The sequence below is a fragment of the Pseudomonas versuta genome (assembly GCF_001294575.1).
GTDB lineage: Bacteria > Pseudomonadota > Gammaproteobacteria > Pseudomonadales > Pseudomonadaceae > Aquipseudomonas > Aquipseudomonas versuta.
Map to the genome: position 1 here is coordinate 4,763,754 of NZ_CP012676.1, position 111,768 is coordinate 4,875,521.

The window sequence follows — 111,768 nt, forward strand, 5'->3', positions numbered from 1 at the left end:
ATACCTGCGCCCCGATATCAAAATCATTGGCGTCGAGCCCGATGATTCCAACTGCCTGCAAGCTGCGATGGCGGCCGGCGAGCGCGTGGTGCTGCCTGCGGTCGGGATTTTTGCCGACGGCGTGGCCGTGGCCCAGATTGGCCAGCACACCTTCGACATCTGCAAGGACTACGTTGACGAAGTGATCACCGTCAGCACCGACGAAATTTGTGCGGCGATCAAGGACATCTTCGACGATACCCGCTCGATCACCGAACCTGCCGGTGCCCTGGGTGTGGCAGGGATCAAGAAGTATGTTGAACAGCGCGGTGTGCGCGGCCAGACCCTGGTTGCCATCGACTCCGGTGCCAATGTGAACTTCGACCGCCTGCGCCATGTGGCCGAGCGGGCCGAGCTGGGCGAAGGTCGCGAGGCCATCATCGCGGTGACCATTCCTGAGGTGCCGGGCAGTTTCGAGGCGTTTTGCCAGGCTGTCGGCAAGCGTCAGATTACCGAATTCAACTATCGCTATCACACCGGTAGCGAGGCGCACATTTTTGTCGGTGTGCAGACCCACCCGGAAAACGACCCGCGCAGTGCACTGCTGGCCAGTCTGATCGGGCAAGGCTTCCCGGTGGTCGACCTGACCGAGAACGAACTGGCCAAATTGCACATCCGGCATATGGTCGGCGGGCATGCGGCCAAGGTCAGTGATGAATTGCTGTTCCGTTTCGAATTTCCGGAGCGCCCGGGCGCGCTGTTCAACTTCCTGCACAAGCTGGGCGGACGCTGGAACATTTCGATGTTCCATTACCGTAACCACGGTGCGGCCGATGGTCGTGTCATGGCCGGGCTGCAGGTACCTGCCGATGAGCGTCATCTGGTACCGGCAGCCCTGGCTGAAATTGGTTATCCGTATTGGGATGAGAGCGATAACCCGGCGTACCAGCTGTTTCTTGGCTGATAGCCGCTACGCTGATTGAACGGCTCAAGGGATTAATCAAATGGAAACGTTCACCGCGTTAAAACTGCTGCATGGCGTTTGCACATTGCTGCTGTTCGTCAGCGCCATTGCTTTGCTGGTGGTGGTGATTCGTCGCTGGCGGGCGGGGGACAAGGATCTGTCCGGCGCCATCGTAAGGCGGCCCTGGGCCTTTGTCTGGGCGTTAAAGGCCGTGTGCCTGGTGGCGCTGCCGGTGAGTGGCTGGTTCCTGGTGCATATGGCCGGCTGGCCGCTGAGCCAGTTGTGGTTGCTGGCGGGCAGCAGTTTGTATCTGGTGGGTGGCTTGAGCTGGTTGTGGTTGCTGGTACGGCTCAATCGCCTGCGATTGGGGCGAGTGGCCAAACATCCGGGGTTCACGTTGGGTCTGGCGATTTTTTGTGCAGTTTGCTTTATCGCCATTGCCGGGCTGATGGGCGCCAAGCCGGTTTGACCCTGTTATGAGCATCTGTAGGAGCGAGCTTGCTCGCGAGCTGTCGGTTGTCGCGATGAAAAGCTCGCGAGCAAGCTCGCTCCTACAGTGGGTGTCGGTTCAGTCGCGCAGCGTCATCACTGGCCAGCCGCGTTTTTCGGCTTCAGCACGCAGGTTAGGATCAGGATCAACCGCCACCGGATGGGTCACTTGCTCCAGCAGCGGCAAGTCGTTCATCGAGTCGCTATAGAACCAGCTGTCTTCCAGGCTGTAGCCATTTTCTTCGATCCAGCGGTTCAGGCGTGTCACCTTGCCTTCACGGAAGCACGGCACGTCGGTGCTGCGACCGGTATAGCGGCCATCGACGATTTCGCACTCGGTGGCAATCAGGTGTTCCACGCCCAGCTTTTGGGCGATCGGTGCCGTTACCACGCGGTTGGTGGCCGTGATAATGACCAGCGTGTCGCCTGCAGCACGGTGCTTTTCCAGCAGGGCGTGTGCCTTGGGCAACATCAACGGCTCGATGCAATCGCGCATGAATTCGCGGTGCCATTGATCCAGTTGAGCCATGTCATGACGGCCAAAGATTTCCATGCTGAAATTAAGGTAGGCGGCGTTGTCGAGTTTGCCGGCCAGGTAATCCTGATAAAAGGCATCGTTACGTGCCTTGTAAGCATCGCCGTCGAGAATGCCCCGCTGGCACAAATAATCGCCCCAAGCGTGATCGCTGTCGCCGCCCAGGAGGGTGTTGTCCAGGTCGAATAAAGCCAGTCGCATTGAAATTACCCGCTGAAGTGTCTGTTAAAAGGCTACAAGAATACGGTCTTTTCATAAGAGTGCACATAAGGCAGGAAGGCGCGTTGCTGCTTTCACAACCTTTGTGGAACAATGCGGTGACATGCGTTTGCGAGGTTGTTGCCGTGATCGACCCCGATGGTTTCCGCCCTAATGTCGGGATTATTCTGACAAATGATGCTGGTCAGGTACTTTGGGCTCGCCGAATCAATCAAGACGCGTGGCAGTTTCCGCAGGGCGGTATCAACCCTGATGAGACGCCGGAAGACGCCTTGTACCGTGAGTTGAACGAAGAAGTTGGCCTTGAACGCGAAGATGTAGAAATACTCGCCTGCACGCGAGGCTGGTTGCGTTATCGTTTGCCGCAACGCCTGGTCCGTACCCACAGCCAACCGCTGTGTATCGGTCAGAAGCAAAAGTGGTTTTTGCTGCGCCTGGTCTCCAACGAGCAACGGGTGCGGATGGATTTGACCGGTAAACCGGAGTTCGATGGCTGGCGCTGGGTCAGTTATTGGTATCCGTTGGGCCAGGTGGTGACATTCAAGCGCGAGGTTTACCGTCGCGCTCTCAAAGAGCTTGCCCCGCGCCTTTTAACGCGCGCCTGACACGGAGTTCGACCCCGAGCCATGCTCAATACGCTGCGCAAGATCGTCCAGGAAGTTAACTCCGCCAAGGATCTCAAGGCGGCGTTGGGGATTATTGTGCTGCGCGTCAAAGAGGCCATGGGCAGTCAGGTCTGCTCGGTCTATTTGCTTGATCCAGAGACCAATCGTTTTGTCCTGATGGCGACCGAGGGCCTGAACAAGCGCTCGATCGGCAAAGTCAGCATGGCGCCCAACGAAGGCCTGGTCGGCCTGGTGGGCACCCGTGAAGAACCTCTGAACCTCGAAAACGCCGCCGATCACCCTCGTTATCGATACTTTGCTGAAACCGGTGAGGAGCGCTATGCCTCTTTCCTGGGGGCACCGATTATCCACCACCGACGAGTTGTCGGGGTTTTGGTCATCCAGCAAAAGGAACGCCGCCAGTTCGATGAGGGCGAAGAAGCCTTCCTCGTGACCATGAGTGCGCAACTGGCGGGCGTTATTGCCCACGCCGAAGCCACGGGCTCGATCCGCGGCCTGGGGCGTCAGGGCAAGGGCATCCAGGAAGCCAAGTTTGTCGGTGTACCGGGCTCTCCGGGTGCGGCGGTCGGTACGGCGGTGGTCATGTTGCCCCCGGCTGATCTGGACGTGGTTCCTGACAAGAGCATTACCGATATTCCGGCTGAAATTGCGCTGTTCAAAACAGCCCTCGAAGGTGTGCGCAACGATATGCGCGCCGTTTCGAAAAAACTCGCCACTCAATTGCGGCCCGAAGAGCAGGCGCTGTTCGACGTGTATCTGATGATGCTCGACGATGCGTCGCTGGGCAGCGAAGTTAAAAATGTGATCAAGACCGGTCAGTGGGCCCAGGGCGCGCTGCGTCAGGTGGTGACTGATCACGTCAACCGTTTCGAACTGATGGATGACGACTACCTGCGCGAGCGGGCGTCGGATGTGCGTGACCTGGGGCGGCGCCTGCTGGCCTACCTGCAACATGACCGTCAGCAAACCATGGTCTACCCCGACCACACCATTCTGGTCAGTGAAGAACTGACCGCGACCATGCTCGGTGAAGTTCCCGAAGGCAAGCTTGCCGGTCTGGTGTCGGTATTGGGTTCGGGCAACTCCCACGTGGCAATTCTGGCCCGGGCCATGGGCATTCCGACGGTAATGGGCCTGGTTGACCTGCCGTACTCCAGGGTCGACGGCATTCAGATGATCGTCGACGGCTACCACGGCGAGGTCTATACCAACCCCAGCGATGTACTGCGCAAGCAATACGCCGAGGTCGTCGAAGAAGAACGCCAGCTGTCTCAGGGCCTTGATGCCCTGCGTGAGCTACCGTGCATCACCCCTGACGGGCATCGCATGCCACTGTGGGTCAACACCGGCCTGCTGGCCGATGTGGCCCGTGCACAGCAACGTGGCGCCGAAGGCGTAGGTCTGTACCGCACTGAAGTGCCGTTCATGATCAACCAGCGCTTTCCGAGCGAAAAGGAGCAGCTGGCGATTTATCGCGAGCAACTCGCCGCCTTCCATCCGCAACCGGTGACCATGCGCAGCCTGGACATCGGCGGCGACAAGTCACTGTCGTACTTCCCGATCAAGGAAGACAACCCGTTCCTTGGTTGGCGCGGGATTCGCGTCACCCTCGACCACCCCGAAATCTTTCTGGTTCAGGCCCGGGCCATGCTCAAGGCCAGCGAAGGCTTGAACAACCTGCGTATTTTGCTGCCGATGATCTCCGGCACCCACGAACTTGAAGAAGCCTTGCACCTGCTGCACCGTGCCTGGGGTGAAGTGCGTGACGAAGGCACTGATGTGCCGATGCCGCCTATCGGGGTCATGATCGAAATTCCGGCCGCTGTGTATCAGACCAAGGAACTGGCGCGCCAGGTGGACTTCCTGTCGGTGGGCTCCAACGACCTGACCCAATACCTGCTGGCCGTGGACCGTAACAATCCGCGGGTCGCCGACTTGTATGACTACTTGCACCCTGCGGTGCTGCAGGCCCTGCAATCAGTGGTGCGCGATGCGCATGCCGAAGGCAAGCCAGTAAGTATCTGTGGCGAGATGGCCGGTGATCCGGCAGCTGCCATTTTGCTGATGGCCATGGGTTTTGACAGTTTGTCGATGAACGCCACCAACTTGCCGAAAGTGAAGTGGATGTTGCGCCAGGTCAGCCTGAGCCGTGCGAAGGAACTGCTGGCAGAAGTGATGACCATCGACAATCCGCAGGTGATTCGCAGCACCGTGCAACTGGCCCTGAAAAACATGGGCCTGACCCGCATGATGAACCCGGCGGCAATCAAACCTTATTGATCATCCCTCTGCAGGACTGTAGGAGCGAGCTTGCTCGCGAGCTGTTAAAAGCTCGCTCCTATAGTGGAATCTGGGTCATCCCTGGATTTTTACCTCTCCCAAGCGCCCACCCAACGGGCCAAAGCTGTGTTCAACCATCAGTCTCGAACCGTCTGCGTTCACAATTAGTGCGGTGCTGGCGCGGGTACCGTAGCTGGGGCTGGAAATAAACACGCTCGACAGCAAGCTCTCCGTGGCCAGGCCTACGCCGGTATCAGGCAAATCACTGAACGGCGCCGTCTGGCGGTCATTGAGCAGCGCCAGAAGTGCTTGCGGCTGAGGATCATTGATTATCTCGGCCAGGGCGGCCTTGGCCTTCAGCAACTTGGGCCACGGTGTATCCAGCCCGGCATTCGACACGCCATAAATCCCGGCTTCGAGTAACTGCGGCGCCACATCCCGGGAGTTGTAATGCCAGAGCTGATCGCCAGTGCCCAGCAACAGGTTGAACCCGGCATATTCCACTGAACGACGGCCAACGTCAGCGAAATACTCGCCAATTGACTGGTTACCGCTCAGGAAGTCAGATACCAGCTCCCCGCGCGAGCGCCGCGAAGGTGGCTTGTGCGGTTCACGAATATTGGTCAGCGCCGCAAAGCGCCCGTTGGCACCTACCCCGAGCCAGGTGCCACCTGCCTCCAGATCGCGGCCGGCAAACACTTGAGGCGCATCGACCCACTGCGCCAGGGGCTTTGCGGGGCGCGCATAAAACTCATCACGGTTGGCCGCTACGACCAGAGGCTGGGCGTGGCCGGGGCGCCAGGCGAATACAATCAGACACATGGGCAGTCCTTAATGTTTTTTTAATCACTGTACTTATAGATTGCCTCAGCCTGTCACGCCATTCACTAGAGCCCAAGGCCTCCCTTCCGTTACCATGCCGATCAAATTTGTATGCGGTGCTGTTGTCCTGTGCCGGTTTGAGTTTCCTGATCTAACAAGGAGTCGCAATGCTGCCTTACCCGCAGATTGACCCGGTGGCATTGGCCATTGGTCCGCTGAAAATCCATTGGTACGGTTTGATGTACCTGATCGGCATAGGCGCAGCCTGGCTGATCCTGTCGCGACGTCTGAACCGCTTCGATCCGACCTGGACCAAGGAGAAACTCTCTGACCTGGTGTTCTGGGTGGCCATGGGCGTCATTGTCGGCGGCCGACTGGGCTATGTACTGTTCTACGACCTGAGTGCTTACATCGCCAACCCGTTGCTGATTTTCGAGGTCTGGAAAGGCGGCATGGCGTTCCACGGCGGGCTGATCGGCGTGATGCTGGCCGTCTGGTGGTTCGGTAAACGCAACGGCAAGTCGTTTTTCCAGATCATGGACTTCATTGCACCGGTGGTGCCGATTGGCCTGGGCGCCGGTCGTATCGGCAACTTCATCAATGCCGAGTTGTGGGGTAAGGCCAGCGATGTGCCGTGGGCAATGATCTTTCCTACCGACCCTCAGCAACTGGCGCGCCATCCGTCGCAGCTTTATCAGTTTGCGCTGGAAGGTGTGGCACTGTTCCTGATTCTTTGGCTGTACTCGCGCAAACCTCGTCCTACGATGGCGGTTTCCGGGATGTTCGCCCTGTTCTACGGCATCTTCCGCTTTATCGTCGAGTTCGTTCGCGTGCCTGACGCTCAGCTAGGCTATCTGGCGTTCGGCTGGGTGACGATGGGGCAAATTCTCTGCATCCCGATGATCCTCGGCGGTCTGTTACTGATCTGGTGGGCTTACCACAGCGATCCAGCGGCTCAAAAAGCTGCGTAATGAATTCGAATCGCAGGGCGCACACCGCCCTGCATTCAAACGGTAGGAAAACCATGAAGCAATATCTCGATCTCGTTGCCAACGTCATCAAAAATGGCACCTTGCAAGCCAACCGCACCGGGGTGAAGACCATCAGTCTGCCCGGCGCCATGCTGCGCTATGACCTCAAGGAAGGCTTCCCGGCCATCACCACCCGTCGTATGGCGTTCAAATCTGCGATTGGCGAGATGTGCGGTTTCCTGCGCCCGGTAAACAGCGCTGCAGACTTCCGCGCCCTGGGCTGCAAAGTGTGGGACCAGAACGCCAACGAAAACGCCCAGTGGCTGGCCAACCCGTTCCGTCAGGGTGAAGACGACCTGGGGGAAATCTACGGCGTGCAATGGCGCAAATGGCCGGCGTACAAGCAAATTGCGAGCAGCAACCAGGCCGCAATCGAACTGTCGTTGAGCCAGGGTTATCGGCAGATTGCTGACGGCGAAGAAGACGGCCAGGCCTACGTGGTGCTGTACAAAGCCATCGATCAGGTACGCCAGTGTGTGGACACGATCATCAACGACCCGGGCAGCCGCCGTATTCTGTTCCACGGTTGGAACTGCGCCCAGCTCGACGAAATGGCCCTGCCGCCGTGCCATCTGCTGTACCAGTTCCACCCGAATGTCGAGACCAAGGAAATTTCCCTGACCCTTTACATCCGCTCCAACGATCTGGGCCTGGGCACGCCGTTCAACCTGACCGAAGGTGCTGCGCTGTTGAGCCTGATCGGTCGCCTGACCGGTTACACGCCGCGCTGGTTCACCTACTTCATCGGTGATGCCCACGTGTATGAAAACCACCTGGACATGCTCAACGAACAGTTGACCCGCGAGCCGTTCCCAATGCCAAAACTGGTGATTTCGGACCGTGTACCGGAATTCGCCAAGACTGGCGTGTACCAGCCTGAATGGCTGGGCCTGATCGAACCGGGTGACTTCAGCCTCGAAGGCTACCAGCACCATGCGCCCATGACCGCCCCGATGGCGGTGTAAACCCCGGTCTCCTGTAGGAGCGAGCTTGCCTCGCGATCCTTACAAAGCTCGCGAGGCAAGCTCGCTCCTACAGGTTTTGATGTTGTCGGTGGTATCAATGCCCGTGGCTTCTGCCCACATGGCTCGGTTCGCCTTGCGGCGCACTGACTGAGCCGCTGACCTCCAGCTGCTGCAAAATCCCGCAATGCTCTGCGTTCGGCCCTTCGCCACAGCGTTGGCGCAGGTCCAGAAGTTGTGCCTGCAGTGCCAGCAAGCTATCGATCCGCGCCTTGACGTGGTGGATGTGTTCATCGATCAGCGCATTCACGCTTTCACATTGATCCTGGGGGCTGTCGCGCAAATTGAGCAGGCTGCGGATTTCTTCCAGGGTCATGTCCAGGCTGCGGCAATTACGGATGAACGTCAGTCGCTCGACATGGGCCTGGGTGTACAACCGGTAGTTGCCTTCACTGCGCGCAGGCTCCGGCAGCAGCCCTTCACGTTCGTAATAACGGATGGTTTCGACCTGACAGTCGGTCAATTTCGCCAGTTCGCCAATTTTCATTACGGTTATCTCCGAAAGGGTGCTTGACCCTATAGTGGCTACAGGGTCTTTACTTGGCAACAGGCACCTTTTGCGGACGCAACCTGATGAGCGATTCCATTCACACCCACCACAAGCCCCATGCTGGCCACGATCACGATCACGATCACGATCACGATCACGATCACGATCACGATCACGATCATGGCAAGAAAGATGAGCATGCCGGCCATGGGCACAGCTGCTGCTCTGCAGCCGAGGCCCCGAGCGTAATCAAGCTCAGCGCTGCCCCTACGGCGGGCGCCCGCTTGAGCAGCTTTCGTATCGAAGCCATGGACTGCCCCACCGAGCAAACCCTGATCCAGAACAAGCTGGGCAAGCTGGCGGGCGTGCAGCAACTGGAATTCAACCTGATCAATCGGGTGTTGGGTGTGACCCACGACTTGCCGTCGACTGAACCCATCATCGCGGCCATCAAATCCCTGGGCATGCAGGCCGACTCGCTGGAGTCGGACACTGATGCGGCCGGCCCCGTAACCCCGCCTGCCAGCAAACACTGGTGGCCGCTGGCCGTGGCCGGTGTCGGTGCACTGGCGGCTGAAGTGCTGCATTTTACCGATGCCGCGCCGACCTGGGTGATTGCACTGGTGGCTTTGGTGTCGATCCTCAGCGGCGGCCTGACCACCTACAAAAAGGGCTGGATTGCCCTGAAAAACCTCAACCTGAACATCAACGCGCTGATGAGCATTGCCGTGACCGGTGCCGTGCTGATCGGCCAATGGCCAGAAGCTGCCATGGTGATGTTCCTGTTTACCGTGGCCGAATTGATCGAAGCCAAATCCCTGGACCGGGCGCGCAACGCCATCGGCGGCCTGATGCAAATGGCGCCGGACAAGGCCACCGTGCAACAGGCTGATGGCAGCTGGCTGGAACGTGAGGTTAAAGACGTCGAACTGGGCGCCATCGTGCGCGTACGCCCCGGCGAGCGCATCGGCCTGGACGGCGAAGTGGTGGCGGGCAGTTCGACCATCGATCAGGCGCCGATCACCGGTGAAAGCCTGCCGATCGAGAAAACCGTCGGCGACAAAATATTTGCCGGCACCATCAACCAGGCCGGCTCGCTGGAATACCGGGTCACTGCTGCGGCCAGCAATTCGACCCTGGCGCGGATCATCCACGCGGTAGAGCAAGCCCAGGGCGCCCGGGCTCCCACCCAGCGTTTTGTCGACAGCTTCGCCAAAATCTACACCCCGGTGGTGTTCATCTTTGCGTTGGCGGTAGCTGTGATTCCGCCACTGTTTATGGGTGGCGTATGGTTTGACTGGATCTATCGCGCCCTGGTGTTGCTGGTGGTGGCGTGCCCGTGTGCGCTGGTCATCTCGACCCCCGTGACCATTGTCAGCGGTCTGGCCGCTGCGGCACGCAAAGGGATTCTGGTGAAGGGCGGGGTGTACCTCGAAAGCGGTCACAAGCTGGATTTTCTGGCGCTGGATAAAACCGGCACCATCACCCACGGCAAGCCGGTGCAAACCGATTACTTGCCACTCGACCCGCTGGTGACCGAGAGCGCGGTGTTGCTGGCCGCGAGTCTGGCGACCCGCTCCGATCACCCGGTTTCCCTGGCGGTGGCCAATGCCGCTGTGGATAAAAACCTGACGCTGCGGGCTGTGGATAACTTCACCGCCCTGGCCGGGCGTGGTGTACGCGGTGAAATCGACGGCAAGGTTTATCACCTGGGTAACCATCGTCTGGTTGAGGAGTTGAACTTGTGCTCACCGGCACTGGAAGAAAAGCTCTTTGCCCTCGAGAAGCAGGGTAAAACCGTGATTTTGCTTTGCGACAGTTCCGGTCCGCTGGCCTTGTTCGCCGTGGCCGACACGGTCAAGGAGTCCAGTCGCGAAGCGATTCGCGAGTTGCATGAACTGGGGATCAAAACCCTGATGCTGACCGGTGACAACCCGCATACCGCCAGCGCCATCGCGGCCCAGGTGGGGATTGATCAGGCCCAGGGCAACTTGTTGCCCGACGACAAACTCAAGGCAATTGAAGCGCTGTATGCCCAGGGCCATCACGTTGGCATGGTCGGCGACGGGATCAACGACGCACCGGCACTGGCCCGCGCCGAAATTGGTTTTGCCATGGCGGCTGCCGGTACAGATACCGCGATTGAAACCGCCGATGTCGCCCTGATGGACGACGATCTGCGCAAAATCCCGGCGTTCATTCGTCTGTCACGTCAGACCTCCAGCATCCTCAAACAAAACATTGCCCTGGCATTGGTCATCAAAGGGATCTTCCTTGCGGTAACCTTCCTGGGTATGGCCACCATGTGGATGGCCGTGTTTGCCGACATGGGCGTGAGCCTGTTGGTGGTGTTCAACGGTTTGCGCCTGCTGCGCAAATAGATCAAGAGAGGCCGCAGTGCTGAGTGCCGAGCTGAAAGCGTTTTACCGGGTGGCCCAATTGGGCAGCATTACTCAGGCAGCGAAAAAGCTCGGGCTTAGCCAGCCGACCGTGACCACGCAGATCCGTCAGCTCGAAAGCCAATACGCGGTGGAGCTGTTTTACCGCGGCGGTCGGCGCCTGACCCTCAGCGATGACGGTGTGCGTTTGCTGCCGATGGTCAAGGCGCTGATCCAGCAAGAAGCCGACATAGAATTCTTTTTGCGCAATAGCGGTCATGGCACCGGCACCCTGCGCATCGCCGCCACCGCCCCGTACTACATCCTCGATCTGGTGAAAACCTTTCGCGAGCGCCTGCCGCAAATTGAAGTGTCGGTGGATATCGGCAATTCGCAGCAAGTGCTCGAAGCGCTGGACGAATACCGGGTGGATATCGCCGCCTCCTCGCAACTGGTGGATGACCCGAGGCTGATTCGCCGGGTGCTGGGGACCGATCCGCTGGTGCTGGCGGTGCATCGCAACCACCCGCTGGCCAAGTTCGATCACGTGCGGCTCAGCGCGCTGGCCGGGCATTGTCTGCTGATGCGCGAGCAGGGTTCGACTACCCGCAAACTCACCGAGCAATTACTTGCCGGCGCCGGTGTCGGCTTTGGTCCACTGCTGGAAATCGGTAGCCGGGAGTCGATCCGCGAGGCGGTGTTGCGCAACATCGGCATCAGCATCATCGCCCGCCAGGAAGTGCCCCACGATCCGCAACTGCGGGTGCTGACCCTCGAAGGTGCGCCGCAAATAGCTGAATACCTGTACTGCCTCAAAGAGCGCAAATCTGCGCGTCTGCCGGCGGCCTTTTTGGGGCTGGCGCAGGAAATGGCTCCGGCCTGAGCGAATACCCCAACCTGTAGGAGCGAGCTTGCTCGCGAGCCGTTCCAGGAGCTCGCGAGCAAGCTCGCTCCTACAGCCACCCCATCCAAAAACCACCAATACCTCTATCGGCAGAATTTGCCTTACTGCCACATCCTGTACGCATTGCGCCTCTAGGATGAGCCCCATCTGCTTGATGAGGTGCATCCATGAACAGCTCGAACGCAACCGCTTTGACCCAACCGGGCGTGCCTATGAAGGTGCGCAATGTGAGCAAGCGCTTTGGCGCTTTCAATGCGCTGGATGATGTATCGCTGGAGGTCGCTGCTGGCGAGCTGGTGTGCCTGCTGGGGCCGTCCGGCTGCGGCAAGACCACCCTGCTGCGCTGCATCGCCGGGCTTGAACGCCAGGACAACGGTGTGCTGTATCTGGGTGATCGCGATGTGTCTGACCTTGCACCTCAAGCCCGTGACTACGGAATTCTGTTCCAGTCCTACGCGCTGTTCCCCAATCTGACAGTCGAAGCCAACATCGCCTACGGCCTGGCCGGCAGCAGTCGTGACGTGGTGCGCAAACGGGTCGCGGCCATGCTGGAACTGGTGGGCCTGACCGGTAGCGAAAAGAAATTCCCCGGCCAGCTCTCCGGCGGCCAGCAGCAGCGAGTGGCCCTGGCCCGCGCCCTGGCACCGTCGCCTTCGCTGTTGCTGCTCGATGAACCCATGTCGGCCCTGGACGCCCGTGTGCGAGAGCATTTATGTACCGAGCTGCGCCAGTTGCAGCGCAGCCTGGGCATTACCACGCTGATGGTGACCCACAACCAGGACGAAGCCATGCTGATGGCTGACCGCATTGCCGTGATGAACAATGGCAAGGTCGAACAATACGCCACCCCGCAGGAAATCTACGACAGGCCCGCCACTCCGTTTGTGGCCGAGTTCGTCGGGCAAGGCAACTGGCTGCCCTTCGAGCGTAACAGCGCCACCCACGCCCGGGTCGGCGGCATGAACATGCGTTTGGCGGACGATGCCGGGCGTGCCGCATCGGGCCGTCTGTTCTGCCGTCCCGAGGCCATCAGCGTCAATCCGCTGCTGCACCAGGAGAACCTGTTCCCGGCGCGGGTGCGCGAAATCACCTTCCTGGGCAATCGCTGCCGCATGAGCTTTGAACTCAACCATTTGCCGGGCCACGCGCTGACTGCTGAAGTCGGCAGCCAGGACCTGCCGCGCCTTGGGGCCCCGGACATTGTTGTCGCCTTGCCGCCAAACAGCCTGCAGGTGTTTGCCTGAGATGGCGGCTGAAATGGCCCTGCCAGTGCCCGGCAAAGTGATCCCTAAAACCTCCAGCGCAGAACTCGGCGACAGGATTTTCGTGGTCGGCGGCAAGCTGCTGCTCTTGCTGCTGCTGGGTGTGGCGGTACTGATGCCATTGCTGGCGATCTTCTGGCGCGGCTTCAGCGCCGAGGATGGCCAGGGCGGTGGCTGGGTGGCGGCACGGGAGCTGGTGACCAGCGACAATTTTCACTGGCTGGTGGGTAATAGCCTGAAGGTATCCCTGAGTGTGGCGGCGATTGTGGTCCCGCTGGCCTACCTGTTTGCCTACGCACTGCAGCGCACAATGATTCCCGGCAAGCGCATCTGGCGCGGCCTTTCGCTGTTGCCGCTGATGGCCCCTTCGATGTTGCCGGGCATTGCACTGGTGTACCTGTTTGGTAATCAGGGCATGTTGCGCGGGCTGATTTCGGACAACATCTATGGCTTCTGGGGCATCGTGCTGGGTGAGGCGATTTACACTTTCCCCCACGCCCTGATGATTCTGCTTTCAGCACTGTCCCTGGCCGATGCGCGCTTGTTCGACGCCGCATCGAGCATGGGGGCAGGGCCCTTCAAAGCCTTTCGCAGTATCACCTGGCCTGGCACCCGCCAGGCGGTGTTCGCCGCCTTCTGCCTGGTGTTCACCCTGACCATCACCGACTTCGGCGTACCGGTGGTGGTGGGGGGCGATTATCAGGTGCTGGCGCTGGAAGCCTATAAGGCCGTGGTCGGACAACAACAATTCGGTCGCGGTGCCTTGATCGGCATGGTGCTGCTGTTGCCCGCGCTGTTCAGCTTCGCCGTGGATGCCTGGCTGCGCCGCCAGCATGGCGACTCGATGAGCGGGCGGGCCCAGGTATTCAAACCACTGCCCTCGACAGTACGTGATCGCTGTTACCTGGCCATTGTGTTGCTGATTTGCGCCACCTTGTTACTGGTGTTCGGCATGGCGGTGTACTCGTCACTGGTCAAGTTCTGGCCGTACAACTTGTCGCTGTCGCTCAATCACTACCAGTTCAACGACACGGCAGGCGGTGGCTGGCTGGCCTACCGCAACAGCGTGACCATGGCGTTGTGCGCGGCACTGATCGGCAGCGTGCTGATCTTCACCGGCGCGTACCTGATGGAAAAGAGCAACGGCCAAAAAGGCCTGAATCTGGCACTGCGCATGCTCAGCTTCGTGCCGATGGCAGTACCGGGTCTGGTCCTGGGCCTGGGCTACGTGTTCTTTTTCAACCTGCCGGGCAACCCGCTGCATGTGCTCTACGGGACGATGACGCTGCTGGTGGTATGCACCATTGCTCACTATTTGACCACCGCGCAAATGACCGCGACCACCGCCTTGCGCCAACTGGACAGCGAGTTTGAAGCCGCCGCGCTATCACTGAAGGCGCCGCTGCATCGCCACTATTGGCGCGTCACCGTGCCGATCTGCCTGCCCGCGTTGCTCGACATCGTGCGCTACCTGTTCGTCTCGGCCATGACCACGGTGTCGGCGGCGATCTTCCTCTACAGCCCCGACACCATCCTCGCGGCGGTGGCCGTGCTGAACATGGACGATGCCGGCAACGTTGGCGGCGCGGCGGCCATGTCGACCCTGATTCTGTTCACTTCGGCGGGCGTGTCCCTGCTGCTGGCCTGGGCTTCACGCGGCTTGCTGCGCCGCTCCCAGGCCTGGCGCCAGGGCGCACCTGTGCAATGACCCGTGCCATTCAACGCTTGCTCACTAAAACCAAAAGGAACCGCACCATGTTCAAGCCGCTTGCCCTTGCCGCTGCTGTCCTCACTGCTTTTAGCTTCAACGCCTTTGCTGGCAAAACCGAGTTGACCGTGTACACGGCCCTCGAAGCCGAGCAACTGAAAACCTACAAGCGGGCTTTCGAGAAGGCCAACCCGGACATTGAGATCAAATGGGTGCGCGACTCCACCGGCATCATCACGGCCAAGCTGCTGGCTGAAAAAGCCCGCCCCCAAGCCGATGCGGTATGGGGGCTGGCCGCCTCCAGCCTGGCGATTCTGGACCAGCAAGGGATGCTGCAAAGCTACGCCCCCCAGGACCTGGCCAAGATCGGCGCCAACTACCGCGATGCAGCCAACCCGCCGGCCTGGGTGGGGATGGACGTGTGGGCCGCGACCATTTGCTTCAACACCATCGAGGCGCAAAAGCAGGGGCTGAGCAAACCGGTGAGCTGGCAAGACCTGACCAAGCCCGAATACAAAGGCAAGATCGTGATGCCCAACCCGGCGTCCTCGGGTACCGGTTTTCTGGATGTGAGTGCCTGGCTGCAAACCTTCGGCGAGAAGCAGGGTTGGCAGTTTATGGATGAACTGCACCAGAACATCGGCCAGTACGTCCACTCCGGCTCCAAGCCTTGCAAACTCGCGGCTTCCGGCGAGTTCCCGATCGGTATTTCGTTCGAATACCCGGCCGTGCAGCTCAAGCGCCAGGGGGCACCGCTGGACATCGTGTTGCCCAAGGAAGGCCTGGGCTGGGAGATCGAAGCCACCGCCGTGATCAAGGGCACACCCCATGAAGAGGCGGCGAAAAAGCTGGCCGACTTCTCTGCAAGCCCGGCGGCGATGGAGCTTTATAAAGAGAACTTCGCCGTGCTCGCACAACCCGGCATCGCCAAGCCGCAGACCGAACTGCCAGCGGACTACGAACAGCGCCTGATCAAGAACGACTTCGCCTGGGCTTCACAGAACCGCGACAGCATCCTGGCCGAATGGCGCAAGCGCTATGACGGCAAGTCCGAGAAAGTGGCGCAGTAACTTTCTCAACACACAAAACCTGTAGGAGCGTCGACCGGCTGCTCCTACAGAAGCCCGCTCCATCAGGACATGCTTATGACTCAAACAATCCTTATCGTTGGTGCCGGCATTCTGGGCCTGTCCCATGCCTTTGCGGCCGCGAAGCGCGGGCTCAAGGTCCAGGTTTTTGAGCGCAGCGCCACGCCGCTGGGCGCCTCCGTACGCAACTTCGGCATGGCGCTGGTGACCGGCCAGCCGCCAGGAGAGATGCTGGACCTGGCCCGCGCCAGCCGCGAGATCTGGGCTGGCTGGGCGCAGCAGGCAGGTTTCGATCTCAAGCAAAACGGTTCGTACCTGTTCGCCCGTACCGAAGCCGAAGAGCACCTGCTGGATGTCTTTTGCCAGGGCCGGGCCCGCGAATTCGGCTACCGCGCCGAGCTGCTGCGGGGCGCCGATCTGGACCGGCTGTATGGCGGCCAGTTCAGCCATCATCGCGCCGCCCTTCACGGGCTGGATGACCAGCAGCTGTACTCGCGCGAAGCCATCCCGGCGTTGATCGGGTACCTGCAACGGGAGCTGGGCGTAGAGTTTCACTTCTCGACCCTGGTCAGTGAAGTCGAGCCGGGCTACGTCCATACCACTGCCGGCAGTTTTAAAGGCGCGCAAGTCATAGTGTGTTCCGGGCATGACTACCAGACCTTGCTGGCTGAACCGCTGGCCAGCCTCGATCCGCAGATCTGCCGTCTGCAAATGCTGCGTGTGCGGCCCAAAATTGATTTGCAGCTGCAACATGCGCTGATGACCGGCCTCAGCTGTGTGCATTACGGCGCCTTTGCCGACTTGCCGGAAGCGGCAGCGGTACAGGCCGACATCCTGCGCGACAGCCCGCATCTGGATCGGCACGGGATTCATCTGCTGGTCAGTCCGACTCCTTACGGGGACTTGATCATCGGGGATTCCCACGATTACGGCCGTGATCCGTCGCCGTTCAATGGCGAGCAGGTGGACAACTGGATGCTGCAACTGTGCGAGCAGACCCTTGGTTGTGAAGTGCAGGTGGTTGAGCGCTGGCAGGGGGTCTATGGTGCCCGGGGGGCCAAACCCTTTACCTGGCTGCAAGTGGCGCCCGGCCTGAGCGCCGCGCTGATGCAAACCGGGGTGGGCATGAGCGTGGGCCCGGCGATGGCCGAGGGCAATATGGCCCGGCTGCTGGAGGAGTTGTGATGAGTGATGCGCAGCAAGTGGTGGAAGCGGTTTTTGCTTTGTACCGCCAGTACGGTAGCGATGATTACATTGGCGAACCGGTGTCGCAGATTGAACACATGTCCCAGGCAGCGCAGCTGGCGCTCAACGAGGGCTGTGACGATGAAGTGGTGCTTGCCGCGTTCTTTCACGATATCGGACACTTTTGTGTCAATGACGCGAAGAACATGAACGGTTACGGGGTAGTCAGTCATGAGCGGGTCGGGGCTGATTACTTGCGCCGTGCAGGCTTTAGCGAGCGGATGGCGAAACTGGTGGAATACCACGTACAGGCCAAGCGCTACCTGACCCTGCGCCAGCCCGGGTACTACGAGCTGTTGAGTGAAGCCAGCATTCGTACACTGGGGTATCAGGGCGGGCTGATGAGCGAGTCTGAAGCCGATGCCTTCGAGCAGGATCCGCTATGCCAGCTCAGCCTGCGCATGCGGGTCTGGGACGAACAGGCCAAGCAAGTGCAGGTGCCGGTCATCGACCTGCAAATGCTCAAGGACAAGGCCGTTCGACTATTGGCCAGCTGACCTTTTGGCCCTTTGCCCATGACCTGTAGGAGCAGGGGTCAGATCTGTTGGGTCAGTAGCCCGATCTGCTCCTGTCGTTCGGTCTGGCTCAGTTTCGGGTGCGGGTTGAGCGATGACCATTGCGGGTGCGCACGGGCTTTGTTCAGCGCTTCTGGCAGTTTGCCTTCGCGCCAGGTTTTGTCCTGCGGGGTGGCAACCTTGATGCTGTCCACCGCCGCATGCCCGCGAGCGTTGAGGGCATGCAGCAATTGGCGCTGACGCAAGGCCAGCAATCGCAGCACGCTGTCATCCACGGTCAGCTCGCGCTGGCCCTTGAGCTTGCCCAGCAAGCGGCTGCCATAGCTGCGCGCGGTTTGCAGGGCGCCGCCGGCGATGGCCCCGGCCAGTGCTGCCGCGCCCAGCGTCAGGCCGCCGACCATCAAGTCCACTCCTGCACCGGCAGCGGCGCCTGCGGCAATCCCGCTGCCCACGCGGACTCCCAGTTGCTTGAGGGTTTCGGGGTTGAACAGGTCATCACCCCAACGGCCGTCCAGCAACGGCAAATCACTGGCCGCAGCATCGCTTGCGCGAAATCCGTAGAGTTTGAGCAAGGCTTCAACGCAGCGCTGTTCCCGTTGCCGGACTGCCTGGCGCAATTCGTTGATGGCCTGTTGCTCGGCGTCTTTTTCGCTGACCACGCTGCGGCGACAGGCGGCACAGTCGATCAACAGTTCAGCGATCAGGCGCAAGGCACTGTGCTTGCGTGCTTCGCGTTGTGCCTGCTGGTCGCTAATCAGACGCTGCAAGGCCTCGCGTGAATGCTCCAGCAGTAGCGCCAGGCTCTCGTACAGTCTGCGCTCGCCGTCTTCGGGCGGGGCCACGCTGTCAAATCGCACCAGTGCATGCAGGCCGAGGCGGGCCAGGGCTTCGCGCCATTCAGGTTCGCGATGCTGCGGGCTGCTGACAAAATTCAGCACCGCCAGCAGCGGCTTGCCACAACTGGCCAGCACGCTGAGTTCGTCGCGGTACTTGGCCAGCACCGGTTCGCGGGCGTCGATGACATACAGACCGGCGTCCGAGGCCAGCAGTTGGCGCAGCACTTTGGCTTCCTGCTCAAAACGCTGGCGCGCCTCGCTGCCTTCCAGAAACCGTGCCACCCGCGCCGGACCATCGAGGCGTTCGCCGGGACGGTCGAGGCGCTCCAGGTAGTCGAGCAGGGCGATGGCGTCTTCCAGTCCGGGCGTGTCGTACAACTCCAGCAGCGGCTCGCCGTCCACCGACAGCCGCGCGCCTTCGACATGGCGAGTGGTGCTGGGACGATGGGACACCTCGCCAAACCCGACATCCCGGGTCAGGGTGCGCAGCAACGAGGTTTTGCCGACATTGGTGTGGCCGACCACGGCCAGCGTCAGTGGCTTAGTCATGGCCTGTCTCCAGCCAGTTCAAGGGGGCGCTGGTGGCGAACGGCAGCTCCAGTTGTTGCAATGCGTTATGCCAGTCGCTCAGCCGGTCAGCGTCCAGTGCCTGGCCGGGTGGCGCCTGCAGCAGCCAGATGCGGGTCTGGGCGGCACTGCGCGCCAATTCGCCAATCAGTGCCAGGCTGCCGCGATCCGGGGATCGGCGCGGGTCGCAGGCGATGGCCAGGCGGGCCGGCGGGAAGCGGGTCATTTGTTCCAGCAAGCGTTGCCGGGACTCGCGGCTGTCGAGGATGCCTGCGTCCTTGACCGAGGCGGGCAGTTTGGGCGGCCAGGGGTGTTGATCGTCCAGCTCGATGGCGACGATCAGCGCGCCATCGGTTTGCAGGTCGGAGTGCCCGGCCTGCACGTTGTGCAGGTGTTCGGGGGCCAGATCATTGACGCCCAGACGCTCGCTGCTGGGCATCAAGCGCTCGCGCAACTGGCTGTAGCCCGGCAGGTTGAGGTCCAGTTGCAGGGCGTTACGCCCGTGTTTCCAGCGCCACAGGCAGAACGCTGCCAGCAGCAGGCGCGGTATCACACCGTAGAACAGCACTATGCCCACCAGCCAGACCGCCCAGGCCTGACGCAGCAATTCGCTGTTGTAGCGGGTGTCAGTGCTGACGCGAATCATCTCATCGGTCGGCACGCCGAAACCCAGCCAGCCCGGCAGCGCGCCGAGACTGCGGGTGACGGCAACAAACACATCCGGGCTCAAAATGGTGGTTTCCCAGATAAAGCCATACCGGCGGGTGGCCATGAGCAGCAGCATCATCAGCAGTGCGCTGAGCATTGCCAGCAGCCACAGGCCATTGACCAGCGAACCGAGTGCCCAGCGATTGAGTTTGTGGCGTTGCAGCAACAGCAACAACGCAGGTGCCAGTTGTGCAGCCTTGGCGTCGCGGGCGAATTTTTCGCTCAGCCACAACCAGAGCCGGCCCAGGCTGGCGCCGTGTTCACCGGCAAACAGCAGGCCCAGCGCCCAGCTCAGCAGCAAAATCAGATTGAGCCCGAGCAAACTGCCCAGCGCCCAAAATACATTGACCGGGTTTTGCCCGTCGCCCAGGGCGGCAAAGGCAAGCCCGGCCCCACTGATCACGGCCAGTACGGCCAATACCAGCAGCGCCAGCCGGGCGCCTTGCAGCCAATGCTGCATGGCGCCGAGCAAACCATCGCGTTCGGCCAGCCACAGGGCACGGTTTTGCAAGCGTGTGGATAAGTCACCGCCAGCCGTGCGGGCGCGGCGACTGGCTTCCAGATCGTCCAGAGGGCCCGCGTGTTCTTCGCGCAGGCGCACGGTTTCGGTCAGCCAGAGGCGGTGCAGGGGGGCAAGTTGAGTCACGCGACATTCCATTCAAGTGTGCCAAGAGCATAACCGCTGTTACGTCGGACCGGGTACTGCTGGCGCGGGCGGCTCTGGTATCCTCGCGCCCATGAAAAAATCACTCCCCCTCAGCCTGATCGCGGCACTTGGTGAAAACCGCGTGATCGGCGTCGACAACAGCATGCCGTGGCATTTGCCGGCGGATTTCAAATATTTCAAGGCCACCACCCTGGGCAAGCCGATCATCATGGGTCGCAAGACCTGGGATTCCCTGGGCCGCCCGTTGCCGGGCCGCTTGAACCTGGTGGTCAGTCGTCAGACCGGCCTGCAGCTTGAAGGTGCCGAAGTTTTTGCATCACTGGAGGCCGCCGTTGAGCGGGCTCAAGCGTGGGCGCAGGAGCAGGGCGTGAGCGAAGTGATGCTGATCGGCGGCGCACAACTGTACAGCCAGGGGCTGGCGGATGCTGACCGGCTGTATTTGACGCGGGTGGGCCTGAGCCCTGAAGGCGATGCGTGGTTTCCTGAGTTTGATCAGGCGCAATGGAAGCGGGTATCGAATGAGCCGCACCCGGCGGCGGATGACAAACCGGCGTTCAGCTTTGAGGTGTGGGAAAAAATCTGAGGGTTCTCACCTGCCCTGTAGGAGCAGTCGGTCGACGCTCCTACAGGGGTAAGGGTGATGCGGTGTTTAGGCGTGCGCCAGATCACCGTGATCGTCTTCAGCCAGAATGGCCTTGTCGGTCTGGTGCAGGATCTGGCTGGTCACCGTACCGGCTACCATCGAACCGCTGACGTTGAGTGCCGTACGGCCCATGTCGATCAACGGCTCGACCGAAATCAGCAACGCCACCAGTGACACCGGCAAGCCCATGGCCGGAAGCACGATCAGGGCGGCGAAGGTTGCACCGCCGCCCACGCCTGCCACGCCAACCGAACTCAAAGTCACAATCGCTACCAGCGACGCGATCCACACCGGGTCCAGCGGGTTGATGCCCACTGTCGGTGCAACCATCACCGCCAGCATGGCCGGGTACAGACCGGCGCAGCCGTTTTGACCGATGGTGGCGCCAAACGAGGCGGCAAAGCTGGCGATCGAGGACGGAATCCCCAGGCGACGGGTTTGCGCTTCGATGCTCAGCGGAATGCTGGCCGCGCTCGAACGGCTGGTGAAGGCAAATGTGAGTACCGGCCAGACCTTACGGAAGAAGCGCAGCGGGTTAACCCCGGATACCGACACGATCACGCCGTGGATCACAAACATCAGCGCCAGGCCGATGTAGGACACCACCACAAAACTGCCGAGCTTGATGATGTCTTGCAGGTTGGACGTGGCGACCACTTTGGTCATCAGGGCCAGCACGCCGTAGGGGGTCAGCTTCATCACCAGACGCACCAGACGCATCACCCAGGCTTGCAGGGTGTCGATAGCGCTGAGGATTTTTCCGCCTTTTTCCGGCTCGTCCTTGAACAGTTGCAGTGCGGCAATCCCCAGGAACGCCGCGAAAATCACCACGCTGATGATTGACGTCGGTTTGGCCCGGGCCAGGTCGGCAAAGGGGTTCTGCGGAATGAACGACAGCAGCAGTTGCGGCACATTGAGATCGGAAACCTTGCCCGCGTAATCACTCTGGATCACTTGCAGGCGGCTCATTTCAGCGGCACCCGCGACCAGGCCGTCCGCCGTCAGGCCGAACAGGTTGGTCAGGCCGATCCCGACCAGCGCTGCGATCATGGTGGTGAACAGCAGTGTGCCAATCGTCAGAAAGCTGATCTTGCCCAGTGACGAGGCGTTATGCAGGCGCGCCACGGCGCTGAGGATCGAGGCGAACACCAGCGGGATCACGATCATTTGCAGCAGTTGCACGTAGCCGCTGCCGACCAGATCGAACCAGCCGATGGAGGTCTTCAAGGTCGGGCTGTCGGCACCATAGACCAGGTGCAGGCCCAGGCCGAACAGCACGCCGATAACCAGCGCCAACAAGACTTTTTTCGCCAGGCTCCACGCGGTGTGGCGGGTCAGCGACAAGCCGAACAGCAACGCGAGGAACACCAGCAGATTGAGGATCAGCGGGAAATTCATGAAAGCTCCGAGGGACGACTTGTACCAGTCTTGGGTTGTAGCGATTTCGAACCGGAAATCCTAACAGGTTGATATATCTACAAATATACCGTTGTGGAATGACTACCTTGATTTTGGGAATAAGCGAGTGCCGCGATCAGAACGTCAGCTGTCGTGCTCGCGTTAAAACTGTCACGCAGGTTTGATAGCGTCGATGCCTTTAAATAGGAGCATAGCTGATGAACCTGAGCATAAAGTTGATCGCTGCAACCCTGTGTCTGGGCCTTGCCGGTCAGGCCATGGCCACGGACTTGAAGCACTGGCCGGCTGATCAGGCCAAACAACTGGAGGCCATGATCGCGGCAAATGCGAACAAGGGTAACTTTGCAGTCTTTGACATGGACAACACCAGTTATCGCAACGATCTGGAAGAAGCGCTGCTGCCCTATATGGAAAACCGCGGCCTGATCAACCGCGACAGCCTCGACCCGTCACTCAAGCTGATCCCCTTTAAAGACACGGCCGACCACAAGGAAAGCCTGTTCAGCTACTACTACCGCTTGTGTGAAGTGGACGACATGGTCTGCTATCCATGGGTGGCACAGGTGTTTTCCGGGTTCACCCTGCAGCAACTCAAGGGCTACGTGGATGAGCTGATGGCCTCGGGCAAACCGGTGCCGGTGACTTACTTTGAAGGCGACACGATCAAGACATCCGAGGTCCAGCCGCCCAAGGTGTTTACCGGCCAGGTCGAGCTGTTCAACAAGTTGATGGAGAACGGCATTGAGGTGTACGTGATGACGGCCGCCTCGGAAGAGCTGGTGCGCATGGTCGCGGCAGACCCCAAGTACGGCTACAACGTTAAACCGCAAAACGTGATTGGCGTAAGCACCCTGCTCAAGGACCGCAAGACCGGCGAGCTGACCACCGCGCGCAAACAGATCAGTGCAGGTACCTACGACGAAAAGGCCAATCTCGGACTGGAACTCACGCCTTATCTCTGGACCCCGGCGACCTGGATGGCGGGCAAACAGGCGGCGATCCTGACCTACATCGACCAGTGGAAAAAACCGGTGCTGGTGGGCGGCGATACCCCGAGCAGTGACGGCTACATGCTGTTTCACGGGGTGGACGTGGCCAAGGGCGGGGTTCATCTGTGGATCAACCGCAAGGACAAATACATGACCCAGCTGGAAGGCATGATGGCCAAGAACGCTGCGGCGCAGGCCAGGGAAGGGTTGCCGGTCACGGCGGACAAGAACTGGGTGATCGTCAAACCGGACCAGATTCAGTAACAGGCTTGCACAACCCTTTGGGAGTAGCTGGCTTGAATCGATCCGCATCGCCGGCAAGCCGGCTCCCGCAAATGGATTTGTATCGGGCATAAAAAATCCCGGCACATGGCCGGGATTTTTGTTTGACGCGTCGGCTTATGGCACCAGCTTGTCCAGCAGCGCTTTGTCACGTACCGCGCCTTTGTCGGCACTGGTGGCCAGCAAGGCGTAGGCCTTGAGGGCCGTGGTGACCTTGCGTGGGCGCACTTCTACCGGCTTCCAGCCCTTTTTGTCCTGGGCGGCGCGGCGAGCGGTCATTTCTTCGTCGCTGATCAACAGGTTGATCGAGCGGTTCGGAATGTCGATCAGCACTTTGTCGCCGTCCTGCACCAGCCCAATCGCGCCACCGGCAGCAGCTTCTGGCGAAGCATGGCCGATGGACAGGCCCGAAGTACCGCCCGAGAAACGACCGTCGGTAAGCAGGGCACAGGCTTTGCCCAGGCCTTTGGATTTCAGGTAGGACGTCGGGTAGAGCATCTCTTGCATGCCCGGGCCGCCTTTTGGACCTTCATAGCGAATGATCACGATGTCACCGGCTTTGACTTCGTCAGCCAGAATGCCGCGCACGGCGCTGTCCTGGCTTTCGAAGATTTTGGCGTTGCCTTCGAACACGTGGATCGACTCGTCAACGCCTGCGGTTTTGACTACGCAGCCATCCAGCGCAATGTTGCCGTACAGCACGGCCAGGCCGCCTTCTTGCGAGTAGGCGTGCTCAACACTGCGGATGCAGCCGTTTTCACGGTCGTCATCCAGGGTTTCCCAGCGGGTCGACTGGCTGAACGCCGTTTGCGTCGGAATACCGGCCGGGCCGGCCTTGAAGAAGGTGTGAACAGCTTCATCGTCGGTCTGGGTGATGTCCCATTTGGCGATACCTTCGGCCAGGGTCTTGCTGTGCACGGTCGGCAGGTCGGTGTGCAGCAAACCGCCCCGGGCCAGCGAGCCGAGAATGGAGAAAATGCCGCCTGCACGGTGCACGTCTTCCATGTGGTACTTCTGGATGTTCGGCGCCACCTTGCACAGCTGCGGCACGTGGCGTGACAGGCGGTCGATGTCCTTAAGGTCGAAATCGATTTCGGCCTCCTGGGCAGCGGCCAGCAAGTGCAGGATGGTATTGGTCGAACCGCCCATGGCGATGTCCAGCGTCATGGCGTTTTCGAACGCCTTGAAGTTGGCGATGTTGCGCGGCAATACCGACTCGTCGTTTTCGACGTAGTACTGGCGGCACAGGTCGACGATGGTGCGGCCGGCCTGCAGGAACAGTTGCTCGCGGTCACTGTGGGTCGCCAGCGCCGTGCCGTTGCCCGGCAGGGCCAGGCCCAGGGCTTCGGTGAGGCAGTTCATCGAGTTGGCGGTGAACATGCCTGAGCACGAACCGCAGGTAGGGCAGGCGCTGCGCTCGTACTCGGCAACCTTCTCGTCAGAAGCGCTGGAGTCGGCGGCGATGACCATGGCGTCTACCAGGTCGAGACCGTGGCTGGCGAGCTTGGTTTTGCCCGCTTCCATCGGCCCGCCGGAAACGAAAATCACCGGGATGTTGAGGCGCAACGAGGCCATCAGCATGCCAGGGGTGATTTTGTCGCAGTTGGAAATGCACACAATGGCGTCGGCGCAGTGAGCGTTGACCATGTACTCGACGGAGTCGGCGATGATCTCGCGGCTCGGCAGCGAATACAGCATGCCGTCATGGCCCATGGCGATGCCGTCATCCACGGCAATGGTGTTGAATTCTTTGGCAACGCCGCCAGCGCGTTCGATCTCGCGGGCTACCAGTTGCCCCATGTCCTTGAGGTGGACGTGGCCGGGTACGAACTGGGTGAAGGAGTTGGCAATAGCGATGATCGGCTTCTTGAAGTCGGCATCTTTCATCCCCGTGGCGCGCCACAGAGCGCGGGCACCGGCCATGTTGCGGCCGTGGGTGGAGGTTTTCGAACGATAGTCAGGCATGGAACAACTCCGGGCGGCTAATCAGGTAACAAACAGGGAAGTGAGCTTCTAATGACTGGCGGACTACACAGAAAATGACTACGTGTCAGCAAGCTGCCGTTAACGCTGCGGGATCGCCGCGCGTCAGGGCCTGAGCTCATAAACCCGCCGGGGATGATTGGCGATGAATCCGTCGATTCTACACGGCTGGCGGCGTGAGGGAATGGGGGAGACGGTTGGCTGCCTGCATGAGGAGTCATTGCATTTGGCGGGTCGGTAGGCATCTGCGGCGTTCAGGCTATAGAGTGCAGGCATGATTTTTCGATAAGGACATTTGCATGCTGACCCTCACCCGATCCGTGCGAACCTGCCTGGCCATTGGCCTGGCGCAAGGGCTGCTGCTGTGGCTGGCGAGTTATCTGACCGAGCCGGGAATCAGGTTCGCATTGTCCACGGCGGCATTGGTCGGCGGTATCAACCTGTTGCTGCTGGGGGCAAGCGTGCGTGAGCGGGGCACAGCCTGGCTGGTGCTCGGGCTGACGGTGGTGATGAGCGCAATCAGTGCCTGGGTGTACTGGGAGGGCGGCGACAGTTCGCGCACCAGTAACTGGCTGACCGGCACTTGGGTCTGCTTTGCGGTGGTGATCACCTACATAGTCACGGCTTTCATTCTCAGCTGGCCGAGCCGCGAAGGACGCTTCCCGCGTTACGAAGACCTGTTCCGCCACGCCTGGGACACGGTGTTTATCGTGTTGCTGGGCTTGCTGTTGAACGGCGTGTTCTGGGCGCTGCTGCTGTTGTGGGGCAGCCTGTTCAAGATGCTCGGGATTGTGGCCCTCAATCAGTTGTTTTCCACCACCGGGTTTATCTGTGTCAGTTCAATGATGGTGCTCGCCCTGGGCCTGCAGATGGGGCGCGACAACGATCGTGTGATCGGGTTGTTACGCGGGATTTTGCTGACCTTGTGCCGCTTCCTGCTGCCCCTGAGTTCGCTGATTGCCATTGTCTTCACCTTCGCCCTGCCATTCACCGGCTTGCAGCCCATTTGGGCCACCGGCTATTCAACGCCGATCATGCTGTGCCTGGTGGCAGCCAATCTGTTTCTGCTCAACGGCGTGTTCCAGGTCGGTGAACAGAGCAGCGGTTATCCGCGATGGCTGTTGGGCATAGTGGACCTGTGCCTGCTGTGCTTGCCGGTACTGGTGGTGCTGGCGGGGTATTCGAGCTGGCTACGAATTGAGCAATACGGCCTCACGCCCAGCCGTATTCTGGCCATGTTGCTGGTGGCCGTGATGTTGGCGCATACCCTTGCCGCCGCCTGGGCGGTGGTGGTGCCTCAGCGTCAGTGGTTGTGGAGCTTGCGCATCAGCAACCCGCTGATTGCGTTGATCAGCGTGGTATTGCTACTGGCGATTCATACCCCGTGGTTCAGCCCGTTGCAGATCAGCGCCACTAATCAGGTAAAGCGCGTGCTTGAGGCCAAAAGCCCGGTTGAGACCTTTGATGCAGACACCTTGCGCTATCGCTTGGGCCCACCGGGCACGCAGGCGTTTGAGGCATTGCTGGAGCAGGTCGAGCAGGGCAGGGTGCTGGCAGAACCCGCGCGTCAGGTTTTGTTGAAACGGCTCAAGGATGCGCAAGCCGGCAAAATTGAGCGGGAGTCCGATGGACGGCTTCTGGAGTGGGTCGGGCCTGCTGTGGAAGGCAGCGAACAGTTCAACGACCCAAAAATTGGCGGCCAGGGCTGTTTGTACCCGGGATGTGCAATGTGGGCAGTCGATCTGGATCAGGACGGGCAGGACGAAGTGCTGCAACTGCCTAAATACAAGTGGTCGGATGCGCTGTACTTCTTCAAGCGTGACTCCCAAGGCAACTGGCAGCGCTCAGGCGCCTATGAAGGTGTGGACAACCCGCTGGAGATGATTGAACAGATTCGCGAAGGGAAGGTGAAAGTGGTGAAGCCGCGTTATCAATCGCTGCAGACTGGCGATCAAGAGCTGAACCCGAAGCTGGATACAACGCCGCAGCCTTAACAAGGAAAACCCTGTGGGAGCCGGACGTGCGGCGAGGCAGGCGCCTCGGTTTGCAGGATGTTGAGTCATCGCCGGCAAGCCGGCTCCCACAAGATATGCTCAGGGCATTTCCACTGTGGGAGCTGGCTTGCCAGCGATTCAGGCGTGTTAGCTGTTAGGCAGCAAACGGCAGGTGATGCTCTTGATGTAGCGTGTTTCGGCAATTGCCGGGTGCACCGGGTGATCCGGGCCCTGGCCGCCGCGTTCCAGCAGCTGGATGTTGCGATCCAGGTGACGGGCGCTGGTCAGCAGAATGTTTTGCAGGTCGTCTTCTGGCAGGTGCATCGAGCACGATGCGCTGACCAGAATCCCGTCCTTGCTGAGCAGGCGCATGGCTTGCTCGTTCAGGCGACGGTAAGCGCCTTCGCCGTTTTTCAGGTCTTTTTTACGTTTGATGAAGGCCGGAGGATCGGCCACGATCACGTCGAAACGCTCTTCGTTGGCCTTGAGCTCTTTCAGGGCTTCAAAAACGTCGCCTTCCATGCAGGTGACTTTCTCGGCAAAACCGTTCAACGCAGCGTTGCGCTCAACACCGTCCAAGGCGAACGAGGAGGCGTCGACGCAGGTCACTTCGCTGGCGCCGAAAGCGGCAGCCTGAATACCCCAGCCACCGATGTAGCTGAACAGGTCCAGAACCTTTTTGCCTTTAACGTACGGTGCGAGGCGAGCGCGGTTCATGCGGTGGTCGTAGAACCAGCCGGTTTTCTGGCCGGCCATGACCGGTGCTTCGAACTTCACGCCGTTCTCTTCCAGCGCAACCCACTCCGGCACCAGGCCGAAGACGGTTTCAACATAACGCTCAAGGCCTTCGGCATCACGGGCCGCCGAGTCGTTCTTGAACAGAATGCCGCTTGGCTTGATGACTTGTACCAGTGCCGCGATCACGTCGTCTTTGTGCTGTTCCATGGTGGCTGAGGCCAGCTGAACCACCAGAATGTCGCCGAAACGGTCTACGACCAGGCCCGGCAGCAGGTCGGAATCGCCGAATACCAGACGATAGTAAGGCTTGTCGAACAGACGCTCGCGCAGGGACAAGGCCATGTTCAGGCGATGGACCAGCAGGGACTTGTCCAGCGGCAATTTGATGTCGCGCGACAGCAGGCGGGCGCAGATCAGGTTGTTCGGGCTCATGGCAACGATGCCCAGCGGCTTGCCGCCGGCTGTTTCGAGTACGGCCTGGTCGCCGGCCTTGAAGCCGTGAAGGGGGGTGTTGGCTACATCAATTTCGTTGCTGTAGACCCACAAGTGGCCGGCGCGCAGGCGTCGATCGGCATTGGCTTTAAGGCGCAGGCTTGGCAGGGACATGACGTCGCTCCGGGTATTGAAAAGGGCGCGATTATAGCCTTAGACGCACCCTTCAAGCTCAGCTGATTCGCGGTATTGCGTCGGATTAGGTGCGCAAATGGCCAGAAATTTCCGCTAGACTCGCCGTCCAATTTAGAGTGCGTCGTTATGCCCCCAGAGCTTTCATCCGAACAGATCAGCCTCGCCCTGCAAGGCATCAGCGTGCCGCCCCAACCGCAAATCATGGTGGATTTGCAGATGGAGCAATACATGCCGGACCCGGACCTGGAAGTGATCGCCGGCCTGATAGCTCAAGACCCGGGGCTGTCCGGCGCACTGCTGAAAATCGTCAACTCGCCGTATTACGGCCTGAGCAACAAGATCGCCTCGATCCGCCGCGCCGTCACGGTGCTCGGCAGCCGGACCGTGATCAACCTGATCAACGCACAGTCGATCAAGGGCGAGATGACAGACGACACCATCGTGACCCTTAACCGGTTTTGGGACACGGCCCAGGACGTGGCAATGACCAGCCTGACCCTGGCCAAGCGCACCGGCACCCAGGCTCTGGATGAAGCCTACGCCCTGGGGCTGTTTCACGATTGCGGCATCCCGTTGATGCTCAAGCGCTTCCCGGATTACATGCGGGTACTGGAGCAGGGCTATGCCAATGCCGGGACCGGCAGCCGTGTGGTCGACACTGAAAACCGGCACTTCAATACCAACCATGCGGTAGTCGGCTACTACACGGCTAAGTCCTGGCGTTTGCCGGTGCATCTGACAGAGGCGATTGCCAATCACCACAATGCGCTGGCGATTTTCAGTGACGACTCTTCGCGCAACAGCCAGCTTAAAAACCTGCTGGCGATCCTCAAGATGGCCGAACATATTTGTGCCTCGCACACAGTGCTGGGCAACCAGCGTGAAGACCATGAGTGGGACAGCATCAGGCACCTGGTACTGGACTACATTGGCCTGTCCGATTACGACTTTGACAACCTTAAAGAAAGCATTCGCGAGCTGGGTGCCCACTAGTTTCGCAGGAGCCTCCCATGCCTGAATTACCTGAAGTCGAAACCACCCGCCGGGGGATTGCCCCGCACCTTGAAGGTCAGCGGGTCAGCCGGGTGATTGTGCGCGAGCGACGTTTGCGCTGGCCGATCCCGGAAGACCTTGATGTGCGTCTGTCGGGGCAAAAGATCGTGCTGGTCGAGCGGCGCGCCAAGTATTTGCTGATTAACGCCGAGGTCGGGACGCTGATCAGCCATTTGGGCATGTCGGGCAACCTGCGCCTGGTGGAAGCCGGGCTGCCTGCGGCCAAGCACGAGCATGTGGACATTGAACTGGAATCCGGCCTGGCATTGCGCTACACCGACCCGCGGCGTTTCGGGGCGATGCTCTGGAGCCTGGACCCGCTGAACCATGAACTGCTGCTGCGACTGGGGCCTGAGCCCCTGACTGATCTGTTTGACGGTGACCGGCTGTTTCAGCTGTCGCGCAAGCGTTCGATGGCCGTCAAGCCGTTCATCATGGACAACGCAGTGGTGGTGGGCGTGGGCAATATCTACGCGACAGAAGCCCTGTTTGCCGCGGGCATTGATCCGCGTCGCGAGGCCAAAAGCATTTCCCGGGCGCGTTATTTGAAGCTGGCAATCGAAATCAAGCGGATTCTGGCGGCGGCAATCGAGCGCGGTGGCACCACCTTGCGCGATTTTATCGGTGGCGACGGGCAGCCCGGCTACTTCCAGCAAGAACTGTTTGTGTACGGGCGGGGCTACCAGTCCTGCAAGGTCTGTGGCACCGAGCTGCGCGAGGTCAAACTGGGCCAGCGCGCCAGCGTATTCTGCCCGCGTTGCCAGAGCTGACACGCAATCGCCGGCAAGCCGGCCCCCACACTGTTTATCGATGTGGGAGCTGGGTTGCCGGCGATTCAGGCACTGTGGCTTTTCAGGTTCGGCGCATGGAAACAATGGCTGACAAGGTCAGGCCTTGCCGGTGATTGCCTTGTATTTGGCCATCAGCTGTTCTTCGGTTTCCGGGTGGGCTTCATCCAGGGGGATGCAGTCAACGGGGCAAACCTGCTGGCATTGCGGCTCGTCGTAGTGGCCCACGCACTGGGTACACAGGTTCGGGTCGATCACGTAGATCTCTTCGCCCTGGGAAATGGCAGCGTTCGGACACTCGGGTTCGCAGACGTCGCAGTTAATGCAATCGTCGGTGATGATCAGGGACATGGGTACTCCTGCCGGGGCGCTCGGCCCGGGCAACTGAAATCGAATGCGGGCAATTGTGCCGCATTGGCGCCCGCAGTGCACGCGGGCGCCGCTTCAGCGGTCACTTCTTGCGAAAGCGCTCGGTGAGGGCATCGGCTACGGCCGGGTGAACGAATTTGTTGATATCGCCACCCAATGCTGCGATTTCCCGCACCAATGTCGACGAAATGAACGAATAACGCTCTGACGGCGTGAGGAACAGACTTTCGACGTCGGGGGCCAGTTGGCGATTCATGTTCGCCAGCTGGAACTCGTATTCGAAGTCCGACACGGCCCGCAGGCCACGCAGAAAGACATTGGCGTTCTGTTCTTTGGCGAAGTGCGCGAGCAGTGTCGAGAAGCCGACTACCTCCACATTGGGCAGGTGCTTGGTGACTTCACGCGCCAGCTCCACACGCTGTTCCAGAGGGAATAGCGGGTTTTTTTTGGTGCTGGCAGCGACAGCAATGATCACGTGATCGAACAGGCGCGAGGCGCGTTCGACCAGATCGCCATGGCCCTTGGTAATAGGGTCAAATGTACCTGGGTACAACACTCGGTTCATCGCGTCGTCCTGGCGGGAATCCGTTGGGGAGTCGGATGGTATCGCAGCATTCCCGGTCGGCCAAGTCGCCATTCGCAGAAGAAAGCACTATAGACGTAGCCAAATAACTACTTTTTCACGGATTTTTCAGGCGTGCGGCCAGCTGTGTTGCCAGTTTGGCCGTGACTCCGTACACCGATAATTGCGGGTTGGCGCCAATGCTGGTGGGGAATAAAGAGCCGTCGTGGACCGATAGATTGCGCAGTTGATGATGACGCCCAAGGCTGTCGGTGACGGCCATCTGCGGATTCTCGCCCATCGCGCAGCCGCCCATCACATGGGCGCTGGCAAGCCGGGTGCGATACAACTCAAGGCTCAAACTGTCGATTTGATCACGTGTCCGGGCAAGGCTGTTCATGTACCGCGCATCACTGTGCAGTGGCATGACGGCGCTGGCGCCTGCCGCAAACTGGATCTCGGCCATGCTGTGGAGGGCGCGTTTGAGGCCTTCCCAGACGTAGGGCGTGAGCCTGTAGTCGAGTACCGGGCTGCCATCTGAGCGCAACTCGACATTGCCTCCGGGGCTGTCGGGATGAAAACCGTCGCGCATCAACGCCAGCATCATATGGGTATGGGGCAGTTGCGCCATATGCCCGGCGCTGGTTTGGCCGAAGCCGGCAAATATCGTGGCGGCCAGGGCCGGGTGCAGTGGCGGTACTTCGAGTTTGTAGCCCATGGGCCCGGTGGTGCCGTCTTTCCATTGAAAGTGATCGGAGTAAATCGATTGCGGGGCGCCGTAAAACGGATTGATGGCAGCAGGAAATTGCGCCGCAGAGAAGTTGACCAGGTGCAGAAACGTACGTTTGCCGACCCGGCCGTGGGGGTCGGGCGCGTCTGATCGCAGCAGCAGGCCGGGGGTATTGATGCCGCCGCCGGCCAGCACGTAGTGCCGGGCCTTGACCGTTATTGTGCGGCCCGTGGGCGCCACGCAGCGGTTGTCCATGGCCTGGCACTCCAGACCTGTGACCTTGTCGCCGCTGATCAGCAGCCGCCAGGCGCGGGCCAGGTACAGCAGCTCGCCGCCTTGTTCCAGGGTTGCGGGGATAGTCGTCACCAGCATCGATTGTTTGGCATTGGTCGGGCAGCCCATGCCGCAATAGCCCAGGTTCCAGCAACCGCGCACATTGCGCGGGATCACATCCCAGCTGTAGCCGAGCTTTTCACAACCGTTGCGGATCACCTCGTTATTGGCGTTGGGCGGAACCCGCCAGGGTGCGACGCCAAGACGTTGTTCCATTTGCTCGAACCAGGGCGCCATCTCGGCGTCGCTGAGGCCTGCCACCGAGTGTTCGCGGGCCCAATGCTCCAGGGTGGGTGCAGGGGTGCGAAAACTTGAGGTCCAGTTGACCAGGGTCGTACCGCCCACTGCCCGCCCTTGGAGGATGCTGATGGCGCCGTCTTTGCTCATGCGCCCGACGCCCTCCTGATAAAGATTCGAGTAGGCATCGGCTTCGAGCAGTTTGAAATCACTGCTGGTTTTGAGAGGGCCTTCTTCAATCAATAGAACCTTGTACCCCGCGGCGCTAAGAATCTCGGCCGTCGTCCCGCCGCCGGCACCGCTCCCGACGATCACTACATCGGCTTCGAGCGTCAGGTCGCTGTCGAGTTGCGAGCCATCCCGGGTTTTCCAGCCTCGGGCCATGCCTTCGCGGAACGGATCAGGTACGGGCATAAAGGATTTCCATGGTGGCAATGGGGTGTCTGTAGGAGCGAGCTTGCTCGCGAGCTCTTCGTCGCCGCGCTTATCAGCTCGCGAGCAAGTTCGCTCCTACAGGTCGTTTCAGTCAGATCTTCGGCGGGCCGGGATAGCCGCACGCAGCCCAGGATTCGGGGCGTTCGTACCAGCTCATCATCACCAGTTGCACCAGCGAGCCATGGCCCATGCGCAGCAGGTTCAGGCTGCTGTTTTGCCAGCGCTGCAAGAAGTCACGGATCTGTTCGGGGCTGGCGCTTGTCCAGTTGCTCCAGACCCCGGTCAACGGACCGCGTGTTACCGGCAGGGCCAGCACATCGAACAGTTGTTGAGTCAGCTTGAGCAGTTCCGGTGACAAGTGATTGAGGTTGTTATCCAGTTGATGCAGCGTGGCATCCGCCGCACCGGGAAGCGCCGGGGCGTCCACGCTGCCCGCCAGCATCACCGGGATCAGTGCGCGCAAAAAAATCAGATCACTGCTGCGCAAAATGGTAAAGCCTGAGGCACTGCTGCTGGCCGAGCAGCCACTGAGGCTGGCACCCAGCCCGGCGGTAACCAGCAATGCGCTGGCCCACAGGCCGATTTTCAGGGCTCCCCGACGCGACAGCACAAGCTTCTCAACGGTTAATTCAGGCATGGGCCACCCCGGCTAGCGAATAAACAGCTTCTGGATCAGACGTACCAGCTGGCGACCATAAGGCGGGTAAATCATCAGCGAGCCATTCAGGCGTTGTTTAGCCAGAACGCCCTTGGCTTTGCTGAAGGTCAAAAAGCCTTCGTGACCATGGTAGTGGCCCATGCCGGAATGCCCGACGCCACCAAACGGCAAGTCGTCGATGGCCACATGCAGCAGTGTTTCGTTGATGCACACGCCGCCGGAATGGGTGTTCTGAATGACTCTCTGCTGCTCAGCCTTGTTGTAGCCGAAGTAGTACAGCGCCAGCGGGCGCGGTCTGGCGTTGATGTAGTCCAGAGCTTGCTGCAAATCGCTGTAGGCCACGATGGGCAGCAACGGGCCGAAGATCTCGTCCTGCATGACCTGCATCTCGTCGTTTACATCCAGCAGCAGGGCGTGGGGCATACGCCGACCCTGACCTTGATCGTACAGCGGGACCAGACGTGCGCCCTTCAGTGTGGCGTCGGTTTGCAGCCGTTCAAGCCGCGCCAGCTGGCGCTCGTTGATGATTGCGGTGTAGTCCGGGTTGTCGATCAGGGTCGGATAAAAGCTGTGCACGGCCTGGCGATAGGCCTGAACAAAGCCATCGACCCGATCTTGCGGGACCAGCACATAATCCGGGGCAATGCAGGTTTGCCCGGCGTTCAGGGTCTTGCCCCAGGCAATGCGTTGGGCGGCATCCTTGAGTGGCACATCGACAGACACGATGGCTGGCGATTTACCGCCCAGTTCAAGGGTGACCGGGGTCAGGTGTTCGGCCGCTGCACGCATGACCTGCTTGCCCACGTGGGTCGAGCCGGTGAACAGCAAGTGATCAAATGCCAGGCCGGAGAACGCCACCGCGACATCGGCTTCACCCAGCACTACGGCCACCATGTCTTCGGGGAAGATGCGCCCCAACAATTCCTTGAGCCAGTGGCCGGTGGCCGGGGTGAACTCGCTGAGTTTGAGCATTACCCGGTTGCCTGCCGCCAATGCCCCGATCAGTGGCCCTATAGCCAGGTAGAGCGGGTAGTTCCACGGCACGATAATGCCGACCACGCCCAGTGGTTGATAGATCACGCTGGCGCTGGCGGGCTGGAACATCACGCCCACGCTGCGCGGCGAAGGCTTCATCCAGCGCTTGAGGTGTTTAAGGGTGTAATCAATGCTGTGCAGGCTGGGCATCAGCTCGGCAAACAGGGTTTCGTCAGGGCTGCGGTGGCTGAAATCCTGGCTGATGGTGTCGATCAGAACTTCGCGCTCATCACTCAATAACCTGCGCAGACTTTTCAACCATTGCTGGCGCTGTTCCAGGGGCGGGCAGGGATGAGCTGCGTAAGCCAGACGCTGTGTGTCGAGCAGGGACTGGAGATCGCTCAGTACGGCTGGGGCGTCTTGACGGTGGACACTGTCGACAGACATGGTTTGCTCCGGGCGGATGGCGTGTTGGTTATTTTTATTAGAGAGCAGCAATGCTTTTAGAGCCTATGCTCTAAGCTGTCAATCAGGGGCTGTTACCCGTGAGGTTTAACGATGGCGGGTAAGGTCGTAAGATGTCTTTCGTTTTTTCATTAAAGCCCAAGAAGCCCATGGCCCCACGAATAAAAACCAGCCAGCGCATCGTCAATAGCAGCCTTGAGCTGTTCAATCAGCTGGGCGAGCGCAGTGTGAGCACCAACCACATTGCCGCGCATATGGAAATTTCTCCGGGCAATCTGTATTACCACTTCCCTAACAAGCAGGCGATCATCTCGGTGTTGTTCAGCGAGTATGAGGCGTTGGTGTTGAGGTTTCTGCGCCCGCCCGAAGGGCGTATGGCCACTGTTGAAGACAAGCGCCATTACTTGCAGCAGTTGCTGGATGCCATGTGGCGCTATCGCTTTTTGTACCGTGATATCGAGCACTTGCTGCACAGCGACAGTGAGCTTGCCGCCCGTTACCGGGTCTTTTCCCAGAACTGTCTGCATCAGGCACAAGCAATTTATCGCGGTTTTGTCGATGCCGGTCTCATGTGCATGACCCCCCTGCAAATCGAGTCGCTGACCCTCAATGCGTGGATCATTCTCACCTCATGGGTCAGTTTTCTGTGTACTACCCGGGAGAACAACGACCAGCTCAGTGAGCAGGCCATCAAGCGCGGGGTGTATCAACTGCTGGTCCTGGAATCGGGCTTTGTCACCGCTCAGGGCCGAGCAGACTTCGATGAACTGATCAAGGACTACTACGTCCCGCTGGAGCACGCGCTGCACGTTCAATAAACGCATTTCACCCCCTCACAGGAGTTCCCTATGCCCGTCGCGCAACTGATCAGCCCCCAAGCCCTGAGCGAACGCCAGGAGCTGCCCGGTCTGGTTATTCTGGATTGCCGTTTCGCCCTTGAAGACCCGGACTATGGCCGTTGCAGCTACGCCGAAGGGCATATAGCCGGTGCGCAATTTGCTGACCTTGAACGTGATTTGAGCGGCCCCGTGATCAAAGGTGTCACTGGTCGCCATCCGTTGCCCGAGCCACAGGTGTTGCTGGAACGACTGCGCGCATGGGGCATCAATGACGACAGCGATGTGGTGCTTTATGACGACGGTCCGGGGGTCTATGCCGCCCGGGCATGGTGGTTGCTGGCCTGGCTGGGCAAGCGCGACGGCGTGTTTATCCTCGATGGCGGCCTCAAGGCCTGGCATGGCGCAGGTTTCCCGCTCAGTCTGGATGCTGTGGTCAAGCCGCGTGGCAACCTGGAAGGCAAGCTCGACAAGCGGTTGATGGTGGATGCCGAGCACTTGCAAAAGCGCCTGGGTGATCCGGGCCTGACCTTGATCGACGCCCGTGCCCGACCACGCTTTCGCGGCGAGGTTGAACCTATCGATCCTGTTGCCGGGCATATTCCGGGTGCGCAATGTGCAGCGTTCAGTGAAAACCTCGACAGCAGCGGGCGTTTTTTACCTGCCAATCAACTCAAAAAGCGCTTTGCCGAGCAACTCGCCGGTCGTTCTGCGCAAGAGCTGGTGGCCTATTGCGGCTCCGGCGTGACGGCGTGCCACAACCTGTTTGCACTGGGGTTGGCCGGTTATCCGCTGGGTAAACTCTATGCGGGCTCGTGGAGCGAATGGATCAACGACCCTGAGCGGGGCATTGCTACCGGCGATTGATGCCCTTTGGGTACTGTAGTCGCTGCCGAGGCACGAAGGCTGCGAGCCCTTAAAAGCCCCCCGACAGGCCTGGCGATCGCTTCGCAATCGATCGCAGCCTTCGTGCCTGGGCAGCGACTACGGGTGTTTATTGGCACTGGCCGCGCGATAGGCACCGGGGCCAACGCCGTACACCTTCTTGAATTGCCGGCTCAGATGGCTTTGATCGGCAAAACCCAATTGCGTAGCCACTTGCAGCGGTAAACAACCCTTTTTCAGCAAGGCGCGGGCGTGGGCAATACGTTGCTGCATCAGCCAGGTGTGCGGTGGCATGCCCGTCGCGCGTTGAAACACCCTGGCTAAATGGAACGCCGAGAGATTGACCGCTGCTGCCAGCTGTTCCAGGGAGGGCGGTTCGGCGAGACGTGCTTGCAGCAGCTCCTTGGCCTGACGTACGGCACGATGTTCAATGCCCGGCCTGGCCGGCATTGGCAGGCGGGCATGGCGATTGAGCAGCGCCAGCATCATTTGCCGCCAGACCGTTTGTTGATGCAGTGCCGACTCCGGGCCTTCGAGTAATTGGTGCAGCTGGCACAAGCCGCTGAACAGGTCCGGGTCGTGAATCAGGGTGTCATTGAAGGTCGGCAGGTGCATGCCAGGCAATCCGAGTTCTTCCAGCAGGCTGTGCAGTTGTGCGTTGTCGGGATAGAACGCCCGGTAGCGCCAGCCGGCATCATGACCTTTGTGCCCGTTGTGCACTTCGTCCGGATTGATCAGCACCAGGGTGCCGGAGCAAGCCAGATGTTCAGCCCCGCGATAGCGATAGCGCTGGGCACCGTCCATGATCATGCCGATCACAAAACCATCATGCACGTGGGGTACGAAGCGGTGTTCGATGTAGCGCGCGGTGAGCAATTCGACACCTGTCAGCGGTGGCGTTTGCCAGAAGCGGATCGACTCACCCTGCTCGCTGTTCATTACGCCGATCCGGGCCTGAGGGCCGCCAGCCATTGCGGGATACGCCGTTCGAGGTAATAACCCGGGGTTTTCAGGGAGCCTTCGACAAACCCGACATGGCCACCTTTGGCGTGCAACTCAAGTGTGGTGCATGCCGACAGTTCGCTGGCCTCGGGGATACTGTGTTTGAACACGAACGGGTCGTCTTCGGCGTGGATAATCAGCGTGGGAGTGTTGATGGCGCCCAGGAAATACCGGCTGGAGGCGCGGCGGTAGTAATCATCGACATTCAGGTAGCCATTGAGCGGTGCCGTGACCCGGTCATCGAACTCCCAAAAGGTGCGCATTTTTCGCAGCGATTTTATGGAGCCCAGGTTTTCCAGCGTGGCCAGCGGCGCATGCCGGGCATCGTGGCGAAATTGACGCTGCTTGTTGGTGACATACACCAGCATTTCACGCATGAAATGCGCCTGGTAGACCTTGGAGAAGCCCTGGCCAATCCGGTCGGCGCACTGGTCGAGGCGAAACGGCACCGACACTGCCACCGCGCCCTGCAAGCCACTCTCGCTGCCACTTTCACCCAGATATTTGAGCAGTACGTTGCCTCCCAGCGAGTAGCCCACCGCATACAGCGGAGCCAGAGGATGCGTGGTGCGCAAATGGGCCACGGCTGCTGCCAGGTCTTCGCTGGCGCCGGAGTGATAACTGCGCGCCAGCAGATTCGGCTCGCCGGAGCAGCCGCGCCAGTTCAGGGCGACACTGGTCCAGCCTTGCGTGGCAAGGGCCCGTTGCTGGCCGGCGACATAGTGTGAAGCCGATGAGCCGGTCAGCCCATGCAATACCAGCACTATGGGCGCATCGGATGAAGGTGCGCCGTGCCAGTCCAGATCGAGAAAGTCACCATCTGCCAGCCACAGGCGCTCGCGGCGGTGTTCAACCACCGGGCGGGTGCGCCACAGCGGCCCCCACAGCGTTTGTAAATGGGGGTTGCGCAGGCCATGGGCCGCCATGAAGGATTCAGGAGGAGATACAGGGACGCAGGGCACGGAAATTCTCTTACGCTAACTGATGCAGGATTGGGCTAGCTTGCCACAACAGCGGCCCGGGCCTGTAGTCGCTGACGAGGTGTGAGGCTGCGAAGGGGCCTGATGCACCACGGGGTTTAATAAACCCCGTGGTGCATGGCTTGTTACTCGGCGGCGGCTGTTGGTGCTGCTTCGCGCTCCCACAGGGCGTAATTCACGCCGCCGGCCTTTTGTTCACGGTGCAGGCGCCAGTTGGCAGGCAGGCCCAGCTCCGAAGGACGGCGCTCGCTTTCGGTGTAGATCCAGGCGTTTTCAGCCAGCCAGCCGTTCTGTTCCAGCAGGTCGCATGCAGGCTTGAGCAGGTCCAGGTTGAAAGGCGGGTCGAGGAACACCACGTCAAACACTTCGGTCGCAGGCGTTGCCAGGTAGTTCAGGGCATTGGTTTGCTGAACTTCACCGGTGGTGCAGCGCAGGATGCCCATGTTTTCGCGGATGTTGGAAATCGCATCGCGGTTGCTGTCCAGGGCCACGCCCTTGGCTGCGCCGCGTGACAGTGCCTCCAGGAACAGCGCGCCGCTGCCGGCAAACACGTCCAGCACCTTGGCGCCGACGATGTCCGGGGTCAGCCAGTTGAAAAGGGTTTCACGTACACGGTCCGGCGTCGGGCGCAGACCTTCTACGTGGGGGAAGTCCAGCTTGCGGCTGCGCCATTCCCCGCCAATGATGCGTAACTGACCAGCACCCGAGTGCGATGTGTTTTTAGGCTTTGCCATTAATGCTCCGGAACCCCAAGAGGTTGCTCTGAAGGTTTATCGGTAGGAGGTGGCAGTGGTTTTTGCGGCACAGTTGGTCCGGCGGTCACTACGACCAGTTTGTCGGCGCTCAGGTGCTTGTTCATGGCGTCCTTGACCTGCTCTTTAGTCAGGCTTTGGGACTGCTGCATGAAGGTTTCCAGATAGTCCAGGGGCATATCATAGAAGCCCATTGCGCCCAGTTGGCCGACGATTGCCGCGTTGCTGGCATTTGACAGCGGGAAGCTGCCCGCCAATTCACGCTTGGCATCGTCGAGTTCTTTTTGCGTCGGACCATTTTTCAGGTAGTCGGTCAAAATGTCTTGCACCAGTTTGAGCGTGCCTTCGCTCAATTCGGCACGTGTCTGCAGGTTGATCATGAACGGCCCGCGTGCCTGCATCGGGCTGAAGCCGGAGTACACGCCGTAGGTCAGGCCGCGTTTTTCGCGTACTTCAGTCATCAAGCGCGTGCCGAAGCCACCGCCACCGAGGATGCTGTTACCCAGTGAGAGTGCGGCATAGTCCGGATCGTCGCGGTCAATGCCCAGCTGGGACAACAGCAGGTGGGTCTGCTTGGACGGAAATTCGATGTGGGTTTCGCTGGCCTTGGGTTCGGTGGGCTGTATGGTTTTGGCGACTGCAGGGCCTTTAGGCAGCGCGGCGGATACTTGAGCGGCGATGGCCTCGGCTTCTGCGCGAGACAGATCGCCAACGATCGCGATCACCGCGTTGCCGGCGGTGTACGCCTTGTTGTGGAACGCCTTGAGTTGATCGATGGTCACCGCAGCGATGCTTTGAGCGGTGCCATCGCTGGCGTGGGCGTAAGGGTGATTGCCGTACAGACGCTTGAACAGTTCATCGCTGGCCAGCTTGCCCGGGTCCTGCTTCTGGTATTCAAAGCTGGCGAGCAACTGGTTTTTGATCCGTGCCAGGGAGTCCGCAGGAAAGGTTGGCTTGCCAACAACTTCGGCAAACAGGTTGAGCGCCGGTGTGCGCTTGGCCGGGTCACTCAAGCTGCGCAATGACACTACGGCCATGTCGCGATAGGCCCCGTTGCCGAAATCCGCACCCAGGCTTTCGAAGCCCTGGGCGATGGCACCGACGTCCTTGCCTGCCACGCCCTCATTGAGCATGGCGTTGGTCAGCAGTGCCAGGCCCGGGGTGTTTTCGTCCTGGCTGCTGCCGGCGGCGAAGGTCAGGCGCAGGTCGAACATCGGCAGCTCGCGGGCTTCAACGAACAGAACTTTGGAACCTTCGGCGGTTTTCCAGGTTTGTACATTTAATGCGCGATGGCTGGGTGCCTTGCCGTCCAGTTCGGCCAGAGACTCGAGCTTGTGCTCGGCCTTGGCCTGATCCAGTGCCTGGCTGGCCACGGAGACCGAGGGGCTGACGAAATAGTAGCCGAGTACGCCGGCCAGTATTGCAGCGCTCAGGCCGAGCAGGGCGTAGCGGGAACCTTTACGCTCACTCATGGGTTTTCTCCTCGGGCAGTACATGCGCAACGCTGAGGCGGTCGCGAGTGAAATAAGTACGGGCGGCTTGCTGGATATCGTCCGGAGTGACCTTTTGCAGGTCTTGCAGCTCGGTATCCATCAGCTTCCAAGACAGGCCCACGGTCTCCAGCTGGCCAATCGAGGTGGCCTGGCTGGTGATCGAGTCGCGCTCATAAACCAGGCCTGCGATCACCTGGGCGCGCACTCGCTCCAGTTCCTGTGCCGATGGCGGGGTCTTTTTCAGGTCATCGAGCATGCGCCACAAGCCGGCTTCGGCCTGGGCCAGGGTCACCTTCTTCTGGCTATTGGGCATCGCCGAAAGCATGAACAGGCTGTCGCCACGGGTGAAGGCGTTGTAATTGGACGACGCGCCGGATACCAGCTCTTCGCCGCGCTCCAGCTGGGTTGGCATGCGTGCGCTGTAGCCACCGTCCAGCAGTGCCGAAATGAGGCGCAGGGCGTTGGCAGTAACCGGGTCTTTGGCGGTGGCAATGCTTGGCACGTTGAAGCCCAGGATCAGGCTTGGCAGTTGGGTCTGCACGTGGATCTTGAGCAGGCGCTCACCAGGGGTTGGCAGTTCCAGCGGGACTTTGGCGACAGGCACTTCGCGTTTGGCCACCTGGCCGAAATAGCGCTGGGCCAAGGCTTTGACTTCATCCGGTGTTACGTCTCCCACCACCACCAGGGTGGCGTTGTTCGGTGCGTACCACTCTTCATACCAGGCGCGCAGTTCACCAACGCTCATGCGCTCCAGGTCCACCATCCAGCCGATGGTCGGCGTGTGGTAGCCACTGGACGGGTAGGCCATGGCGCTGAACAGTTCGAAGGCCTTGCTCATCGGTTGATCGTCGGTACGCAGGCGGCGCTCTTCTTTAATGACCTCGATCTCGCGCTTGAACTCTTCAGGCGGCAAGCGAAGGCTGGCCATGCGATCGGCTTCGAGCTCGAACGCCACACCCAGACGGTCGCGGGCCAATACCTGGTAATAGGCGGTGTAGTCATCGCTGGTGAAAGCGTTTTCCTGGGCGCCAAGGTCGCGCAGGATCAATGAGGCTTCACCGGGGCCGACCTTGTTACTGCCTTTGAACATCATGTGCTCCAGAGCGTGGGACAGGCCGGTCTTGCCCGGTGTCTCATAACTGGAGCCGACCTTGTACCAGACCTGGGACACCACAACTGGCGCGCGATGGTCTTCGCGCACGATGACCTTCAGGCCATTGTCCAGGCGGAACTCGTGGGTCGGTTGCTGATCGGCCGCCAGGGCCGAAAGCGGGAGCAAAACTGTGCTGAGCAACAGGCCAGCAGCGCGGCGGGCTAGAGCATTCATTCGTTTTTAAACCTGTTGGGCTGCCCGCTTGGCCTTAGCGTCAGCGGGTGAGGAGGTGCTAGGATACTGATCCGTTTTACTGGCGGCCACGCCTATCAGGCCTTTGACGATCAGACGACGATTGATCGGGCAGTATAGGAGCCAGCCTGGAAGAGTGAATGTATCCCGGTAAATTTAGCTTTTTTGCCGATTTTCCCGTTCCAGATCCGAGTTAAGACGAAGTTTCAGGGGTGTGCTTTACCCTCTGATCAAGTTGCGTGCGAACGAGCTGACAAAAAAACAGTCTGTTTCACACCGAATATTATTTGCCGGGGCGCCACGGTGGCGCTTCGCTACGATGAGATAGCCGTCCTCCATGTTTGGTTCCAACGACGACAAGAAGAACCCAGCTGCGGCTGGCGAGAAAAAAGGCCTGTTCGGATGGCTGCGCAGAAAGCCGCAGGAAACCGTCGTTGAGCAGCCCGCACCTGCACCCGAAATCACCCCTGAGCCGTTGATTGAGGCCACCCCGGTGGTTGTCGAGCCAACGCCTGAAGTGGTTGTGGTCGCCCCTGTTGAAGCGCCGCCCGCCCCTGAGCCATGGCCGCCGTTGCCGGTGCCCGAGGAGCCCGTCGCGCTGGTCGAAGACCCGCAGGCGCCGCATATCGTGCCTGCCATTCCTGAGCCGCAGATCGAGGTCGCGGTCAGCACTCCGGTCATCGCCCCGCAGCCGGTGGTCGAAGTGCTTGAGGTGGTTGAAACCTTCGTCGAGCCTGTTGAGCCAGAGCCAGAGCCAGAGCCAGAGCCAGTCGTAGTTGTTGAGCCCGAGGTTGTTGCAGTTGCTGTGGTCCCTGCTCCAGTGGTGGCTGTGCCGGCCGTTGTAATTGAACCTCCAGCTCCAGCTCCGCAAGCCAAGACCGGCTTCTTTGCCCGCCTCAAGCAGGGGCTGTCGAAAACCAGTGCCAGCATCGGCGAAGGCATGGCCAGCCTGTTCCTGGGCAAAAAAATCATCGATGACGATCTGCTTGACGAGATCGAAACCCGCCTGCTCACCGCCGACGTTGGTGTCGAGGCCACCTCGGTGATTATCAAAAACCTGACGCAAAAGGTTGCACGCAAGCAACTGACTGACGCCGATGCACTCTACAAGTCGTTGCAGGCCGAGCTGGCCGCCATGCTCAAGCCCGTTGAGCAGCCGCTGAAAATCGAAGCGAAAAACAAGCCGTTCGTCATTCTGGTGGTCGGTGTCAATGGTGCGGGTAAAACCACCACCATCGGCAAACTGGCGAAAAAGCTCCAGCTCGAAGGCAAAAAAGTCATGCTTGCCGCCGGTGATACCTTCCGTGCGGCCGCGGTCGAGCAACTGCAGGTGTGGGGTGAGCGCAACAACATCCCGGTGATCGCCCAGCACACTGGCGCCGACTCGGCTTCGGTGATTTTTGACGCCGTGCAGGCTGCCAAAGCGCGCGGCATTGACGTGTTGATCGCCGATACTGCCGGACGTCTGCACACCAAAGACAACCTGATGGAAGAGCTGAAAAAAGTTCGCCGGGTCATCGGCAAGCTCGACGAAGACGCCCCGCACGAAGTTTTGCTGGTGCTGGATGCCGGTACCGGGCAGAACGCGATCAGCCAGACCAAACAATTCAATCAGACAGTGGCCCTTACCGGCCTGGCGCTGACCAAGCTTGATGGCACCGCCAAGGGCGGCGTGATCTTCGCCCTGGCCAAGCAGTTCAATATTCCTATTCGTTTTATCGGTGTCGGTGAAGGCATTGATGATCTACGGGACTTTGAGTCCGAACCCTTTGTCCAGGCTCTGTTTGCGGAGCGGGAGCGTCCATGATTCGTTTCGAGCAGGTCGGTAAACGCTATCCAAATGGACACGTGGGCCTGCACGAGCTGAGCTTTCGGGTCCGTCGCGGCGAGTTCCTTTTTGTAACCGGTCATTCCGGTGCAGGCAAAAGCACCCTGCTCAGGCTGCTTCTGGCAATGGAACGCCCGACCACCGGCAAACTGCTGCTGGCCGGGCAGGATCTGGGTCAGATCAGCAACGCGCAGATTCCTTTCCTGCGTCGCCAGATCGGTGTGGTGTTCCAGAACCACCAACTGCTGTTTGATCGCACGGTGTTCAACAACGTTGCCTTGCCACTGCAGATTCTCGGGCTGTCCAAGCCTGAAATCGCCAAGCGTGTCGACTCGGCACTTGAGCGTGTGGCGCTGTCGGACAAAACCGATCTGTACCCCGGCGACTTGTCTACGGGGCAGCAACAACGCGTCGGTATTGCCCGGGCCATCGTCCATCGTCCAGCATTGTTGCTAGCCGATGAACCCACCGGCAACCTCGACCCTCGTCTGGCGGCGGAAATCATGGGCGTATTTGAAGACATCAACCGTTTGGGCACCAGCGTGCTGATTGCCAGCCATGACCTGGCACTGATTGCGCGCATGCGCCACCGCATGCTCACCTTGCAACGCGGGCGGTTGATCGGTGACGGGGAGGCGGCGCAATGAGTGCGACACGCAGCTCCAAGGTTTCTGAGCGGGTAGCACCCAAGGCCGCAGATCCGCAGCCGGCCAAGAAAAAACACGACGATGACGATGGCCCGGGTTTCGGGATGTTGTTTCGGGCCTGGGTTGAAGCCCATCGCGCCAGTTTGCTCGACAGCCTGCGGCGTCTGGGCAAGCAACCGATTGGCAGCTTCTTTACCTGCCTGGTGATGGCGGTGGCACTGAGCCTGCCAATGGGCCTGTCACTCCTGCTTAACAACGTCGAGCGACTGGGCGGTTCGTGGCAGCGCGCAGCACAGATTTCGCTGTACTTGCAGCTGGATGCCAACAGCTCGCAGGGCGAGCAATTGAGTAATCAGATAAAAGGTATGGCAGGCGTGGCTGACGCTGAATTTATCAGCCGCGAAAAAGCCCTTGATGAGTTCCAGCAGCAGTCCGGGTTGGGGGAAGCGCTTAAAGAGCTTCCGGATAACCCGTTGCCGGGGGTGGTGCTGGTGACCCCGAATGAGGTCGATAAAGCGACCCTTGAAGCCCTGCGCGAGCGTCTTTCGGAGTTGCCGAAGGTGCAGCAGGCGCAACTTGATCTAGTCTGGGTCGAGCGTCTGGCAGCCATTCTGAAACTGGGTGATCGTTTTGTCTTCGGCTTGACGGTCTTGCTGGTATCGGCTTTGCTGCTTGTTATTGGTAATACGATTCGTTTGCATATTGAGAATCGTCGTATCGAAATCGAAGTCATCAAGCTGGTCGGCGGTACAGACAGCTATGTGCGCAGGCCCTTTCTTTATATGGGCGCGCTTTATGGTTTTGGCGCCGGGGTGCTTTCCTGGGGCGTGTTGGCATTCGGCTTGAACTGGCTCAACGACGCGGTTGTCGGGTTGGCCGGGTTATACGGCAGCAATTTTGCCCTGGCCGGTGTGCCGGTAGCCGATGGTCTGTCTCTCTTGCTTGGCGCGGTGCTGTTAGGGTATATCGGTGCATGGATTGCAGTAGCGCGTCACTTACGTGAGCTTTCGCCTAAGTAGTTTCTTTTTGCCTGTTGACCTTTTCAGCTTTTTTTGGGAACTTTTTTCTGAGTTTCCGGTCAACTTTCGCAGTGCTGAACTGCACGAGTTATGTGAGACGGAGGTTTATTCGTATGACCACTTCTTTGCAACCTGCGTATGCGTTGGTCCCTGGTGCGAACCTGGAGGCCTATGTCAACACGGTTAACAGCATTCCACTGCTGACACCCGAGCAGGAGCGTGAACTGGCCGAGAGTCTCTACTATGAGCAGGATCTTGGGGCGGCTCGGCAGATGGTGCTCGCCCACCTGCGTTTTGTTGTACACATTGCCCGTAGCTATTCGGGCTATGGCCTGGCTCAGGCTGACCTGATCCAGGAAGGCAATGTCGGCCTGATGAAGGCGGTCAAACGCTTTAACCCTGAAATGGGCGTGCGTCTGGTTTCGTTCGCCGTGCACTGGATCAAGGCAGAGATCCACGAGTTCATTTTGCGTAACTGGCGGATCGTGAAAGTCGCGACCACCAAAGCTCAGCGCAAACTGTTCTTCAACCTGCGCAGCCAGAAAAAACGTCTGGCCTGGTTGAACAATGATGAAGTTCATCGCGTGGCTGAAAGCCTCGGCGTAGAGCCTCGTGAAGTCCGCGAGATGGAAAGTCGGCTGACTGGCCATGACATGGCCTTCGACCCGGCAGCTGAAGCTGACGACGACAGCGCGTTCCAGTCGCCAGCCAACTACCTGGAAGACCACCGGTACGATCCGGCGCGCCAACTGGAAGATGCTGACTGGACTGATAACTCCAACACCAACCTGCATGAAGCGTTGGAAGTGCTTGATGATCGCAGCCGCGACATTCTGTATCAGCGCTGGCTGGCTGAAGAGAAAGCCACGCTGCATGATCTGGCACAGAAGTACAACGTGTCTGCCGAGCGGATTCGCCAGCTGGAAAAAAGCGCGATGAACAAGCTCAAACTGTCGATCGCCGCCTGAGTCGGCCCGACAAAAAAACGCCCCGGCTCTAACGAGTCGGGGCGTTTCTGTTTGTGCCTGCGGGAGTCGGGTCAGGCTTAATCGGCCCAGGGCGCCTTGCGCGAAGTGTTCAGTGAGTCGAGGTAGCTGTCGCCGCCCAACTGACGCATCTGTCGTTGAATCCAGCTGGCGCGGCGGCTGACGTAAGGGCTTGGCCGACTGGCACTCCAGTTGCGCGGATTGGGCAGCACGGCAGCCAGATAGCTGGCCTGCTGGCGTGACAGTCGGGCGGCACTCACGCCAAAGTGATGCTGCGCCGCTGCCTCTGCACCAAATACCCCCTCATCCCATTCTGCGCTGTTGAGGTACACCTCGAGAATCCGCTGTTTGGGCCAGAGCACCTCGATCAACCCGGTGAACCAGGCCTCCAGCCCTTTGCGCAGCCAGCTTCGGCCCGACCATAAAAACAGGTTTTTCGAGACTTGCTGGCTCAGGGTGCTGGCGCCGCGCAATGTCCCGCCCTGTTCGTTATGGGCGAAGGCGGCCCGGATCGCACTGAAATCAAAGCCCCAGTGCTCGGCGAATTTTTGATCCTCGCCGGCAATGACTGCGACTTTCAGCTCATTGGATATTTCATCCCACGGGCGCCAGCTGCGTTGCAGGTCTATTGGCTCACCGTCGAACCATGATTCGACCTTGCGTTCCACCATCAACGCGGTGCCGGGCGGCGGGACCCAGCGAAAGATCAGTACCAGCAATGCGCTGCCCGCTGCGAACCAGAGCAGGGCTTTGAGAAAGCGATGAACAAGAATACGCAGCATAGATGGCTTGGCCGAACCCGTTGAGCGGGCCATTATACAGACCCTGCGCCATTCCATAGTCCTCACGGGAGTTAACCATGTTGCGCGTTTTTCTGATGCTGGCCGCCTTCTTCGGCTTTACCGGTGTGGCCCTTGGTGCATTCGCGGCTCATGGCCTGAAAAGTCGCTTGAGCGAGCAGTACCTGGCTATTTTTCATACAGGCGTTACCTACCAGCTGGTTCATACCCTGGCCTTGTTCGGAGTTGCCCTCTTAGCCACCCAGCTGCCGGGGCGTCTGGTGACGTGGGCCGGTATCTGCTTCGCGCTGGGCATTGTGCTGTTTTCCGGGAGTTTGTATCTGCTGACCCTGACGGGCATCGGCAAGCTGGGGATTATTACGCCCATCGGCGGTCTGGCTTTTCTGACTGGGTGGCTATGCCTGGGCATCGCCGCCTGGCGCTTGAGCTAAGCCGGCAAGATGAATGGCTTGGGTCGGCCTGACTGATCGGGATAGAATGCTGGCCCCTTAAAATGAAGGCAGCGTCGCGCATGCGCATTCAGTTGAACGGTGAATCTTTCGAACTGCCGGACGGTGAGACCGTTGCGGGCCTGTTGGCACGTCAGGAACTGACCGGTCGCCGGGTGGCTGTCGAGCTTAATCTGGACATCGTCCCGCGCAGTCAGCACGCCGGGACGGTGCTCAAAGAAGGTGACCAGGTCGAAGTGGTACATGCCATCGGTGGTGGTTAGTCCCCCCGCTTGACCCCATTCCCGCGGTGTACACAATTAAAGAGGATTCCCGATGAGCAATGTTCGCAGCGACAAGCCTTTTATCCTGGCCGGCCGTACTTATCAGTCGCGTCTGTTGGTGGGTACCGGCAAATACCGTGACATGGAAGAAACCCGCCTTGCCATTGAGGCATCGGGTGCTGAAATCGTTACCGTCGCCGTGCGTCGCACCAACATCGGGCAAAACCCTGGCGAGCCTAACCTGCTCGACATCCTGCCGCCGGATCGCTACACCATCCTGCCAAACACAGCCGGTTGCTACGATGCGGTAGAAGCCGTGCGCACCTGCCGCCTGGCCCGTGAACTGCTAGACGGCCACAACCTGGTCAAGCTGGAAGTACTGGCAGATCAGAAAACCCTGTTCCCGAACGTGATCGAAACCCTCAAGGCCGCAGAAATTCTGGTCAAGGAAGGTTTCGACGTGATGGTGTATACCAGCGATGACCCGATCATCGCCCGCGAGCTCGAGGCCATGGGCTGCATCGCGGTGATGCCGCTGGCCGGGTTGATCGGCACCGGTCTGGGGATCTGCAATCCCTACAACCTGCGGATCATCCTTGAAGAAGCAAAAATCCCGGTGCTGGTGGATGCGGGCGTGGGCACTGCCTCCGACGCCACCATTGCCATGGAAATGGGCTGCGAGGCGGTGCTGATGAACTCGGCCATCGCCAATGCCCAGCACCCGATCATCATGGCCGAAGCCATGAAACACGCCATTGTGGCGGGCCGTCTGGCGTATCTGGCCGGACGCATGCCGAAAAAACTCTATGCCAGCGCCTCTTCGCCGCTGGATGGTCTGATCAAGTAAGAGCCACTGATGACTGAATCACTCGACACCCCAACCCCGGAAGAAGGCGAAGATCGCCAACACCGTCGCATTAAGAGTTTTGTGATGCGCGCCGGGCGCATGACCGAAGGCCAGCAACGCGGCCTTGACCAAGGTACGCCGCTGTACGTACTGCCGCTGGCTGATGCGCCGGTCGATTTCGACCAGGTATTCGGTCGCTCCGCGCCGCGTACCCTCGAAATCGGTTTCGGCATGGGCCACTCCTTGCTGGAAATGGCGGCTGCATCGCCTGAGCAGGACTTTATCGGGGTTGAGGTTCACCGTCCGGGTGTCGGCGCGCTGCTTAATGGCGTACTGACTCAAGGGCTGACCAACCTGCGGGTCTACGATTGCGATGCGATCGAAGTATTGACCCGTTGCGTGGCCGATAACAGCCTGGATCGCCTGTTGCTGTTCTTCCCGGACCCATGGCACAAGAGCCGTCACCACAAGCGTCGCATCGTGCAGGCATCCTTTGCCGAACTGGTGCGCTCCAAGCTCAAGGTCGGCGGCGTACTGCACATGGCGACCGACTGGGAGCCCTATGCCGAATATATGCTGGAAGTCATGAACGTCGCGCCGGGCTACCGCAACCTGGCCGAAGACGGCCGTTGCGTGCCGCGCCCGGCCGAGCGTCCGGTGACCAAGTTCGAACGCCGTGGCGAACGTCTTGGGCATGGCGTGTGGGATCTGAAGTTCGAAAAACTGTAAGCGCCAACCTTTGTGGGAGCTGGCTTGCCAGCGATAGCATCAACGCGGTCTGACTGTAAACCGCGTCGTCTGCATCGCTGGCACGCCAGCTCCCACAATGTTTTCAGTCTTCGCATCAGCGCCGGTCAGCCACAACCCCGATCAACACCAGCACCACCAGCAGCACCGGCGCCAGGCTGTAGTTGTTGAACTGGCTCAGTCCGCGTTCAACCCATGGGGTGGCGTAGATCAGTGCAGCACCGCTGCCCACCAGGCACAACAAGGCCATCAAAGGCACCCGCAAGGCGCCGGCAATGCTTCCCAGGCGTTGCTCGACCCAGCCTTTGAAGTCGGCACCGAACAGCACCAGCAAGCAGCCGATCAGGGCCAGCGAGATCTCCGAGAGGTGGCTGCGGCTCCAGCGCGATACGGTAGCAAGCAGGTCTAGTACCAAGTCCATTCGAGTTCCTTAGATCAGAAAGTGCTGCAGCAAGTCGTTGAGAAACAGCTGGCCCCGGGCAGTCGCCGCCAGGCGTGACGGTTCGACCTGCAATAAGCCACTTTGTTCGGCAGCATCGCGTCCTGTTTTCAAGCTTTCGAGTGCCAGCCCGGTGCGCTCGGGGTAGAGCGCTGCGTCAACGCCATCGGTCAGGCGCAAGGCGTTCATTAGAAACTCAAACGGTAGTTCTTCAGCAGTCAGGACTTTCTCGCCTGCCTGAAAGTTTTTGCCCGGGTTCAGGTAGTCCTTCGGCAGACGGGTTTTCCAGGTGCGGATGATGCGGCCATCCGGATGGCTCAATTTGCCGTGGGCGCCAGCACCGATGCCGATAAAGTCGCCAAAGCTCCAGTAGTTGAGGTTGTGCCGCGCCGGGCGACCGAGCTGGGCGTAGGCTGAAACCTCGTACTGGGCGTAGCCGTGTTCAGCCAGCAATGCCTGGCCGGCTTCCTGAATATCCCACAGGGTGTCGTCTTCGGGCAGGATCGGCGGCTGGTTCCAGAACACCGTGTTGGGTTCCAGCGTCAGTTGGTACCAGGACAGGTGCGTCGGCTTCAGGGCGATAGCCTGGCGCAGATCGCTCAGGGCGTCGTCCAGCGACTGATCGGGCAAACCGTGCATCAAGTCCAGGTTGAAGTTGTCAAAGCCTGCTTGGCGGGCCATGCCGGCCGCACGTACGGCTTCGTCACCGTTGTGGATGCGGCCCAGCGCTTCGAGCTTCTGCTGTTGAAAGCTCTGGATGCCGATCGAGAGTCGATTGATCCCCAGCTTGCGGTAAGCCACGAACTTTTCCTGCTCGAAAGTACCGGGGTTGGCTTCCAGGGTGATTTCGATATCGCTGGCGAACGCAATTCGCGCTTCGACACCCTTGAGCAGGCGCCCCAGGGACTGGGCGCTGAACAGGCTTGGCGTCCCGCCGCCGAAGAAGATCGAACTCAACTCCCGGCCATAGACCGCGTGCAGGTCTTGATCAAGGTCGGCCAGCAGTGCGTCGACGTATTCGTCTTCAGGCAACACCGGGCTGGCAGTATGGGAATTGAAGTCGCAATACGGGCATTTGCGTACGCACCACGGAATATGGATGTACAGCGACAGGGGCGGCAATTGATTCAACGGCGCGCGGGGCGCCTGTTGAGTAAAGCCAGCCGCACCCAGATAGAGCGGCTGTGGAGGAGTATCGTGGGTCATTTCAGGCCCAGACGCTGACGCAGCAGGACCATGGCGCGGGCACGATGGCTCAGCTGGTTTTTTTCACCGGGGCTCAGTTCGGCGCTGGAGCAATTACGCTCGGGCACCCAGAACAACGGGTCGTAACCGAAGCCGTGCGCACCGCTGGCGGCAGGCAGAATACGCCCGTGCCACAGGCCTTCGCAGATGATCGGCAATGGATCCTCGGCGTGGCGCACTAAGGCCAGAACGCAGACAAATTGCGCACCGCGTTCGGCTTCAGGTACGTCCTTGAGGGCGTCGAGCAGTTTGGCGTTGTTTGCCGCATCACCCTGGCCGTCGGCGTAACGTGCCGAATAAATACCCGGCGCCCCACCGAGAAAATCCACCGCCAGCCCGGAGTCGTCGGCCAGTGCCGGCAAGCCCGAGATACGCGCGGCATTGCGCGCTTTAAGAATCGCGTTTTCAACGAACGACAAGCCGGTTTCTTCCGGTTCAACGCTGCTGAATTCTCCAATCGAGCGCAACTGCACCGACTCGCCGAGCATGGCCTGAAGTTCTTTGAGTTTGCCGGCGTTGTGGCTGGCCAGTACCAGTTGCGTGAAGTTGATCATTAGAGCGGAGCGACCTCTTGGGAATAATCGATGGATTTGGTTTCGCCGTTGACCTTGAGTTCGATATCGAAAATAAAGGTGGCAGGCTGATTGACCGGGAACTGCGCGAAGTAATCGATCGCACCCTTGTCATCAATCACTTGCTTGAAGGTCAGGGGCCTGGCTTTTTTCTCGCCTTCGACACGTACGGTGCCTTTGACGGTGGACGCGACTTTTTTGCCCGCTGTGTCCAGATTGATATTCAGGCCGCCCAGCTGTTTGCTGCGTTCCAGTTTGTATTTGGCCGCAATTTCAGGCGACAGGAAGTCCGACATATAAGCGTTGTAATACACCTTGGTGCCGCCAACCGTGGCTTCACCTGCCGCCATTGCCTGCATGGCAAAGCACATTGAAAGCAGTAGTAATCCAATACGACCCATCGTCATTCTCCTTGAACGCTGATTTAAACCGCGACCTGATGATCCTGAAGGCCGGGGCTGCTGACACGATAAATGCCAATCTCGCCCAACAGGTTAGGCCATAACTTGCTGGCCCACCCGTGGCGGTGCTGTTGATCTACAGCAAGGCGGTTGATCACCCGGGCTTCGCGACCACGGCACAGCTCTTCAAAGTCTTCGAAGGTGCAGAAGTGGATGTTCGGCGTGTTGTACCAGGTGTAAGGCAGAAACTCGGATACCGGCATCCGGCCCTTGCTGGCCAGGTACCAGCGGCAGCGCCAGTGCCCGAAGTTGGGGAAGGTGATGATGCACTGGCGACCGACGCGCAGCATTTCGTCGAGAATCCGGTCGGGGTAGTGCACAGCTTGCAGCGCCTGGGTCATGACCACGATGTCGAAACTGTTGCTGGCGAAGTTGCCCAGCCCCTTGTCCAGATCCTGCTCGATGACGTTGATGCCTTTGGCCACGCACTCGGCGATGTTGTCCGGGTCGTTTTCCAGGCCGTAGCCGGTGACTTGCTTGTTGTCGCGCAGCCAGCTCAGCAGTTCGCCATCACCACAACCGAGGTCGAGCACGCGGCTGCCGGCGGGGATCCAGTCTTGGATGATTTCCAGGTCGGCTCTCATGGCGTTCTCACAGTTCTATGCGGTTCATGTAGTTGCTGAAGGCTTGCAGGTAGCGCGGAATCGGGATCAGGAAGGCGTCATGGCCTTGCGGAGCATCGATTTCCAGATAGCAGACGTCTTTCTTTGCCGCCATCAGGGCATCCACCAGTTCTCGCGAGCGAGCGGGCGAGAAGCGCCAGTCAGTGGTGAATGACATCACGCAAAAGCGCGCCTTGGCTGAGGCGAAGGTTTTGGCCAGGTCATCATCGAAGTTGGCCGCCGGGTCGAAGTAGTCCAGCGCCTTGGTCATCAGCAAGTAAGTGTTGGCATCAAAGCGCCCCGAGAACTCTTCGCCCTGATAACGCAGGTAGCTTTCAACCTGGAACTCCACGCTGTGGAAGTCGTAGTTGAGGTTTTCGTTCTTCAGGCCGCGGCCAAACTTCTCGCCCATCGAGTCATCGGACAGGTACGTGATGTGCCCGACCATGCGCGCCAGCATCAGCCCGCGCTTGGGGATGACGCCTTTTTCCTGGAACGAACCGCCGTGGAATTCGGGGTCGGTAAGAATGGCCTGGCGGGCAACTTCGTTGAACGCGATGTTTTGCGCAGACAGTTTGGGTGCTGAAGCGATGGCCAGGCAATGACGCAGCCGGTCCGGGTAGCTGATGCTCCACTGCAGCGCCTGCATGCCGCCCAGGCTGCCACCGATGATGGCGGCCCACTGAGTGATACCCAGCCGGTCTGCCAGACGGGCCTGGCTGTGGACCCAGTCTTCAACGGTCAACACCGGGAAATCGGCACCAAACGGTCGACCGGTTTCGGGGTTGATGCTGCTGGGGCCGGTAGAGCCGTTGCAGCCGCCCAGATTGTTCAGGCTGACGACGAAGAACTTGTTGGTGTCGATCGGCTTGCCGGGCCCGATGCAACTGTCCCACCAGCCGGGCTTGCGCTCATCGATGCTGTGGTAGCCGGCAGCGTGATGGTGCCCGGAGAGCGCGTGACAGATCAGCACGGCATTGCTGGCCGTGGCATTGAGCTGGCCATAGGTTTCGTAAATCAGGTCATAGGCAGGCAGTGAACGGCCACAGGCTAAAGCCAGAGGTTCGCTGAAGTGCGCCATTTGCGGCACAACCAGACCAACGGAATCGGGGGGAAAGACGGCTGGCATCGACCCTGCTCTCTTTAAATGAGGCGTAAGTCTAATGAGCGGGGGAGTGGGCGGCAAGCAATGCTCCGGGCTGATTTCGGAGGCGCTTAAGCACTGCCTTTGTGGGAGCTGGCTTGCCAGCGATGCAGTCGACAAGTTCGGCCTGGAAACCGCAATAATGCAATCGCCGGCAAGCCGGCTCCCACAGAAGAAACAGTATTCAGACTGGTTTTGTCAGACCCGGCAAATCCGGCAGTTTTTTCGGGCCGTGCAGGCGCACGCGCTTCTGCCGGTTGAGTTCACCGCTGATCAGGCTGACCTGACTTTTGGAGATACCGAACGCCTTGGCCAGAAAGGCCATCAGGTGGGCGTTGGCCTTGCCTTCTACCGGCGGGGCGGTGAGGCGGATTTTCAGACGTTCACCATGCAGGCCCGCGAACTCGTCGCTGCTGGCCTTGGGTTGCAGGTGGCAGTCGAGAATCAGGTCCTCGCCGTCCCAGCGGAAGTAGCTCATCAGATCAGGCCGAACAACACGACCGGCATGCCGACATACATGGCCAATGGCGGGATCACATAGCTCTGGATCAACTGAATCACCATGAACGCGATGATGGGCGAGATATCCAGGCCGCCCATGCTTGGCAGCATGCGGCGGAACGGTGCCAGGGCAGGTTCGGTGATCTGATTGACCAGCTCGGCACCCGGGCTGGTGCTGCCCGGCGCGACCCACGAAAGGATCACGCTGATGATCAGGGCAAAGAAGAACACCTTCAAAAACAGCGCGGTCACGCCAATGATGGCCCAGGCCAGCAGCCCCAGAATGTTGAACGACATGTAGCTGAGTGTCAGCACGATGGCGAAAATCACCATCTGCACCAGAATCGCCAGCACCAGGGATGACATGTCCAGGCCAAACAGGCTCGGGATCACGCGGCGCAAAGGCTTGAGCAGCGGCTGAGTGGCTTTGACCGTGAACTGGCACAGCGGGTTGTAGAAGTTGGCCCGCACCAGCTGCAGGATGAATCGCAGCAGCACGATCAGCAGGTAGAGGCTACCCAGGGTTTGAATCACGAAAATGGCAGCGCCATTAAGTCCAGACATCATGTGCTCCTTATTGACCCAGTTGTTCGGCCATTTCGGCCGAGCGGTGCGCGGCGGCACTCAATGCTTTTTCGACCGTGGTTGCAAAACCGTCGGCCTGGAATGATTTGATCGCAGCTTCGGTAGTGCCGGCGGGGGAGGTTACGCGGCGGCGCAACTCACCAGCATCGACATCGCTGCTCACGGCCATGTACGCGGCCCCCAGAGCCGTTTGCTCGGCAAGCTGCCTGGCCACTTCGCGTGGCAGGCCGAGCTTGACTCCGGCGTCGGTCATGGCTTCGATCAGCAGGAAGAAATACGCAGGGCCGCTGCCGGAAACCGCAGTCACGGCATCGATCTGCGCTTCGGTATCGACCCAGACTGCAATCCCGACGGCTGACAACAAGTCTTCAGCCTGTTGACGCTGTTCGCCAGTAACGGCAGCGGTGGCGAACAAGCCGCTCACACCTTTACCGAGCAAAGCGGGGGTGTTGGGCATGCAGCGAACCAACGGCTGGTTGCCCAGCCAGTTTTGCAGGCTGTCGCAGGTGATGCCGGCGGCAATTGAAATCAGCAACTGGTGCGGTTTGAGATGCGCCCGCAGATCCTGGCACACGGCTTTCATGACTTGAGGCTTGACCGCGATAACAATCACGTCAGCGTCCTTGACCGCCTGCCCATTGTCGGCAAACAGTTCGATACCGTGCTCGGCTGAGACCCTGGCCCGGGTTTCGGCGCCCGGATCGCTGGCGCGGATGAGCGAAACATCCAGACCTTTGGCCAGCAGGCCGCCGATCAGGCTGGAAGCCATGTTACCGGCCCCGATAAAGGCAATACGCATGTTGCTCATAACAGATCCTTATAAAAATTGAGGTCGGTCTTATCAGGCCTGGCCGTAATCGCGGGCACCAAACAGCGCGGTACCAATTCGCACCCAGGTGGCGCCTTGGGCAATGGCCGACTCCAGATCGTGGCTCATGCCCATGGAAAGCGTATCGAGCCCCAGGTTCAGGCTTTGTTGCAGATCACGTACTGTCGCAAAGGCGGCGTCCTGCTCGGCGCGGTTTTCAGTGGGCTCCGGTATGGCCATCAGGCCGCGCAACTTCAAGCGCGGCAAGGCGTTGATGGCGGCGGCCAGCGCAGGCAAATCCTGCGGGGTGCAGCCGGACTTGCTGGCTTCACCACTGACGTTGACCTGAATGCAGATATTGAGCGGCTCCAGATCAGCCGGGCGCTGTTCGGACAAGCGCTGGGCAATTTTCAGACGGTCCACAGAGTGCACCCACGAAAAATGCTCGGCGATCTCGCGCGTCTTGTTCGATTGAATGGGGCCGATGAAGTGCCAACTCAAGGGCAGGTCGGCTAATTCGACCTGTTTGGCGCGGGCCTCTTGCAGGTAGTTTTCGCCAAAGTCGCGAACCCCGGCGGCATAGGCCTCGCGCAGCGCTGCAGCGGGTTTGGTCTTGCTGACCGCGAGTAAGTGAATGCTCGTTACATCACGTTGCACAGCCAGTGCCGCGGCACGGATGCGCGCCTCAACTTCAGCGATGTTGTCAGCTATCGTGGACATTCGTTTAAGCCCGCCGTTGTGAAAGTCTGCGGCATTCTACTGGAATTGGGAGGGGGGATGGATATCGCCGACCTGTTGGCATTCAGCGCCGGTCACGGCGCTTCGGACTTGCACCTGTCAGCGGGTGTAGTGCCCATGCTGCGGGTCGATGGTGAGATGCAGCGTAGCGGGCTTCCGGTGTTGGCACCTGAGCAGGTGCGGGCGCTAGTGCACAGCGTGATGACCCAGGCGCAACGCAGCGAGTTTGAGACCGGGCGCGAAGCCGATTTTTCTTGTGAAGTGGCTGGGCTGGGCCGGTTCCGGGTCAATGCCTTTGAACAACAGCGTGGCGCGGGGGCGGTGTTTCGCAGCATTGCTCAAGTGATACCGAGCCTTGAGTCACTTGGGCTGGGTGAGGTGTTCAGGCGGATTTGCCACCTGTCTCACGGTCTGGTCCTGGTGACCGGTGCCACTGGCTCCGGTAAATCGACGACCCTGGCTGCGATGATCGACCACCTTAACAGTACCCGCCAGCAGCACATTCTCAGCATTGAAGACCCGATTGAATTCATCCACGAACCTCGCCAGAGCCTGATCAACCAGCGTGAAGTGCACCGTGACACCCACAGTTTTGCCGCTGCGTTGCGCTCGGCGCTGCGAGAAGACCCGGACGTGATCATGCTGGGCGAAATGCGCGACCTCGAGACCATCCGGCTGGCACTGACTGCGGCGGAAACCGGGCACCTGGTATTGGCCACGCTGCATACCTCTTCGGCGACCAGGACCATTGACCGGGTGGTGGATGTGTTCCCGGCAGAAGAAAAGGCCATGGTGCGCACCATGCTGTCTGAATCACTGCAGGCGGTGATTTCCCAGACGCTGGTCAAGAAAGTTGGCGGGGGCAGGGTTGCGGCTCACGAGATCATGCTGGCAACGCCTGCAATCAGGAACCTGATACGGGAAAACAAGGTTGCGCAGATGGTTTCTGCGATCCAGACCGGCGCAGCCGTTGGCATGCAGACGCTGGAGATGAGCCTGAAAAAGCTGAGGGGGGCGGGGATAATTTGTTGAAGCAACCCTTGTGGAAGCTGGCAATCCAGCTTCCACAAGATCAGGAAAGACAGCTTAGCGCTGGACAACCTGCAGACTGGTTTTCTCTTTCGGCAGTACGCGCTTGGCGACTACGTAGTGGCTCTGCCAGTAAGGCTTTTTAAGGGTGTCGATGGTGACCGACTTGCCGCGACGTGGTGCATGGATAAACCGGTCGTTGCCCAGGTAGATGGCGACGTGATTAACCTTGCGACTCTTGATGTTGAAGAACAGCAGGTCGCCGGGTTTCAGATCCTTGCGTTCGACCTTTTGCCCGTGGCCGCTGGCCATTTCGCTGGAGGTACGTGGCAAATCAACCGCTGCGACGTCATTAAAGGCGTATTTGACCAGCCCGCTGCAATCAAACCCTTTACTTGGGCTGCTGCCGCCCCAACGATACGGGGTGCCCAACACGTTTACGGCGCGGCTCAATACCGTGCTGCTTTGCTTGTTGGCGGCGGCCAGCGAAGCGGTCGCAATTTTGCCCGGGGCTTTGCGATGAGCTTTGCTGGACGCTGGACGTGCTACGGTTTTGTTGGTGGTCTTGCTGTTAGTGGCAACAAAAGCAGCGCCCGCAGATGATTTTGCGGTGTAGCCAGTGAAGCCCGAAGGAAGATGTTGCTCACGATTGGTGGCGTGGGCGGCCAGTGGCATTAATAGGCAAATGGTTAGCCATGTCTTGAATATAGGACGCATTCGGCAGGGCTCTATGATGGTAAGCGCGAAACTTTATAACAGCTTTTTTGTCCTTTCTCAGTCCGTTTGTCGATTGGACCCTGGGGTCAAAAAGCATAAATGTGCTGGCAAAATGTCGCATGCCAACAGTGCAGGTCAGGTGGTACAAGGCTTTGCGTCATTTTTTGTAAGACACTTTTACCGGTTGCGAGACAGTAAAAAAGTCACAAAAAAATTCACAATATTTTTCTATCAGCACCAAAGAGGGCATTTATGAGCGGCTATCGAGACGATGTACAACGCGATACCCACAGCAAGGTGCTGGGTTATTTGCTGTGGATTTTTGGTTTTCTGGGGGCGCATCGCTTCTATTACGGCAAGCCGGTGACCGGGACGATCTGGTTTTTTACCCTGGGCTTGTTGGGTATTGGCTGGCTGATCGACCTGTTCCTGATCCCGAGCATGGATCGCGAAGCCGATCTGCGCTTTACCTCGGGTGATACCGATTACAGCGTGGCCTGGATTCTGCTGACCTTCCTGGGTGTATTCGGGGTGCACCGCATGTACATGGGCAAATGGATCACCGGGATCATCTACCTCTTTACCGGCGGTTTGTTTCTGGTCGGTATCCTTTACGACTTCTGGACCCTGAACGAACAGATTTCGATCAAGAACGCCGAGCGTCGTTAACAAACACCGCAAAACAGGCAGGAGCGAGCCTGCTCGATCTTTTAAACGATCAAAAGATCACGGCAGGCTCGCTCCTGCAGATGCTTAGCCTTCGTAGCTGATCCGGCCATCCACCAGCGTGTAACGCACCGCACTTGGCAAGCAATGGCCAAGGAACGGGCAGTTATCGCCTTTGGAAAGCCATTTTTCACCGGCCACGGTCGAAGCTGCCGGGTCAAACAGCACCAGGTCCGCAGCGCTACCTACGCCCAGGCGTCCGGCCGGCAGGCGCAAGGCTTCAGCCGGGCCAGCGCTCAGGCGAGCGAGCAAGGTCGGCAGGTCCAGCAAGCCGTCTTCTACCAGTGTCATCGCCAGCGGCAACAACAATTCGACGCTACTCATGCCAGGTTCGGTCGCACCGAACGGTGCAAGTTTGGCATCGCGCTCGTGGGGCTGGTGATGGCTGGAGATGGCTTGCACCACACCCGATCTCACGGCCTCGCGCAAACCGTCGCGGTCGGCGCGGGTCCGCAACGGCGGTTGCACGTGGTACAGACTGGAGAAATCCACCAGCGCTTCGTCGGTCAGGATCAACTGGTACAGCGCCACATCGGCCGTCACGCGCAAGCCGCGCGCCTGAGCCTGGGCGATCAGGGCTACGCCACGGGCACTGGTCAGCTGGCTGAAGTGAGCGCGCACGCCACTTTGCTCAACCAGCAGCAGATCACGGGCCAGAGCCACGGTTTCGGCGGTTTCAGGGATCCCCGGCAAGCCGCGGAAGGCCGCCATCGGACCGTCGTGGGCGATACCGCCTTCAGCCAGATCGCGATCCTGGGAATGGAAAATCACCGTCAGGTCGAAGGTGGCGGCGTATTCCAGCGCCCGGCACAGGGTGCGGGTGTTGGTGAAGCTGCTGAGGCCGTTGCCGAAGGCGACACAGCCTGCGTCACGCAGGGCGATCAATTCGGCCAGCTGCTCGCCTTCCAGGCCCTTGCTCAGCGCACCAATCGGGAACACCTTGCAGTTTCCGGCTTCGCGGGCGCGGTCCAGGATCAGCTCGGCGACGGCCGAGGTGTCCAGTACCGGTTTGGTCTGTGGCGGGCAGCACAGGCTGGTCACACCACCGGCTGCGGCAGCCCGGGTTTCGCTGGCGATGGTGCCTTTGCGGCTGTAGCCCGGCTCACGCAGGGCGACGTTCAGGTCAACCAGCCCCGGGGCGGCCACCAGGCCCTTGGCCTCGATGGTTTGAGTCGGGGTAAAACCTGCCGGGGCCGCGCCAATGGCGATGATTTTGCCGGCTTCCAGATGCAGATCGGTCACTTGATCCAGCTTGCTGCCCGGATCAATCACACGGGCGCCGAGAATGCTGAGCTTCACTGGGCGTTCTCCTGTTCGAATTGGCGCTGGGCCGTTTGCCCGCTCATGGTCATGGACAACACCGCCATACGCACGGCAATGCCGTAGGTCACCTGGTTGAGAATCACCGAATGCGGGCCGTCGGCCACCGCCGACTCAATCTCCACGCCACGGTTGATCGGCCCCGGGTGCATCACGATGCAATCGGGCTTGGCACCCGCCAGGCGGGCAGTGGTCAGGCCGAACAGGCGGTAGAACTCGCCTTCGCTCGGCAGCAGGCCGCCGGACATGCGCTCGCGCTGCAGGCGCAGCATGATCACCACGTCGACGTCTTTCAGGCCTTCGGTCATGTCGGTGTAGACCTTGACCCCGTATTGCTCGATACCGATCGGCAGCAGGGTTTTCGGTGCAATGACACGGATGTCCGGGCAGCCCAGGGTTTTGAGGGCGATCATGTTCGAGCGCGCGACCCGCGAGTGCAGGATGTCGCCGACGATGGCCACCGACAGATTTTCGAAGCCGCCCTTGTGGCGACGGATCGTCAGCATGTCGAGCATGCCCTGGGTCGGGTGCGCGTGCCGGCCGTCGCCGCCGTTGATGATCGCCACCTGCGGGCACACATGTTCGGCAATGAAGTGCGCGGCACCGGAGTCGCCGTGGCGCACCACGAACATGTCGGCGGCCATGGCTTCAAGGTTGCGCAGGGTGTCGAGCAGGGTTTCGCCCTTGCTCGCGGACGACGTCGACACATTGAGTGTGATCACGTCGGCGGACAGACGCTGGGCGGCCATTTCAAAGGTGGTGCGGGTGCGGGTGGAGTTTTCGAAGAACACATTGCATACGGTTTTGCCGCGTAGCAACGGGACCTTTTTCACCGCCCGGGCGCCGACTTCGAGGAACGAGTCGGCGGTATCGAGGATTTCAGTCAGCAACTCGCGGCGCAGTCCGTCAAGCGACAGAAAGTGGCGCAGCTGGCCCTGATCATTGAGCTGCAGCGGGCGCTTGGCGTCTATGGGCGTCATCGCAAAGGTCTCTTAGGCAAGGTCTTGGAGTTCGAGGGTCAGGGGTGTCGGGCCGGACAGTTTCACCCGCTCGGTCGGCTTCAGGGCCAGGGTCGCGCCCACCACGTCGGGCCGGATCGGCAGTTCGGCCGCGTCCAGATCCAGCAGGCTGACCAGCGTCACGCTGGCCGGTCGACCATAGTCGAACAATTCATTGAGTGCGGCGCGGATGGTACGTCCGCTCATCAGCACGTCATCGATCAGGACCAGATGCTGGCCTTCGATTTCGAATGGCAGTTCAGAAGGGCGCACTTGCGGGTGCAGACCGTTCTGGCTGAAATCATCGCGGTAGAAAGACACATCCAGCGTGCCCAGTGGCGAGTCGCTGTCCAGGGCGCGCAGCAGTGCCTGAGCAACCCAGATACCGCCAGTGCGAATGCCAATGAAGCGTGGCTCGGTGATGCCGCGTCGAGCGAGATGGGCCTTGAGGTCCAGGGCCATCTGAGAAATCAGTTCAGCGGGAACAGGCAGGATCATGGTGGCTCCTTAAAAGGCCCGCGAAGCGAAGCGTGCAGCGGCGGGCGCAAACAATGGGGCGCGTCAGTGAGGCAAACGCAGGGTCAGGCTTTGGATTGAGACGTGGCCAGGAACTCGTCGATCCAGCTTTGCAGCACCAGCCTGGCGGCAATGGCATCAACGGGGTTGTCACGGAAACTGCCGCGCTGGCCGCCCTGGGCCATACGCTCGCCCTTGGCCTCAAAAGTGGTCAGGCGTTCATCGTGTTCGTAAGCGGGCAAATTGAAACGGCCATTGAGACGGTTGGCAAACTTTTTGGTCCGCGCGCAAAGCGGGCTTTCGGTGCCGTCCATGTTCAGGGGCTTGCCGACGATCAGCACATCGGGTTTCCACTCTTTAATAAGCTTTTCGATTTCTTCCCACTTCGGAATGCCGTTCTCGGCTTTCAGATTGCACAGTTCACGGGCCTGGCCGGTGATCATCTGGCCAACGGCGACCCCGATGGAACGGGTGCCAAAGTCGAAACCGAGCACTAGACGAATGTCGGGCCCGGCCATCAGGAATGGCCTGCTTGGGTGCTTAACAAATTGAGGTTCACTCCGAGGTGTTTGGCGGCGGCGTCGAGGCGCAACTCGCTAGAGGTTTCAAACAGCACGTGGGCTGAGTAGGGGCAGGTCAGCCAGGCATTGTCGGCCAGTTCGGCCTCCAGCTGGCCGGCATCCCACCCGGCATAGCCCAGGCAAATCAGGCTGCGTCGCGGCCCGCGCCCGTCAGCAATGCTGAACAGCACATCGGCCGAGGTGCTCAGGGCCAGTCCGTCCTGCAGTTCGACGGTGGCGTCAAAGCTCATGCCGACCGGGTGCAATACAAAGCCGCGGTCAACCATCACCGGGCCGCCGCCGTAGATCGGTACGTGCTGGCACAACGGTGCAGAGGCTGTATCAGGGCGCAATTGCTCAAGAATGTCCGCCAGACTCAGATCCATTGGCCGGTTGATCACCAGGCCCATGGCACCATTGGCCGTGTGCTCGACGATGTAGGTCAAGGTATGTGCAAAGTTCGGGTCAGCCATGTGAGGCATGGCGATCAGGAAGTGATGCTTGAGGTAAGTCGGTGCGTGGTTTTTCATGAGCCTTAGTGTGGCGCTGGCAACGTGAACTGACAAGTTTGGCGGATGAAGATTGCGGCTTTCCTGCAGGAGCGAGCTTGCTCGCGAGATTTTGTGCGAACGACCGGTTCACCAACAGCTCGCTCCTGCACAGAATCTGAATGGCTGGCTCAGTTGCTCGACAACCTGTCGCCTTGGGCAAACTTCCAGGTCCGGATGATCTCCAGCCGGTCGATGTCTGCCAGGTCCCCGGTGAATGGTGCAAAAGGTGCCGCCAGCCGTACGATTCGTTGCGCCGCCTCGTCCAGCAGCGGTTGCCCGGAGGATTCAAGCACCAGCACTTCGTGCAGTGAACCGTCGCGATTGATCGACACCAGCAGCCGCAGCTTGCCGTAGATCTTTTCGCGACGCGCCTGTTCGGGGTAGTTGAGGTTGCCGACGCGTTCGATTTTCTTGCGCCAGTCCTCTTTGTACCAGGCACCCTTGTCGCGCATGGTCGAGGCCGCACTCATGCGGTAGATCTTCGGGCGCTTGGCGTATAGCTGCTGCTCGTTGGCCAGTTCGGCTTCGAGGCTGGATATTTCGCTGGACAGCTGCGAGCTGTCGAACGTGGGAATGTTGGCTTTGGGTGCCGCTTCGGTTTTGACCTTTTGCGGTTCGCGGGGCGCTTTGTTCGGTTTCGGTGCCACAGTGGTGACCGACGCCTTGGGCTTGGCCTGTGGCTGTTCCGGCCTGGCGGCCGGCGGTGGCGTGACCTTTTTAACCGTGTTGTCCTGGAACGGTGCGACCTCAGTGGTCTTGGGCACGGCTTTCTTGTCCAGCGTGCCGCTGCCTTGCTGATTGTCCTGCGCCAGGAAGTCAGCTTTGTCCGGGGCTTTTTCGCTTTTGAAGGTCGAGAGGGTGATTTCCAGGGTTTTGCTGATCTGCTTGGGCTCGCTCATGCTGAAACCCACACCCAGAATCACAGCGATATGAATCAGCGCCGCGACAAACAGGGTAAAACCGAGGCGATCAGCCGCGCGCACGCCTTTATGGCTGAGTTCGGGGGGCAGGTCGCTGGGGAGTGTCATGACAGAAAGACCAACATTGCGCGTTTCACAGGTCGCGCATGATAGCGCAATGTTGGTCTTTTACTGGCTGTTGCAGATCAGCGAGCGGCGAGCTTGCGCGCAATCGCGTCCATCAACAGGGCGCCGATATGGGTGCCGAAAGCATTGTCGATCTCGCGGATACAAGTCGGGCTGGTGACGTTGATTTCGGTCAGGTGCTCACCGATCACATCCAGGCCGACAAACAACAGGCCTTTTTCCCGCAGGGTCGGGCCGACCTGGGCCGCAATCCAGCGGTCCTTGTCACTCAGTGGCCGGGCTTCACCGCGGCCGCCTGCGGCCAGGTTGCCACGGGTCTCACCGGCGGCAGGAATGCGTGCCAGGCAATACGGCACCGGCTCGCCGTCGATCATCAGGATGCGCTTGTCGCCGTCCTTGATCGCCGGCAGATAGCCTTGCGCCATGATTTGCTGAGTACCGTTGGCGGTCAGGGTTTCGAGAATCACCGACAGGTTTGGATCACCCACCCGATGGCGGAAAATCGAAGTGCCGCCCATGCCGTCGAGCGGCTTGAGGATCACGTCGCCGTGGGTGGCTGCGAATTCGCGCAATACATCGGCGCGACGGCTGACCACGGTCGGCGGCGTGCACTGGGTGAATTGAGTGGCAAACAGCTTCTCGTTGCAGTCACGCAGGCTTTGCGGCTTGTTGACGATCAACACCCCGTCGCGCTCGGCTTGTTCCAGCAAGTAGGTGGAGTACACGAACTCCATATCGAAGGGCGGGTCCTTGCGCATCAGGATCACGTCCAGATCGCTCAGGGCGGTGTCAGTTTCGGCTTCCAGTTCGAACCATTTTTGCGGATCGGCGAAGACCTTCAGCGGTTTCATCCGCGCCCGTGCCTTGCCTTCACTCAGGTAAAGATCCTGCTGCTCCATGTAGAACAGGGTCCAGCCGCGATCCTGTGCGGCCAGCAACATGGCCAGCGAGCTGTCCTTTTTGTAGGAGATGCCCGCAATGGGGTCCATGACAATCCCGACTCGAACGCTCATGGCGAATTCCTCATATAAAATTGGCGAAGATCTCACCCGTAGGAGCGAGCTTGCTCGCGAGCTCTTCGTAGCCACGTTGAAAAGCTCGCGAGCAAGCTCGCTCCTGCAGGTATTAAAAGGCTTTGAAAAGTGGCGCCAGAGTGGCGCTGAGCGGGGGCCCGGTCAAGGAAAAACCACAAGCCCCCCGGCGGCTCGGGCCGTGCGATAGATTGCAGGTCGTGACTGTGCTAAAAAGGCTCGCACAGTGCTTTCAGCCCTTGTCCATCAAGGAGTTGGGTTTTCTAGCCGCATATTTGTAACAAAACGGGTCGCAACGCGACGGTAGAGCACATATGGAAAAGCAGTCCAGCGCCTTGAAGGTGATGGTGATTGACGATTCAAAAACCATCCGCCGTACCGCCGAAACGCTGCTCAAAAACGTAGGGTGCGAGGTCATTACGGCCATCGACGGTTTCGATGCGCTGGCCAAGATTGTCGATCATCACCCGCATATCATCTTTGTCGACATCATGATGCCGCGTCTGGATGGTTATCAGACCTGCGCGCTGATCAAGAACAACCGGGCGTTCAAGTCGACGCCCGTGATTATGCTGTCATCCAAGGACGGTCTGTTTGACAAGGCCAAGGGGCGGATAGTGGGCTCTGATCAATTTTTGACCAAGCCTTTCAGCAGGGATGAGCTGCTGAGCGCGATCAAGGCTCATGTGCCCGGTTTCAACGTCGTCCTGACTGCTCAATGATGCCCGGCCAGCCGGCCGCTTACCTTTTTAATGGGGAACACCATGGCTCGCATTCTGATCGTCGATGACTCGCCGACTGAAATGTACAAATTGACCGGCATGCTGGAAAAGCACGGTTACGTAGTGCTCAAGGCTGAAAACGGCGCGGATGGCGTCGCGCTGGCGCGTCAGGAAAAACCCGATATGGTGCTGATGGACATCGTGATGCCGGGCCTCAATGGTTTCCAGGCGACCCGTCAGCTGACCAAAGACTCCGAAACCAGTCATATCCCGGTGATTGTCGTCACCACCAAAGATCAGGAAACCGACATGGTCTGGGCTGCCCGCCAGGGTGCCAAGGGGTATTTGACCAAGCCAGTCGAAGAAGAAACCCTGATATTGAAGCTCAAGCAAGTACTCAAGGATAACCCTCCAAAATGACGGAGGCTCTGTGCCGGATTCTCTGACCGCGTTCGAGTTGCTGCTCGAGATAGATCAGCGCTGTCGTTCGCTGGCGGCGGGTCTGGCGCCTGCACAAGTGCAGGCCGACAATTGGAGCGGTATCGGTTTCCGCATCGGCGAGCATTGTTTTGTGGCGCCGATGGGCGAAATCGCCGAAATCCTCCACGAGCCGCGCTTTACCTTGCTGCCCGGGGTAAAACCCTGGGTCAAGGGCGTTGCCAACTTGCGTGGCCAACTGCTGCCAATCATGGACCTTTGCGGTTTCTTCGGCGTGGAGCTGTCACCTTTGCGCAAACAGCGCCGAGTGCTGGTGCTGGAATACAAAGAGATATTTGTCGGGCTGCAGGTTGATGAAGTGCTGGGCATGCAGCACTTCGCTCATACCGACCTTGATAGCAACGTGCAGGCATTGCCCCATCCCATGTTTGCGCCCTACGTACAGGGGCATTTTGCCGGCAACCCCATATGGTGGGTCTTCAGCCCCTTTGTTCTGGCCCAGGCACCGCAGTTCTGGGCGGTGGCGGTGTGAGCCGGCGCCACGTCGTACCTTCAGCTTTAACACGGGACCCCGGGACCTGATCGATGACCATAGCCAATACCGCTAAACCAATGGAAGGGTCGCGCAGTCGTTCGCAGATCATCGTGCTTTTTATCGCCCTGATCGTGTTCATCATGCTGTTGTTCGCCAACTTTGCTTACCTAAACACCCAGTCCAACTACGACAAGCAGTACATCAGCCATGCGGGCGAGTTGCGGGTGCTTTCGCAACGTATCGCCAAAAACGCCACTGAAGCCGCTGCCGGTAAAGCCGCTGCGTTCAGGTTGCTCAGCGATGCACGTAATGATTTCAGCCAGCGCTGGAGTTACCTGAAAAAAGGCGACCCGGCTACCGGCCTGCCCCCTGCGCCCCCTGCCGTGCACAAGGAAATGCAGGCGGTGCAACGCGACTGGGAGCAATTGCTGGATAACACCAACGCCATTCTGGCCAGTGAACAAACGGTTCTGTCGCTGCATCAGGTGGCTGCCACGCTGGCTGAAACCGTGCCGCAGTTGCAGGTCGAGTCCGAAAAAGTGGTCGAAATCCTCTTGCAGCGTGGCGCTCCCGCCAGCCAGGTAGTGCTGGCGCAGCGTCAGTCCTTGTTGGCCGAGCGTATTTTGGGCGCGGTTAACACGGTGCTGGCCGGCGACGAGAATGCCGCCCAGGCCGCGGGCGCCTTTGGCCGTGATGCCAACCGTTTCGGTCAAGTGCTCAACGGCATGCTGGAGGGCAGTGTCGGGCTGAGAATTTCTCAGGTCGAAGACAAGGATGCGCGCGCCCGCTTGCTGGAAATCTCGGAACTGTTCCAGTTTGTCTCCGGTTCGGTGGACGAAATTCTCGAAACTTCACCGCAGCTGTTTCATGTGCGCGAAGCCGCCAACAATATCTTCAGTCTGTCGCAGACCTTGCTCGACGAAGCCTCGACCCTGGCCAACGGTTTTGAAAACCTGGCCAGCGGGCGTTCGCTGGACATCATCGGCGGCTACGTACTGGGCCTGCTGGCGCTGGCGTCGATCATCCTGATCGGCCTGGTGATGGTGCGCGAAACCAATCGCCAACTGCGCGAAACCGCCGAAAAGAACGAGCGCAATCAAAACGCGATCATGCGCTTGCTGGACGAAATCGAAGACCTGGCCGATGGCGACCTGACCGTAACGGCCTCGGTCACGGAAGACTTCACGGGAGCCATTGCCGACTCGATCAATTACTCCATCGATCAGCTGCGCGGGCTGGTGGCAACCATCAACCTCACGGCGGGGCAAGTGGCAGCGGCAGTCCAGGAAACCCAGGCCACTGCCATGCAACTGGCCGAGGCTTCAGAGCATCAGGCGCAGCAGATTGCCGAGGCATCGGCAGCAGTCCAGCAAATGGCCCACTCCATCGATCAGGTCTCGGCCAACGCTTCCGAGTCTTCGGCTGTTGCCGAGCGCTCCGTAGCGATTGCCAACAAAGGCAATGAGGTGGTGCACAACACCATCCACGGCATGGACAACATCCGTGAGCAAATTCAGGACACCGCCAAGCGGATCAAACGTTTGGGCGAGTCTTCCCAGGAGATTGGCGACATTGTCAGCCTGATTGATGATATTGCCGATCAGACCAATATCCTGGCCCTGAACGCGGCCATTCAGGCCTCGATGGCCGGTGATGCCGGCCGCGGGTTTGCCGTGGTGGCAGACGAAGTCCAGCGCCTGGCCGAGCGTTCTTCGGCTGCCACGCGGCAAATCGAAACCCTGGTGCGGGCCATTCAGGCCGATACCAACGAAGCGGTTATTTCCATGGAGCAAACCACCACCGAAGTGGTGCGCGGTGCTCGCCTGGCACACGATGCCGGTGTGGCCCTGGAAGAAATCGAGGGAGTTTCGCAAAACCTTGCGGACCTGATTCAAAGCATTTCCAACGCCGCGCAACAACAAACCACCTCGGCGGCCCAGATTTCCCTGACCATGAACGTGATTCAGCAAATCACCAACCAGACCTCATCGGGTTCCACTGCCACCGCTGACAGCATTGGCAACCTGGCCAAAATGGCCAGTCAGCTGCGGCGTTCGGTGTCCGGCTTCACCTTGCCTGCCACGCAAAAACCACGTGAGCCACAGTAATGGTTGACCGGCACGACTACGTAGCCCTTGAGTGGGTTAAAGGCGATATAGCGGACACCTTGAGCCAGGCTCGTGTGGCGCTGGGTGACGACGGGCACACGCCGTCCACCGAGATGCTGGATCAGTGCCTGGCCTGTATTCACCAGGTGCATGGCAGCCTGTTGATGGTGGAGTTCTATGGCGCCGCGTTGCTGGCCGAAGAGATGGAGAAGCTGCTGATCGCGCTGCAGCAAGGGCGTGTCAGCCAGATCGACGAAGCCTTGCGCCTGTTGCAGCAAGCGTTCAGCCAGTTGCCGCTGTATCTGGACCGTGTGCACAGCGCCCGGCGTGACTGGCCGTTGGTGGTGCTGCCGCTGCTTAATGACTTGCGCACTGCCCGCGGTGAAGCACTGCTCTCGGAAACCAGCCTGTTCAGCCCGCCCTTGCATGAGCTGCCCGCGCTGGATCAGGCAGCATTGGCCCGCTTGCTTGCGCCGCAATGGCCGCACCAGTTGCGGACCCTGCGCCAGACCCTGCAATCCGCGTTGCAGGGCTTGCAGGGTGAAGAAGAGGCGCAGGCCAGTCTGGAACAGCTGGCGGGTGTGTTCACCCGGCTTGAAAGCCTGTGCCACGGAGCGCCGCTCAATGCGTTGTGGAAAATTGCTTCGGCGCTGGTTGATGGCATGCTCCGTGGCCGTGTGGCCAACAGCCCGGCCTTGCGCAGCCTGTTCAATGAAACGGACAAAGAGCTCAAGCGCCTGCTGGAACAAGGCATTGACGGTATCAACCAGCCTGCGCCCGAAGAACTGCTAACCAGTTTGCTGTTTTACATCGCCAAAGCCGAACAGCCGACCACCAAAATGCTGGCGTTGAAAAACAGCTATGAGCTGGACGAAGCCATGCCTGACGCAGCGATGGTGGATGAAGAGCGTGCGCGGCTGGCTGGCCCGGATCGCGACGCCATGCGTTCAGTGGTGGCTGCGTTGTGCGAAGAGCTGGTGCGGGTCAAGGAGCGTCTGGACCTGTTTGTACGCAGCGACCGCTCGCACGTCTCGGAGCTCAGTAGCCTGATGGCGCCTTTGCGCCAGATCGCCGATACCCTGGCCGTACTGGGCTTTGGTCAGCCGCGTAAAGTCATCATCGACCAGCTGGCGGTGGTCCAGAGCCTGGCCCAGGGGCAGCGCGAGCCCACCGATGCGGTGTTGATGGATGTGGCCGCGGCCCTGCTTTATGTGGAGGCCACGCTGGCCGGCATGGTCGGTAACGCAGAACCCTCGCAGCGCGAAGAGAGTCGCCTGCCCACCACCGATCTGATGCAGATTCATCAACTGGTTATCAAAGAGGCGCGCATCGGCCTTGAAGAAGTCAAAGACCTGATCACGGATTATCTGGCGGCAGGTTTTGACCGCCAACACCTGCAACCCCTGCCTGAACTGTTGACGCAAATCCGCGGTGCGCTAGCGATGATCCCGCTGAGTCGCGCCGCCAGCCTGCTCCAGGCCTGCAACCAATACCTGAGTGAACATCTGCTGCAGCAAGCCGAACCGCCGACGGCGCCGCAACTTGAACATCTGGCGGATGCATTGATCAGCATCGAGTACTACCTGGAGCGTCTCTCCCAGGACCCGGGGGCCGGGGGCGAGCAGGTGCTGGATCGGGCCGAGAACAGCCTGAATAATCTGGGCTACGCGCCGGCCGAGCGTCAGGTGCCAGTGCTCAACGACCGTCTTAGCCCTGCCGAAGTCATGGTGATGCAGGACTTGCAGACGCTGCAGGATCCACAGGTTGCACAGAGTCTGGCCGATGTTCTGGCCAGCCCGTTGTCAGCGCTCAACCCGCCCGCGCAAGACGTGCCCGCCAGCTTGCTGCCGCCACCGGTGGACGAAGAAGCCGTAGATGAAGAACTGCTGGAGGTCTTTCTTGAAGAGACCGACGAAGTGCTGGTCGCGCTGCACGATTACCTCCCGCAGTGGGTGGCCAACCCGGCCGACAGTGCTGCGCTGGCCGAACTGCGGCGGGCTTTTCACTCCCTTAAAGGCAGCGGGCGCATGGTCCGCGCACTGGTGTTGGGCGAGCTGGCGTGGTCCATTGAGAACTTGCTCAACCGGGTGATGGAACGCAGCGTGGCGCCAGGGCCACAGATCTATCAACTGCTGGATGAGGTCGTGGCGATCGTGCCGCAACTGATCCAGGAGTTTGCCGAGCGCAACCAGCGTCAGCGTGAAGACGTCGATCAGCTGGCTGCGCGCGCCCATCAGTTATCCATAAGCGAACCGCTGCCGTTATTGATCGAGCAGGACAGCAGTATTGACCCGCAACTGCTGGACATTTTTCGTCAGGAAGCACAAACCCACCTTGCCAGCCTTGACCGCTTTCTCGATCAGGCCAGCCAGCAATTGCCGCTGCATGCCAGCGATGACCTGCAGCGCGCCATGCACACCCTCAAGGGCAGTGCCCACATGGCCGGCGTGTTGCCCATGGCTGAGCTGGCCACGCCGCTGGATCATCTGGTGCGCGAATACAAGGCGCACCAGATCACCCTGGACCGGGATGAAATCGAACTGCTGCTGGAGGCCGACAGCTTGCTGCATCGCGGCCTCAAGCAGCTGGATACCGACCCGCTGGCGCAGATCCAGGGTGCCCGGTCCCTGATCGGGCGCATCGAGCAAATGATCGCCACGCGTCTGGACGCATTGATCAATGTTCCCGACAGTGGGTTGTCGGCCAGGCGTGATCCTCAGCGCATCGCCGAGTTTCTGGCCGAAAGCATGGACGCCCTGTTTGATGCCGAAGACCTGCTGTTGCATTGGCGCGAGCATCCGCACGAGCGTCAGGGGCTGGACGCATTGCTGGAACACCTGACCGGTCTGGCCGAGTCCGCGCACCTGCTGGACTTGCAGCCCTTCGACGCGCTGTGTGAAGCCTTGCTTGATCTGTATGGTGGCGTCGAAGAAAGCAGCCTGGCGGTCAGCGAGCGCTTTTTTTGCCGAGGCCAATAACGCCCACGAAGCCTTGATCAACATGCTCGATCAGCTGGCTGCGGGACAAGAAATCACCCCGCAGCCGGTTCTGATCCAGACCTTGCACGACCTGTTGCATGAAGGTCTGGCGCCGGAGGCTACGGGCCTGATTCGCCGGGATGGCGACAGGACGCTCGACATTACCGAGCTGGGCGCTGCCACCGCGCAGCTGGACGTCAGCCAGGGTGAGGCGAGCAGCATTGAGACTGACGCGGCCCAAGGCAATGGCGACCCCGAGTTGCAGGACATCTTCCTCGATGAAGCCTTCGACATTCTCGAGAGTTCGGGCGCGGCCCTGTTGCGCTGGCAAGCCGACCCGCAGAACCATCTGGAAGTCGAAAACCTGCTGCGCGACCTGCACACCCTTAAAGGGGGCGCGCGCATGGTCGAGGTGGCCGCCATCGGCGACTTTGCCCACGAACTGGAAACCCTGTTTGAGGATATTTCCGTTGGTTTCCTGGCACCTGGCGAGGACCTGTTCACGTTGTTGCAGCGCTGCCATGACCAGTTGGCGCAAATGCTTGATGCCTTGCGCAGTGGTCAGCCGCTGCCCTCGCCCCAGACGCTGATCGAGCGTATCCGGCAGATCGAGCGCAGTGCCCGTCAACCGGCTCAGGCGGGCTCGTCGGCCAAGCCGGAGCCGGCTGGCGCGGCGGTGCCGGAGGGCGAGCGTACCGGGCTGGACACGGTCAAGGTGCCGGCCGAGCTGCTGGAGGACTTGCTCAACCTGGCGGGAGAGAGTTCGATCATCCGCGGGCGGGTGGAGCAGCAAGTCAACGATGCCCAGGTCGCCCTCAACGAAATGCAGACCACCCTGGAGCGGATGCACGATCAGTTGCGCCGGCTCGACAGCGAAACCCAGGGGCGCCAGCATAATCGTCAGCACACCGAGGGTGACGGGGTGGCCTACGATGAGTTTGATCCGCTGGAAATGGACCGTCATTCTCTGCTGCAGCAGCTGTCCCGGGCACTGTTCGAGTCGGCATCTGACTTGCTCGACCTCAAGGCGACCCTGGCTGCGCGCAATCGGGATGCCCAGGGCCTGCTGCAAAAGCAGGCGCGGGTGAACACCCAGTTGCAGGAAGGCCTGATGGGCACGCGCATGGTGCCGTTCGAGCGGGTGTTGCCGCGCCTCAAGCGGATAGTCCGGCAAGTGGCCGGCGAGTTGGGCAAGCAGGTCGATTTCAGGGTCATCAACGGCGAAGCCGAAATCGACCGTAACGTTCTGGAGCGTATGGTGGCGCCCCTCGAACACATGTTGCGTAATGCCGTCGACCACGGCCTGGAGCCTGCGCACATACGCCAGGCCGCAGGTAAGCCCGAGCAGGGGCTGATTACCCTTGAGCTGTCCCATGAGGGCGGCGATGTGGTGTTCGACATGCACGATGATGGCGCCGGCGTGCCGCTTGAGGCCGTTCGGCGCAAGGCCATCCTGCGGGGCTTGCTTGATCCGGCATCCAGCGTATCGGACCGTGATGTGTTGCAGTTCATCATGCAGCCGGGGTTTTCGACTGCAGAAAAAATCACCCAGATTTCCGGGCGCGGCGTGGGCATGGACGTGGTGCACGAAGAAGTGCGTCAACTGGGCGGCAGCATGACCATCGATTCGGTGGCCGGCCAGGGCGTGCACTTTCAAATCCGCCTGCCTTTCAGTGTGTCGCTCAATCGGGCCTTGATGGTGCAGTGCGCCGACGAGCAATACGCCATTGCCCTCAATACAGTCGAAGGCATTGTGCGGGTCATGCCCAATGAACTCGAAAGCTACTACCAGCTCAACCCGCCGCGGTATCACTACGGCGGGCAAACCTATGAATTGCGTTACCTGGGTGAATTGCTGCAAACCGTAGGCAAGCCCAGGCTAGCCGGTGAAAGCCATTCCGTGCCGGTGCTGCTGGTGCATTGCCAGGACCAGCGCGTGGCGCTGCAAGTCGATGCCCTGGCGGGCTCGCGGGAAATCGTGGTCAAAAGCCTGGGTCCGCAATTTACCGGGGTTCATGGCTTGTCGGGCGCGACCATTCTGGGTGACGGGCGAGTGGTGCTGATCCTTGATCTGCTGGCTTACATACGCGCCCATCAGGCGCGCCAGCCTTTGCTGCGGGCGCAACAGGAGGCGGTCGGCGCGCTGGAGTTCATCCCGGCGCTGCGTCCGCTACTGGTGCTGGTGGTCGACGACTCGGTCACTGTGCGCAAAGTCACCAGCCGTCTGCTGGAGCGCAACGGTATGAATGTAATTACCGCCAAGGACGGCGTGGACGCCATGAGCGTGCTCGAAGAACACACCCCGGACCTGATGCTGCTGGACATCGAAATGCCGCGCATGGACGGCTTTGAAGTTGCCACCCGCGTGCGTAATGATCCACGTCTCAAAGACCTGCCCATCATCATGATTACCTCGCGTACCGGGCAGAAACACCAGAACCGGGCCATGGCCATCGGCGTCAACGACTACCTGGGCAAGCCGTACCAGGAGTCGGTATTGCTGGAACGCATCGCCTACTGGAGCAAACTCCATGCTTGATCATCGCGTGGGCAGCCTGACCGGGTTGCTGCTACCGCTTGCGGACCGCTACCTGCTATTGCCCAACGTTGCGATAGCGGAGCTGATCGACTGGCAGCGCGGCGAGCCCAGCAGTGACTCGCCGCCCTGGCATCTGCGCCAGATCACCTGGCGTGACCGTGAATTGCCGCTGATCAGTTTCGAAGCGGCGTGTGGCAGCCCTCTGGTGACCGGCGAACGCGCGCGCATCGTTATCCTCAACACCCTGGGTGGTAATCCGGATCTGAAATTCATCGCCATGGTGGTGCAGGGCATACCCCGCTCCTACAAGGTCGATAGCCAGCTGAGCTTTGTCGACGTGCCGCTGTGCCCGCTGGAACGTGCGGCGGTGCAAGTGGGGGATCACGTGGCCAGAATTCCGGATCTGCTGGCGCTGGAGAGGCTGGTGTCGGGGGAAGAGGTTTGACGGTATCTGCACCGTTTCGCCAGGAGCAGGCGCGCAGTTCTCGACGATCGCCGTATTGCCCTTTAAGGTCGCAACCTTGACCCTTATCTCGTAACAAGGTGACACGGTCGCACTATCGGATCTTGAGGATGTTGCACATGTATCACGGTGAAAAATTCAATGCCTGGACCCACCTGGTGGGCGCGGTCCTGGCGGCGGCAGGGAGTATCTGGTTGCTGGTGATGGCGTCTCTGGACGGCAGCCCGCAGAAGATAATAAGTGTGGCGATTTATGGCGTGACGCTGGTGTTGCTGTACAGCGTGTCAACCGTGTACCACAGCGTGCGCGGGCGTTCTAAGGTGATCATGCAGAAGTTTGATCACCTGTCGATTTACCTGTTGATCGCCGGCAGTTACACCCCGTTTTGCCTGGTCACGCTGCATGGGCCCTGGGGCTGGTCGTTGTTCGGCATTGTCTGGGGCATGGCGGTGATCGGCATGTTGCAAGAGATCAAGCCGCGCTCCGAAGCGCGCATTCTGTCCATTGTGATTTACGCAGTAATGGGCTGGATTGTACTGGTGGCAGTCAAGCCGTTGCTGGCGGCGCTGGGTACCGCCGGCTTTATCTGGCTGGCCACGGGCGGGGTGATGTACACCGTGGGGATTATCTTTTTTGCGCTGGATCACCGTCTGCGCCATGCCCACGGCATTTGGCACCTGTTCGTGATTGCCGGCAGCCTGCTGCACTTTGTGGCCATCGCGCACTACGTGATCTAGCCCTGATGCCCGTAGGAGCGAGCTCTGCGTTGCTGCGTTGAAAAAGCTCGCTCCTACAGGATTTGGCTCAGGGTTTTTGCGGTTTTTTGGTATCGCTGCGGATTTGGGCGTGGCTGATCAGGGCGAAAATAAAACTGCCGCCGATGATGTTGCCGGCCAGGGTCGGGCCGGCGAATATCAGCCAGAAGTCTTTCCACGGCAGTTCGCCGGCAAATACCAGATACGACACTTCTGCCGTACCGACCACGATGTGAGTGAAGTCACCCAGCGCCATCAGGTAAGTGATGAGGATGATGATCCACATCTTGGCGCTTTCCATCGACGGGATCATCCACACCATGGTGGCAATCATCCAGCCCGAGATAATGCCTTTGGAGAACATCTGGCGGGCGTCGTTTTCCATGACCTTGCGCCCGATTTCAAGAAAGGCCTTGTCGGTCTGGTTATCGAAAATCGGCAGGTGCAGCATTGCGTAGGCAACCAGCAGCGTGCCCATCAGATTGCCCACCAGCACCACTGCCCACAGCCGGAACAGGCGCCCGAAATTATTGAGCGTGGGCTTGCTCATGATCGGCAGCACGGCGGTAAGGGTGTTTTCGGTGAATAGCTGCTGGCGCGACAGGATGACGGCCAAAAAGCCTGCGCAGTAACCGAAGCTGGCGATGACCTTGAAGGCTTCACCGCTGGGCAGGCGCGAGTTGAGTAAGCCCATGGCCATCAACGACAGGCCCATGGTCAGTCCTGCAGCAAGGGCCGACCAGAACAGCGCGGCGATGCTGCGCTCCAGTTCCAGATCGCCCTGCACGCGAATGATTTCGTGCAGTACGGCGGCCCGGGGTGGCTGGTTTTTAGTGACGTCGTGCTCTTCTTCAGCCGACAGGTTGGGGGTCTTGCCGCTTTTTTGAGTGTCCATTGGGGCTCGTCACCGTAAGCATGTGTAAGCGTACGACACGCGCGGTTGCAAGCTGTTCACTCAGGGTTGAGGCATGACAGGTGGGAGCTGGCTTGCCAGCGATGCGGTATTGACGATGCATTCGCCGACAAGCCGGCTCCCACATGGCCCGATGTCTGGTCAGGCCAGAGTGTCATCCTGAAACTGGTCTTTGACGTATTTGATCTCGGTGCGGCCGTGGGGGGATGGCAAGCCGTCTTCACCCAGGTTGACGAAGACCATTTTGTCGACGGTCAGGATACTTTTGCGGGTGATCTTGTTGCGCACTTCGCAGGTCAGGGTGATCGAGGTGCGGCCGAACGCAGTGGCAGTGATGCCCAGTTCGATGATGTCGCCCTGGCGCGAAGCGCTGACAAAGTTGATTTCGGAGATGTACTTGGTCACTACACGCTGGTTGCCCAATTGCACGATGGCGTAGATCGCCGCTTCTTCGTCGATCCAGCGCAACAGGCTGCCGCCGAACAGGGTGCCGTTGGGGTTGAGGTCTTCGGGTTTAACCCATTTGCGGGTGTGAAAATTCATATTCGCTCCTGACCGTCTTGCCTTAGATGCCGGACATGATGTCAGACCACGGCCCTTAGCTCTATTAACCTTGGACTATGGTCTCGATTAAGCAAATGAAAAAGCCTTGGATAAATCCTTGGGAACCAGGGCACGGATGGCTATAATCACCCCCGCTTCAAAACGGTCATATTTACCCAGTACCGTTCCCGCCACCTGTCCGAGGGGCGCTGCAGCAGGTTCAACCTGTCAGGCTCGGATGGGGCGTTGTTTGTTCAGGGCTCCCTGTTCAGGCACTAAACGCACAACGGCGCCCATTCGCGATTAAACGAATGGAGGCTCTTGATGAGCGCTGTAAACACGCCTGCAGGTTTTACCGACTATAAAGTCGCTGATATGTCCCTGGCCCAATGGGGCCGCCGCGAAACCTTCATCGCCGAGTCCGAAATGCCGGCTCTGATGGGTCTGCGTCGCCGCTATGCAGCAGAACAACCGCTCAAGGGCGCGAAGATTCTGGGCTGCATTCACATGACCATCCAGACTGCCGTGCTGATCGAAACCCTGGTTGCCCTGGGTGCCGAAGTGCGTTGGTCCTCGTGCAACATCTTCTCGACTCAGGATCAGGCCGCTGCCGCTATCGCTGCTGCCGGCATCCCGGTATTTGCCTGGAAAGGCGAGACTGAAGAAGAGTACGAGTGGTGCCTTGAGCAAACCATCCTTAAAGATGGCGCGCCTTGGGATGCCAACATGATCCTCGACGACGGCGGCGACCTGACCGAGCTGCTGCACAAGAAATACCCGGACATGCTGAAAAAGATCCACGGCGTGACGGAAGAAACCACCACTGGCGTACACCGTCTGCTGGACATGCTGGCCAAAGGCGAGCTGATGATCCCTGCGATCAACGTCAACGACTCGGTGACCAAAAGCAAAAACGACAACAAGTACGGCTGCCGTCATAGCCTGAACGATGCCATCAAGCGTGGTACTGACCACCTGTTGTCCGGCAAGCAAGCGCTGGTGATCGGCTACGGCGACGTGGGCAAGGGCTCGTCTCAGTCCCTGCGTCAGGAAGGCATGATCGTCAAGGTTTCGGAAATCGACCCGATCTGCGCCATGCAAGCCTGCATGGACGGTTTCGAAGTGGTTTCGCCATTCATCAATGGCCAGAACGACGGCACTGCCGCCAGCATCGACGCTGCGCTGCTGGGCAAGATCGACCTGATCGTGACCACCACCGGTAACGTCAACGTGTGCGACAAGAACATGCTGGCTGCGCTGAAAAAACGCGCCGTGGTGTGCAACATCGGTCACTTCGACAACGAAATCGACACCGCTTTCATGCGCAAAAACTGGGCATGGGAAGAAGTGAAGCCACAGGTTCACAAGGTTCACCGTACTGGCCTGGGCGAATTCGACCCGCAGAACGACGACTACCTGATCCTGCTGGCCGAAGGCCGTCTGGTTAACCTGGGCAACGCCACAGGTCACCCGAGCCGCATCATGGACGGTTCGTTTGCCAACCAGGTTCTGGCACAGATCTTCCTGTTCGCCCAGAAATACGCTGATCTGCCAGCCGAGCTGCAAGCCGAGCGCCTGACTGTAGAAGTGCTGCCTAAGAAGCTCGACGAAGAAGTGGCCCTGGAAATGGTTCGCGGCTTCGGTGGCGTAGTAACGCAACTGACCAAGCAACAGGCTGACTACATCGGCGTTACCGTCGAAGGCCCGTTCAAGCCGGATGCTTACCGCTACTGATTGATCAGACTGTCCGCTTCCCCGGGGGAAGCGGGCTTGCCCGCGCTGGCAAGCCTGCTCCTGCCGGGGATGCGTCCGGCTTTCGTATTGCCAAGGATTTGACTATGTCTCAAGACCGTCGTTACAGCTTCGAGTTTTTCCCGACCAAGACCGATGCTGGGCATGAAAAACTGATGAATACGGCTCGCCAGCTGGCGACCTACAACCCGGATTTTTTCTCCTGCACCTATGGTGCCGGTGGCTCTACCCGTGACCGCACGATCAATACCGTGCTGCAACTGGAGAGCGAAGTAAAAGTACCTGCCGCCCCGCATTTGTCATGCGTGGGTGACAGCAAGGCTGACTTGCGTGGCCTGCTGACCCAGTACAAAGCTGCAGGCATCAAGCGCATTGTTGCGCTGCGTGGCGACCTGCCTTCGGGCATGGGCATGGCCAGTGGCGAGCTGCGTTATGCCAATGACCTGGTGAGCTTCATTCGTGAAGAGACCGCCGATCACTTCCATATCGAAGTGGCGGCCTACCCTGAAATGCACCCGCAAGCGCGCAACTTCGAAGACGATATCAACAACTTCGTGCGCAAGGCCCACGCTGGCGCCGACAGTGCGATCACCCAGTATTTCTTCAACGCCGACAGCTACTTCCGTTTTGTCGAGCGTGTGCGGGCTGCTGGCGTCACGATCCCGATCGTGCCGGGCATCATGCCAATCACCAACTACAGCAAGCTGGCGCGCTTCTCTGACGCCTGTGGCGCTGAAATCCCGCGCTGGATTCGCAAGCAGCTGGAAGCCTACGGTGACGACATCCAGAGCATTCAGGCCTTTGGCGAACAGGTGATCAGCGAAATGTGCGAACGCCTTCTCGTCGGCGGCGCACCGGGTTTGCACTTCTACACCCTGAACCAGGCCGAGCCTAGCCTGGCGATCTGGAACAACCTCAAGCTGCCTCGCTGACACCCGTACTACTGTAGGAGCGAGCTTTTTAAAAGCAGCAACGCAGAGCTCGCGAGCAAGCTCGCTCCTACAGGTTAGGTGCCGTACAGCTATCGAAAGCCGTTCAGCAGCATGAAATCGGCGCGCCGTGATTGCTCTGTTATACTCCGGGCTTTCCGCCAGGCTTACGCCCGGCCGCTCGTCCTTGTACAAGGCATTCAACCCCGCTACAGCGCAGCTTTCAGCCCGCGCGAGCTGTTTGAATGAGCCTTCAGGACTGGAGCAGGACCGGACGGGATTGCGTCACCTTAAACGCCATTCACGCCAGGCAAGACTATCCCTTTGGGCCAAGCCCTAACTAGAACAGGATTACTCATGTCCTTTGCTTCCCTCGGTCTCTCCGAGGCTTTAGTCCGCGCCATTGAAGCTGCGGGCTATACCGAGCCTACTCCGGTGCAACAGCGGGCCATTCCCGCCGTGTTGCAAGGTCGCGACCTGATGGTTGCGGCTCAGACAGGTACTGGCAAAACCGGCGGCTTCGCTCTTCCGATTCTGGAAAAGCTGTTTCCCAATGGCCACCCGGACAAATCCCAGCGCCACGGCCCACGCCAACCACGCGTGCTGGTCCTGACTCCTACTCGCGAACTCGCCGCCCAGGTGCATGAGAGCTTCAAGCTCTATGCCCGCGACTTGAAGTTCGTCAGTGCTTGCGTCTTTGGCGGTGTCGGCACGAACCCTCAGGTTCAAGCCCTGGCCCGTGGTGTCGACGTACTGGTTGCCTGCCCGGGTCGTTTGCTCGATCTGGCCGGCCAAGGCAGCGTTGACCTGTCCCACGTTGAAATTCTGGTGCTTGATGAAGCCGACCGGATGCTCGACATGGGCTTCGTCCATGACGTGAAAAAAGTCCTCGCGCGTCTGCCGTCCAAGCGTCAGAACCTGCTGTTTTCGGCGACGTTCTCCAAGGACATCACCGATCTGGCCGGCAAGCTGCTGCGCAACCCGGAACGCATCGAAGTGACGCCGCCGAACACCACGGTGGAGCGCATCGAACAGCGCGTTTTCCGTCTGCCCGCCACTCACAAGCGTGCCTTGCTGGCGCACTTGATCACGGCAGGCGCCTGGGAACAGGTACTGGTCTTCACCCGTACCAAGCACGGTGCCAACCGTCTGGCCGAGTACCTGGACAAGCACGGCCTCAGCGCTGTGGCCATCCACGGTAACAAGAGCCAGAACGCGCGGACCAAAGCCCTGGCCGACTTCAAGGCCGGTGCCGTACGCATTCTGGTAGCCACCGATATCGCCGCTCGCGGTCTGGATATCGATCAGCTGCCACACGTGGTCAACTTCGAGCTGCCAAACGTCGATGAAGATTACGTTCACCGTATCGGCCGTACGGGCCGTGCCGGTCGTTCGGGCGAGGCGATCTCGCTGGTCGCTCCGGACGAAGAAAAACTGCTGAAAAGCATCGAGCGCATGACCCGCCAGAAAATCGCTGATGGCGACCTGATGGGTTTTGACTCCAGCACCGTAGAAGCCGAAAAGCCTGAAGTGCGTGAGCGTCCGGATGTGCGTAACCCGCGCAACCCGCCTCGCGGTCCACGTGGCGACGGTCCGGGTACCCCGGGTGGTGGCGGTGGTCGTAAAGACAAGGGCAAGGAAAAGAGCAAGGAAAAGCCGGCAGCCGCTCGCGGCGAGCGTCCTGCTCGTGAGCAAAAGCCACGCGAAGCTCAACCTGCCCGCGAACAGCGTCAGCCAGCGCCGCGTTCGGACGCCAACCGTGCGCCGGACGAGTTTCGTGATGACGATGTAGATAACTTTGGTAACCGCGCTGATTACGTCAGCCCGTACCAGAACAAGAACAACCAGAGCCGTGGTCGCCGTCCGGGCGCTCCTGCTGCGGGCACCGGTGCAGCACCTGCTGCGCGTACCGGTGGTGCTCCACAGGGCCGCCAGAACGGTCCGCGTACCGGCAGCGGCGCCAGCACTGGCACACCGCCAGCCAAGCGCAGCGGCCCACGCAGTGGTGCTCCGCGTGATGGTCAGGCCCGTCGCGAAAACCGTCCGGCCCGTGACGATGCTCGTCAAGAGCCAGCGGTTAAAGGCCCACGCGAGAACCAGCCGAAGATCATGCACAAGGAGTCGAAAAGCGATCGCTTCCCGACACCTGAGCAGCTGGATCAACTGCCGAACCGTCCTCGTGGCGAGAAGCCAGCGCTGCTGACTCGTAACCGCTGAGTTAGCACCGTCTGAAAAATGCCCCCGATTGCGAGATCGGGGGCATTTTTTTATGCGCGTCTGGCAGGTCCTGCAGGAGCGAGCGTCTTTATTCTCACGGCCATTGTGGGAGCCGGCTTGCCGGCGAATGCATCAACAGGGTTTAACCTGCAGACCGCATCGTTTGCATCGCCGGCAAGCCAGCTCCCACAAGGTTTACTCCGTACAAAAAAACGCCCCGGCTCTTGCGAGCCGGGGCGTTTTTTTAGCCGTATGAAAGCGCGGTTACTTGGCTTTCACGCCTTCGAGCGAGATGTCCAGGTCCAGAGTCTGGGATGTAGGGCCCGGGCCTTTGATGCCGAAGTCGTTCAGGTTGATGGTGGTGGTCGCGTTGAAGCCAGCGCGTTCGCCGCCCCATGGATCCTTGCCTTCGCCATTGAACGTGGCTTTGAACGTTACTGGCTTGGTCACGCCGTGCAGGGTCAGATCGCCGGTCACGTCAGCAGTTTTTTCGCCGGTCGACACCACTTTGGTCGACTTGAAGGTCGCGTCCGGGTACTTGCTCACGTCCAGGAAATCCTTGCTGGCGATGTGCTTGTCACGTTCAGCGTGGTTGGAGAACAGGCTGGCGGTTTTCAGGGTGACGTCAATTTTGCTGTCTGCAGGCTTGTCCGCATCCCACGAAAAAGTACCGCTCCAGTCCTTGAAAGTACCGTGAATGAAGCTGTAGCCCAGGTGGCTGATCTTCCAGTCGATGAAAGCATGCTGGCCTTCCTTGTCGATGGTGTAGTCAGCCGCCATGGCCTGGCCGGCAGTCAGCAGGGCAGTACCGAGAGCCAGTGCAGCGAGGGTCTTTTTCAACATGCGTTCTATTCCTTTTGAGTTGAGGTTGAGCATCAGGCTTTGCGTCCCAGCATACGAATCAGGGTCGCATCACGATCGATAAAGTGGTGTTTCAAGGCAATCAGGCCATGCAATCCGGCAAAAATCACCACGGCCCACGCCAGCCACAGATGCACGACACCGGCCACATCGGCCTGATCGGGCAAGCTGGAAATCAGTGCGGGTACTTCAAACAGACCGAACACCGGAATGCCGACACCTTCGGCAGTCGAAATCAGGTACCCGGCAATCATCACCGCAAACAACCCCAGATACAGGAAACCATGACCGAGTTTTGCGCCAATGCGCGTTGCCCGGCTGTAGCTGTCCAGTGCTGGCGGAGCAGGGCTGATCCAGCGCCACACGACCCGCAGCAACATGACTGCGAACAGCGTCAGACCAATGCTTTTATGCAAGTCCGGTGCTTCCTTGCGCCATGGGCTGTAGTAGTCGAGGCCGACCATCCACAAGCCCAGCGCAAACAAACCGAACACCGCCAGCGCAACAGACCAATGCATGAAAATGCTGACTGCACCATAGCGGGAAGACGAGTTACGTAGCTGCATTGCCGACATCCTGTGGGAACTTGCGCCTAAGACTAATGATTTACCTATCGAATGAAAGCGCATTTATTTGCTGTAAGGCATCGATAAATACGATCAGTAGCCTGAGAGTGGAAAGTTAAGCAAACGTTAACGATGTTTTATGTCGCTCATGTATGCCCGCGAGCGTCTCTAAGTTCAATACCCGTGCTCTGGTTAGGAGTAATGGGTTGTTACACGCTCGCGCATTGCATAGGCTTGCGCGATTGTTTGCCCGCACACGCCGGGAGCCAGCGCCAGGAGAGTGGATATGGGCCTGAATAATCAGTGGATGCAGCGCGACCTTGCCGTTTTATGGCACCCCTGCACCCAAATGAAAGATCACGAACAGCTGCCGCTGATTCCGATCAAGCGCGGCGAAGGCGTGTGGCTGGAAGACTTCGAAGGCAAACGTTATCTGGATGCAGTGAGTTCGTGGTGGGTCAACGTGTTTGGCCATTGCAACCCGCGGATCAGCCAGCGCATCAAGGATCAGGTTGACCAGCTTGAGCATGTGATTCTTGCAGGCTTCAGCCACCAGCCAGTGATTGAGCTGTCCGAGCGTCTGGTCAAGATGACACCCGAAGGTCTGACCCGCTGCTTTTACGCGGACAACGGCTCGTCGTGTATCGAAGTCTCACTCAAGATGAGCTTTCACTATTGGCTGAACCGCGGCCAGCCGGAAAAGAAGCGCTTCGTGACCCTGACCAACAGCTACCACGGAGAAACCATGGCGGCGATGTCGGTGGGTGACGTGCCGTTATTCACCGAAACCTACAAAGCGCTGTTGCTCGACACCATTAAAGTCCCGAGCCCCGATTGCTACCTGCGCCCCGAGGGCGTGAGCTGGGAAGAACATTCGCGCACGATGTTTCTGGCCATGGAACAGACGCTCGCCGAGAACCACGAGACTGTGGCTGCGGTGATTGTCGAGCCGCTGATTCAGGGCGCGGGCGGCATGCGGATGTACCACCCGCTGTACCTGACCCTGCTGCGTGACGCCTGTGACCGTTATGGCGTACACCTGATCCTCGACGAAATTGCGGTGGGCTTTGGCCGTACCGGCACCATGTTCGCCTGCGAGCAGGCCGGGATCACGCCGGACTTCCTGTGCCTGTCCAAGGCGCTGACCGGTGGCTACTTGCCGCTGGCTGTTTGCGTGACCACCGACGAGGTGTACAGCGCGTTCTACGACGATTACCCGACCTTGCGCGCCTTCCTGCATTCCCACAGCTACACGGGTAATCCGCTGGCCTGCGCGGCTGCTCTGGCGACTCTGGATATCTTCGAACAGGACAACGTGATCGAGAACAACAAGGCCCTGGCTCAACGCATGGCCAGCGCGACAGCGCACCTGGTCGACCACCCCCACGTCTCGGAAGTGCGTCAGACGGGTATGGTGCTGGCCATTGAAATGGTCCAGGACAAAGCCAGCAAAACCGCTTACCCATGGCAGGAGCGACGCGGCCTGAAAGTCTTCCAGCACGCACTGGAACGCGGCGCCTTGTTGCGTCCATTGGGCAGCGTGGTGTATTTCTTGCCGCCTTACGTGATTACCCCGGAGCAGATCGACTTTCTGGCTGAAGTGGCCAGCGAAGGGATCGACATCGCGACCCGCAGTGATATCAGCGTGGCCGTACCGTCGAACTTCCATCCCGATTTCCGTGACCCCGGCTAAGCCCTGTTTTGTAGCCGCTGCCGCAGGCTGCGACAAGGGCCTTCGTTTTTAAAACGGGGTCGCTGTGCAACCCATCGCAGCCTTGGGCAGCGGCTAGATAAGTCATTTAATTTTCAGAGAACCTACATGAGATTGTCCCGCTTCTTTATCGATGCACCTTTGAGCCTCGGTGAGCACGAACTGCCTGAAGCCCAGGCGCATTACATTGGTCGCGTGCTGCGTATGGCCGAGGGCGATGCCCTGCAGGTATTCGACGGCTCGGGGCATGAGTTCACCGGGCGTTTGCTGGAAGTCGGCAAAAAGCGTGTACGCGTGCTGCTCGATGAAACCTTTGCCGGGCAAGTCGAATCACCGCTGGCCATTCATCTGGGCCAGGGCTTGTCCCGTGGCGAGCGCATGGACTGGGCGATTCAAAAGGCCACCGAACTGGGGGTCAGCGAAATCACTCCGATCATGAGTGAGCGCTGCGAAGTGCGGCTCAAGGACGAGCGTGCCGAGAAGCGACTGTCGCACTGGCGCCAGGTGGCGATCAGCGCGTGCGAGCAGTGCGGTCGTTCACGGGTGCCGGTCATTCACCCGCCGGTGTTGCTCAGCGAGTGGATCAAAACCACCGAGGCGGACCTCAAGCTGGTGCTGCACCCGGTGTCCGAGCCGCTGGCCAGCCACGCCAAACCCGGGCGTCTGGCCTTTTTGATTGGCCCTGAAGGCGGGTTGACCGATAACGAAATCGACCAGGCCCAGGCGAGCGGTTTCCAGCCTGCGCGCCTTGGCCCACGGGTCCTGCGTACCGAAACTGCGCCGGTTGTGGCTTTGGCCGTGGCCCAGCAGTTGTGGGGCGACTTCTGATTCCGTGCATTCGGGAGCTGGCAAGCCGGCTCCCGTAAAGGCAGCCCCAGCGGCTACACCATTGCCGAAAAATTCAGCCGGAACTGCTGCGGTGACACTCCCAGCCGGCGCATAAATACGCTGCGCATGTGATGGGCATCGCGAAAGCCGCATTCGTAAGCCACCGTCTTGAGCGCCAGAGCGGCGTTTTCCAGCATCGCCCGGGCGGCGTCCACCCGGGCCCCTTCCACGAATTGCGCGGGGGTGATCCCTGTCTCCCGGGCAAACACCCGCGAGAAATTTCGCGGGCTCATCGCCGCCGCCTGCGACAGCTCGGCGATGGTCAGATCCGTGCGCAAATTCTCCAGTACAAAGCGTTGTACCGCCGCAACCGGTGAATCGGTGTGGGCGGCGGCGGTCAGAAACGGGCTGAACTGCGACTGCCCGCCTGAACGCTGGGTAAATACCACCAGTCGCCTGGCTACATTCAGCGCCACTTGCGGGCCGTGATCCTGAGTCAAGACATAGAGCGACAGGTCGATCCCCGCAGTGACTCCGGCCGAGGTGTACAGATTGTCGTCCTGCACATACAAACGATCGGCCTCAAGCACTGCGCCGGGGCACAGGCGGGCGAGGGTGGCAACATCACTCCAGTGGGTGGTGACGCGGCGACCGTCCAGCAATCCGGTGCGGGCTAGCATCAGTGCGCCATTGCAGATCGAACCAAAGCGTCGCGACTGACGGCAGAGCTTGCGCAGCCAGGTGTAAAAGTCGGTGCCGAAATCCTCCCCGGGCAGGGCCGGGCCCCCTGTGCACAGCACCAGGTCATAGCTGCTCCGGGCCTCAGTGAAATGCCGGTGAGCCTGAATCGACAGACCGTTCGAGCACCTCAGCAAGCCCGTATCCAGCCCCAGTACTTCAAGCCGGTATTGCTTGTCGGGAGGCAGAAAAACATTGGCTTCGGCAAACACATCCATTGGCCCGGTCACGTCCAGCGCCTGCACGCCGGGGAAAACGATCAATGCTACGTTCAGGGTCATCAGAGTTGGCCGTCAGGTGTGTACGAGATGAAATACCGCAGTCCAGGGATGTGGACAAGCCCGCGCAAGGCGATGGCCTGCATTGCGACCTGATTGGCACGAATCGCCACTGCGGGTTGATTGTTGCCATTGAGGCAGGCGCCCACACTCAATGCCATGGCGCCATCCCGGCGCTCGCTCGAGGAGTTCGTCATGAGTCAGACCATCGCAGGCATCGTCATCCCGGACAGCGCCCTGGCCAAAGCCGCCACCGAATACATCCGTGACGTCGAGTCCGATCTGCTCTACAACCATTCGCGTCGAGTATTTCTGTTTGGTGCCCTGAGCGGGCAGCGCAAGCAACTGGCCTATGACCCGGAGCTGCTTTACGTGGGGGCAATGTTCCACGATCTGGGTCTGGTCGAAGGTCACCGTACAGACGACGAGCGCTTTGAAGTGGACAGCGCCAACAGCGCCAAAGCCTTCATGAAGCCGTTTGGCCTGAGCGCTGACGATGTGGAACAAGTGTGGTTAGCCATTGCCTTGCACACCACGCCTGGCGTACCGCACCACTTGCGTCCGAACGTGGCGCTGGTGACGGCGGGGGTTGAAATGGACGTACTGGGCATCGACTACGCGGCGTTCCCGGCCGCGCAACGCGAAGCCGTGGTCCATGCCCACCCCCGTGGCGAGGGCTTCAAGGAATGCATTCTCTGCGCCTTCGCCAACGGTTTTAAGCATCGTCCGCTAACCACGTTTGGCACGGTCAACGCCGACGTACTGGTGGACAGCGACCCGGGTTTCAAGCCGCTGAACTTCGTCGAGATCATCCGCAAGTCGCCCTGGGCATCCTGACCCTGGCCTCTACTTCACCGGGTCACTCACCGGGGTGGCAATGATCTGCTTCAACTCGGCGGTCATGGGGAATTCGAGATTCAAGCCATTGGGCGGGATTGGCTGTTCGAACCAGCGCTGGTAGATGCCGGTGATTTCCCCGGATTGATACAGGTCGGCCAACGTGCGGTTCACCACGGCGAGCAACTGCGGGTCGTCCTTGCGCACCATGCAGCTGTAAATTTCCCGTGATTGTTCGTCGCCCACCACGATCCAGTGGTGCGGGTCGCGGGCTTTGGCGCGCTCGCCGTAAAGCAGCGCGTCGTCCATATAGAAAGCAGCGGCCCGACCCGTTTCCAGCATCTTGAACGCTTCGCCGTGATCCTTGGCGCTGATGACTTGCATGTTCATCTTGTGGTCAGCGTTGTAGCTTTTGATAAAACGCTCATTGGTGGTGCCGGCCGTGGTCACCACATTTTTGTCGCGCAAGTCATCAAAGCCTTTGATGCCACTGTCCTTGGCGGTCAACAACTGGCCTTTGACGTAAATAAACCCGTACGAGAACGCCACCTGTTTTTGCCGCTCGGCGGTCACCCCCGTGGACCCGCATTCCAGGTCGACGGTGCCGTTTTGCACCAGCGGGATGCGGGTTTGCGAGGTCACCAGGTTGTATTTGACCTTTAACGGGTTGTCGCCCAATTGCTGTTGAATGCGCTCGACGATCTTGTTCGCCAGCTCCACCGAATAGCCCATCGGCTTGCCGCTGTTGTCGCCTACGTATGAGAACGGTACCGAGGCGTCGCGATAACCCAGGGTAATGGTCCCCGAATCGGCAATTTTCTTCAGCGTGCCCTGAAATGGCGCTTCGCTGGCGTGCAGTGAGTGGCTGAGCAAAAGGCCCAGCGTGCAACTGATCAAAGTGAGTTTTTTCATCTTTTTATTCTCCGGTTTCAAACGGGTTAGCGACGAACAGCAATCACACTGATTTCTACCAGCACCTGAGGCCGCGCCAGTTCGGCTTGCAGCGTGGTGCGAGTCGGCGCCTTGCCCGCCGACAGCCAGGCCGACCACACGGCGTTCATGGCCGCAAAGTCGCGTTCAATGTTTTGCAGGTAAATCGTGGCGTTGAGGATGTGGTCCTTGTCGCTGCCGGTCTCGGCCAGCAATGCGTCGATCTTGGCGAGCACTTCTTGAGTCTGGGCACTAATGTCTGTGCTTTGGGTGGGAACCTGCCCCGACAAAAATACCAGCGCCTCAAAGGTCGCCGCGGCGCTTAAACGGTCATTGCTGTTGAGGCGGTGAATCGTCATCGGGGAATTCCTTGTTGGTTGAGTTATACGGTCAGGCGCAGAGGCCCTGCATGTCGATGGAGGTATTGCGTTGACCTATCAGTTCGCTTAACAGGCGTGCGCTGCCACAGGCCAGTGTGAAGCCCAGCGCGCCATGACCCAGGTTGAGCCAGAGGTTGCGATACCCGCTGGCGCCGAGGATCGGCACTCCGCTGGGTGTTGCAGGGCGCATGCCAGCCCACTCGATGGCGTCGTCATAGTTGCCGGCATCAGGGAAGGTGCTGGCGGCCAGTTGGCGCATTTGCGCCAGGCGCCTGGGGTCCAGGGAGGCGTCGAAACCGACGATGTCGACCATGGCAGCAATCCGTAATTGCTCGCCAATACGGGCGTAGACGATCTTGCGGTCGTAATCGGTGATGCTCGCGTTCGGCGCTTTTTGCGGGTCGCTCAGGGGCAGGGTCAGGCTGTAGCCCTTGAGCGGGTAGAGCGGCAAGTTCAACCCCGGCAAGCTCAGGGCCGGGCTGTTGTGCCCTGCTGCGAGCACCAGTTGATCAACAGGCAAATGCTCATCGCCCATTTGTACGGCACTGACTGCGCCGTTGGCGTGATGGATACGGGTGACGGTTTTCCCCAGCAAAAAGGTGCAGCGCCCGCTCGCTTGCAGATGGGCGAGCAACTGTTGGCAGAACCCATGGCAATCGCCGACTTCCTCGCCGGGGGTATAGATGCCGCCGATAAACGCCGAGTCCTTCAGGCCTGGCTCAAGGGTTGCGCATTCGCTTGCAGACAGTGCTTGTTGAAATGAACTGTGGGCAACTTTGGCCCGCGCCTTGTCGAAGCTGCCCGGGTTGCGGAAGGTCACCAGCTTGCCGTTGCACCGCCATTCAAAACCGCTTAATTGATCTTCTTCGCGCCATTGCTGCAAGGTGGTCTGGCTCAGGAGTGCCAGGCGCAGCAAGTGCGCGCCATTGCGCTGATTCACCGAGCCCCGGCACGCCGCGATAAATGACGCCATCCAGCGCCATTGAGCCGGGTCCATGCGTGGTCGCAACTTGAGTGGCGAGTCACTGCGCAGCATCCAGCCCATCGCCTGCCAGGGCACCCCGGCATCGGCCAGTGGTGCCACATAGCGGTAGGAAAGCTGGCCGCCATTGGCGAAGCTGGTCTGACTGCCGAGCGTTGGCCGGGCTTCGATCACGCTCACTTCAAAGCCGTCGCGCACCAGCGCATACGCCGTTGCCAGCCCGATAACGCCACCGCCGATGATGCAAACCCGCTGTCCCATGTCAGTCCTTAGCCCAATGTTGTTCGGGCTCAGATTAGGGGCAGGTGACAGGCGCTGAACAATGATTAAAGATGCCTTACCCATAAACAAAGGTTATGGACTGACGCCATGCGCTTGCGACATATCGAAATTTTTCAGGCTATCCGTCAAACCGGTTCAATCAGTGCGGCCGCGCAATTGCTGCACGTCTCGCAACCTGCGGTGAGCAAGGTGCTGCAGCATGCAGAATTGCAGCTGGGGTTTCCCTTGTTTCTACGGGTGCGCGGCAAACTCCAGCCTACCCCTGAAGCGCTGCTGCTGGAGCGCGAAGTGGAGAAGGTCAGTGAGAGCCTGCAAGGCGTACAGCGATTGGCCGAGAGCCTGCGCCGTTCGCCCGGGCACCGGTTGCGGATCGGCAGTACGCCGGCGTTGGCCCTGTCGTTATTGCCGCCGGTGATCAGTGAATGGACCCGGCGTTACCCGGACATCAGCTGTGAACTGGCCAGTGCCCATAGCCGGGAATTGGTGCAGAACCTGTTGATGCGCGAGCTGGACGTGGCCCTGACATTCAAGCTGCCTGACCATCCAGGGCTCCAGGCCCGGGCGTTGGCCCACGGCGTATTGGTCGCGTTGGCGCCGCGGGGCTACTGGCCGGATGAGAGTGAGGGGGTTGCGCTGGCGCTGCATGAACTGGCAGATGCGCCGTTGATCGGCCTGAGCAATGCCGACCCGTTGTTCGCGCGTCTGGACAGTTATCTGAAAACCATTGAGCCGCCGCCGCGTATCAGCATTGCGGTGCAAACGTATTCGCTGGCGCGAGCGATGGTGGAGTCGGGAGCGGGGTTGGCGGTGATTGATCCGTTCACGGCGCTGGGTGCATCACCGGCGAGTACCCTGATTCGTCCGTTGAGTCCTGCGTTGCCGATTACGCTGTATGCAGTGACCCGTGCCGATGAAGCACCGGCGCATACGCTGGAGGGGTTGCTGGAGCTGTTCGCCGAACGGGCCGGCGAACAGTTGCAGCGGTTGCAGGGGGGAAATTCATAACCTGTGGGAGCCGGCTTGGCGGCGATAGCATCACCGCGATCAATCCCGCCGACCCGGTTGCTGGCATCGTTGGCAAGCCAGCTCCCACAAGGTCTGTCAGACCCTGTGGGAGTCCCGCATCATTTGGGCAGTGCGTACACCACCACTTGATCGCCCACCTGGTCTTTCATGATGGAGTTGCCGCCCGCGACAAACGCCACATATTGCCGGCCTTTGTACTCATACACCGCGGGGTTGGCGACTGCAGGGGCCATGACGTTGTCCGACCACAGTTCCTTGCCGTCATCCAGGGAGTAGGCACGGACCTTGGCATCCATCGAGGCACCAATAAACACCACGCCACCGGCTGTGATTGCCGGTCCGCCGATGGTTGGCGAGCCCATGCTCTCAGGCATGTACCAGCCATACTGCTGCACCGCGCCCATCGGACGACGCCACTTCACATCACCGGTGTGCATGTCGATAGCGACGATTTCACCGAAAGGCGGCGCCCAGCACGGCATGCCGGCCCAGTTCTGCGCGTTCAGCAAGGACATGCCATAGGGTGCGCCGATCTGTGGATAGAAGCCGTTTTCGTTGCCTGAGTCTTTGGGTTGTTTGTCGTACGACGCGCGATCCCACAGCTTGATCATCTGCACGATGTGCGAGGTGTTAACCACCGCCACCTGGCTGACCGGGTCGAACGCTACGCCACCCCATTGCACGCCACCGGCACTGTCCGGGTAGGCCAGTACGCCGTTACCTTTGGTCGAAGGTGGCGAGTACATGCCGTTGTATTCCAGGCCGTCCCACATTTTTGAACACTGGCCAAGGCCGACAATATCGGCGATTTTCCAGATAGCGGGCTTCTTGGACTGGTCCAGCAACGGAGCAGGTTTGGTCGGGAAGGGTTGTGTGGGTGAGTAGACTTCGCCCTCTGCATCGCCTTTGGGTACAGGGCGCTCCTCAATCGGCCACACGTCTTCACCGGTGCGGCGGTCAACGGTGAACAGGAAGCCCATTTTGGTCGCTTGAACCAGCGCGGCTACAGGTTTGCCATCGACGGTGATGTCCATCAGGGTCGGGGCCGAGTTGATATCGTAGTCCCACAAGTCGTGGTGAACCCACTGACGGGACCATACGACCTTGCCCGTATTGATATCCAGCGCGGTAGTTGAAGTCCCTAAAGGAATCGCTTTTGGGCGGTTGCCGCCCCAGTAGTTGGGTGAGGGCGAGGAGACCGGGATGTACAGCAGGCCGAGTGCCGCGTCGTAAGACATGGCCGTCCAGATGTTGGCGGTACCGGTGTTGCCGGCCTCATCATCGGGAATCGGTTTGAACTCCCACTCCAGCTCGCCGGTACGGGCGTTCAGAGCAAACAGCGAGCCGGGTGACTCGACCTCATACTCCCAGTCCTTGCCGGCCCAGCCGACGATCAGCTTGTCACCGATAACGGTCGGCGGTTGCAGCACCGACAGCGGCCATTTGGCGTTGAGTTTGTTCCATTGGTTGATATCAACCACACCGTTTTTGCCGAAGTTTTCGCAGGGTTTACCGGTATCGGCATCCACTGCAAACAACTGCGCGGTCATGTTCCCCAGGTAGACGACCTTCTGGCAGGCAACGCCGGGTTGCGGGTTTTTTTCCTGCCAGTAGGCGACGCCGCGGGACTTCAAGGCCGGCTGGGTGAGGGCCACTAACGGCGACTTGGTGTCATAGCTCCACTTTTCTTTACCGGTCTCGGGCTCAAGGGCAATGATCCGGTAAAAAGGCGTACCGACATACAACGTGTCATTGGCAAAAATCGGGGTGGCGGACCATACAGTGGCCGGTGTTTTACCGGTCCCGTCGGACATGTCGCCGGTGAAATACTGCCAAACCTTGGTCAGTTTTCCGACGTTGTCCTTATTGATCTGGTTCAGCGGCGAATACTTTTGCGAGCTTAACTGGCCATGAAACGAGTCCCACTCCTTGCCATTGGGCAAGGGGATTCTGGCGTCTTCGGCGGAGATACTGGATGGCGCCAGCAGGGGCGTGGGCACTACATAAGCGGTGTCGGCGTGTGCGGTTGAAATACCCGCGAGCATGCAGATGACCGGTGCCGTGAAAAGATGTTTTTTTACTTTATCCATGTCACGCGCTCCTTGTTGGCTTGGCGCAGAATGATTCGATGATCACACCTGCGGCGCACACCACCAGAACAATGGCAGTCCACCACCCGTGCAAGAGGATCGCGCCAAGAAGCGTCCCGAGGACCCCGAGCCAGCTCAGAATCACGAACAGTTTTCTGAGTCCCCCGAACTCATACTTGATCAGCAGCAGGCCAAGAATGAACAGAACGAATTCGCCCAGCATGGTTGTCATTGAGCCGCCGGAGCCGGTAACGCCCGACAATGGCGTGAAAAATCGCCATGCCGTAATGGCCAGGGCGATCAATGCAGTAACAATCATGATGTAGGCGCCTGTATGGCGCCTGGGCGGTGCATAGCCAGCAGAAGTACTCATCCCTTTCTCCTTTACGTTTTATGCTCTCAGGCATTAGGAAAAAGAGTGTAGCCAAGCTTGCAGGAACTGCCGGGAAGAGGTTCCCGGCAGTTTGGTGGTCGCTGCCGGGGCAGGAGGTGCGGTTGTGGATTCCAGATCAGTGTGCGCAATCAGTCCCGACCGGAGCTGGCGCATCCTTGGTCACATGTTTGACCAGTTTGCCGATGGTCAACCCCTGGAACAGGATCGACGACAGCACCACGATGTAGGTGATACTCAGGATCAGGTCGCGTTCCGGGCCCAGTGGCAAGGCCAGTGCCAGTGCGACCGAAACCCCGCCGCGCAAGCCGCCCCAGGTCAGGATGCGGATGGTGCCGCGGGGCACCGTACGCCAGCGGCGCAGCAGGACAATGGCCGGGGCCACAGTCAGCAGGCGCGAGAGCAGAATGGCCAGGGCCAGTACGCTTGCTGCCAGCAAGTGCAGCCACGAGAACGGCAATAACAGCAGTTCCATGCCGATCAGGGCAAACAGCAGCGCGTTGAGCATGTCATCGAGCAGCTCCCAAAAACCGTCCATGTAGCGACGTGTCATCTCGTTCATGGCCTTGTTGCGGCCCAGGTTGCCGATAATCAGACCGGCCACCACCATCGCAATCGGCGCCGACACGTGCAGTTCACTGGCCATGGCTGAGCCGCCAATCACCAGCGCCAGGGTCAGCATCACTTCGATCTGGTACTGCTCGATGCTCTTGATCATTCGATAGACCAGATAACCGATCAAACCACCGAACACCACGCCGCCAATGGCTTCGTGGGCAAACAGCATTGCAGTGGCGCCCAGGCTCGGGGTTTCGCCCAGTTGCACAATGCCCAGCAATACGGTGAACACCACAACGGCCGTACCGTCATTGAACAGCGACTCGCCGACGATGGTGGTTTTCAACGGTTTGGACGCGTTGGCGGTACGCAGCACGCCAAGCACGGCAATCGGGTCGGTAGGCGAAATCAGGGCGCCGAACAGCAGGCAGTACAGGAAACTGATATGCCATCCAAACAGGCCGAAGATCCAGTACGCCAGGCTGCCGATCACGGTGGTGGCAATCAGCACGCCGACGGTGGCCAGCAGGCCGATTGGCCAGCGGTAGCTGCGCACGTCGTTGAAGTTTACGTGCAGGGCACCGGCAAACAGCAGGAAGGAAAGCATCCAGTTCATCAGCAGATCGCCGAAATCGATCTGGCCGATCAGCTCCTGCACGCGCTCTTCCAGGCCGGGGTAGCCAATAAAACTCAAGCCTTGCAGCAGCAGGGAAAACATGAGGGCGGTGACCATTACGCCAATTGTTGGCGGCAGGCCGATAAAACGGAAATTCACGTACGTCAGCAGTGAAGTCAGGCAGATAAACGCAGCTACAAGTTCAAGCATCCGGGATCCTGTGGTGGCGGGAGTAAGTAGAGACCTTGATCGGGTCGGGTCTTGTTTGATGAAAAAGCACCTTGCAGCGACACATATTCGCTGCGCAGTCATGATTACCGTATAAAAAGATGCCGTTCCATAAAAATAAAGGAGGTAACGGTGCTGGCAACGACGTTGGTATTGATCGCGGCGGTCTTGCATGCGATCTGGAATACCTTGATCAAGTTCAGTGGCGAACGTTTGCTGGTGATTGCGTGTATGGACACCGTTGCACTGCTACTGGTTGCGGCGCTGGTGGGGTTCGTGACATTTCCACCCGTGGAAATCTGGCCGTGGATTCTGGCATCTGCTGTGTTCGAGCTGCTTTACCGGGTGCTGTTGATTCGCGCGTATCGGGTAGGTGACCTGGGGTTGGTGTACCCCTTGATGCGCGGTCTCTCGCCACTGGTGGTGCTGGGGTTGACCCTGACGTTTGCCGGCGAAGCCCTCACCGGGCAGCAAATCATCGGTATCTTGCTGATCCCCTGTGGTATGGCCTGTCTGTTGTGGCAGGGCGGCGGCGGTGATCGGCTGCCGTGGTCACTGTTGCCCGTGGTTGCACTGATTGGCCTGTGCATTGGCTGCTATACCTTTCTTGATGGTCAGGCCCTGCGCCGCTGGTCGCACCCGCTGGATTATCTGGTGTGGGTGACGCTGATCAGCGCCTGGCCGTTCCCGTTGCTGGCGCTGACCCGCAGGCGATCCGCGTTTACCCTGTTTTGGCGAACGCAATGGCGTTTGGGTGTGGCAGTGGGGGTTTGTGTACTGGCCAGCTATGGGCTGGTGTTGTGGGCCATGCAGTTGGGCTCGATTGCCGAGGCCGCCGCCTTGCGCGAAGTCAGTGTGATTCTGGTGGTGCTGTTCGGTATGCGTTACCTCAAAGAACCTTTTGGTGGGCCGAGGCTCTTAGCCTGTGGGCTGGTGCTGATCGGCATGCTCGTGATGAAACTCTAAAAAGGAAATTCCAATGACGGTTGCCTTCTGGTGTGTACTGATTGCCCTCTGCCTGCCCTATGTCTGTACCGCCTTTGCCAAGTTCAGCGACGGCAAATTCGGGCCCAGTCAGAACCATGATCCACGTACGTTTCTCGACGGTCTGCAAGGATTTGCCAAGCGCGCCCACAGCGCCCAGCTCAATAGCTTTGAAGTGACACCGGCGTTTGCCGCCGCCGTGATCATTGCCGATATCGTGGGCAATGCGCAGCCAGTGACCATCGATGTGCTGGCGGTGCTGTTTGTTACCAGTCGCCTGCTGTACATCATTTGCTACCTGGCGGACTGGGCGATGATGCGCTCGATTGTCTGGTTCATCGGCATGGGGCTGGTGGTCAGCTTCTTTTTTGTGTCGATGTGAGTTCAGGCTGAACCTGTAGGAGCGAGCTGTTCGCGATCATGTTGAAGCGCTCGCGAGCAAGCTCGCTCCTACAGAGTTACGCCACGTTACTGCGGCAACGCTGCGCCTTTGGGCCACAGCAGCCAGATATTGCCCTTCTGCTTCATGTCACCCGCTATTTGCCCGGCCTGGGGGCCAGTGCCGACGAAGAAGTCCGCCCGGACTTCACCGGCAATTGCACCGCCGGTGTCCTGGGCGGCAACCGGACGCACGATGGGCTGGCCGTCGGCCTGGGTGGTCGACAACCACAACAGGCTACCCAGCGGGATTACCTTGCGATCCACTGCCACGCTGTAGCCGGCCGTAAGCGGGACATTCAGCGAGCCGCGCGGACCTTCGGTGCTGTCGGGGTTCTGGGTGAAAAACACATAGCTGGGGTTGCTGGCCAGCATTTCGTGTACCCGCTCCGGGTGCATCATCGCCCAGGCGTGGATGGTACTCATGGTCACGTCTTCTTTTTTCAGCTCGCCTTGCTCAACCAGCCAGCGGCCAATGGGCTTGTACGGATGGCCGTTCTGGTCGGCATAGCCGATGCGCAGTTGGCGACCATTGTCGAGCTGTACCCGGCCCGAGCCCTGGATTTGCAGAAACTGCAGGTCCATCGGGTCGGTCAGCCATGCCAGCACCGGAGCATTCAAGCCTTTGCTGTTGATGGTTTCGGCGGTGTCGTAAGGTTTGAGCACGCGCCCTTCAAGGCGCCCGCGCAGGCGCTTGCCCTTGAGCTCGGGGTAGATGCTGTCCAGGTTGACCACAATCAGGTCGGACGGAACGCCGTAAATCGGCACATTGGCGGCTTGAGTGGGTTTCAGGCTTCCGGGGTATACCGGTTCGTAATAGCCGGTGATCAACCCGTCTTCACTGCCTTCAGCCGAACGCAGGCTATACACATCGAGATGGGTCTGCAGAAAGCTACTGATTTGCTCTACGCTCGGGCTGGCGCTCAAGGTGGCGGCATCGCTGCACACGCTGCCCCAATTGGGGTCGGCCTTGAGCCGGATACAGGCACTGCGCCATGAGGCAAACCCGCTTTGCAGGTCAGTGCCCGTGACTGGCGGCAGGGCACTGAAGTCAGCTTTTTTGTAAGTGGTGTGGGGCTCCGGTTTTGTGGCGTCCTTGTCGGCATCCTTATCGGAGCCATTGCATCCGGCCAGCAACATGACAATGGGCAATGCCCAGGCCAGAGGCTTGAAAAATGTACTCATCAGCGAGGTTCCTTCAGGTTTGCCGAGTGATCTTCAAGGCAAACCCTATATTCAATAGGGCTGTTGGTGTTTGTGTATAACGCGAGGATACTGGCGACCGATTTCTGTGACGTGAGCCACCATGATTGTTAAACGACTGACTGTTGTAATGCTGGTCTGCCTGACGCTGTCGGCGTGTGGTGGAGTTGATCCGGACTCGCCGCTGGGCCAGCGTAAAGCGATTTTCAAGCAAATGCTCAAGACCAGCGAAGACCTGGGTGGCATGTTGCGTGGAAGGATTGCCTTTGACGGACCGCGCTTTACCGAGGGAGCGATCAAGCTTGATGCCCTGGCTCATGAGCCGTGGAAGCATTTTCCTCAAGTGAAGGAGTCCGATCAAACCAGCGCTACCGATAATGTCTGGAAAAAACAGGCACGCTTTCAGGAATTGGCTCGCCAGCTTGAAGCCGCTACTGGCGAACTGGTGGTCGCCAGCCGGATACAGCCCTACAAAACCGGCAACTTGACGCCTGCAATGCAGAAAGTTGAAGACACCTGCAGCGGGTGTCACAAGGAATTTCGTAACCACTGAGTGGGATGAAGCTGCAACCTGTTCTGTAGGAGCGAGCTTGCTCGCGAGCTGTTCGCGATCATGTTGAAGGGCTCGCGAGCAAGCTCGCTCCTGCAGAGGGGGCTTATTTATCCAGCTGATCCAGCGCTTCTTGCAGTTCTTTGCGCGACTCGGCCAGTTTGGTTTTGCGCTTGTCGATCTTTTCCGGATCGCCTTTTTTAATGGCTTTTTCCAGGTCAGCCTGACGCTTGCTGACTTCGTGCTTGGCGTCCAGCACCTTGTTCTCGCGTTCTTTCTTCAGGCCCGCGTCGGTGCAATTGGCAGTCATTTCGCTCAAGGCTTTTTCCAGACCCGCAATTTGACCGGAATTGTTGTGGGCGCGAGCTTGTTCAAGTTGCTGGCTGATGTCTTGCTTCTTGGCCGCGCAGCCCGTCAGTTCCGGTGCCGGCTCTGCAGCCATGAGCGGAGCAGCCAGCAGGCTGCAGGCAGTAAACAGGGCGAGAGGGGAAAAAAGTTTCATAAAGAGCTCCATGACAAAAGATGACAATCAATACAATTTTATAAAGTAATACTGCCGATTTGGGGTTTCTAGTCGAAACCGGCAATACCGGCAGCGCGTAATTCTTCACTTACAGCCTGAACATTCGGGTCCTGCAAAAAAGCATTCACCTGAACTGCGCGGCTGGCGCCGATACCCGGTTGTTGCTGCCAGGCCAGGGCGTCGCGTGCAACCAGCGCTTGCCATGACTGGCCCAGAGGCGCCCCCGCAGTGGGCGGCAGGCCGATAGCCCGCACCCAGCGTTCGAACGGTTGTTGCCGGGCATCATGCAAACTGTTGAGCAAGCGGGTGCTGCTTCGCTCGCCCAAGCCGGCAATGTTAGCAAGCTGCGCGGCATCCAGGGCTAACCAATCGGTCAGATTCTTGATTAGTCCGGCCTGAATCAATGTATTCCAGGTGCCGGGGCCGACGAATGGCATGGCCAAACCTTTTTTGCCGCTGAGCCAGCTCAAGCGAGCCAAAAACTGGCTTTCGCATCCGGGTACCAATTGCCAGCAACTGAGCGCGTTGAAACTATCGGGGTCGGGTGCCTGTACTTCAACTCTGTTACTGGCACGCGACACCACGCTGTCCAGGCGTGGGATGGTCATGCCCGCCAGGCTGATGGCGACATGATCACCGGGCCGGATATCCAGGGTCTGCCAGCGCCTGAAGGAGCCTGTGCTGATGCGCTTGATGGTGCGGTCATCAAAGCGCACCGGTTTCAGTTCCAGGATAGGGGTTATGCGCCCGGTGCGGCCAATGTTGAAGGTCACTTTGCGGACTTCGCTGAGCGCTTGAACGTGCGGGTATTTCCAGGCCGCGGCCCAGTTTGGCGGTTTTGCCTGCCAGCGATCGGCCGCAGGGCGCCGGCTCTGGCGCAACACCAGGCCATCACTGGCAAACGGCAGCGGGTTGTTGTACCAGTGCTCGCGCCACTGCCGGGCCTGTTCGAAACTGTCGAAAGGCTGGCTCAGGGTTTGACTGTCGGCAAAGCCCAGGCCACTCAGTTGGGCGAGCCGTTCGGCCTGGGTATCGGGACCTTCGGGCCAGTCCCAGACAAACAGGCCGATGCCTTGCCCTTGCTCACTATTGAGTTGATGACGCGCCATAAGGCCGGCGACTGTGCTGCGGGCATTCAGGCTGCCGGATCCGGCTTGTATATGGCCGGGCAAGCGCCAATACAGTTCGCCTTGCAACACGATGTCCACAGGTTGTGGCAGTTGCCGCGGAATGGCTCTGATGGAGCGTGCCGCACGGCTCCAGTCTTGCCCGGTTTGCCCGTCCCCCCGGCTGATGACCCGGTGCAGTTGCCCTTGCCGGTAGATCAGGGTCACGGCCACACCATCGACCTTGGGTTGCACCCACAGATCCTGGCGTCCCCTGATCCATTCCCGGACCGCCTTTTCATCGGGCAGCTTCAGCAGGCCGGTATGGGTCACGGGATGAGGAATACTGCCGCCTGCCGTTTTCAGGGGGTTGTCGACAACAGAAGGCTTGAAGCAGTGCTGCCAGCCTTCAAAGCGGGTGCGCGAGTGGTCGTAAACCTCATCGGTGACCTGTGACATACCGAGGCGGTGGTAGCTGTCGTCCCAGGTTTGCAGTTGCTGTTGCAGAGCTTGATAGTCGGCCTTGTCGGGGCAGATCCCAGCCTGTGTATTGAATGTCAGGAGCGCGAGCCAGAACCCGCAAATAAGTCGAAGTGTGGCGAGCATCTTGAGCGTCCTTGCCCTGGAAGAATGCTTAAGGCTAGTGAAGGTTTTTTGAGCCGCGTATCAGGAGCTTTACCGGGTATTACATTTGCTAGATCACCCTGGGTGATCGCTGGCAGTTGGCAACTGCTGCAGACACAAAAAAGCCCCGGACAGTCGCCTGTCCGGGGCTTTTTGTGCAGCCGCTTTAGTTAAAAGCCGGCAGCAGCGCGCAGTTCTTCAGCGCGGTCGGTACGCTCCCACGTGAACGTGGTGAAGGTGTCGTCGCCAACAGTCTTGGTCTGTGGCGTGCGGCCGAAGTGGCCGTAAGCTGCAGTTTCCTGGTACATCGGGTGCAGCAGATCAAGCATGGTGGTGATGGCGTATGGACGCAGGTCGAATACTTCACGTACCAGCTTGACGATTTTGTCGTCGGAGATTCTGCCGGTGCCGAAGGTATTCAACGAAATCGAAGTCGGTTGAGCGACGCCGATCGCGTAGGAAACCTGGATCTCGCAACGTTCGGCCAGGCCGGCTGCCACGATGTTTTTAGCCACGTAACGGCCTGCGTAAGCCGCCGAACGGTCAACCTTGGATGGATCCTTGCCCGAGAACGCGCCGCCGCCGTGACGGGCCATGCCGCCATAGGTGTCAACGATGATCTTGCGCCCGGTCAGGCCGCAGTCGCCCACCGGGCCACCGATGATGAACTGGCCGGTCGGGTTGATGTGGAACTGAGTGTCTTTGTGCAGCAGTTCGGCTGGCAGCACATGCTTGACGATCAGCTCCATCACGCCTTCGCGCAGATCTTTGTAGGAGACTTCAGGGTTGTGCTGGGTCGACAGTACGATGGCGTCGATCGCTACAACCTTGCCGCCTTCGTAGCGGCAAGTAACCTGAGACTTGGCGTCCGGACGCAGCCACGGCAGCAGGCCGGATTTGCGGGCTTCGGCCTGACGCTGAACCAGCTGGTGGGAGAAAGTGATCGGTGCCGGCATCAGCACGTCAGTTTCGTTGCTGGCGTAGCCGAACATCAGCCCCTGGTCGCCGGCACCCTGATCTTCAGGCTTGGCACGGTCAACACCCTGGTTGATGTCGGGCGACTGCTTGCCGATGATGTTCATCACGCCGCAGGTCGCACCGTCGAAGCCAACGTCGGAGCTGGTATAGCCGATATCGGTGATCACATCGCGAACGATCTGTTCCAGGTCAACCCAGGCCGAAGTGGTGACTTCGCCTGCGATGATTGCTACGCCGGTTTTCACCAGAGTTTCGCACGCCACACGGGCGAACTTGTCTTCAGCAATGATGGCGTCCAGCACCGCATCAGAAATCTGGTCGGCGATTTTGTCCGGATGCCCTTCAGACACGGACTCGGAGGTGAAAAGGGAGTATTCGCTCATCTCGACGGTTTCCTAATATTTACCGATGGTGAGTGTCGCCAGCCGGCCGCTGAAAGTGGCGGACCTGAATCTGGAAACCATTACGTAAGCCTATATAGAGGCTTTCCCCGGGAACGAGTCCCGCAGCGGTGGCCCAATGGGCCAGATCATCTTGTTCAAAACCTAGCCACAAATCACCGCAAGCTTCGCGGGCCCACGCCTGATTATGGCTACACAACTCTGTTACCAGCAGGCTACCGCCAGGTTGCAACAAGTTGGCCAGTTGCCTGAATGCTTCGGCCGGTGCGGCGAAATGGTGCAAGACCATGTTCACCACGACGCAATCGGCCTGCAGCTGTGCATCCTGCAAAGCGTCGGCCAGAATCAGGCTGACGTTGTCCAGTGACTCGCATTCACACAACTGGCGGGCCAGTTCAAGCATCGCCGGGCTGTTGTCCAGTGCCGTGACCTGGTGAAAGCGACGGGCCAGGTCAGGCAAGAAACTGCCATCGCCGGGACCCACTTCCAGGGCCGTGGCCGCTGGGCTGAAGCTTAGTTTGTCGAGCAAGGCCAGGACGCTATCCCGGTACTGTGGCAAACCTGCGATTAAATCCTGTTGGGCGCGAAACTTTTCGGCAATACGGGAGAAAAAATCCTGGCTGGCCGCTGCACGTTGCCCATGGACGGCACTGATGCGTGCTTGTACATCGGCGGGCAGCGTCAGGTTGTCGACTTCTTCCAGCAGCGCCGCATGCAGCTTGCCGCCCGGCAGTTCGGTGTGAGGCAGGGCGCGGCGATAAAAAATCGCATTGCCTTCGCGCCGGGTTGCAACCAGATCCGCTTGTGCCAGCACCTTGAGGTGGTGGCTCATGCCTGACTGGCCGGTGGCGAAAATATAGGTCAGCTCCAGCACGCCAAACGAATCGTTGGCCAGCGCGCGCAATACATTCAGTCGCAGCGGGTCGCCTCCAGCCTTGCACAGGGCCGAGAGCTCGTCGCAATCGTCAGGGCGGATTGAAGGCGCGGGTAAGTTCATGGGCCGCAGTCTAGTTACCCGGTTCGCGCCTCGCAAGTTCAATATCAAAACTTTTCGATATTGCTTGATAGGTGGTGCGTTTGTCGGATGGGTTGTGTCTATTAACGAAACGAAATGTCCGATCCTTAACAGGTTGAACGGTTAAGCACAGGAAAAACGCCCCAAGTGACTATCTGTCATTGCCCCGAGGGCAGTGCCTGAGGGAAAATGCTCGCCTTTTTTGCGTTCCGTTTTATTTAAATTCGTTTTTACCAAACCCAGGAGAACAGCGATGCCCAGCCGTCGTGAGCGTGCCAACGCCATTCGTGCACTCAGCATGGATGCCGTGCAAAAAGCCAACAGCGGCCATCCCGGTGCCCCAATGGGTATGGCAGATATCGCCGAAGTACTGTGGCGCGATTATCTGAAGCACAACCCGAGCAACCCTTCGTTCCCTGACCGTGACCGCTTCGTGCTGTCCAACGGCCACGGTTCGATGCTGATCTACTCGTTGTTGCACCTGACCGGCTACGACCTGTCGATCGAAGACCTGAAAAACTTCCGTCAACTGCACAGCCGTACCCCGGGCCACCCGGAGCTGGGCTACACGCCGGGCGTAGAAACCACCACCGGTCCTCTGGGCCAGGGTTTCGCCAACGCCGTGGGTTTTGCCCTGGCAGAAAAAGTCATGGGCGCGCAGTTCAACCGTCCAGGCCATGACATTGTCGACCACCACACCTACGTATTCATGGGTGATGGCTGCATGATGGAAGGCATTTCCCACGAGGTTGGCTCCTTGGCCGGCACTCTGGGCCTGAGCAAACTGATCGCGTTCTACGATGACAACGGCATCTCCATCGATGGCGAAGTTGAAGGCTGGTTCACCGACGACACGCCAAAGCGTTTCGAAGCCTACAACTGGCAAGTCATCCGCAACGTTGACGGTCACGACCCGGAAGAAATCAAAACCGCGATCGAGACTGCACGCAAAAGCGACAAGCCAACGCTGATCTGCTGCAAAACCACCATCGGTTTCGGCTCGCCGAACAAACAGGGTAAAGAAGACTGCCACGGTGCTCCATTGGGCCTGGAAGAAATCGCCCTGACCCGCAAGGCACTGAACTGGAACCACGGTCCTTTTGAAGTCCCGGCTGATATCTATGCCGAATGGGATGCCAAGAAAGCCGGTGCTGTTGCCGAGTCCGAGTGGGACAAGCGCTTTGCAGCCTACGCGGCCGAGTTCCCGGAGCTGGCTGCAGAACTGTCCCGTCGCCTGAGCGGCAAGTTGCCAGCTGACTTCGATGCCAAGGCCACTGCCTACATCAATGAAGTGGCTGCCAAAGGCGAAACCATCGCCAGCCGTAAAGCCAGCCAGAACGCCCTGAACGCCTTTGGCCCGCTGTTGCCGGAACTGCTGGGCGGCTCTGCTGACCTGGCCGGCTCCAACCTGACCCTGTGGAAAGGCTGCAAAGGTGTTTCGGCTGAAGACGCCAGCGGCAACTACATGTACTACGGCGTACGTGAGTTCGGCATGAGCGCCATCATGAACGGCATCGCCCTTCACGGCGGCCTGGTGCCTTACGGCGCTACCTTCCTGATGTTCATGGAATACGCCCGTAACGCCATCCGCATGTCGGCCCTGATGAAGCAGCGTGTGATCTATGTATTCACCCACGACTCCATCGGTCTGGGCGAAGACGGCCCGACGCACCAGCCGGTGGAGCAACTCACCAGCCTGCGTACCACGCCGAACCTGGACACCTGGCGTCCGGCCGACGCGGTGGAATCCGCAGCGGCCTGGAAATTCGCTCTGGAGCGCAACGACGGCCCGTCCGCGTTGATCTTCTCCCGTCAGAACCTTAACCACCAAACCCGTGATGCTGCACAAATCGCCGACATCAATCGTGGCGGTTACGTGCTCAAGGACTGTGCAGGCGAGCCTGAACTGATCCTGATCTCGGCCGGTTCCGAAGTGGGCCTGGCGGTTCAGGCTTACGAGAAGCTGACTGAACAGGGCCGCAAGGTGCGCGTGGTTTCCATGCCATGCACCAGCGTTTACGAAGCTCAGGACGCAGGCTACAAGCAGTCGGTTCTGCCGCTGCAGGTCAGCGCGCGGATTGCGATCGAAGCCTCCCATGCAGACTACTGGTACAAGTACGTGGGCCTGGAAGGTCGCGTGATCGGTATGACCACCTACGGCGAGTCGGCGCCTGCGCCTGCCTTGTTCGAAGAGTTCGGCTTCACCCTGGAAAACATCCTGGGTCAGGCTGAAGAGCTGCTGGAAGACTAATTCAGCCTTGTGCGCCTGTCCCCGTCGCGGGCACGCGCGCTCCCACATGGACGATGTGTGGGAGCGGGCTTGCCCGCGATGGCATAAATGGCGCCATCGCTGTGGTGACGGATTCACCCGCATATAAGAGAACCCCATGCCTCAACCGCGTCCTTACAAAGTTGCACTCAACGGCTACGGCCGGATTGGTCGTTGCGTCTTGCGTGCGTTGTTTGAGCGAGGGGCTGCTGCCGGGTTTGAAATTGTTGCACTCAATGACTTGGCCGATATGGCCAGCCTCGAATATTTGACGCGCTTCGACTCCACCCATGGCCGGTTTCCCGGCGAGATACGGATCGAAGGCGACTGCCTGCATATCAATGGCGACTGCGTGAAAGTGTTCCGCAGTGCCACCCCGGAAGGGATCGACTGGGCCGCGCTGGGCGTGGACCTGGTGCTGGAATGCTCCGGTGTCTACAACACCCGCGCCGACGCACAGCGCTTTCTTGATGCCGGGGCTCCCCGCGTGCTGTTTTCGCAACCGATGGCCAGCGATGCCGATGTCGATGCCACCATTGTTTACGGCGTCAACCAGCACACGCTGACCGGCGAAGAGCGGCTGGTGTCCAATGCCTCCTGTACCACCAACTGCGGCGTGCCGCTGTTGCGCTTGCTGGATCAGGCGTTTGGCCTGGAGTACGTGTCGATCACCACCATTCACTCGGCGATGAACGATCAGCCGGTGATTGATGCCTACCACCACGAAGATCTGCGTCGTACGCGTTCGGCGTTTCAGTCAGTGATTCCGGTCTCCACCGGTCTGGCTAAAGGCATTGAACGCTTATTGCCGGAACTTGCCGGCCGAATCCAGGCCAAAGCAGTTCGGGTGCCGACGCTAAACGTATCGTGCCTGGACATTACCCTGGTCACGGCGCGCGACACGGACGCTGTGGAAGTTAACCGCGTGCTGCGCGAGGCCGCCACCAGCGGCCCGCTCAAAGGCTTGCTGGCCTATACCGAACTGCCGCACGCCAGTTGTGATTTCAACCATGACCCGCATTCAGCGATTGTTGATGCCAGCCAGACCCGCGTTTCCGGCCCCCGGCTGGTGAACTTGCTGGCCTGGTTCGACAACGAATGGGGTTTTGCCAATCGAATGATCGATGTGGCAGAGCACTATCTGCACGTAACCCACCAAAAACCCGTTCTCTAACATTAGAAACTCAGGAACTGCGACCCATGACCGTGTTGAAGATGACCGACCTCGATCTGCAAGGTAAGCGCGTACTGATCCGCGAAGACCTCAACGTCCCGGTAAAGGACGGTGTTGTCACCAGCGATGCGCGCATCCTTGCTTCGCTGCCGACCATCAAGCTGGCGTTGGAAAAAGGCGCGGCTGTCATGGTCTGCTCGCACCTGGGACGCCCGACTGAAGGTGAGTTCTCGGCTGAAAACAGCCTCAAGCCTGTCGCCGAGTACCTGAGCAAAGCCTTGGGTCGCGACGTGCCGCTGGTCAGCGATTACCTCAATGGCGTCGACGTTAAGCCCGGCGAGATCGTGCTGTTCGAAAACGTGCGCTTCAACAAGGGCGAAAAGAAAAACGCCGACGAACTGGCCAAGCAATACGCCGCCCTGTGCGACGTGTTTGTGATGGATGCGTTCGGTACTGCGCACCGCGCCGAGGGTTCGACCCACGGTGTAGCCAAGTTCGCCAAGGTCGCAGCGGCAGGCCCGTTGCTGGCAGCTGAACTGGAAGCTCTGGGCAAGGCCCTGGGTGCCCCGGCCAAGCCGATGGCAGCGATTGTTGCCGGCTCCAAGGTGTCGACCAAACTTGAAGTGCTCAACAGCCTGAGCCAGATATGCGACCTGTTGATCGTGGGTGGCGGTATCGCCAACACCTTCCTCGCCGCTGCGGGTCACCCGGTGGGTAAATCGCTATACGAACCGGATCTGCTGGAAACCGCCCGCGCCATCGCGGCCAAGGTCAACGTGCCGCTGCCGACTGATGTCGTGGTTGCCAAGCAATTCGCTGAATCGGCTGTAGCAACGGTCAAGCTGATCGACGATGTAGCTGAAGACGACATGATTCTGGATATCGGCCCGCAAACGGCTGCGCACTTCGCTGAACTGCTGAAGTCGTCCAAAACCATTCTGTGGAATGGCCCGGTAGGTGTATTTGAATTCGACCAGTTCGGCGAAGGCACCAAAACCCTGGCCAAGGCGATTGCTGAAAGTTCGGCATTCTCGATCGCGGGCGGTGGCGACACCCTGGCTGCAATCGACAAGTACGGTATTGCCGATCAGATTTCTTACATCTCCACCGGTGGCGGTGCATTCCTTGAGTTTGTTGAGGGCAAGGTATTGCCTGCCGTTGAAATCCTGGAAAGCCGCGCCAAAGCCTGAAAATGACTCAGGCCCTGAAAGGAAGCATGGACATGGTCAAGTTGTTACCGCTGTTAATGATTGCGGGCTTTTTGGCCGGTTGCGCCGGTTCGAGCAAGCCGGCGCCCGAGGCGGCAACCCCTGAAGAGAGTGGTTGCTACCAGGCAGACTGGCAGGCGCAGAGCGTGCCGCTGGTCAATAAACGCTCAGGGCCAGAGGCGCTGGAAAAATACGAATCGCCCCGGCCTTCAAAAGAGCACGGGTGCCCGTAAAGCGGGTGAGACATATTGTGGGAGCTGGCTTGCCAGCGATGGCATCAAGGCGGTTTGCCTGACAGACCGTATTACCTGCATCGCTGGCAAGCCAGCTCCCACATTAAACAGCGAGTAGCTATAGCTGAAGCTGTAACGTTTCAGCTAGACAGAATCCGCATTTCGGGGCTCCGCCCCCGATCTGCAATAACTTGAATAGCAGCCGCCGCTACGGCAGGCTTGCACGATTAACGACCCTCGTCCGGGAGAGACACACACAATGGCACTTATCAGCATGCGCCAGATGTTGGACCACGCCGCCGAATTCGGTTACGGCGTTCCAGCCTTCAACGTCAACAACCTTGAGCAGATGCGCGCCATCATGGAAGCCGCTGACAAGACTGACTCTCCGGTGATCGTTCAGGCTTCGGCCGGTGCGCGTAAATACGCAGGTGCACCGTTTCTGCGTCACCTGATCCTGGCAGCAATCGAAGAATTCCCGCATATCCCGGTGTGCATGCACCAGGACCACGGCACCAGCCCTGACGTTTGCCAGCGCTCGATCCAGCTGGGCTTCAGCTCGGTGATGATGGACGGCTCGCTTGGCGAAGACGGCAAAACCCCGACTGACTACGACTACAACGTGCGTGTCACTCAGCAGACTGTTGCCCTGGCTCACGCTTGCGGTGTGTCGGTTGAAGGCGAGCTGGGTTGCCTGGGGTCCCTGGAAACCGGTATGGCTGGCGAAGAAGACGGCATCGGTGCAGAAGGCGTTCTGGATCACAGCCAGATGCTGACCGACCCGGAAGAAGCGGCCGACTTCGTCAAGCGCACCCAAGTGGACGCCCTGGCTATCGCCATCGGTACTTCCCACGGCGCTTACAAGTTCACCAAGCCACCTACCGGTGACGTGCTGGCCATCGACCGGATCAAAGAGATCCACAAGCGCATCCCCAACACTCACCTGGTCATGCACGGTTCGTCGTCTGTGCCACAAGAGTGGCTGGCGATCATCAACGAATACGGCGGCGACATCAAAGAAACCTACGGTGTGCCGGTAGAAGAAATCGTTGAAGGCATCAAGCACGGCGTGCGCAAGGTCAACATCGACACCGACCTGCGTCTGGCATCGACTGGCGCCATGCGTCGCCTGATGGCCACTAACCCGAGCGAGTTCGACCCGCGCAAGTTCTTCGGCGCCACCGTGACGGCCATGCGTGATGTGTGTATTGCACGTTACGAAGCCTTCGGTACTGCCGGTAATGCCTCGAAGATCAAGCCGATCTCCCTCGAAGCCATGTACCAGCGCTACCTCAAAGGTGAGCTGAACGCCAAGATCAACTAAGACCCAAGCGTTTAGACAGAGCCCGCAGCGATGCGGGCTTTTTTGTGCATGTCATCTGGGTCGACACCATTGCCCTTGAGCAGTGCATCGACCAGCGAGCGGGCCATTTCCACCGAATGCACCAGCGACCACACCAGCCCGCGCTCGATGCCGCTGGCCATTTCGGTGATTTCATCCGAGACCTCTTCGGCACTCTTGAGCATGATCGATACATGCAGCAAGGCCTCCAGGGCAGTGACGTCAGGCAACACGGCAAAGGGAGAGCGGGGGCTGATTTTATGGGCCCGGGTGGCGCTGAGGGTCTCGAGCACCGCGGGTGCAGTGCCCAGGACATCAAGAATGCGCCGGGTTGCTTCATCGTGTTGATGATCATCGCGCTTGGTACGTTTGGGCTTGGAAGCTTTCATGGGTTTTCCACGCAGGCCATCATTCGAGCCGCAGACTTGGACGACTCAAGAAGATAGCCCCGTGACTTTCAACGCAGCAAGTGGCACTTGAGGCGAATTCGTATTCCAGGAAGCTTCCTACGTATTTCAGGGAAAGCTCTGACTTAACGGCTCAGGCGTCAGGTTTTGTTGTGGTCAATATCCAGTTTGCTGAACGTGACTTGTGCGCCTTCCTTGCTATTGCCGGTGTTGTCCTGGACGTAAGCGCCCGCCTTGAAATACAGCGGTTTGGTGCGCCAGGTGGCGCTGATCTTGCTGCTCCACTGTTTGCCGGCGGCCTTGACATTCAAGGTGCCGCCCGGTGTCAGGTTGATCACGTAGGTGAAGTTTTTGCCCAGCGGTACATTCTCGGCCAATGTCACCGCTTTGCTTGAGCTGTCAGTGGGGCGGTTGCGCACTTTGGCCACCAGACTGCCGCTGTTGGTGCTGGCTTTGTATTGGTACTCGAGCTTGAGCAGCGGTTGCTGGCTCTGGAATGCATGGATTTGCCCGATCACCACTTTGCCCGATGAAGGCACCTTGTTGACCGCCAGCGTGGCGTTCAAAAAGTTGTTGGCGCTGGGATAAAGCCAGTTGCGTAATGTCCCGTTGGCCTGGGTTTCGCGCAATTCGCTGCGCGGGTAAATGGCATTTTCGGTTTTGCTGCCAGTCACCGGAACCCAAAAAAACAGGGTGCCGGTATCAGAGTGGAAATAGGCGTTCTTGTACCCTTGCAGCAGGCGGGGGGTAGTGATGGTTGCAGGCGGGGTGCCGACAGGAACACTCAGGTTCCAGGTAGCCAGATCAATCATGACGAGCCTTAAAAAAGTGCACTTACAGGGATAAAACCGGTAGCAAGGCTCTACACCAGGGCTTGGAAGGGAAGTCTTTATAAAGCCTGACGGGTGGCCAGCTAAAGTGGTGGCACCGCTTAATCTTGAATTCGCTACACTGGCGCACTTTTTATGTTGTACGTTGGCGCCCCATGACAGTCCTCAAATACCTTCAGGCTTATCCCCAGACCTTGCAGGATCAG

108 protein-coding genes, 1 pseudogene and 1 riboswitch (2 of these 110 running past the window's edge) are annotated in these 111,768 nt (G+C 59.6%); of the genes and pseudogenes, 53 read left to right on the forward strand and 56 right to left on the reverse strand.

Going from position 1 to position 111,768, the window contains the following annotated elements; translation table 11 throughout:
* A protein-coding gene (ilvA, locus tag AOC04_RS21355; RefSeq protein ID WP_060696537.1) for a threonine ammonia-lyase, biosynthetic crosses the window boundary here: on the forward strand, positions 1-943 show its 3' portion. It extends 572 nt beyond the left edge of the window; the window shows 943 of its 1,515 coding nt (coding positions 573-1,515); the start codon falls outside the window, past its left edge; its stop codon occupies positions 941-943.
* A 40-nt stretch (positions 944-983) separates the two neighbouring features.
* Complete coding sequence (locus AOC04_RS21360) at positions 984-1,412, forward strand: DUF2269 family protein (protein ID WP_060696538.1); 429 nt, start codon at positions 984-986, stop codon at positions 1,410-1,412.
* Between the two features lie 99 nt (positions 1,413-1,511).
* Here the strand turns inward: AOC04_RS21360 and AOC04_RS21365 are convergent, their stop codons facing one another.
* Entirely contained in the window at positions 1,512-2,168 is a 657-nt protein-coding gene (locus AOC04_RS21365) for a histidinol-phosphatase (RefSeq protein WP_060696539.1), read from the reverse strand.
* Positions 2,169-2,311: 143 nt separating this feature from the next.
* Here AOC04_RS21365 and AOC04_RS21370 point away from each other — a divergent pair, with 143 nt between their 5' ends.
* Together AOC04_RS21370 and ptsP are read left to right on the forward strand one after the other, a co-directional pair.
* On the forward strand, positions 2,312-2,791 hold the full coding sequence (locus tag AOC04_RS21370; protein WP_019828104.1) for an RNA pyrophosphohydrolase: 480 nt from the start codon (positions 2,312-2,314) through the stop codon (positions 2,789-2,791).
* Between the two features lie 21 nt (positions 2,792-2,812).
* Entirely contained in the window at positions 2,813-5,092 is a 2,280-nt protein-coding gene (ptsP, locus tag AOC04_RS21375) for a phosphoenolpyruvate--protein phosphotransferase (RefSeq protein ID WP_060696540.1), read from the forward strand.
* A 75-nt stretch (positions 5,093-5,167) separates the two neighbouring features.
* On the opposite strand, the gene AOC04_RS21380 is transcribed toward ptsP, so the two are convergent.
* Positions 5,168-5,914 carry an NRDE family protein gene (locus AOC04_RS21380; RefSeq protein WP_060696541.1) on the reverse strand — a complete coding sequence of 249 codons (747 nt, stop codon included), beginning with the start codon at positions 5,912-5,914 and terminating at the stop codon, positions 5,168-5,170.
* 167 nt (positions 5,915-6,081) lie between these two features.
* Between AOC04_RS21380 and lgt the strand changes: the two genes are divergently transcribed.
* Together lgt and AOC04_RS21390 are read left to right on the forward strand one after the other, a co-directional pair.
* On the forward strand, positions 6,082-6,885 hold the full coding sequence (gene lgt / locus AOC04_RS21385; protein WP_060696542.1) for a prolipoprotein diacylglyceryl transferase: 804 nt from the start codon (positions 6,082-6,084) through the stop codon (positions 6,883-6,885).
* 53 nt (positions 6,886-6,938) lie between these two features.
* On the forward strand, positions 6,939-7,910 hold the full coding sequence (locus AOC04_RS21390) for a thymidylate synthase (protein ID WP_060696543.1): 972 nt from the start codon (positions 6,939-6,941) through the stop codon (positions 7,908-7,910).
* Positions 7,911-8,004: 94 nt separating this feature from the next.
* Here the strand turns inward: AOC04_RS21390 and cadR are convergent, their stop codons facing one another.
* Positions 8,005-8,454, reverse strand: a complete 450-nt coding sequence (cadR, locus tag AOC04_RS21395; RefSeq protein WP_060696544.1) for a Cd(II)/Pb(II)-responsive transcriptional regulator — start codon at positions 8,452-8,454, stop codon at positions 8,005-8,007.
* An 86-nt stretch (positions 8,455-8,540) separates the two neighbouring features.
* Between cadR and AOC04_RS21400 the strand changes: the two genes are divergently transcribed.
* The 7 genes from AOC04_RS21400 to AOC04_RS21430 all read left to right on the forward strand — a co-directional run bounded on the left by AOC04_RS21400 (position 8,541) and on the right by AOC04_RS21430 (position 17,539).
* Positions 8,541-10,838: a heavy metal translocating P-type ATPase gene (locus AOC04_RS21400; RefSeq protein ID WP_060696545.1), complete on the forward strand. Its 2,298-nt coding sequence runs from the start codon at positions 8,541-8,543 to the stop codon at positions 10,836-10,838.
* Between the two features lie 16 nt (positions 10,839-10,854).
* Positions 10,855-11,718 (forward strand): LysR family transcriptional regulator, encoded by an 864-nt coding sequence (locus AOC04_RS21405; RefSeq protein ID WP_060696546.1) that lies wholly within the window; start codon positions 10,855-10,857, stop codon positions 11,716-11,718.
* A gap of 188 nt (positions 11,719-11,906) precedes the next feature.
* Positions 11,907-12,983: a putative 2-aminoethylphosphonate ABC transporter ATP-binding protein gene (locus tag AOC04_RS21410; protein ID WP_060696547.1), complete on the forward strand. Its 1,077-nt coding sequence runs from the start codon at positions 11,907-11,909 to the stop codon at positions 12,981-12,983.
* Position 12,984: 1 nt separating this feature from the next.
* Positions 12,985-14,709, forward strand: coding sequence for a putative 2-aminoethylphosphonate ABC transporter permease subunit (locus AOC04_RS21415; RefSeq protein WP_060696548.1), 1,725 nt, complete (start codon positions 12,985-12,987; stop codon positions 14,707-14,709).
* A 47-nt stretch (positions 14,710-14,756) separates the two neighbouring features.
* Positions 14,757-15,779: a putative 2-aminoethylphosphonate ABC transporter substrate-binding protein gene (locus AOC04_RS21420; RefSeq protein WP_060696549.1), complete on the forward strand. Its 1,023-nt coding sequence runs from the start codon at positions 14,757-14,759 to the stop codon at positions 15,777-15,779.
* Between the two features lie 75 nt (positions 15,780-15,854).
* On the forward strand, positions 15,855-16,982 hold the full coding sequence (locus AOC04_RS21425; protein ID WP_060696550.1) for a TIGR03364 family FAD-dependent oxidoreductase: 1,128 nt from the start codon (positions 15,855-15,857) through the stop codon (positions 16,980-16,982).
* Positions 16,982-17,539, forward strand: a complete 558-nt coding sequence (locus AOC04_RS21430; protein ID WP_060696551.1) for a phosphonate degradation HD-domain oxygenase — start codon at positions 16,982-16,984, stop codon at positions 17,537-17,539. Before AOC04_RS21425 ends, AOC04_RS21430 begins: the two co-directional genes overlap by 1 nt.
* Before the next feature lie 38 nt (positions 17,540-17,577).
* On the opposite strand, the gene AOC04_RS21435 is transcribed toward AOC04_RS21430, so the two are convergent.
* Both AOC04_RS21435 and AOC04_RS21440 read right to left on the reverse strand, forming a co-directional pair.
* Complete coding sequence (locus AOC04_RS21435) at positions 17,578-18,942, reverse strand: GTPase/DUF3482 domain-containing protein (RefSeq protein WP_060696552.1); 1,365 nt, start codon at positions 18,940-18,942, stop codon at positions 17,578-17,580.
* A complete protein-coding gene (locus AOC04_RS21440; RefSeq protein ID WP_060696553.1) occupies positions 18,935-20,314 on the reverse strand; it encodes a DUF2868 domain-containing protein in 1,380 nt (459 codons plus the stop codon). Before AOC04_RS21440 ends, AOC04_RS21435 begins: the two co-directional genes overlap by 8 nt.
* A 91-nt stretch (positions 20,315-20,405) precedes the next feature.
* Between AOC04_RS21440 and AOC04_RS21445 the strand changes: the two genes are divergently transcribed.
* Entirely contained in the window at positions 20,406-20,918 is a 513-nt protein-coding gene (locus AOC04_RS21445; RefSeq protein WP_060696554.1) for a dihydrofolate reductase, read from the forward strand.
* 66 nt (positions 20,919-20,984) lie between these two features.
* On the opposite strand, the gene AOC04_RS21450 is transcribed toward AOC04_RS21445, so the two are convergent.
* The gene (locus tag AOC04_RS21450) at positions 20,985-22,376 is read right to left on the reverse strand and encodes an L-cystine transporter (RefSeq protein ID WP_060696555.1); all 1,392 of its coding nucleotides are present in this window, start codon (positions 22,374-22,376) and stop codon (positions 20,985-20,987) included.
* A gap of 218 nt (positions 22,377-22,594) precedes the next feature.
* Here AOC04_RS21450 and AOC04_RS21455 point away from each other — a divergent pair, with 218 nt between their 5' ends.
* Positions 22,595-23,650, forward strand: a complete 1,056-nt coding sequence (locus AOC04_RS21455; protein WP_060696556.1) for an HAD family hydrolase — start codon at positions 22,595-22,597, stop codon at positions 23,648-23,650.
* A gap of 135 nt (positions 23,651-23,785) precedes the next feature.
* Here AOC04_RS21455 and ilvD read toward each other — a convergent pair whose 3' ends face one another.
* Entirely contained in the window at positions 23,786-25,633 is a 1,848-nt protein-coding gene (gene ilvD, locus AOC04_RS21460) for a dihydroxy-acid dehydratase (protein WP_060696557.1), read from the reverse strand.
* 317 nt (positions 25,634-25,950) lie between these two features.
* On the opposite strand from ilvD, the gene AOC04_RS21465 reads away from it, so the two are divergent.
* Positions 25,951-27,645, forward strand: coding sequence for a DUF4153 domain-containing protein (locus tag AOC04_RS21465; RefSeq protein WP_060696558.1), 1,695 nt, complete (start codon positions 25,951-25,953; stop codon positions 27,643-27,645).
* A gap of 147 nt (positions 27,646-27,792) precedes the next feature.
* Here AOC04_RS21465 and AOC04_RS21470 read toward each other — a convergent pair whose 3' ends face one another.
* Entirely contained in the window at positions 27,793-28,989 is a 1,197-nt protein-coding gene (locus tag AOC04_RS21470; RefSeq protein ID WP_004419762.1) for a class I SAM-dependent rRNA methyltransferase, read from the reverse strand.
* Between the two features lie 201 nt (positions 28,990-29,190).
* On the opposite strand from AOC04_RS21470, the gene AOC04_RS21475 reads away from it, so the two are divergent.
* Together AOC04_RS21475 and mutM are read left to right on the forward strand one after the other, a co-directional pair.
* Positions 29,191-30,003 carry an HDOD domain-containing protein gene (locus tag AOC04_RS21475; protein ID WP_171970568.1) on the forward strand — a complete coding sequence of 271 codons (813 nt, stop codon included), beginning with the start codon at positions 29,191-29,193 and terminating at the stop codon, positions 30,001-30,003.
* 17 nt (positions 30,004-30,020) lie between these two features.
* Entirely contained in the window at positions 30,021-30,833 is an 813-nt protein-coding gene (mutM, locus tag AOC04_RS21480) for a bifunctional DNA-formamidopyrimidine glycosylase/DNA-(apurinic or apyrimidinic site) lyase (RefSeq protein WP_060696560.1), read from the forward strand.
* 117 nt (positions 30,834-30,950) lie between these two features.
* Here the strand turns inward: mutM and AOC04_RS21485 are convergent, their stop codons facing one another.
* The 5 genes from AOC04_RS21485 to AOC04_RS21505 form a co-directional block, all read right to left on the reverse strand.
* A complete protein-coding gene (locus AOC04_RS21485) occupies positions 30,951-31,202 on the reverse strand; it encodes a YfhL family 4Fe-4S dicluster ferredoxin (protein ID WP_004419756.1) in 252 nt (83 codons plus the stop codon).
* Positions 31,203-31,302: 100 nt separating this feature from the next.
* A complete protein-coding gene (gene coaD / locus AOC04_RS21490) occupies positions 31,303-31,785 on the reverse strand; it encodes a pantetheine-phosphate adenylyltransferase (protein ID WP_004419754.1) in 483 nt (160 codons plus the stop codon).
* A 115-nt stretch (positions 31,786-31,900) separates the two neighbouring features.
* Positions 31,901-33,496 carry a GMC family oxidoreductase gene (locus tag AOC04_RS21495; RefSeq protein WP_060696561.1) on the reverse strand — a complete coding sequence of 532 codons (1,596 nt, stop codon included), beginning with the start codon at positions 33,494-33,496 and terminating at the stop codon, positions 31,901-31,903.
* Between the two features lie 112 nt (positions 33,497-33,608).
* The gene (locus tag AOC04_RS21500) at positions 33,609-34,154 is read right to left on the reverse strand and encodes a hypothetical protein (protein ID WP_060696562.1); all 546 of its coding nucleotides are present in this window, start codon (positions 34,152-34,154) and stop codon (positions 33,609-33,611) included.
* Positions 34,155-34,166: 12 nt separating this feature from the next.
* Positions 34,167-35,597 (reverse strand): coniferyl aldehyde dehydrogenase, encoded by a 1,431-nt coding sequence (locus AOC04_RS21505; RefSeq protein ID WP_060696563.1) that lies wholly within the window; start codon positions 35,595-35,597, stop codon positions 34,167-34,169.
* A 167-nt stretch (positions 35,598-35,764) separates the two neighbouring features.
* On the opposite strand from AOC04_RS21505, the gene AOC04_RS21510 reads away from it, so the two are divergent.
* Together AOC04_RS21510 and AOC04_RS21515 are read left to right on the forward strand one after the other, a co-directional pair.
* A complete protein-coding gene (locus AOC04_RS21510) occupies positions 35,765-36,433 on the forward strand; it encodes a TetR/AcrR family transcriptional regulator (RefSeq protein WP_060696564.1) in 669 nt (222 codons plus the stop codon).
* Between the two features lie 30 nt (positions 36,434-36,463).
* The gene (locus AOC04_RS21515) at positions 36,464-37,318 is read left to right on the forward strand and encodes a sulfurtransferase (protein ID WP_060696565.1); all 855 of its coding nucleotides are present in this window, start codon (positions 36,464-36,466) and stop codon (positions 37,316-37,318) included.
* Between the two features lie 117 nt (positions 37,319-37,435).
* On the opposite strand, the gene AOC04_RS21520 is transcribed toward AOC04_RS21515, so the two are convergent.
* From AOC04_RS21520 to AOC04_RS21540, 5 genes are all read right to left on the reverse strand, one after another.
* A complete protein-coding gene (locus AOC04_RS21520; RefSeq protein WP_171970566.1) occupies positions 37,436-38,275 on the reverse strand; it encodes an AraC family transcriptional regulator in 840 nt (279 codons plus the stop codon).
* Entirely contained in the window at positions 38,275-39,264 is a 990-nt protein-coding gene (locus AOC04_RS21525; RefSeq protein WP_060696567.1) for a hydrolase, read from the reverse strand. The genes AOC04_RS21520 and AOC04_RS21525 overlap by 1 nt, the downstream gene beginning before the upstream one ends.
* A gap of 179 nt (positions 39,265-39,443) precedes the next feature.
* Positions 39,444-40,052 carry a 16S rRNA (guanine(966)-N(2))-methyltransferase RsmD gene (rsmD, locus tag AOC04_RS21530; RefSeq protein ID WP_060696568.1) on the reverse strand — a complete coding sequence of 203 codons (609 nt, stop codon included), beginning with the start codon at positions 40,050-40,052 and terminating at the stop codon, positions 39,444-39,446.
* Positions 40,052-41,542: a M16 family metallopeptidase gene (locus AOC04_RS21535; RefSeq protein WP_060696569.1), complete on the reverse strand. Its 1,491-nt coding sequence runs from the start codon at positions 41,540-41,542 to the stop codon at positions 40,052-40,054. The genes rsmD and AOC04_RS21535 overlap by 1 nt, the downstream gene beginning before the upstream one ends.
* On the reverse strand, positions 41,535-42,890 hold the full coding sequence (locus AOC04_RS21540; RefSeq protein WP_060696570.1) for a M16 family metallopeptidase: 1,356 nt from the start codon (positions 42,888-42,890) through the stop codon (positions 41,535-41,537). The genes AOC04_RS21535 and AOC04_RS21540 overlap by 8 nt, the downstream gene beginning before the upstream one ends.
* 355 nt (positions 42,891-43,245) lie before the next feature.
* Between AOC04_RS21540 and ftsY the strand changes: the two genes are divergently transcribed.
* The 4 genes from ftsY to rpoH all read left to right on the forward strand — a co-directional run bounded on the left by ftsY (position 43,246) and on the right by rpoH (position 47,370).
* Positions 43,246-44,715, forward strand: coding sequence for a signal recognition particle-docking protein FtsY (gene ftsY / locus AOC04_RS21545; RefSeq protein WP_060696571.1), 1,470 nt, complete (start codon positions 43,246-43,248; stop codon positions 44,713-44,715).
* A complete protein-coding gene (gene ftsE, locus AOC04_RS21550) occupies positions 44,712-45,383 on the forward strand; it encodes a cell division ATP-binding protein FtsE (RefSeq protein ID WP_004419735.1) in 672 nt (223 codons plus the stop codon). Before ftsY ends, ftsE begins: the two co-directional genes overlap by 4 nt.
* Complete coding sequence (gene ftsX, locus AOC04_RS21555; RefSeq protein WP_060696572.1) at positions 45,380-46,402, forward strand: permease-like cell division protein FtsX; 1,023 nt, start codon at positions 45,380-45,382, stop codon at positions 46,400-46,402. Before ftsE ends, ftsX begins: the two co-directional genes overlap by 4 nt.
* A gap of 113 nt (positions 46,403-46,515) precedes the next feature.
* Complete coding sequence (rpoH, locus tag AOC04_RS21560) at positions 46,516-47,370, forward strand: RNA polymerase sigma factor RpoH (protein ID WP_060696573.1); 855 nt, start codon at positions 46,516-46,518, stop codon at positions 47,368-47,370.
* A gap of 77 nt (positions 47,371-47,447) precedes the next feature.
* On the opposite strand, the gene mtgA is transcribed toward rpoH, so the two are convergent.
* Entirely contained in the window at positions 47,448-48,170 is a 723-nt protein-coding gene (gene mtgA / locus AOC04_RS21565) for a monofunctional biosynthetic peptidoglycan transglycosylase (RefSeq protein ID WP_171970567.1), read from the reverse strand.
* Positions 48,171-48,247: 77 nt separating this feature from the next.
* On the opposite strand from mtgA, the gene AOC04_RS21570 reads away from it, so the two are divergent.
* The 4 genes from AOC04_RS21570 (at position 48,248) to trmB (ending at position 50,476) form a co-directional block, all read left to right on the forward strand.
* Positions 48,248-48,619 (forward strand): DUF423 domain-containing protein, encoded by a 372-nt coding sequence (locus tag AOC04_RS21570; protein ID WP_060696575.1) that lies wholly within the window; start codon positions 48,248-48,250, stop codon positions 48,617-48,619.
* An 80-nt stretch (positions 48,620-48,699) separates the two neighbouring features.
* Positions 48,700-48,900 carry a sulfur carrier protein ThiS gene (thiS, locus tag AOC04_RS21575; RefSeq protein WP_060696576.1) on the forward strand — a complete coding sequence of 67 codons (201 nt, stop codon included), beginning with the start codon at positions 48,700-48,702 and terminating at the stop codon, positions 48,898-48,900.
* A 52-nt stretch (positions 48,901-48,952) separates the two neighbouring features.
* On the forward strand, positions 48,953-49,747 hold the full coding sequence (locus AOC04_RS21580; protein ID WP_004419719.1) for a thiazole synthase: 795 nt from the start codon (positions 48,953-48,955) through the stop codon (positions 49,745-49,747).
* 9 nt (positions 49,748-49,756) lie between these two features.
* Positions 49,757-50,476 carry a tRNA (guanosine(46)-N7)-methyltransferase TrmB gene (gene trmB / locus AOC04_RS21585; RefSeq protein WP_060696577.1) on the forward strand — a complete coding sequence of 240 codons (720 nt, stop codon included), beginning with the start codon at positions 49,757-49,759 and terminating at the stop codon, positions 50,474-50,476.
* Between the two features lie 115 nt (positions 50,477-50,591).
* Here trmB and AOC04_RS21590 read toward each other — a convergent pair whose 3' ends face one another.
* From AOC04_RS21590 to AOC04_RS21635, 10 genes are all read right to left on the reverse strand, one after another.
* Positions 50,592-50,915: a DUF3392 domain-containing protein gene (locus AOC04_RS21590; protein ID WP_060696578.1), complete on the reverse strand. Its 324-nt coding sequence runs from the start codon at positions 50,913-50,915 to the stop codon at positions 50,592-50,594.
* A gap of 9 nt (positions 50,916-50,924) precedes the next feature.
* Positions 50,925-52,139 (reverse strand): radical SAM family heme chaperone HemW, encoded by a 1,215-nt coding sequence (gene hemW / locus AOC04_RS21595; protein ID WP_060696579.1) that lies wholly within the window; start codon positions 52,137-52,139, stop codon positions 50,925-50,927.
* The gene (gene rdgB, locus AOC04_RS21600) at positions 52,136-52,732 is read right to left on the reverse strand and encodes an RdgB/HAM1 family non-canonical purine NTP pyrophosphatase (protein WP_060696580.1); all 597 of its coding nucleotides are present in this window, start codon (positions 52,730-52,732) and stop codon (positions 52,136-52,138) included. The genes hemW and rdgB overlap by 4 nt, the downstream gene beginning before the upstream one ends.
* A complete protein-coding gene (locus AOC04_RS21605; protein ID WP_060696581.1) occupies positions 52,732-53,151 on the reverse strand; it encodes a DUF4426 domain-containing protein in 420 nt (139 codons plus the stop codon). The genes rdgB and AOC04_RS21605 overlap by 1 nt, the downstream gene beginning before the upstream one ends.
* Positions 53,152-53,174: 23 nt before the next feature.
* Complete coding sequence (metW, locus tag AOC04_RS21610; protein WP_004419699.1) at positions 53,175-53,795, reverse strand: methionine biosynthesis protein MetW; 621 nt, start codon at positions 53,793-53,795, stop codon at positions 53,175-53,177.
* A 7-nt stretch (positions 53,796-53,802) separates the two neighbouring features.
* A complete protein-coding gene (gene metX, locus AOC04_RS21615) occupies positions 53,803-54,942 on the reverse strand; it encodes a homoserine O-succinyltransferase MetX (protein ID WP_060696582.1) in 1,140 nt (379 codons plus the stop codon).
* Positions 54,943-55,141: 199 nt separating this feature from the next.
* A complete protein-coding gene (locus tag AOC04_RS21620) occupies positions 55,142-55,435 on the reverse strand; it encodes a DUF167 domain-containing protein (RefSeq protein ID WP_060696583.1) in 294 nt (97 codons plus the stop codon).
* The gene (locus AOC04_RS21625; RefSeq protein ID WP_060696584.1) at positions 55,435-56,022 is read right to left on the reverse strand and encodes a YggT family protein; all 588 of its coding nucleotides are present in this window, start codon (positions 56,020-56,022) and stop codon (positions 55,435-55,437) included. Before AOC04_RS21625 ends, AOC04_RS21620 begins: the two co-directional genes overlap by 1 nt.
* Positions 56,023-56,032: 10 nt before the next feature.
* Positions 56,033-56,851, reverse strand: coding sequence for a pyrroline-5-carboxylate reductase (gene proC, locus AOC04_RS21630; protein WP_060696585.1), 819 nt, complete (start codon positions 56,849-56,851; stop codon positions 56,033-56,035).
* 33 nt (positions 56,852-56,884) lie between these two features.
* Positions 56,885-57,571 (reverse strand): YggS family pyridoxal phosphate-dependent enzyme, encoded by a 687-nt coding sequence (locus AOC04_RS21635; RefSeq protein ID WP_060696586.1) that lies wholly within the window; start codon positions 57,569-57,571, stop codon positions 56,885-56,887.
* A 57-nt stretch (positions 57,572-57,628) separates the two neighbouring features.
* Between AOC04_RS21635 and AOC04_RS21640 the strand changes: the two genes are divergently transcribed.
* Positions 57,629-58,621: a type IV pilus twitching motility protein PilT gene (locus tag AOC04_RS21640; RefSeq protein ID WP_060696587.1), complete on the forward strand. Its 993-nt coding sequence runs from the start codon at positions 57,629-57,631 to the stop codon at positions 58,619-58,621.
* 54 nt (positions 58,622-58,675) lie between these two features.
* Here AOC04_RS21640 and AOC04_RS21645 read toward each other — a convergent pair whose 3' ends face one another.
* A complete protein-coding gene (locus AOC04_RS21645; RefSeq protein ID WP_060696588.1) occupies positions 58,676-59,335 on the reverse strand; it encodes a C40 family peptidase in 660 nt (219 codons plus the stop codon).
* 252 nt (positions 59,336-59,587) lie between these two features.
* On the opposite strand from AOC04_RS21645, the gene AOC04_RS21650 reads away from it, so the two are divergent.
* Positions 59,588-60,004, forward strand: a complete 417-nt coding sequence (locus AOC04_RS21650) for an NINE protein (protein ID WP_060696589.1) — start codon at positions 59,588-59,590, stop codon at positions 60,002-60,004.
* Positions 60,005-60,088: 84 nt separating this feature from the next.
* Here AOC04_RS21650 and AOC04_RS21655 read toward each other — a convergent pair whose 3' ends face one another.
* The 7 genes from AOC04_RS21655 to gshB all read right to left on the reverse strand — a co-directional run bounded on the left by AOC04_RS21655 (position 60,089) and on the right by gshB (position 66,065).
* Positions 60,089-61,360: a dihydroorotase gene (locus tag AOC04_RS21655; RefSeq protein WP_060696590.1), complete on the reverse strand. Its 1,272-nt coding sequence runs from the start codon at positions 61,358-61,360 to the stop codon at positions 60,089-60,091.
* Entirely contained in the window at positions 61,357-62,361 is a 1,005-nt protein-coding gene (locus AOC04_RS21660) for an aspartate carbamoyltransferase catalytic subunit (protein WP_004419674.1), read from the reverse strand. Before AOC04_RS21660 ends, AOC04_RS21655 begins: the two co-directional genes overlap by 4 nt.
* 12 nt (positions 62,362-62,373) lie before the next feature.
* A complete protein-coding gene (gene pyrR, locus AOC04_RS21665; RefSeq protein ID WP_060696591.1) occupies positions 62,374-62,877 on the reverse strand; it encodes a bifunctional pyr operon transcriptional regulator/uracil phosphoribosyltransferase PyrR in 504 nt (167 codons plus the stop codon).
* Positions 62,878-62,960: 83 nt separating this feature from the next.
* The gene (gene ruvX, locus AOC04_RS21670) at positions 62,961-63,413 is read right to left on the reverse strand and encodes a Holliday junction resolvase RuvX (RefSeq protein ID WP_060696592.1); all 453 of its coding nucleotides are present in this window, start codon (positions 63,411-63,413) and stop codon (positions 62,961-62,963) included.
* Positions 63,413-63,985, reverse strand: coding sequence for a YqgE/AlgH family protein (locus AOC04_RS21675; protein ID WP_060696593.1), 573 nt, complete (start codon positions 63,983-63,985; stop codon positions 63,413-63,415). Before AOC04_RS21675 ends, ruvX begins: the two co-directional genes overlap by 1 nt.
* Before the next feature lie 149 nt (positions 63,986-64,134).
* Positions 64,135-65,034: an energy transducer TonB gene (locus AOC04_RS21680; RefSeq protein WP_060696594.1), complete on the reverse strand. Its 900-nt coding sequence runs from the start codon at positions 65,032-65,034 to the stop codon at positions 64,135-64,137.
* 77 nt (positions 65,035-65,111) lie between these two features.
* Entirely contained in the window at positions 65,112-66,065 is a 954-nt protein-coding gene (gshB, locus tag AOC04_RS21685; RefSeq protein WP_060696595.1) for a glutathione synthase, read from the reverse strand.
* A gap of 332 nt (positions 66,066-66,397) precedes the next feature.
* Here gshB and pilG point away from each other — a divergent pair, with 332 nt between their 5' ends.
* The 7 genes and pseudogenes from pilG (at position 66,398) to trhA (ending at position 76,603) form a co-directional block, all read left to right on the forward strand.
* Positions 66,398-66,805, forward strand: coding sequence for a twitching motility response regulator PilG (gene pilG, locus AOC04_RS21690; protein WP_060696596.1), 408 nt, complete (start codon positions 66,398-66,400; stop codon positions 66,803-66,805).
* A 42-nt stretch (positions 66,806-66,847) separates the two neighbouring features.
* The gene (gene pilH, locus AOC04_RS21695) at positions 66,848-67,225 is read left to right on the forward strand and encodes a twitching motility response regulator PilH (protein WP_060697005.1); all 378 of its coding nucleotides are present in this window, start codon (positions 66,848-66,850) and stop codon (positions 67,223-67,225) included.
* Between the two features lie 10 nt (positions 67,226-67,235).
* Positions 67,236-67,775, forward strand: a complete 540-nt coding sequence (locus AOC04_RS21700) for a chemotaxis protein CheW (protein ID WP_060696597.1) — start codon at positions 67,236-67,238, stop codon at positions 67,773-67,775.
* A gap of 53 nt (positions 67,776-67,828) precedes the next feature.
* Positions 67,829-69,886: a methyl-accepting chemotaxis protein gene (locus AOC04_RS21705; RefSeq protein WP_060696598.1), complete on the forward strand. Its 2,058-nt coding sequence runs from the start codon at positions 67,829-67,831 to the stop codon at positions 69,884-69,886.
* A pseudogene (locus AOC04_RS21710) lies at positions 69,886-75,403 on the forward strand (Hpt domain-containing protein). The gene AOC04_RS21705 and the pseudogene AOC04_RS21710 overlap by 1 nt, the downstream one beginning before the upstream one ends.
* Positions 75,396-75,848 (forward strand): chemotaxis protein CheW, encoded by a 453-nt coding sequence (locus AOC04_RS21715; protein ID WP_060696599.1) that lies wholly within the window; start codon positions 75,396-75,398, stop codon positions 75,846-75,848. Before AOC04_RS21710 ends, AOC04_RS21715 begins: the two are co-directional and overlap by 8 nt.
* A gap of 137 nt (positions 75,849-75,985) precedes the next feature.
* Positions 75,986-76,603 (forward strand): PAQR family membrane homeostasis protein TrhA, encoded by a 618-nt coding sequence (trhA, locus tag AOC04_RS21720; protein ID WP_060696600.1) that lies wholly within the window; start codon positions 75,986-75,988, stop codon positions 76,601-76,603.
* 67 nt (positions 76,604-76,670) lie between these two features.
* Here the strand turns inward: trhA and AOC04_RS21725 are convergent, their stop codons facing one another.
* On the reverse strand, positions 76,671-77,516 hold the full coding sequence (locus AOC04_RS21725) for a formate/nitrite transporter family protein (RefSeq protein ID WP_060696601.1): 846 nt from the start codon (positions 77,514-77,516) through the stop codon (positions 76,671-76,673).
* A gap of 159 nt (positions 77,517-77,675) precedes the next feature.
* Positions 77,676-78,077 carry an acyl-CoA thioesterase gene (locus AOC04_RS21730; RefSeq protein WP_060696602.1) on the reverse strand — a complete coding sequence of 134 codons (402 nt, stop codon included), beginning with the start codon at positions 78,075-78,077 and terminating at the stop codon, positions 77,676-77,678.
* A 195-nt stretch (positions 78,078-78,272) separates the two neighbouring features.
* Positions 78,273-78,379, forward strand: a riboswitch (S-adenosyl-L-homocysteine riboswitch).
* A gap of 22 nt (positions 78,380-78,401) precedes the next feature.
* Here AOC04_RS21730 and ahcY point away from each other — a divergent pair.
* The 3 genes from ahcY to AOC04_RS21745 all read left to right on the forward strand — a co-directional run bounded on the left by ahcY (position 78,402) and on the right by AOC04_RS21745 (position 82,975).
* Complete coding sequence (gene ahcY, locus AOC04_RS21735; protein WP_060696603.1) at positions 78,402-79,811, forward strand: adenosylhomocysteinase; 1,410 nt, start codon at positions 78,402-78,404, stop codon at positions 79,809-79,811.
* Between the two features lie 104 nt (positions 79,812-79,915).
* Positions 79,916-80,761 carry a methylenetetrahydrofolate reductase [NAD(P)H] gene (metF, locus tag AOC04_RS21740; protein WP_060696604.1) on the forward strand — a complete coding sequence of 282 codons (846 nt, stop codon included), beginning with the start codon at positions 79,916-79,918 and terminating at the stop codon, positions 80,759-80,761.
* A gap of 354 nt (positions 80,762-81,115) precedes the next feature.
* Entirely contained in the window at positions 81,116-82,975 is a 1,860-nt protein-coding gene (locus AOC04_RS21745; RefSeq protein ID WP_060696605.1) for an RNA helicase RhlE2, read from the forward strand.
* 264 nt (positions 82,976-83,239) lie between these two features.
* On the opposite strand, the gene AOC04_RS21750 is transcribed toward AOC04_RS21745, so the two are convergent.
* Entirely contained in the window at positions 83,240-83,818 is a 579-nt protein-coding gene (locus tag AOC04_RS21750; RefSeq protein WP_060696606.1) for a YceI family protein, read from the reverse strand.
* Between the two features lie 32 nt (positions 83,819-83,850).
* Positions 83,851-84,402 (reverse strand): cytochrome b, encoded by a 552-nt coding sequence (locus AOC04_RS21755; RefSeq protein ID WP_060696607.1) that lies wholly within the window; start codon positions 84,400-84,402, stop codon positions 83,851-83,853.
* Positions 84,403-84,688: 286 nt separating this feature from the next.
* On the opposite strand from AOC04_RS21755, the gene AOC04_RS21760 reads away from it, so the two are divergent.
* Complete coding sequence (locus AOC04_RS21760) at positions 84,689-86,095, forward strand: adenosylmethionine--8-amino-7-oxononanoate transaminase (protein WP_060696608.1); 1,407 nt, start codon at positions 84,689-84,691, stop codon at positions 86,093-86,095.
* Between the two features lie 126 nt (positions 86,096-86,221).
* The gene (locus AOC04_RS21765; protein WP_060696609.1) at positions 86,222-86,941 is read left to right on the forward strand and encodes a 16S rRNA (uracil(1498)-N(3))-methyltransferase; all 720 of its coding nucleotides are present in this window, start codon (positions 86,222-86,224) and stop codon (positions 86,939-86,941) included.
* A 53-nt stretch (positions 86,942-86,994) separates the two neighbouring features.
* On the opposite strand, the gene AOC04_RS21770 is transcribed toward AOC04_RS21765, so the two are convergent.
* Together AOC04_RS21770 and AOC04_RS21775 are read right to left on the reverse strand one after the other, a co-directional pair.
* Positions 86,995-87,960, reverse strand: coding sequence for a GlxA family transcriptional regulator (locus AOC04_RS21770; RefSeq protein WP_060696610.1), 966 nt, complete (start codon positions 87,958-87,960; stop codon positions 86,995-86,997).
* Positions 87,960-88,154, reverse strand: coding sequence for a hypothetical protein (locus AOC04_RS21775; protein WP_060696611.1), 195 nt, complete (start codon positions 88,152-88,154; stop codon positions 87,960-87,962). Before AOC04_RS21775 ends, AOC04_RS21770 begins: the two co-directional genes overlap by 1 nt.
* Here AOC04_RS21775 and AOC04_RS21780 point away from each other — a divergent pair.
* Complete coding sequence (locus AOC04_RS21780) at positions 88,153-88,794, forward strand: HD domain-containing protein (protein WP_060696612.1); 642 nt, start codon at positions 88,153-88,155, stop codon at positions 88,792-88,794. The genes AOC04_RS21775 and AOC04_RS21780 overlap by 2 nt on opposite strands.
* Positions 88,795-88,803: 9 nt before the next feature.
* On the opposite strand, the gene AOC04_RS21785 is transcribed toward AOC04_RS21780, so the two are convergent.
* From AOC04_RS21785 to AOC04_RS21795, 3 genes are read right to left on the reverse strand one after another with little or no spacing between them, the layout of a single operon-like run.
* Positions 88,804-89,706: a transporter substrate-binding domain-containing protein gene (locus AOC04_RS21785; protein ID WP_060696613.1), complete on the reverse strand. Its 903-nt coding sequence runs from the start codon at positions 89,704-89,706 to the stop codon at positions 88,804-88,806.
* A 26-nt stretch (positions 89,707-89,732) separates the two neighbouring features.
* On the reverse strand, positions 89,733-90,083 hold the full coding sequence (locus AOC04_RS21790) for a RidA family protein (protein ID WP_060696614.1): 351 nt from the start codon (positions 90,081-90,083) through the stop codon (positions 89,733-89,735).
* A 31-nt stretch (positions 90,084-90,114) separates the two neighbouring features.
* A complete protein-coding gene (locus AOC04_RS21795; RefSeq protein WP_060696615.1) occupies positions 90,115-91,347 on the reverse strand; it encodes a D-amino acid dehydrogenase in 1,233 nt (410 codons plus the stop codon).
* A gap of 108 nt (positions 91,348-91,455) precedes the next feature.
* On the opposite strand from AOC04_RS21795, the gene AOC04_RS21800 reads away from it, so the two are divergent.
* The gene (locus tag AOC04_RS21800; RefSeq protein ID WP_060696616.1) at positions 91,456-92,373 is read left to right on the forward strand and encodes a LysR family transcriptional regulator; all 918 of its coding nucleotides are present in this window, start codon (positions 91,456-91,458) and stop codon (positions 92,371-92,373) included.
* Between the two features lie 119 nt (positions 92,374-92,492).
* Here AOC04_RS21800 and AOC04_RS21805 read toward each other — a convergent pair whose 3' ends face one another.
* The 3 genes from AOC04_RS21805 to AOC04_RS21815 all read right to left on the reverse strand — a co-directional run bounded on the left by AOC04_RS21805 (position 92,493) and on the right by AOC04_RS21815 (position 96,259).
* Complete coding sequence (locus tag AOC04_RS21805) at positions 92,493-94,484, reverse strand: pyrroloquinoline quinone-dependent dehydrogenase (protein WP_060696617.1); 1,992 nt, start codon at positions 94,482-94,484, stop codon at positions 92,493-92,495.
* Position 94,485: 1 nt separating this feature from the next.
* Positions 94,486-94,857 carry a hypothetical protein gene (locus AOC04_RS21810; RefSeq protein ID WP_060696618.1) on the reverse strand — a complete coding sequence of 124 codons (372 nt, stop codon included), beginning with the start codon at positions 94,855-94,857 and terminating at the stop codon, positions 94,486-94,488.
* Between the two features lie 136 nt (positions 94,858-94,993).
* Positions 94,994-96,259: a cation:proton antiporter gene (locus AOC04_RS21815; protein ID WP_060696619.1), complete on the reverse strand. Its 1,266-nt coding sequence runs from the start codon at positions 96,257-96,259 to the stop codon at positions 94,994-94,996.
* Positions 96,260-96,409: 150 nt separating this feature from the next.
* On the opposite strand from AOC04_RS21815, the gene AOC04_RS21820 reads away from it, so the two are divergent.
* Both AOC04_RS21820 and AOC04_RS21825 read left to right on the forward strand, forming a co-directional pair.
* Positions 96,410-97,243, forward strand: coding sequence for a DMT family transporter (locus AOC04_RS21820; protein ID WP_060696620.1), 834 nt, complete (start codon positions 96,410-96,412; stop codon positions 97,241-97,243).
* 13 nt (positions 97,244-97,256) lie between these two features.
* Entirely contained in the window at positions 97,257-97,643 is a 387-nt protein-coding gene (locus tag AOC04_RS21825) for an MAPEG family protein (RefSeq protein WP_060696621.1), read from the forward strand.
* Between the two features lie 86 nt (positions 97,644-97,729).
* Here the strand turns inward: AOC04_RS21825 and mltA are convergent, their stop codons facing one another.
* Positions 97,730-98,884, reverse strand: coding sequence for a murein transglycosylase A (mltA, locus tag AOC04_RS21830; RefSeq protein WP_060696622.1), 1,155 nt, complete (start codon positions 98,882-98,884; stop codon positions 97,730-97,732).
* A gap of 121 nt (positions 98,885-99,005) precedes the next feature.
* Here mltA and AOC04_RS21835 point away from each other — a divergent pair, with 121 nt between their 5' ends.
* Positions 99,006-99,455 (forward strand): c-type cytochrome, encoded by a 450-nt coding sequence (locus tag AOC04_RS21835; protein WP_060696623.1) that lies wholly within the window; start codon positions 99,006-99,008, stop codon positions 99,453-99,455.
* Positions 99,456-99,558: 103 nt separating this feature from the next.
* Here the strand turns inward: AOC04_RS21835 and AOC04_RS21840 are convergent, their stop codons facing one another.
* The 4 genes from AOC04_RS21840 to AOC04_RS21855 form a co-directional block, all read right to left on the reverse strand.
* The gene (locus AOC04_RS21840; protein WP_060696624.1) at positions 99,559-99,954 is read right to left on the reverse strand and encodes a DUF1090 domain-containing protein; all 396 of its coding nucleotides are present in this window, start codon (positions 99,952-99,954) and stop codon (positions 99,559-99,561) included.
* A 68-nt stretch (positions 99,955-100,022) separates the two neighbouring features.
* Complete coding sequence (gene ligB / locus AOC04_RS21845) at positions 100,023-101,687, reverse strand: NAD-dependent DNA ligase LigB (protein WP_060696625.1); 1,665 nt, start codon at positions 101,685-101,687, stop codon at positions 100,023-100,025.
* 188 nt (positions 101,688-101,875) lie between these two features.
* On the reverse strand, positions 101,876-103,066 hold the full coding sequence (metK, locus tag AOC04_RS21850) for a methionine adenosyltransferase (protein ID WP_060696626.1): 1,191 nt from the start codon (positions 103,064-103,066) through the stop codon (positions 101,876-101,878).
* 19 nt (positions 103,067-103,085) lie between these two features.
* Positions 103,086-104,081, reverse strand: coding sequence for an ArsR/SmtB family transcription factor (locus AOC04_RS21855; protein WP_060696627.1), 996 nt, complete (start codon positions 104,079-104,081; stop codon positions 103,086-103,088).
* 271 nt (positions 104,082-104,352) lie between these two features.
* Here AOC04_RS21855 and tkt point away from each other — a divergent pair, with 271 nt between their 5' ends.
* The 5 genes from tkt (at position 104,353) to fba (ending at position 110,307) form a co-directional block, all read left to right on the forward strand.
* Positions 104,353-106,350, forward strand: a complete 1,998-nt coding sequence (gene tkt, locus AOC04_RS21860) for a transketolase (RefSeq protein WP_060696628.1) — start codon at positions 104,353-104,355, stop codon at positions 106,348-106,350.
* Positions 106,351-106,486: 136 nt separating this feature from the next.
* Positions 106,487-107,542, forward strand: coding sequence for an erythrose-4-phosphate dehydrogenase (epd, locus tag AOC04_RS21865; RefSeq protein ID WP_060696629.1), 1,056 nt, complete (start codon positions 106,487-106,489; stop codon positions 107,540-107,542).
* A gap of 26 nt (positions 107,543-107,568) precedes the next feature.
* A complete protein-coding gene (locus AOC04_RS21870; protein WP_060696630.1) occupies positions 107,569-108,732 on the forward strand; it encodes a phosphoglycerate kinase in 1,164 nt (387 codons plus the stop codon).
* Positions 108,733-108,764: 32 nt separating this feature from the next.
* Positions 108,765-108,983, forward strand: a complete 219-nt coding sequence (locus AOC04_RS21875) for a hypothetical protein (protein WP_060697006.1) — start codon at positions 108,765-108,767, stop codon at positions 108,981-108,983.
* Between the two features lie 259 nt (positions 108,984-109,242).
* The gene (fba, locus tag AOC04_RS21880) at positions 109,243-110,307 is read left to right on the forward strand and encodes a class II fructose-bisphosphate aldolase (protein WP_060696631.1); all 1,065 of its coding nucleotides are present in this window, start codon (positions 109,243-109,245) and stop codon (positions 110,305-110,307) included.
* 11 nt (positions 110,308-110,318) lie between these two features.
* On the opposite strand, the gene AOC04_RS21885 is transcribed toward fba, so the two are convergent.
* On the reverse strand, positions 110,319-110,714 hold the full coding sequence (locus AOC04_RS21885) for a hypothetical protein (protein ID WP_060696632.1): 396 nt from the start codon (positions 110,712-110,714) through the stop codon (positions 110,319-110,321).
* Between the two features lie 158 nt (positions 110,715-110,872).
* Positions 110,873-111,544: a polysaccharide lyase family 7 protein gene (locus tag AOC04_RS21890; protein WP_060696633.1), complete on the reverse strand. Its 672-nt coding sequence runs from the start codon at positions 111,542-111,544 to the stop codon at positions 110,873-110,875.
* A 173-nt stretch (positions 111,545-111,717) separates the two neighbouring features.
* On the opposite strand from AOC04_RS21890, the gene AOC04_RS21895 reads away from it, so the two are divergent.
* Positions 111,718-111,768 carry the start of a M48 family metallopeptidase gene (locus AOC04_RS21895; protein ID WP_060696634.1) on the forward strand. The gene runs 450 nt beyond the window's last position, so 51 of the gene's 501 nt are visible here — the first part of the coding sequence; its start codon is at positions 111,718-111,720; its stop codon lies beyond the right edge, outside the window.

Bases quoted from the DNA above. Each gene is read 5' to 3' on its own strand.
- AOC04_RS21360 (WP_060696538.1), top strand. From the start codon at position 984: ATGGAAACGTTCACCGCGTTAAAACTGCTGCATGGCGTTTGCACATTG.
- AOC04_RS21365 (WP_060696539.1), bottom strand. From the start codon at position 2,168: ATGCGACTGGCTTTATTCGACCTGGACAACACCCTCCTGGGCGGCGAC.
- ptsP (WP_060696540.1), top strand. From the start codon at position 2,813: ATGCTCAATACGCTGCGCAAGATCGTCCAGGAAGTTAACTCCGCCAAG.
- AOC04_RS21380 (WP_060696541.1), bottom strand. From the start codon at position 5,914: ATGTGTCTGATTGTATTCGCCTGGCGCCCCGGCCACGCCCAGCCTCTG.
- lgt (WP_060696542.1), top strand. From the start codon at position 6,082: ATGCTGCCTTACCCGCAGATTGACCCGGTGGCATTGGCCATTGGTCCG.
- AOC04_RS21390 (WP_060696543.1), top strand. From the start codon at position 6,939: ATGAAGCAATATCTCGATCTCGTTGCCAACGTCATCAAAAATGGCACC.
- cadR (WP_060696544.1), bottom strand. From the start codon at position 8,454: ATGAAAATTGGCGAACTGGCGAAATTGACCGACTGTCAGGTCGAAACC.
- AOC04_RS21400 (WP_060696545.1), top strand. From the start codon at position 8,541: ATGAGCGATTCCATTCACACCCACCACAAGCCCCATGCTGGCCACGAT.
- AOC04_RS21410 (WP_060696547.1), top strand. From the start codon at position 11,907: ATGAACAGCTCGAACGCAACCGCTTTGACCCAACCGGGCGTGCCTATG.
- AOC04_RS21415 (WP_060696548.1), top strand. From the start codon at position 12,985: ATGGCGGCTGAAATGGCCCTGCCAGTGCCCGGCAAAGTGATCCCTAAA.
- AOC04_RS21420 (WP_060696549.1), top strand. From the start codon at position 14,757: ATGTTCAAGCCGCTTGCCCTTGCCGCTGCTGTCCTCACTGCTTTTAGC.
- AOC04_RS21425 (WP_060696550.1), top strand. From the start codon at position 15,855: ATGACTCAAACAATCCTTATCGTTGGTGCCGGCATTCTGGGCCTGTCC.
- AOC04_RS21430 (WP_060696551.1), top strand. From the start codon at position 16,982: ATGAGTGATGCGCAGCAAGTGGTGGAAGCGGTTTTTGCTTTGTACCGC.
- AOC04_RS21435 (WP_060696552.1), bottom strand. From the start codon at position 18,942: ATGACTAAGCCACTGACGCTGGCCGTGGTCGGCCACACCAATGTCGGC.
- AOC04_RS21445 (WP_060696554.1), top strand. From the start codon at position 20,406: ATGAAAAAATCACTCCCCCTCAGCCTGATCGCGGCACTTGGTGAAAAC.
- AOC04_RS21450 (WP_060696555.1), bottom strand. From the start codon at position 22,376: ATGAATTTCCCGCTGATCCTCAATCTGCTGGTGTTCCTCGCGTTGCTG.
- AOC04_RS21455 (WP_060696556.1), top strand. From the start codon at position 22,595: ATGAACCTGAGCATAAAGTTGATCGCTGCAACCCTGTGTCTGGGCCTT.
- ilvD (WP_060696557.1), bottom strand. From the start codon at position 25,633: ATGCCTGACTATCGTTCGAAAACCTCCACCCACGGCCGCAACATGGCC.
- AOC04_RS21465 (WP_060696558.1), top strand. From the start codon at position 25,951: ATGCTGACCCTCACCCGATCCGTGCGAACCTGCCTGGCCATTGGCCTG.
- AOC04_RS21470 (WP_004419762.1), bottom strand. From the start codon at position 28,989: ATGTCCCTGCCAAGCCTGCGCCTTAAAGCCAATGCCGATCGACGCCTG.
- mutM (WP_060696560.1), top strand. From the start codon at position 30,021: ATGCCTGAATTACCTGAAGTCGAAACCACCCGCCGGGGGATTGCCCCG.
- AOC04_RS21485 (WP_004419756.1), bottom strand. From the start codon at position 31,202: ATGTCCCTGATCATCACCGACGATTGCATTAACTGCGACGTCTGCGAA.
- coaD (WP_004419754.1), bottom strand. From the start codon at position 31,785: ATGAACCGAGTGTTGTACCCAGGTACATTTGACCCTATTACCAAGGGC.
- AOC04_RS21495 (WP_060696561.1), bottom strand. From the start codon at position 33,496: ATGCCCGTACCTGATCCGTTCCGCGAAGGCATGGCCCGAGGCTGGAAA.
- AOC04_RS21500 (WP_060696562.1), bottom strand. From the start codon at position 34,154: ATGCCTGAATTAACCGTTGAGAAGCTTGTGCTGTCGCGTCGGGGAGCC.
- AOC04_RS21505 (WP_060696563.1), bottom strand. From the start codon at position 35,597: ATGTCTGTCGACAGTGTCCACCGTCAAGACGCCCCAGCCGTACTGAGC.
- AOC04_RS21510 (WP_060696564.1), top strand. From the start codon at position 35,765: ATGGCCCCACGAATAAAAACCAGCCAGCGCATCGTCAATAGCAGCCTT.
- AOC04_RS21515 (WP_060696565.1), top strand. From the start codon at position 36,464: ATGCCCGTCGCGCAACTGATCAGCCCCCAAGCCCTGAGCGAACGCCAG.
- AOC04_RS21520 (WP_171970566.1), bottom strand. From the start codon at position 38,275: ATGAACAGCGAGCAGGGTGAGTCGATCCGCTTCTGGCAAACGCCACCG.
- AOC04_RS21525 (WP_060696567.1), bottom strand. From the start codon at position 39,264: ATGGCGGCCCATGGCCTGCGCAACCCCCATTTACAAACGCTGTGGGGG.
- rsmD (WP_060696568.1), bottom strand. From the start codon at position 40,052: ATGGCAAAGCCTAAAAACACATCGCACTCGGGTGCTGGTCAGTTACGC.
- AOC04_RS21535 (WP_060696569.1), bottom strand. From the start codon at position 41,542: ATGAGTGAGCGTAAAGGTTCCCGCTACGCCCTGCTCGGCCTGAGCGCT.
- AOC04_RS21540 (WP_060696570.1), bottom strand. From the start codon at position 42,890: ATGAATGCTCTAGCCCGCCGCGCTGCTGGCCTGTTGCTCAGCACAGTT.
- ftsY (WP_060696571.1), top strand. From the start codon at position 43,246: ATGTTTGGTTCCAACGACGACAAGAAGAACCCAGCTGCGGCTGGCGAG.
- ftsE (WP_004419735.1), top strand. From the start codon at position 44,712: ATGATTCGTTTCGAGCAGGTCGGTAAACGCTATCCAAATGGACACGTG.
- ftsX (WP_060696572.1), top strand. From the start codon at position 45,380: ATGAGTGCGACACGCAGCTCCAAGGTTTCTGAGCGGGTAGCACCCAAG.
- rpoH (WP_060696573.1), top strand. From the start codon at position 46,516: ATGACCACTTCTTTGCAACCTGCGTATGCGTTGGTCCCTGGTGCGAAC.
- mtgA (WP_171970567.1), bottom strand. From the start codon at position 48,170: ATGCTGCGTATTCTTGTTCATCGCTTTCTCAAAGCCCTGCTCTGGTTC.
- AOC04_RS21570 (WP_060696575.1), top strand. From the start codon at position 48,248: ATGTTGCGCGTTTTTCTGATGCTGGCCGCCTTCTTCGGCTTTACCGGT.
- thiS (WP_060696576.1), top strand. From the start codon at position 48,700: ATGCGCATTCAGTTGAACGGTGAATCTTTCGAACTGCCGGACGGTGAG.
- AOC04_RS21580 (WP_004419719.1), top strand. From the start codon at position 48,953: ATGAGCAATGTTCGCAGCGACAAGCCTTTTATCCTGGCCGGCCGTACT.
- trmB (WP_060696577.1), top strand. From the start codon at position 49,757: ATGACTGAATCACTCGACACCCCAACCCCGGAAGAAGGCGAAGATCGC.
- AOC04_RS21590 (WP_060696578.1), bottom strand. From the start codon at position 50,915: ATGGACTTGGTACTAGACCTGCTTGCTACCGTATCGCGCTGGAGCCGC.
- hemW (WP_060696579.1), bottom strand. From the start codon at position 52,139: ATGACCCACGATACTCCTCCACAGCCGCTCTATCTGGGTGCGGCTGGC.
- rdgB (WP_060696580.1), bottom strand. From the start codon at position 52,732: ATGATCAACTTCACGCAACTGGTACTGGCCAGCCACAACGCCGGCAAA.
- AOC04_RS21605 (WP_060696581.1), bottom strand. From the start codon at position 53,151: ATGGGTCGTATTGGATTACTACTGCTTTCAATGTGCTTTGCCATGCAG.
- metW (WP_004419699.1), bottom strand. From the start codon at position 53,795: ATGAGAGCCGACCTGGAAATCATCCAAGACTGGATCCCCGCCGGCAGC.
- metX (WP_060696582.1), bottom strand. From the start codon at position 54,942: ATGCCAGCCGTCTTTCCCCCCGATTCCGTTGGTCTGGTTGTGCCGCAA.
- AOC04_RS21620 (WP_060696583.1), bottom strand. From the start codon at position 55,435: ATGAGCTACTTCCGCTGGGACGGCGAGGACCTGATTCTCGACTGCCAC.
- AOC04_RS21625 (WP_060696584.1), bottom strand. From the start codon at position 56,022: ATGTCTGGACTTAATGGCGCTGCCATTTTCGTGATTCAAACCCTGGGT.
- proC (WP_060696585.1), bottom strand. From the start codon at position 56,851: ATGAGCAACATGCGTATTGCCTTTATCGGGGCCGGTAACATGGCTTCC.
- AOC04_RS21635 (WP_060696586.1), bottom strand. From the start codon at position 57,571: ATGTCCACGATAGCTGACAACATCGCTGAAGTTGAGGCGCGCATCCGT.
- AOC04_RS21640 (WP_060696587.1), top strand. From the start codon at position 57,629: ATGGATATCGCCGACCTGTTGGCATTCAGCGCCGGTCACGGCGCTTCG.
- AOC04_RS21645 (WP_060696588.1), bottom strand. From the start codon at position 59,335: ATGCGTCCTATATTCAAGACATGGCTAACCATTTGCCTATTAATGCCA.
- AOC04_RS21650 (WP_060696589.1), top strand. From the start codon at position 59,588: ATGAGCGGCTATCGAGACGATGTACAACGCGATACCCACAGCAAGGTG.
- AOC04_RS21660 (WP_004419674.1), bottom strand. From the start codon at position 62,361: ATGACGCCCATAGACGCCAAGCGCCCGCTGCAGCTCAATGATCAGGGC.
- pyrR (WP_060696591.1), bottom strand. From the start codon at position 62,877: ATGATCCTGCCTGTTCCCGCTGAACTGATTTCTCAGATGGCCCTGGAC.
- ruvX (WP_060696592.1), bottom strand. From the start codon at position 63,413: ATGGCCGGGCCCGACATTCGTCTAGTGCTCGGTTTCGACTTTGGCACC.
- AOC04_RS21675 (WP_060696593.1), bottom strand. From the start codon at position 63,985: ATGAAAAACCACGCACCGACTTACCTCAAGCATCACTTCCTGATCGCC.
- AOC04_RS21680 (WP_060696594.1), bottom strand. From the start codon at position 65,034: ATGACACTCCCCAGCGACCTGCCCCCCGAACTCAGCCATAAAGGCGTG.
- gshB (WP_060696595.1), bottom strand. From the start codon at position 66,065: ATGAGCGTTCGAGTCGGGATTGTCATGGACCCCATTGCGGGCATCTCC.
- pilG (WP_060696596.1), top strand. From the start codon at position 66,398: ATGGAAAAGCAGTCCAGCGCCTTGAAGGTGATGGTGATTGACGATTCA.
- pilH (WP_060697005.1), top strand. From the start codon at position 66,848: ATGGCTCGCATTCTGATCGTCGATGACTCGCCGACTGAAATGTACAAA.
- AOC04_RS21705 (WP_060696598.1), top strand. From the start codon at position 67,829: ATGACCATAGCCAATACCGCTAAACCAATGGAAGGGTCGCGCAGTCGT.
- AOC04_RS21715 (WP_060696599.1), top strand. From the start codon at position 75,396: ATGCTTGATCATCGCGTGGGCAGCCTGACCGGGTTGCTGCTACCGCTT.
- trhA (WP_060696600.1), top strand. From the start codon at position 75,986: ATGTATCACGGTGAAAAATTCAATGCCTGGACCCACCTGGTGGGCGCG.
- AOC04_RS21725 (WP_060696601.1), bottom strand. From the start codon at position 77,516: ATGGACACTCAAAAAAGCGGCAAGACCCCCAACCTGTCGGCTGAAGAA.
- AOC04_RS21730 (WP_060696602.1), bottom strand. From the start codon at position 78,077: ATGAATTTTCACACCCGCAAATGGGTTAAACCCGAAGACCTCAACCCC.
- ahcY (WP_060696603.1), top strand. From the start codon at position 78,402: ATGAGCGCTGTAAACACGCCTGCAGGTTTTACCGACTATAAAGTCGCT.
- metF (WP_060696604.1), top strand. From the start codon at position 79,916: ATGTCTCAAGACCGTCGTTACAGCTTCGAGTTTTTCCCGACCAAGACC.
- AOC04_RS21745 (WP_060696605.1), top strand. From the start codon at position 81,116: ATGTCCTTTGCTTCCCTCGGTCTCTCCGAGGCTTTAGTCCGCGCCATT.
- AOC04_RS21750 (WP_060696606.1), bottom strand. From the start codon at position 83,818: ATGTTGAAAAAGACCCTCGCTGCACTGGCTCTCGGTACTGCCCTGCTG.
- AOC04_RS21755 (WP_060696607.1), bottom strand. From the start codon at position 84,402: ATGCAGCTACGTAACTCGTCTTCCCGCTATGGTGCAGTCAGCATTTTC.
- AOC04_RS21760 (WP_060696608.1), top strand. From the start codon at position 84,689: ATGGGCCTGAATAATCAGTGGATGCAGCGCGACCTTGCCGTTTTATGG.
- AOC04_RS21765 (WP_060696609.1), top strand. From the start codon at position 86,222: ATGAGATTGTCCCGCTTCTTTATCGATGCACCTTTGAGCCTCGGTGAG.
- AOC04_RS21770 (WP_060696610.1), bottom strand. From the start codon at position 87,960: ATGACCCTGAACGTAGCATTGATCGTTTTCCCCGGCGTGCAGGCGCTG.
- AOC04_RS21780 (WP_060696612.1), top strand. From the start codon at position 88,153: ATGAGTCAGACCATCGCAGGCATCGTCATCCCGGACAGCGCCCTGGCC.
- AOC04_RS21775 (WP_060696611.1), bottom strand. From the start codon at position 88,154: ATGACGAACTCCTCGAGCGAGCGCCGGGATGGCGCCATGGCATTGAGT.
- AOC04_RS21785 (WP_060696613.1), bottom strand. From the start codon at position 89,706: ATGAAAAAACTCACTTTGATCAGTTGCACGCTGGGCCTTTTGCTCAGC.
- AOC04_RS21790 (WP_060696614.1), bottom strand. From the start codon at position 90,083: ATGACGATTCACCGCCTCAACAGCAATGACCGTTTAAGCGCCGCGGCG.
- AOC04_RS21795 (WP_060696615.1), bottom strand. From the start codon at position 91,347: ATGGGACAGCGGGTTTGCATCATCGGCGGTGGCGTTATCGGGCTGGCA.
- AOC04_RS21800 (WP_060696616.1), top strand. From the start codon at position 91,456: ATGCGCTTGCGACATATCGAAATTTTTCAGGCTATCCGTCAAACCGGT.
- AOC04_RS21805 (WP_060696617.1), bottom strand. From the start codon at position 94,484: ATGGATAAAGTAAAAAAACATCTTTTCACGGCACCGGTCATCTGCATG.
- AOC04_RS21810 (WP_060696618.1), bottom strand. From the start codon at position 94,857: ATGAGTACTTCTGCTGGCTATGCACCGCCCAGGCGCCATACAGGCGCC.
- AOC04_RS21815 (WP_060696619.1), bottom strand. From the start codon at position 96,259: ATGCTTGAACTTGTAGCTGCGTTTATCTGCCTGACTTCACTGCTGACG.
- AOC04_RS21825 (WP_060696621.1), top strand. From the start codon at position 97,257: ATGACGGTTGCCTTCTGGTGTGTACTGATTGCCCTCTGCCTGCCCTAT.
- mltA (WP_060696622.1), bottom strand. From the start codon at position 98,884: ATGAGTACATTTTTCAAGCCTCTGGCCTGGGCATTGCCCATTGTCATG.
- AOC04_RS21835 (WP_060696623.1), top strand. From the start codon at position 99,006: ATGATTGTTAAACGACTGACTGTTGTAATGCTGGTCTGCCTGACGCTG.
- AOC04_RS21840 (WP_060696624.1), bottom strand. From the start codon at position 99,954: ATGAAACTTTTTTCCCCTCTCGCCCTGTTTACTGCCTGCAGCCTGCTG.
- ligB (WP_060696625.1), bottom strand. From the start codon at position 101,687: ATGCTCGCCACACTTCGACTTATTTGCGGGTTCTGGCTCGCGCTCCTG.
- metK (WP_060696626.1), bottom strand. From the start codon at position 103,066: ATGAGCGAATACTCCCTTTTCACCTCCGAGTCCGTGTCTGAAGGGCAT.
- AOC04_RS21855 (WP_060696627.1), bottom strand. From the start codon at position 104,081: ATGAACTTACCCGCGCCTTCAATCCGCCCTGACGATTGCGACGAGCTC.
- tkt (WP_060696628.1), top strand. From the start codon at position 104,353: ATGCCCAGCCGTCGTGAGCGTGCCAACGCCATTCGTGCACTCAGCATG.
- epd (WP_060696629.1), top strand. From the start codon at position 106,487: ATGCCTCAACCGCGTCCTTACAAAGTTGCACTCAACGGCTACGGCCGG.
- AOC04_RS21870 (WP_060696630.1), top strand. From the start codon at position 107,569: ATGACCGTGTTGAAGATGACCGACCTCGATCTGCAAGGTAAGCGCGTA.
- AOC04_RS21875 (WP_060697006.1), top strand. From the start codon at position 108,765: ATGGTCAAGTTGTTACCGCTGTTAATGATTGCGGGCTTTTTGGCCGGT.
- fba (WP_060696631.1), top strand. From the start codon at position 109,243: ATGGCACTTATCAGCATGCGCCAGATGTTGGACCACGCCGCCGAATTC.
- AOC04_RS21885 (WP_060696632.1), bottom strand. From the start codon at position 110,714: ATGAAAGCTTCCAAGCCCAAACGTACCAAGCGCGATGATCATCAACAC.
- AOC04_RS21890 (WP_060696633.1), bottom strand. From the start codon at position 111,544: ATGATTGATCTGGCTACCTGGAACCTGAGTGTTCCTGTCGGCACCCCG.